This window comes from Pseudoalteromonas sp. NCCP-2140, assembly GCF_023708065.1.
Classification (GTDB): Bacteria; Pseudomonadota; Gammaproteobacteria; order Enterobacterales; family Alteromonadaceae; genus Pseudoalteromonas.
This window is the reverse complement of record NZ_BRCZ01000011.1, coordinates 1-115,343: the sequence shown is the minus strand read 5'-3', so window position 1 is coordinate 115,343 and position 115,343 is coordinate 1. Positions and strand designations below refer to the sequence as shown.

Here is a 115,343-nt window from a genome sequence, read left to right as displayed (position 1 = left end):
ACCGAGTTAAAAGTGAAGCACAATGATGAGCTACAAGACTTTGATGTACGTTCGCATCACTACCTCACCGTGTTATTAGCACGCTATAAACTAGCAGACATTAAAAATCACTTTGCACCGGAAGTGCAGGGTTGGGTACAGGTAAAGAAGCTAGCTCGTGATTTAGGGATTAATGAATGCCATGTCAATATTCAAATTCACCGTGCCCGTAAACAATTTATTGAGTCATTTAATTTTATGTCTGCTGATACACTCATTGAACGTAAGCGAGGAAAGGTTCGCTTTGGTGGTGAGCACTATGTGATTTACAAAGGGCAAGCGTGTGAATCAACTGAATAGCCTGAAAATTGGCTGCTAAATCCACGCCTGCCTATTTAGATTTTATGACACAAAAATCAGCAGTACTTACTCAGACTAGAAACAGCTGACACCAAGCTCTATTTAAAGCACCAAATTAGCAACCCTTAGGATACTTTACTAAGTATTACTTAATCTCAACACGTTGAGAGCGCATAACGACTTCGTCATTTAATTCAATACCGATACCTGGCTCTTCTGATACTTGGAAGAAACCATTTTTAGGTTGTGGATCTTGAATACACAATTCACGGTTCCATTTCTTAATAGCATAGGTGTGATGTTCGTGAATTAAGAAGTTAGGAATTGCGGTCTCTAAGTGTAACGAAGCTGCAGTTGCTACTGGGCCGCCACACACGTGAGCTTGAATACGCACATCAAAGACATCAGCATAATCACACACTTTTTTAGTTTCAGTGAAACCACCACACAGGCCTAAGTCTGGCTGTAATACATCAATACTTTGATCTTCTAAGTAAGGACGCACACCCCAGCGGTTATACAAACGTTCACCACCTGCAATTGGCACCGCTACTTTGTCAGCAACTTTTGCGTGCAATGAATGATTTAAGTAATTCACAGGCTCTTCGTAATACATACAATCGAATTCTTCAGCAATTTCACCAATTTGAATTGCTGATGTTGCGCCTGGTAAACTGTGGCACTCAAAAATAATGTCAACTTCGTCACCGACTGCTTCACGAATAGCCTGCATACGCGCACGATATAATTTCATTTCTGCACGAGAAATAATATTAGTGCGGTCATAATAAGTATTGCCGTTTTTATCGTACTGGATTGGGTCAACTTTTACCGCATCATACCCTTCAGCCATCGCCTTAAGCGCTGCTTCTGCGTATTCTTCTGGGTGAACAAGCGCTTTAAATTCGCTGTCCCAGTCAAACTGTAATTGTGATGCATAAGTACGCAGCTTGTCGTTAACTTTACCACCTAATAGCTGGTAAACAGGCAAGCCTAATGCTTTACCTTTAATATCCCAAAGTGCAGTATCAATGGCGCTCATTGCTGCATACACAACAGGGCCGCCACCTAAACCCCAAAAGCTTTCGCGTAGCATTCGTGACCACAGTTTTTCTGTTTGAAATGGGTCATGACCAATTAAAAAGGCATCAGCCATTTCTTTGATCATTGCCGCAGCTGCGCTATGACCTAAATCATAAGCCAGACCCGCTTCACCCACACCGCTAATACCTTCATCGGTGTGAATACGCACAAAAACAGGTGTCCAAGCAGGTCTGTCTGGACAATGAATATCGAACACTTCGACGCGATTAACTTTCATGGTTACTCCTTACTGAGCAAAACTAGGATCAAGACGATAAGCTTTACGCAACATGGCTGGCCAAGCTAACTGGCCACCGGTGCTGCCGCTATGCACGACATTCGCTTGATTATAAATATTATCGATAATAGGTTGTGGTACTGGAATTGCCGTTTGACCACTGGCTTGAATAGCCAATTGAATTTCACAGGCACGCTGCAAATCATAAAATCTCATAAAGGCATCTCCCACTGTTGGGCCAACAGTTAAGCCACCGTGGTTAACCAATAGCATGTGATTAGTAGTGCCTAAATCATCTTGCAAGCGCTTTTTCTCATCACTGTTTACCGCTAACCCTTCGTAGCCATGATAAGACAATGATGGCAATGAGAACATTGAGTATTGGCTAAGTGGTAACAGGCCTTTTTCTTGCGTTGCAACGGCGATGGTTTCTTTTGTGTGTAAATGAATAACACAGTGAGCGTCATCACGAACTTCATGAATAGCACTGTGAATAGTGAAACCAGCTGGATTAATTTTAAATGGCGTGTCATCAAGAATATTGCCAGCTAAATCCACCTTCACAAGGTTAGATGCCGTCACTTCATCAAAACTAAGACCAAATGCATTAACTAAATAGTGATCTGTGCCCGGTAAACGTGCCGATAGGTGGGTATAAATTAAATCCCCCCATCGAAAGTGCTCCACCAAACGGTAACATGCAGCTAAATCAACACGAAGCTGCCATTCTTGTTCAGATACTTTATTTTTTAAATCGAGTTTTGGTAAGTCAAACATGGGAAACCTTGTAAATGTGACACAGCACAAATAGATGTATAGAAGTCTAAATTACTATTAATAGATGATCAATAGGTGATACAAAAAGGCCACATCAATTGATGTGGCCTTTTCACGCTAAAATGGTGTTTATTTTACTTGTGATAAGTAATCAGCAATTGCAGCCATTTCTTCTTCAGATACGTTTGCAACCATTGCTTTCATCGCAGCAGCCATACCGTTGCTACGCGCACCTGACTTAATGTCTTTCATTTGTGCTAGTAAGTACTCTTTATTTTGACCATTTAATTTAGGGTACTGAGCCATGATAGGCGCTTTACCTTCTGCACCGTGACAAGTTTGGCAAAGCTTAGCTGTGTATAGTGTTGCACCATCCGCAGCCATAGTGTTGAAAGATAGGCTTGCAGCCATTGCAATGCTAGCCCCACATAAAATTTTCGTGATCTTGCTCATTTGTATCTTCTCTTTTTTGACGGGTTATTAAACATTTTCTTTAGTGTAGACCATGATTTAACAATATTGCACCCGAAAATTGTAACGGCAATAGAAACAGTCACTACCAAATTAAATCATCAGGTACTTCAAAATCAGCATACGGATCATCTTCATCCTTTTGCTTATCTTCAGGCTCAACATGGAACACTATGTAATCTTCGCTGACTTCAGCGACTTTTCGTGCTGGTTCGTCTTCCAGTACAAAAAATTGGCCTTCTAAAACACAAATTGCTAAACGGCCACCAGCTAGGGCCTTTTGTGTTTTTTCGTTTACTTCGAGTTCCTTCACTTTATTTTGATAAGTGAAGTTAAATGTACGATCACCACGGATCTCATCTTGGTTGTGATGCTCTAAAATCTGTTTAACGCGCGCTACTTGCTCACGTTGCTTTTGCTCTTCTAAACGCGCTTTATTAAGCTCATCGGCTTTTTTCTGCTGCTCAAGCTTAGTTTGTTCAATATGTTTTTGCAGATCGCTAGGATTACTCGTGGCGCCTTTCTTTTTCTTCTTTTGCTGTTTGCGCTTTTCTGTTTTGGCTACTTTAGCTTTATGTGCCGTAGTAAGACCAGCTTTAAGTAATTGATCTTGTAATGAACCCATGACGAAATTCCAATTTATTAATGCGTATTAGGGTTATTTTAATCAGCTCTGCCAACAAATAACAGTACTGAGCCCACTTGATTCACAGCAATCGAGTATATTGGTGTGAGATTAACACGCGATGAAATCATGACATATTGATTTAACGCAAGATTTATCATTTTAGTCGCCTTTGAACTTGTAAAAAAACCTGTACCCGATAAGCTAGGGCTTTTCCTCTTGGGAGCTAAAAATGCAGCTGCGACATTTGTTACTTTGCTCTGTGTTTATTTTCTTTGTTTTATACGCCCCACAACCCTTACTTGGATTATTTGCTAGTCATTTTTCTGTGTCACCTGCTACTGCTGGTAGCTTAATGACCGCTACTATGTTGCCACTAGCAATTGCTCCTTTAGTGTATGGCTTGTTTTTAGCTAAGCGAAGCCCACTAACAATTCTAAAGATTGCTATGCTTGTGTTAGCAATCAGCTGTATCGCTTTTACTTTAGCACCAAGCTTTGAGTTGCTATTACTGGTTCGTTTTATACAAGGGATCACCCTACCCGCAGCGCTCACCGCTATGACCAGTTATATTGGTGTGACTTTTCAGGCTGACCAATTGCAACGTAATATGACGCTTTACATTGGCAGTACCATTGTTGGTGGCTACTTCGGACGTATGCTCGCTGCTTTGTTTACTGACTTTTTAAGCTGGCAAAGTTTTTATTATGTGATTGCGCTTGGCTTAGTACTGTTTGCACTCGCCATTCCTAAATCAAACAAAGGCGCGAGTATTCATGCTGCAAAGTCGCCGCTATTGTATCTAAAGCAATTAAAAGATCCGCTGGTATTAAAGCTCTACGGAGCGGTGTTTTGTATGTTCTTTTGTTTTGCGGCACTGTTAAATTATTTACCTTTCATTCTGCAAGACAGTTTTGCTATCACTAACACCCGAGACATCGGACTGGTTTACAGCGGTTATTTGCTTGGTGCACTAGCTTCTATAGCCACACCTTGGCTGTTACGAAAGTCATCAACACCTTGGCGTTTACTAACCTGGGTTTTTGTATTCTATAGCCTGACGATGGTGCTATTGATGAGCCAACAGTTATTACTTTTTGTTATTGCTTTTACTGGCTTTTGCGGTGCAATGTTTGTTATCCACTCAAGTGCCGCTCCACTGGTAAATAAAATCAGCAGCGCACCTGCAAGTGTCACCAATGGCGGTTATGTATCGTTTTATTATAGCGGTGGCGCATTAGGTTCATTATTGCCAGGGCTGGTATATCAGCAACACGGCCAAGTTGCCTTTATGACCGTGCTACTTTTAGTCTGCTTAGTAGGTTTAAGCTTAGTTTATTTGGCAGGTAGAAATACGATACGCGGTTGATGCCCGGTACTTTCAAAAAACAGCTCTAAGTCGCCTTTTTTCATCAGCCAAGTGGCGGTATTTTCAAAAGGGTGACAATGAAAAAGCTCGTTAAACCAAATTTCTTGGTCTAGCCAAAGAGTGACATTATTTTGCTTATCGTTTAACAGTGCCAACATAGAAACACAGCCCGGTGGCACTTTAAGATAACGCGCTAATCGCTCATCGGATGCAAACCCTAAACGCGATAACCCCTGCTGCTGAGCAATGGCTTTTAAGTCGAGCTGCTTATCGTGAGCGGTGATCACTAAAAAGTGGCGCTTACCTTCGTTATCTCGTAAAAACAGGTTTTTTAAACGTGTGCCCGGTCTATCGAGCATAAACTTATCGGCATCTAAGCTGCCGTGTAATGGTGGATGCTCAATCACATCATAATTAATATCTAATTGAGCTAGCGTAGCAGCTAACTTGCTTTTATCTGCATACATTTACAAACAACGTCCTCGTAATTGCACACTTAAATCACGCCATAATACTTCGTCAATAACGTGTTTATCGTCGCAGTATTGTCGTTCTTTAAGCTCTTCATTTAATAATTCAACCGCTTGGTCTTCGAGCATAAGTTTTAAGTTGCTCGACTCTTCAAATACTTCTTGCTCGGCAAAATCTTTAAACTGCCTGCGTGTCATTGGCTTATCAAGATTAATCGGGCGTCTGCCCTGTGCTTTAACTGACACCACATAGGCAAAGATTTTATTGCCTTGCTCATCATTTTTTTCGTAAAACTGCTTATTATTGATTTCAAAAGGAGGCGCTTCTTCTTGGCTTGCGCAACCGGCAAGTAAAACAACCAAAAGCCATGCTATTTTTTTCATTATTGGATAAGCCTTGAACAGTGAATGCGCTTTAGTCTACCAAAAATAAAACAACAGAGTAAAAAATCGAACATTTTAAAAAAAATACTTGACCACAAATGCAAAAATATTTAAAGTTCACCCCGCTTGAGACGCAAGACTTAAGCATCCTGTATTTAGGAATGTGGGGCTATAGCTCAGCTGGGAGAGCGCCTGCCTTGCACGCAGGAGGTCAGCAGTTCGATCCTGCTTAGCTCCACCACCTTCCTACCTCTCTTTAGGCAATCTGCCAAATACTAAATAAAAACCAATACAATCTAAATTAAAGCGACTTTATTAGTCTTTCTGCCGTCTTCGTTTTATTTTAAACACAAAAAAACCGAGCAAAGCCCGGCTTTTTAAGCAATTACTTTTTAGTGATTATTCACGAATTTGGCCTTCGCCATTCACTAGGTATTTTTCAGTTGTAAGTGACTCTAGACCCATAGGACCATAAGCATGTAGCTTAGTTGTCGCAATACCAATCTCAGCACCTAAACCTAACTGTGAGCCATCAGAAAAACGCGATGACGCATTGACCATCACCACTGATGCATCCACGCTGCGTTGGAATAACTGCGCTGCAGCTTGGTCTTTAGTACAAATCACTTCTGTGTGGTTTGAACCAAACTTAGCAATATGATCAATGGCACCAGCAAAGTCAGGTACAACTTTAATTGCGATTTCTAAATCTAAATATTCTTCACCAAACTCGTCGTCAGCAAGTACTGTTGCATTATCAAAGTACTCAGCAGCTTTCGCATCTGCATTTACTTTTACGCCTTCTTGACGAAGAACAACTGCACACAGATTTAAAAACTCATCAGCAATATCTTGGTGAACCACTAAGCCTTCTAGCGCATTACACACACCAGTTCGCTGAGTTTTACCATTTAATAGTAAATTGATTGCAACGTTTAAATCAGCGTCTTTATCAACATAAAGGTGGCATACACCTTTAAAGTGCTGAATCACTGGAATAGTGCTGTTTTCTGTTACAAAATTAATTAAACCTTCACCACCACGCGGAATGATTAAATCAATTGTTTCACGCTGTTGCATCAGCTCCATGAGTAGACCACGGTCTGGATCTGGGATCACTGAAATCAACGCAGCAGGTAAACCATGCTTTTCAAGTACTTTATGCATTACACTTGCGATTGCTTGCGAGCTACGTAGTGCTTCTTTACCACCACGTAAAATAACACCATTACCCGATTTAAAGCATAACGCACCGGCATCAGCCGTCACATTTGGACGTGCTTCATAAATCATACATACAACACCCAATGGTACGCGCATCTTGCTGATCTTAATACCATTTGGACGCTCTGAAATTTCACGTAATTGACCTACAGGATCATCAAGGCTAACAATTACTTCGATACCTTCGGCCATTGCTTCAATACGCTCATCGTTAAGCGTTAAACGGTCAATCATCGATGCAGCAAGGTTGTTATCACGTGCTGCCGCTAAATCGCTTTCGTTCTCTTTGATGATAAAGGCTTTGCTTTCGCGTAGCGCCTCTGCCATCTCAGTTAACACTTGATTCTTAGTAGCAGTATCAAGTAAAGCTAACTGGGTTGCAGCTTTTGCAGCTTGACTCGAAATATCCGTAATTAAACTCATGACTTCTCCAATAATGCGATATCTTTCTCTGAAACAACTGGGCCGATTGAATCTTGCATTTTTTCGCTAAATTCACTTTGCTCGTTGTCAGCAATAAAATTCAATAAACAGCTACTGTAGTTCGCTGTTGCTTTTGCTAGACGCGTACCATCATCACTACGAACTAATATGGTATCGCCTACGCCAAATTCTCCATGTACTGCAACGATTTCATCGCTACGAATACAACCGTCTTCATCTGTTAATGATTCATCGAATGAACCTTCCACGACAACCTCACCTTGCTCATTAGCGGTGTGAGTCATCCAATGCACTGCTTCTTGCATTGGTTTTTCGTATGGTGTGAAGATAGTACCTGGGTTGTCACCCGCAAGCAGTCGGTTAAATGTCTCTTCTTTAAAACCATTTAAAATAAAGGTTGTAATACCATGTGAAGTGGCTTTTTCAGCCGCTTCGATTTTCGTTTTCATACCACCTGTACCAACGGCACTGGTTGCACAACCGGCCATGGCGTAAATTGATTCATCGATGCTGTCAATTTCAGGTAATAACACTGCATCTTCATGCAAATTCGGGTTTTTGTCATAAAGACCATCAACATCCGAAAAAATCATCAATGCATCTGCGTCCGCCGCTGCGGCTACCATTGCCGACAAGTTATCATTGTCGCCAACTTTTAAATCGTCGGTAGTTACCGTGTCATTCTCATTAATGATAGGTAATACACCATGCTCAAGTAAGGTGAAAACGGTTTCACGGATACTTGTGTAACGCTCACGGTCACGTAAGTCACCATGAGTTAATAAAATCTGTGCTGATGGGAAATCAAAGAAGCGATCCCACATCGCCATCATTTCTGTCTGACCGGCAGCAGCCATTGCTTTTTTCATCGTCACTGAACGTTTTTCTTGTTCAGGGAATAAATGAGAACCAGCAGCTACCGAACCCGATGATACTAAAATAACTTCGATACCTTGCGCTCGACAGCGAACGATGAACTGTGCAATGGTCAGTAAATAACGAGAGCGACACCCGTCTTGTTCGGGTGCGATTAATGCGCTACCTACTTTTAGTACTATACGTCGCCAATTTAACTTTTGCATAACTGTTCAACTTTCCATTTTACTATCTGTTCAGTGCCAATTTGCCACTGATTAAAAGACTCGCGCTTAGCTTTACTAAACGCACTGACTATTATCACTTTGCCAAACCACTTATCTATGCACACGACTACGCCACGCAAGTACTGCGATTAGATATAGCACAACTTTTATTCAGTCAGTAGACCAAACGGTTATAAACCATAAGTTGATAAAAAAAGATAAGTGTTGTTTATGTATCGCTGTAAAAAGCTGTGTGCGGCTTTTATTAATAACAACATACATAGAGCCTATACAATCTGGTACACCAACAGATAGGGTGTAGATTGTATGACCGAGATTTAGCTGCCACGATGGGAGCTAAACATTGACCAGATAATGAACTTATATTCTATTCAACACGTAATAAATATGCACTGAACAACTTAGAGCTCATTTCTATTTAATTAGAAAACAAAGTGTATAAAACACTAATAATGTCGCAAACAAGTATCTTTTCAGAAAGCTAAGCTATAAAGAGTGTCTCTAAAGCTAATAACTATTTAGATATCAAATTGTTTGAACACGAACTATAATACGGGAAATCAGGGGCAAAGATCAAGTGCAAAAAGTAGTCATAACTTTTATACTTACCATAAACATAGAAAATATACATTTATTAACAGTATCTTAGGCGCGCAATTTTATTGTGTAATAATTTTTAATGAGCCTAGCAGGGTTTAAATTCATAAACACACCCAAAAAGTATTAATAACGACTAAAATCGTATTTGAAGCAACGAGTTTGCTTGTATCCATGACGGTGAGTAGGCTTTAATAGGCAAGCGTTATTTTAATAATGTCAGCAACTAATGACGCGATTATCTAAGGCGTTGGCATTTTAAATTGTAGTAACTAAAGGATAATTCATTCTATGTCAGCAATTTTTATAGCAGGGATCGCCTTGTGCTCAGTATTAGCACAATGGGTAGCTTGGGCGTTTCGTGTACCGGCTATTTTATTTTTACTACTAACAGGTTTAATTCTCGGGCCTTTTAGTGGCGTACTAGAACCAGATGCATTGTTGGGAGATTTATTATTCCCAGTGGTTTCTTTAAGTGTGGCAGTGATTTTATTCGAAGGTTCACTCACTCTGCACTTTCGAGAACTTAAAGGGATTGGCAAGGTAGTTCGTAACCTTTGTTCAATCGGAATGATCACAACATGTTTGGTGATAAGTTTAAGTGCCTATTGGATTCTAGAACTTAATTGGCGTGTAGCCGCTGTACTTGGTGCGGTACTTGTTGTAACAGGCCCTACGGTTATTGCACCGTTATTAAACTCTATGAGACCAAACCAAGACATAGACCGCATTTTACGCTGGGAAGGCATAGTAATAGACCCTATTGGTGCCTTATTTGCTGTATTGGTTTTTGAAGCTGTCATGCTGGTAGGCCAAGGCGAGGTACTAAGTCATACCATTATCGCGTTATTTAAAACTCTCGGTGTAGGTTTAACCATTGGTGTGGTTGCAGGCTGGCTTACAACGCTGCTTATTCGTAGAGAGTGGCTGCCGTTTGAGTTACACAAGTTTGGTATTCTTGCCTTAGTACTCATCAGTTTTACGGTTTCAAACCACCTAAGCCATGAATCTGGCCTACTCGCCGTTACCGTGTTTGGTATTTGGCTTGCCAACCAAGACGAACTTGAAATTGACTCTGTACTTGAGTTTAAAGAAGACCTTTCGATGATCTTGATTTCATCGTTATTCATCTTACTTGCAGCCCGCCTACAGCTATCAGATTTAATGATGTTACATAGCGATGTGTTTATTTTCTTAGCCATCGTGCTTTTTGTGGCTCGCCCAGCGTGTATTGCAATATCGACTTTTAAAACCGACTTACCTATCAAGTCTCGTTTAGTGCTGGCTTGGATTGCTCCGCGAGGTATTGTTGCAGCTGCGGTAGGCTCTGTATTCGCGTTAAGTATGGTGGAAGCTGGCATTGCCGATGCTGAAAAAATGGTACCACTCATATTCACGGTGATCATTGTCACTGTAGTACTACAAAGCTTAACGGCAACACCATTGGCAAAGCTGTTAAAAGTGCGCCAACCTGCACCAAATACAATTTTGATTATTGGTGCCAACCATGTAGCAAGAGCCATCGCACGCGGTTTAAAAGATCAAAACATTCCCGTGCACTTGTCTGATCCTGCATGGGAGAACTGCAAAATGGCACGCATGGATGGCTTACCTTGTTACTATGGTAATCCGCAGTCAGAGCATGCTGAGCGTTATTTACCGTTAACGACGATTCGTAGCGTACTCGCGCTTTCGCCTAACCGTCACCACAACGCATTAGGCGTGCAGTATTTCTCGCATTTACTTGACGAAAAAGATGTATTTTCACTGCGTTCTTCAACCAACCACGCTAAAGCAAATAAAGACAGTGCGACCTTCTTATCGCGACAAATTCTGTTTGGCGACAATGGCGCTTATGCGCGCTTAAGTAGCTTAATTGCCAAAGGCGGCAAAGTCAGTGCAACACGTATTTCAGAAGAGTTTAGTTGGGAGCAATACAAAGACGTTAATAGCGAAGCTATCCCGCTGTTTATTTTAAATGGTGAGAAAAGTGATGATGACGATTCACCTATTAAAATTCGCCCGTTCACTACAAATATGGAAAAAACACCGCAAGTAGGTGAACGTATTGTGGCACTACAGCCACCTAAATTATCGGTACTAAAAGACCCGAACAACGGCAAACCAAAAGAAACTAAAGAAGAGAAATAAAAAAAGGCCAGCATTAGCTGGCCTTTTTATTTGCATGTATTTTTATTTGCCTACATAGGTAAACGGGCGCGTGCAACGACGCTGTCTGGCATTTTTTCGGCAAGCTTAGCGAGTAAATTTTCGACTTTCTTGTGAGTTGCTTTATCGGCAACCATTGAGTGGAATAACCAACGGTAGGCATCTTCATAATCGCGCGGGCTGCCATAACCTTGATTAAATAGGTTAACCAGTCGCATTTGTGCCTTTAAGTTGCCTTGGGCTGATGCTTCTCGTAAATAGGTTACCGCCATCGCTTTATCTTGCTGCACTAACTGGCCTACATCGTAGTAGCGACCAAGTTGCTCTAATGCCGCGCCTAGCCCTTGTTGAGCAGCCTGACGCATGTAATAAACCCCTAACTCTACATTGCGGTCTACACACACTGCATAAGCTAGCATATCGCCATACAGGAACTGATATGATGGTAGTGCCATTTTATTGGCTCGTGCCTCGATATCTTGCACTAACTGGCAATCATCTGCCTTTACACGTGCTAGGTGTGCATTTTTATTGATCAAGCCAATTAACTCGCTCTCTGTGTACAGAGGCACAGCTGTTATAGGCTCTTCAGCCATGCTTAGGCTTGAGAAGAGTAATGTTAAAGGCAATAAAACACGCATCAAAATCACTTAAATAAAGTCAGTCTTAGCAAATAATATACAATTATCATTCCAGAGTGAATTTTGGGCACAAAAAAAGCTGCCGAGGCAGCTTTTTCAGTCACTATGACGATTATGCAAACGGGCTGCGTAATACCATAGTTTCTACACGATCTGGGCCAGTAGAGATGATATCAACTGGAACACCAGTGATTTCTTCAATACGTTTGATGTAATCAAGTGCCGCTTGCGGTAATTGATCAACTGACGTAGCACCTACTGTGTTTTCTGACCAGCCTGGCATCTCTTCGTATACTGGTGTTACTTTCTCGTAACCTTCAGCTGCTAATGGTGTAACGTTCGTTACTGTGCCATCTTCTAACTGGTAACCAGTACAGATTTTTAATGTTTCTAAACCATCTAAAACGTCTAGTTTAGTTAAACAGAAACCTGAGATGCTGTTGATTTGCACTGCGCGGCGCATTGCCACTGCATCTAACCAACCTGTACGGCGTAAACGACCTGTCGTTGCACCGAACTCATGACCTTTGTCACCTAAGTGCTTACCAACTGGATCTTGCTTATCAAGACCGTCGTAAAGCTCTGTAGGGAATGGACCAGAACCTACACGTGTAGTGTAAGCTTTAATAATACCTAGCACGTAATCAAGGTGTAATGGACCAAAACCAGCACCTGTTGCTACACCACCAGCTGTTGTGTTTGATGATGTTACGTACGGGTAAGTACCGTGGTCGATATCAAGTAATGTACCTTGCGCACCTTCAAATAAGATGTTGTCGCCCGCTAAACGCGTTTGATCAAGAAGCTCTGTAACATCAACAACCATTGCTTTTAAGATATCTGCGATAGCCATTGCATCGTCAAATGTCTTTTGGAAGTCAACTGGTTCAGCTTTGTAGTAATGCTCTAATGTGAAGTTATGGTATTCCAATACTTCTTTAAGCTTGCTAGCAAACTGTTCAGGGTTGAATAAGTCACCTACACGTAAACCACGACGTGCTACTTTATCTTCATAAGCTGGACCGATACCACGACCTGTAGTACCAATTGGCTTATCGCCACGTGCTTTTTCACGGGCTAAATCTAATGCAATGTGGAAAGGTAAAATTAATGGACATGCTTCGCTGATTAATAAGCGCTCACGTACTGGTACGCCACGCTCTTCTAGCATGCCGATTTCTTTCATTAATGCTTCTGGTGATAAAACAACACCGTTACCGATCACACACTTAACATTGTCACGTAATACACCCGATGGAATAAGGTGTAAAACCGTCTTTTCACCGTTGATTACCAGAGTATGGCCTGCGTTATGACCACCTTGATAACGAACTACTAAAGATGCTTTGTCTGTAAGGAGGTCAACTACCTTACCCTTACCTTCGTCACCCCATTGGGTGCCTAGTACAACAACGTTTTTACCCATTGCAAATTCACTTAGAAAAAATTAGGACGAGATTTTATCAGAAAACGAGGTGAAAGATCACCCCGTTTAGCTTATTTTTTCTGCGCCTGAATTTTTATCATCTTAATTACTTAAACAACTACATGCAGAACAGGGGTTTATAAAATAGTTAAGGATAAAAATTAATCACGTGCAGAAACAAAAAAAGCCCTACAAACTGCAGGGCTTTTTATCACACAAATATTAATTACTGTGCTTTTGTACCTTTCATATAATTAAAGAAGTCGCTATCAGGTGAAATCACCATCACGTCTTGCTTATTTTTAAAGGTATTTTTGTACGCTTCTAGGCTGCGCATAAAACCAAAGAATTCTGCATCTTTGTTATAAGCGTTAGCATAGATAGCTGCGGCATCGGCATCACCTTGACCACGAACAGTACGCGCATTACGCTCAGCGTCTGCAAGCATTACTGTTACACGACGGTCGACTTCTGCACGAATTGTTTCAGCTTTCTCTTGACCTTCAGAACGGTGCTCTTTTGCAACCGCAGTACGCTCAGCACGCATACGTTGGAAGATTGAACTACTCACTTCTTGTGGTAAGTTAATTTGCTTAACGCGTACATCAAGTACTTCAATACCTAGCTCTTGTGCACTTTCAGACGCTTGAACTAATGCTTCTTCCATCAGCTCACTACGCTCACCAGAAACGATCTCTCTGATAGTACGAGAACCGAAATTAGTACGCAGACCGTTGTTCACCTTTTGCTTAAGTAGTGTTTCAGCGTATTGCTTATCACCACGGGCACGCAGGTAGAATGCACTAAAGTCATTAATGCGCCACTTAACGTAAGAATCAACGATTAAGTCTTTTTTCTCACTTGTTACGAAACGGTCAGGTGCACCATCTAGCGTTTGAATACGTGCATCTAAACGACGTACTTGGCTAAAGAAAGGCACTTTTAGGTGTAAACCAGGGCCGTACACTACCGCTTTATCATCACTGTCTTTTTCAACTTTGCTGAATAACAGTACAATTGCTTTCTCGCCTTCTTGCACAACAAAAATTGAAGAGAAAGACAGCACAATAGCAATGGCAAGTATTACTAAACTAAAATTTTTCATCTTGCTTATCTCCCCTCATTAAAACGGTCAGTTGCGAAACGGTCATTGCTTGAATTTACCGTGCTGTTACGCGACGTGTTTATTTTATTGCGAAGGTCTTTGATATCACTCGAGCTTGGTAATGCAACACGTGTTGCTGTACCTTGCTTTTCCATGATTTTATCAAGCGGTAAATACATCATGTTATTACCACCTTCAACATCAACTAACACTTTAGAGCTGTTACCTAGCACTTCTTCCATCGCATCGATGTAAAGACGTTTACGAGTTACCTCTTTAGCAGCTTGGTACTCAGGTAATAGCTTTTCAAAACGCGCTACCTCACCTTGTGCTTCTAATGTAATACGTTCACGGTACGCTTCTGCTTCTTGCGTCATACGAGTAACTTGACCACGGGCACGAGGTTCAATTTCACGAGCATAGGCTTCTGCTTCACGGATGAAACGCTCTTCATCTTCTTGTGCAGCAATAGCGTCATCAAACGCGTCTTTTACTTCACCCGGCGGACGTGAATCTTTAAAGTTCACATCACTTACAATAATACCTAGATTGTATGGCTCGATGATTTTGTTAAGCTCATCCCACGTTTGTTGACGCACTAACTCACGACCTGTTGTTAGTACTTGGTCCATTTTTACGTGGCCAATTACATAACGTAATGCACTATCAAGTGCTTGTTGTAAGCTGTGGTCAGCATCAGTAACGCTGAACTTGTAAAGATGTGGGTCGATAACACGGTACTGTACTTCAAACTCTACATTTACCACGTTTTCGTCTTCGGTAAGCATAAAACCTTTAGCAGATAACGAGCGTACCGCTTCGATATCAACAGGGATCACGCGTTCAATGAAGGTCATTTTCCAACGTAAGCCAGGTTCTGCAATGCGATCGTATTGCCCAAATTGTAAAACAATACCGCGCTCAGCTTCTTTTACCGTGTAAATACCACTTAATGCCCATACAATGATGGCAATAATAAGGATGAAAGAAATGCCTGCGCCACCAAGTCCACCGCCGTTTTTACCTGGCTTATTACCACCAAATAAACCGCCAAACTTGTTGCCGAACTTACGCATTACCTCGTCTAAATCAGGTGGGCCTTGATCTTTTCCGCCTTTATTATTCCACGGATCTTTATCATTGCCATTATTACCCGGTTCATTCCAGGCCATAGCTATACTCCATTGTTATCTAAATGAATTAGGTTAAATCTATCAAATCTACAGCATTTCTCATACTAAAAAAGACAAATGCTGGTGATTTTTAATCAGTCACTACGAAAGAGTCTAGGTCTTGTCCCATCTCTTTTTTCAAGCGATTCCATTCTGCCATTGGCAAGCGTACCGATAATAACCAGTTTCCTTGCTCATCAAAACACTCTTGATGAACTGCATTTAAGTTGAATAATGCTGCGCGAATACGACCATGTTGTGGTGGTAATTTTAGCTCATCAGCAAACATCTTTTTGGCAAGTAACTCATTAATTGCCTCACTCAGCAGTTCACAACCAACGCCAGTGCGCGCCGACAACCAGACTCGTACTGGTTGACCTTCGTCATTTCTATCTATACGTGGCGCAACGTCATCTAGCGCATCAATTTTGTTATAAACCAATAATTGCGGCACTTCATCTGCTTCTATTTCTTTTAAAACAGACTGTACTTGCTCAATATTTTCTTTTCGACGAGGGTCTGCCACATCGATAACATGTAGCTGTAAATCAGCTTCACGGGTTTCTGTTAAGGTTGCTTTAAATGCTGCAACAAGGTCGTGTGGTAAGTGACGAATAAAGCCTACCGTATCAGCTAAAATAATTGGACCTATATCGCCGATATCCAACTTACGTAAGGTTGGATCTAGGGTTGCAAACAGCTGGTCAGCAGCATACACATCTGAGTCTGTAATACGGTTAAATAACGTTGATTTACCCGCATTGGTGTAACCTACCAGTGACACAGTTGGAATTTCATTGCGCGTACGCGCACGTCGTCCCTGCTCACGTTGAACAGCAACTTTATCTAAACGGGCACGAATGTTTTTAATTCTTGCACGCAGTAATCGTCTATCGGTTTCGAGCTGGGTCTCACCCGGACCACGTAAACCTATCCCGCCTTTTTGTCTTTCAAGGTGGGTCCAACCACGGATCAAGCGAGTAGAAATGTGGCGTAACTGAGCTAACTCAACCTGAAGTTTACCTTCGTGAGTACGCGCTCGCTGCGCAAAAATATCTAAGATCAAACTCGTACGATCAAGAACGCGGCACTGGCAAACGCTTTCTAAATTGCGTTCCTGTGACGGGCTAAGTTGATGGTTGAAAATGATGACATCTGCATTGTGGATTTTGACAGTTTCAGCGATTTCTTCTGCTTTTCCGGTCCCGACGAAAAGTTTCGGATGTGGTGCTTGACGACTGCCTTGCACAATCGCCAAACTACTAACACCAGCAGAAGATACCAACAACTCTAATTCGTGAAGATCTTCGCGATCCCCCTCTTTAGGTAAGTCGATATGAACTAAAACTGCCTGTTCGCCGGCTTCATAACGGTCAAACAAGCATTACGCTCCTAAGTTTAAAAATTTCCAGATTCTTGCTCTTCTGAATCATCACTTCCTTGAACGCCTTGGAAGTTAACAGAACGCGCTGGAACAACAGTTGAAATAGCGTGTTTATACACCATTTGATTTACGGTGTTTTCAAGTAAAATAACAAATTGGTCAAATGACTGGATTTTACCCTGCAATTTAATGCCATTAACCAAAAAGATTGATACTGGAATGCGCTCACGACGTAACGCATTTAAAAATGGGTCTTGTAACGACTGGCCTTTTGCCATGTTATTTTCCTTCGTTCTAGGTGTTATTATAATTAAGTAGCTGAACTAATTTAACAAAGCTAAAAAACTTCCAGCTACTACTAGCTTAGCGAACTTACTACACGTTGCAAGTTTTCTTCATCACCCGTGGTCAACCAAGTTACTTCAGGCCAACCTCTTAACCAAGTGAGTTGTCGCTTGGCTAACTGCCGTGTGGCTGCAATACCACGAAAGACCATTTCATCATAGTCAATTTCGCCAGCAATGTAATCCCACATTTGTCTATAACCCACACAACGAATCGAAGGCAGGTCTGGGTGTAAATCCTTACGTTTATATAGGGATGAAACTTCATTTTCAAACCCCTGGTCGAGCATTATTTTAAACCTTTTCTCAATTCGCTGATGTAATTCACTGCGATCATCAGGTGCAATGGCAAATTGATGGAAAGTATAAGGAAGCTCAGGCTGCTTTTGTTTTTGCAGCTCAGTCATTGTTTTACCTGTAATACGATACACTTCTAATGCACGATTAATTCTTTGCGAATCATTTTCGCTCATTTTGTTCGCTGCATCAGGATCGATTTTCACAAGCTCTTTATGCAAATGTGGCCAGCCAAACTGCTTTGCTTCCTTTTCAAGTTCAGCACGTACTTCAGGTGATGCCTCTGGTAGCGGTGATAAGCCATCAATAAGTGACTTAAAATACATCATTGTACCGCCAACCAATACAGGTACTTTACCTTGCTGATGAAATAGATCAATCTTTTCAATTGCATCACGGCGAAAATCTGCCACTGAATAACTATCTGCTGGGTCGATAATATCGATCAAGTGATGCGGCGCACGAGCAAGCTCTTCGGCATTTGGCTTTGCGGTGCCGATGTCCATATCTTTATAGACTAATGCTGAATCAACACTGATTATTTCTGTGTTTAAATGCTCACACAGCGAAATTGCTAAATCTGTTTTCCCTGCAGCGGTTGGTCCCATTAAAAAAATGACGGGTAAGTTATTCAAGCCTAAATACCTTGCTTAGTTTAAAAACTGAGATAGTTCTATTTTAACTGCTTTTTGACGTAAACGTTGCATAGTTTGTGGATTATTTTCTAACCGAGCCACTTGCTCCAAAAAGGCTTGGCTTGCGTAATAGCGTGCTGGGATTTGCTGAGCTAACCAAGCTAACCATTCATCGAGTGAACTTGGTGAGGCTTTACAGCCTGCAATAAGTCGCTCAATAGCATCACTTACATCAAGTAAATAGACACAAGGCGGAAGCTTTTTCACCATCACAAACTGTTTTTCAATGACTAAATCAAAACCAAGTAAGGTAAACCACGACTGCTGAGCATTTAACGCGCTAATATCATCAGCACTTGCATTTACTCGCACAGGTAACAACAAGGCTTTGCCATCAAGGCTACCTGCTTGCTCTACGTGCGCTTGCCAGTCGAGTGCTAATGCATGCTTAAAGTGCGCAGCAAAGAGTTGGTTGTCTTCACTAAATACGCACTCGCCTTCTCGTACATGAATAAGCTTGGCAAGCTTTGCTTGCTCTACAACCGGTGCTGTAACACTTGGTTCTGGGCGTACTTGGTCAAAATGCGCAGCATGTTGCTCGCTGATCCCTTGATAAAATGCATTGACATCTTGGTGCGATGTTTTACTGCGACCTTGGCTGTCACTACTAAAACCACCGCTAGAGCGCCCTGCTCCTGTTGCCCCAGAATAACTCGCTGAACGTGTCGGCTGTAATTCAGATTTAGGGTAATCATACTGCTCTGTTGGCGCTGATTGAGTAAAACTTGGCTGTGTGCTGCTTGAGTGCGTCTCATCAAACGGAGCATGCTGAAAAGCAGTGTCATTATGCTCTGTAAAACCAGCTTCGTGCTGAAGCGGCACCACCACTTGTTTTATTGCCTGCAGGATAAAGTCATGCACTAAACGGCCTTGATGAAAACGCACTTCATGTTTTGCTGGGTGCACGTTTACATCGACCTGACGTGGGTCAATATCAATATAAATGACAAAACCGGGTAGCTCTTCTGAGCCTGCGACTTCTTCAAAGGCTTGGCGGATTGCATGCAAAATGAGTTTATCGCGCATCATGCGATTATTCACATAGGTATATTGCGTGCTATTCGTTGAGCCCACGGGTAATACCCAACCGCGCAGCATCAAACCAGCTTCACCTGATTGAATATGCAGCCCCTGCTCACTAAATGCTTTGCCAGCAACTTGAGCAACACGCGCTATTGCTTGCTCAGGGTTTGGTTTAGCACGGTATTGACGGACAACTTTGCCGTTATGAGTCAGGGTAATAGAAACATCAAAACGACTCAGCGCAATACGCTTAATAAGCTCATCAATATGTGAAAACTCGGTTTTCTCGGTGCGAAGAAATTTACGTCGCGCAGGGGTATTAAAAAATAAGTCTTTCACCTCAATGGTGGTGCCATCAGGGTGTGCGGTTGGCTTAATCTGCACCGCCATATCACGACCTTCAGCAAACGCTTGCCATGCAGCCTCTTGCTGCTTTGGCTTTGAGCTTAAGGTTAAGCGAGAAACAGAACTAATTGATGCTAACGCTTCACCACGAAAGCCAAGTGAACAGATGTTCTCTAGGTCATCGAGTGACTTAAGCTTACTCGTGGCATGGCGCGACAAGGCTAATGTTAGCTCATCTTTATTAATGCCAGAGCCATTATCGCGAATGCGAATAAGCTTATGACCGCCACGCTCAATATCTATTTGAATGCGCGTTGCGCCAGCATCTAAACTGTTTTCTACCAGCTCTTTAACAACGGATGCTGGGCGTTCAACCACTTCACCCGCAGCAATTTGGTTAGCCAATCGCGCGGGTAGTATTTCTATACTCATAGTGTTCCTAACACGAAAATTGACTAGCTTTGAGGAATATCAAGCTCTTGACCAATAAATAAGGTATTTGATTTTAAGTTGTTGGCCGTTTTTAGCTTACTCACAGAGGTGTTATATCTGCTTGCTAAAATACTTAACGACTCACCAGGGCGAACTTTGTGTTTAGTCGGAAACTGCGACTTTAACTTAGCGAAAAGCGAGTCATCTGGCGGGTTTTGCATATAGTAATTTTTAATCGAGGTGAAAATTGCTTTAGCTAAGCGCTCCTGATGCTGCGCCGTTTTTAGCATTCGCTCTTCGCGTGGATTCGAGATAAACCCTGTTTCAACCAAAATAGAGGGAATATCAGGTGACTTTAATACTGCAAGGCTCGCCGCTTGTGGGCGTTTCTTATGCATTTTAGCCACTTTTCGTAATTCGCTAACCACTTCTTCTGCGACACTAAAGCCTGTTTTCATCGAGTGATCCATCGACATATCTAGCAGTGCTTGCGCTAAATATTTTTCGCTTGCGGTATCTTTTAATACCCCAGCTGCACCACCTAAAAGCTCCGAGTGTTTTTCTTTATCCTCAATCCATTTACCGATTTCTGAATTAGCACGGCGTAGTGATAGCACCCACACAGAAGCACCGTTTGGTTGTGGACTAGTAAAGGCATCCGCATGAATCGACACAAAGAAGTCAGCTTTTTTCTTACGGGCAATGCTAGTACGAGTGTTTAGATTTACAAAGTAGTCACTACGGCGCACCATCCGCGAAATCATGCCTTTTTCAGCATCTATCATTCGCTCTAAGCGCTTCGCTATTTGTAGCGTAATGTCTTTTTCATAAGTGCCCGATGGACCAATTGAACCAGGGTCTTCACCACCATGACCTGCGTCTATGGCAATAACTATATCGCGCTCTTGATGAAGCTCACGTTTTTTCACACTGGTATTGGTCGAAGCAACAGGCTCTGCCTTCGGTGTTTTATCAACAAGGTCAACCACTAAACGATGCTTGTATGGGTCGGTAGGTAGTAAAGCAAACACAACGGGTTTACTAGCACGGGCTAGCTCAAAAACAAAGCGCACACTTTTGCTATCTTTAGGTTTCGAGTAACGTAGTTTAGAAACAATCTGATGCTTTTTAGGAATAGCAGGCAAGCTATCTAGTTTGTCGGTATTTTTTAAATCAATGACTAAACGAGCTGGATTTTTCAGCATGAAATAGCTGAAATCAGGTTTATCGTTTAAATCAAAGACCACACGAGTGCTGTCAGGTGAAGGCCACACACGTACGCTATTAATAGTATTTTGTGCAAGCGCAATTTGGCTCACAACCAATAACATCAAAGTAGTTAATAGTTTAAACGTACAACGACCCATTTTTACTAATACACCTTTATTTTTATATGTTTATTCTTGCGCGCTCTTAAGTTGCTGAACAATTGCCTGACCACGTTCGGTTAAGCTGTTAATTGCAATGGCACGCGCCTCGCCTTCATAGCGCAGGGTGATATCAAGATCCGGTGTTGGAATAAATTCGCCGCCTTTTTCAGGCCATTCCACAACACAAATAGCCTGTGGTGAAAAATAGTCACGAATTCCCATATATTCAAGTTCTTCAGGGTCACCTAAGCGATATAAATCAAAGTGATAGACATCAGCTTTAGCTAATTGGTAAGGCTCAACCAGTGTATAAGTCGGACTCTTAACCTTACCTTGATGACCGAAACCTTGCACGATACCACGGGTTAATGTCGTTTTACCGGCACCTAAATCACCATGTAAATAGATGACTGCCCCTTGCTCCATCAAGGTTGCAAGTTGCTTACCCATATTAACCGTTGCTGCTTCATCAGCGAGTGGAAAACCAACACTGTCGGTCATTATTACCTCATGAAAAACTAAAAACACATTACTTTGTTAATCATACCAGAATAATTTTGTAAGGCGAGAGCCGCTCTTATGCCTAGTTTGACAAAAAAAAGCCGGCAAAGTTGCCGGCTTTTTAGCTTAAACAGAATTTTGTTTACAGACCTAGTTTCTTCTCAAGGTAGTGGATGTTTGTACCACCGTTTTGGAAGTTTTCATCTGCCAAGATTTTCTTGTGCAGTGGTGTGTTGGTCTTGATGCCATCGATCACTAATTCGTTTAACGCATTGCGTGAACGAGCAATAGCTACATCACGGTTTTCACCGTAACAGATCAACTTACCAATCATTGAATCGTAATGAGGTGGTACTGTGTAATCTGCGTAGATGTGGCTGTCCCAACGAATACCTAAACCGCCAGCAGGGTGGAATCGCGTGATTTTACCTGGTGATGGAATAAAGGTGTCTGGGTCTTCCGCATTAATACGACACTCAATTGCATGACCACGAATAACCACATCTTCTTGTGTGAATGATAATGGTTGACCCGCTGCAATTTTTAGCTGCTCTTTGATTAAGTCAACGCCAGTGACCATTTCTGTTACTGGGTGCTCAACCTGAATACGGGTATTCATTTCGATGAAATAGAACTCGCCGTTTTCGTATAAGAATTCGAACGTACCTGCACCGCGATAACCGATTTCGATACATGCACGAGTACAACGGTCACCAATGAACTTACGCATTTCAGCTGTGATACCTGGCGCTGGCGCTTCTTCAACAACTTTTTGGTGACGACGTTGCATTGAACAATCACGCTCACCTAAGTGAACTGCATTGCCTTGACCGTCTGCAAGTACTTGAACTTCGATGTGACGTGGGTTTTCAAGGAATTTTTCCATGTAAACCATACCATTACCGAAGAACTGCTTTGCTTCTTGCTGAGTAAGAGCGATTGAATCAATCAGTTCTTTTTCGCTGCGAACAACACGCATACCACGACCACCGCCACCGCCTGCTGCTTTAATGATTACAGGGTAACCAATACGCTTAGCGATTTGAATGTTGCGCTCGCTGTCTGCCGTTAATGGGCCATCAGAACCTGGTACACAAGGTACACCGGCTTTACGCATCGCTTCGATTGCAGAAACTTTGTCACCCATTAAACGAATTGTGTCGCCTTTAGGACCGATAAATACAAAGCCGCTTTGCTCAACTTGATCAGCAAAGTCTGCATTTTCAGAAAGGAAACCATAACCTGGGTGGATAGCAACTGCGTCTGTTACTTCTGCCGCTGCAATAATGCGCGGAATATCTAAGTAACTTTCAGTGGCTGCTGGTTTACCAATACAAATTGTTTCGTCTGCCAGTAACACGTGCTTAAGATCACGGTCTGCCGTTGAATGCACAGCAACAGTTTTGATCCCAAGCTCTTTGCAGGCGCGCAGTACGCGAAGTGCAATTTCACCTCGGTTTGCAATGACTACTTTATCTAACATAGAGTTGGCCTTTTGTTGCGCTATTATTCAATGATGAATAAAGGTTGATCGAATTCTACTGGCTCGCCATTTTCAACTAAGATAGCTTTTACTGTGCCTGCTTTATCAGATTCGATTTGGTTCATCATCTTCATTGCTTCAACGATACATAACGTATCGCCAACATTTACTTTAGAACCTACTTCTACGTATGGTGCTGCTTCTGGAGAAGCCGCTGAGTAGAATGAGCCAACCATAGGAGATTTAACTTGATGGCCAGTCGGTGCAGCTGGAGCAGCCGCTTCTGCTGCTGGAGCCTCTGCTACTGGAGCTGGTGCCGCTGCTGGCGCAGGTGCTGCAAACTGTTGTGGTGCATACTGCATTGCAGGTGCTGCAGACATATTGTTACGATTGATGCGTACTGACTCTTCACCTTCAGTGATTTCTAATTCAGCAATACCAGATTCTTCTACTAATTCGATAAGTTTTTTGATCTTGCGAATATCCATTGAACGACCCGCCTGTTAGTTATTTAAAAATTAATGTGTGTTTTGCAACCGGCTAACAGCAGCTTCAAGTGCCACCTTATAACCCATTGCTCCTAATCCAATAATGACGCCTTGTGCCACATCCGAAAAATACGAATGATGACGGAATGCTTCTCGAGCATGCACATTAGTTAAATGCACCTCGTAAAAGGGAATGTTTACACTAAGTAATGCATCCCGTAAGGCTACGCTTGTATGCGTAAATGCAGCAGGGTTGATAATAATTGCATCAACCGTTTGCCATGCATCGTGAATGCGTTCTATTAATGCAGCTTCACTGTTACTTTGGAAATGCGTTAAATCAACATTGAGACTGGCAGCAACCTGACTAAGTTCAGCTATAATCTCATCAAGAGATTGAGTACCGTACTTTTCTGGTTCACGCTTGCCAAGCATGTTTAAATTTGGCCCATTTAGAACTAAAAGTTTGAATTTTGCAGCCATAATACGCGATATATCCTATAAGTAAGCAGTTTAACAATATTCATCATAAACCCACGCTTAACCTAAGCGTGCTGATGTAAAATAGCAACTATTTCTCACGTTAACCACCTATTATAGATATTTCGACGTAAATAGCAGCAAAATACTGGTCTAATCACTCCCTATTCGTGGCAAAGTCAAGCATAGCAAGGCACACAACAGGGTCATTCTAAGCGTTTTCCTGCTGATTAATTGAACTTCAATCAGTGAATTTGCTATTTTTCACTTAAAATAAGTATTTTTTATGATGCTGATACAAAAACGCCACTCAGATGAGTGGCGTTTTGCTATTTTCTTGCACGTTTGCGTTTATTTAGCGCTATTTCGAACTTTTGCTAAATGTTCTGCAAAGTCTTTGGCATTTAAAAAGCCTGTTACACGTTGCTCTAAAAGCTCATTACCTTGGCTATCAAAGAACAAAATGCTCGGTAAACCAAATACCGTGTATTCTTCCATTAGCTCTATGGTTTTTGCATCGCTTTGTGTTAAATCGATTTGAATTAATTCAAAGTGAGCAAATTGCTCTTGCACTTTAGCGTCAGGAAACGTGTAGTGCTCAAACTCTTTACACGCAACGCACCAGTCGGCATATAAGTCGACCATTACTAAGCGCCCTTCGCTACTTGCCTGTGCAATTTCTTCTTTTAATTCACTTAGATTAGCAACTTGTCTAAAACCATGTGTTTTTACAGCAGCTTCAGTAACCACCACTTTACTAGGCCAAAAATAATTTTTCGTTAAACTCGCCCCAGTCACAACCAATAAGGTTGCTGCAAACCACAATGCTGTTTTTAGCTTGCCTTGTGATTGACCACTTTGCCAATGATGTAAATAAAGCGCTGTAGCAAGTGCTAATAAACCCGCCATTAACCAAATGATTTCAATATCAACAATACGCTCAAGCAGAATAAGTGGTACAACTAGCATGATGAAACCAAATAGGGTTTTCACTTGCTCCATCCAACCACCGGCTTTTGGTAGTAATTTACCGCCAGAAGTCCCCAGTAATAATAACGGTAAGCCCATGCCTAAACTGAGCACATAAAGTGTTAAACCACCGACGAGATAGTCACCACTTTGCGCTACATAGAGTAAAGCAGCAGATAATGGCGCTGTTGTACACGGTGAAGCAATCAAACCAGACAGTACACCCATCATAAATACGCCAACATAATTGCCGCCTTTTTGCTGGTTACTAACCTGAGTAAGTTTATTCATCATACCGCTAGGTAATTTGATTTCGTACCAGCCAAACATCGACATTGCCAGCAATACAAATAAGATACTAAAGCTAATTAGTACAGTAGGATGCTGTAAATACCCTTGTACTTGCCCACCTAATGATGCAACCACTAAACCCAGTGCTGCGTAAGTAACGGCCATACCTTGTACATATACAAATGACAGCGAGAACGCTTTTTTAGTCGATAAATTCTGCTGACCCGCTATAAGGCTCGACAAAATCGGAAACATTGGGAATACGCATGGCGTAAAGGCAAGACCAACACCAACTAAAAAGAAGATTACTAGGTTAGTTAGTAAACCTTGCGATGCCAGCTTATCGGTATATGACTGCTCACCAGCTGGTTTTGAAACTTCTTGAGAAGGGGCTGATGACGCTTCATTAGTATCGGCTGCTTGTGTTAATGCAGCCAATGCATTCCCCGCATCTGCAGCCTGTGATACTTGCTCACCTGCAATCACAGATAAAGGAATGGTTCTAACTTCTGGCGGATAACATAACCCCGCCTCGGCACAGCCTTGAAAACGCACTTTAACAACCGCACCTTCTGTGACGTTACTAAGCTTAGAAACCACACTTAACGAATCAAAGAATACCTCGGTCTTACCAAAAAATTCATCCTCAATAATCACGCCCTTGCCAAGATCAGGAATTTCAATATCTGCGCCTTTGGCAATAATTTCGACTTTCTTTTTATAAAGGTAATAATCAGGCGCAATATCCCAGCCAATAAATAAGGTTTTGCCTTGCTGGTCAAAATCGAAAACAAAAGCCTGATCAACTGGGAGAAATGTTTGCTCCGCAGGTTGTAGTAGATTTCCAAGTAAATTGTTATTACTTGCGCTTGCTGGCATTAGCAACAATGCACAAAGTAATAAAAGGAACGATCGCATTAATTAAGTACCTCATCCATCCAATTAAAATAGGCTAAATTGCCTGTAGCCACATCAACGACCTGAATTTCAGGCACCTCATAACTATGCAATTTCTTGATAGTTTGGATCACCTCATTCATTTTTTCTGACTTAGTTTTGATCAGTAACTTACTCTCAATAGCTTGAGTCACCTCGCCTTCCCACATGTAAATAGATTCAATAGTAGGCAAAATGTTCACACAAGCAGCTAGCTTTTCTTTAACTAGATGTTGTGCCAACTGACGGGCTTCAGCCTCATTTGCACAAGTAGTAAAAATAAGTCGAAAATGCGTAGTCATAAGGAACCTTTATTTGATTACATGAGTCGCACCATAGTAGCCGATAGTAACTATAATGTGTAGCGAGCAAGGTGATCCTAGGTTCCGTCTTGAAAAATGACCTGTTCACCCCAATTTATATTTCACTGACTCGAAAGAGAATGACATTTTTTAGAGAGCGTTATGTTTAGATTTTTGTTTTTGTTATTTATTTTAGTGCCGATTGTGGAGATCGCGTTACTCATCCAAGTGAGTGAAGTGATCGGCGGCTTTGCCACCATAGCGCTTGTAATTGTGACCGCGATTGTCGGTGCGAAATTAGTGAAGCAGCAAGGTATGGGCGCGATTCAAAACGTGCAATTACAAATGGCACAAGGGCAAATGCCTGCAAAAGAATTATTTACTGGATTATGTGTCATTATCGCCGGTGTTTTATTAATGACACCAGGCATTATGACTGACTTTTTTGGCTTTTTACTACTCACGCCAGCAATCCGCAACAAACTGGCTGCAGGCCTAGCTAGTCAGGCAACTGTGCGCATGAGTTCGCAGGCAAATCAAGGCTCTGCACACTTCCAATACCATAGTAAAACAACCACTCATGAAGAGCCAAACCATCAACCGACAACTATCGATGGTGAATTTGAGCGAAAAGATTAAAATTTTTTAATTTTTGTACTTGGATTTTTTTAAGCCACCCCCATTAATGAATGCAATGAAACGCAACGGGTGGCTTAGCACTCCCCTGCAATAACACAAGATTTTTTCTGTACTGTTCAGAAACTGTTAGGAGAACTAAATAAATGAACATTCGTCCTTTACATGATCGCGTCATCGTTAAGCGTCTAGAAGAAGAAACTAAGTCTGCTGGCGGTATTGTATTAACTGGCTCTGCAGCTGAAAAATCAACTCGCGGAGAAGTTATCGCTGTTGGTAATGGCCGTGTTTTAGACAACGGTGAAGTAAGAGCATTAGAAGTTAAAGCCGGTGACACTGTGCTGTTCGGCTCTTATGTTGAAAAAGCTGAAAAGATCGAAGGTCAAGAGTACCTGATCATGCGTGAAGATAACATTCTAGGCATTGTAGGTTAATCCTACTTTTCGTTTAGCAACCCGTTTACAGAATTTAAGAGGAATTTAATCATGGCAGCAAAAGAAGTACTTTTTGCAGGTGACGCACGTGGCAAAATGCTAACTGGCGTAAACATTTTAGCAAACGCAGTAAAAGTAACTTTAGGTCCTAAAGGCCGTAACGTTGTATTAGACAAATCATTCGGCGCTCCAGTGATCACTAAAGATGGTGTATCTGTAGCAAAAGAAATCGAGCTTGAAGACAAGTTCGAAAACATGGGCGCACAAATGGTTAAAGAAGTAGCGTCTAAAGCGAATGACGCTGCAGGTGACGGTACAACAACTGCAACAGTATTAGCGCAAGCTATCGTAAACGAAGGCTTAAAAGCAGTTGCAGCGGGTATGAACCCAATGGACCTTAAGCGCGGTATCGACAAAGCAGTTACTGCGGCAGTTGAAGAGCTTAAAGCACTTTCTGTTCCATGTGCAGACACTAAAGCAATTGCACAAGTAGGTACTATTTCTGCTAACTCTGATAAAGAAATCGGTGACATCATTGCAGAAGCAATGGAAAAAGTAGGCCGTGATTCAGGCGTTATCACTGTTGAAGAAGGTCAGTCGTTAGAAAACGAACTAGACGTAGTTGAAGGTATGCAGTTTGACCGTGGTTACCTTTCTCCATACTTCATCAACAACGCTGAAAAAGGCGCTGTAGAGCTAGACAACCCATTCATTCTACTTGTAGATAAAAAAGTATCTAACATCCGTGAGCTACTACCTACATTAGAAGCTGTTGCTAAAGCTAGCAAGCCACTACTTATCATTGCTGAAGACCTTGAAGGTGAAGCGCTTGCAACACTTGTTGTAAACAACATGCGCGGTATCGTTAAAGTATCTGCGGTTAAAGCTCCTGGTTTTGGCGACCGTCGTAAAGCAATGCTACAAGACATCGCAGTGTTAACAGGTGGTACTGTTATTTCTGAAGAAATCGGTTTAGAGCTAGAGAAAGCGACAATCGAAGACCTAGGTACAGCGAAGCGCGTTGTGATCACTAAAGATGATACAACAATCATCGACGGTGCAGGCGAAGAAGACGGCATCAATGGTCGTGTTGCACAAATCAAAGCACAAATCGAAGAAGCGACGTCTGACTACGATAAAGAGAAACTACAAGAGCGTATGGCTAAACTAGCTGGCGGTGTTGCAGTAATCAAAGTTGGCGCAGCAACTGAAATCGAAATGAAAGAGAAAAAAGACCGCGTTGAAGATGCACTACACGCAACTCGCGCAGCGGTTGAAGAAGGTGTTGTACCAGGTGGCGGTGTTGCACTAGTTCGCGTAGCAAGCAAACTTGTTGAACTTGCTGGCGACAACGAAGACCAAAGCCACGGTATTAAAGTTGCACTACGTGCGATGGAAGCACCACTTCGTCAAATCGTAACTAACGCAGGTGACGAAGCATCTGTTGTTGTTAACTCAGTAAAAGGCGGTGAAGGTAACTACGGTTACAACGCAGCATCAGGCGAGTACAACGACATGATCGAAATGGGTATCTTAGACCCAACTAAAGTAACGCGTTCTGCACTACAGTACGCAGCTTCAATCGCGGGTCTTATGATCACAACTGAAGCAATGGTTGCTGAAATCCCGAAAGATGAGCCAGCTGCTCCAGATATGGGCGGCATGGGCGGCATGGGTGGTATGGGCGGCATGATGTAGTGCGACGAGAGTCGCGTAGGTCGCTAGCCTAGCAGGACTATCTGTCAGTGAGTACTTATGTACTCACTTCCACCACCTGTAAAATTAGTAATCGACTCCGGCAATTGGGGGTTTTAGCTGATTGCCGGAATATCACTCCCTTGAGTTGATATGTCGTTGCAATTGCTAAGGCAATTGGAAAAGAGCGAGGCCATCGGTCATCGCACCCAAAAAGTATATTTAATGTTGAGGAAGCGGAAACTAACCCTTCCGTAGTGAGAGCCTAGCTCATCACAAAGGCACTAATAAATAGTGCTCCAATTATACATTTTGTATCACTTCCTTCTGAATACAGGCGAAAGCCTTTGACTATTCAAACTTGTCCAAGACCTACGGAGTCTACGACCTACGGGCGTAAGCTGTTGTAGCTATTGTCTCAGCCAATTATAAATATATTGGTTAGCGAGACCTGTTATACGACTAATAGTAGCCTAGGGATAGTGCGATGCTGGTAACGGCATGGTGCGAAGCTTCCTGACAATGTACCTCTGAGAAATCAGTGTCTCTGTTCGTGAGAACAAGCATAGTTAACCAACAATGGGTCAACTGAGGGCTAGGCTGGGTAATATGGTTAACGTAAGTGAACTGTTGATAAATACCGTCAACCGCATAGAGCGAAATATTGTTGATACGCTCTAACCAAAAGGTATGTAGTCGGTTAATCCTTTTACATCTGGGATTACGTCGTCATTCGACTACCGGTAGATAGACAGAACCTAAGTTACTCGTGTAGCTACAACGGAACTCGGTAAGCCCAATTATTTGCCTACATTACTGAAAATTTGTAATGCAGGCAGGTTTCTCGCAAGAGCAACTGTTGAATAAGTGGGTATAGGATGTCTGACCAAGCGAACGCCGAAACTGTAATGGTTCGGATAGGAGTTCAAACTTTGCTCCACCCCGAAAGGGTGCAAAATTCAGACTGGTCTTTAATCGTGTGAAGGCATGTAAAGCCATCAAAACAACCCAATGGGGATTAGCGATCCCATTGGGCATTGCTTTTCTTTATTGCGGTTTAGGAGAAAAGCAAGATGAGTACGGAATGTATGTTCCATGTACCTGCATTCTCCCACCATGCGAACAATTGGCATACCATTGATTGGTATACGACCGAACGTAAGGTGAGAGAGCTACAAGTACGGATCGCGAAAGCGACTAAGCAACGACAGTGGCGCAAAGTGAAAGCTCTGCAACGCATGTTGGTGCGCTCGTTCTCAGCTAAGGCATTGGCTGTAAAACGAGTAACTGAAAATCGAGGCAAACGGACTGCTGGTGTCGATGGGGAGTTATGGAGTACACCTGAAAGTAAATGGCTAGCGCTATTTCGATTAACGCGCAAGGGCTATAAGCCCAAACCGTTGAGGCGGGTTTATATTCCAAAAGCGAACGGCAAGCGTCGACCGCTTGGGATACCGACCATGCTCGACAGAGCCATGCAGGCATTATACCTGCTGGCGCTAGAGCCTGTGTCGGAAACAACCGCCGATAGAAATAGCTATGGCTTTCGCCCTATGCGCTCAACGGCTGATGCGATTGAGCAATGCTTTGTGAATCTCAGTCGCAAGCATTCTGCCAAATGGGTATTAGAGGGCGATATTAAAGGGTGTTTCGATAACATTAGTCATGACTGGTTGCTTGCCAATGTACCATTGGATAATCGAGTACTCAGGAAATGGCTAAAAGCGGGGTTTATGGAATCCGGTAAATTAAATCCGACAGAAGCGGGTAGACCGCAAGGAGGGATTATCTCTCCAGTATTGGCTAATCTTGCGCTTGATGGCTTGGAGGCGGTACTTGAATCTCACTTTGGGAAGAAAAATACCAAAGCTAGCTACAAGACAAAGGTCAATTACGTGCGATACGCTGACGATTTCATCATTACAGGGGTCTCGAAAGAGCTTTTAGAAGATGAAGTAAAACCCCTTGTAACAGCCTTTATGGCCGAGCGAGGGTTACAGCTGTCGCCGGAAAAAACGGTGATAACCCATATTGACGAAGGGTTTGACTTTTTGGGTCAAAATTTACGTAAGTACAAAGGTAAGCTTTTAATTAAGCCAAGCCGGAAGAGTCTGCGTAATTTGCTTCATAAAGTAAAAAGCATAGTAACGGGTAACAAGACAGTGACTGCAAGCAACTTGATAATACAGCTAAACCCTATTCTTAGGGGGTGGGCTAATTATCATAGGCACGTGGTAGCAAAAGAAACCTTTAACTATGTGGATTATCGGGTTTGGAAAATGTTATGGCAATGGTGTCGAAGACGCCATGCCAACAGACGCAAGCGCTGGATTAAGTCTAAGTACTTTAAATCTGTGGGCAAACGCAACTGGACATTCTCCGGTACTACAATCGACGGTTTTGATAAGCGATTGTTATACACAAATGACACCGTGATAAAGCGACACACTAAAATAAAGGCTGAAGCCAACCCTTATGATTTAGCATTTGAGGAATACTTCGAGCTGCGCTTAGAGCGAGCTTGGCGTGAATCAATGCAAGGTCAAAGAAAAGTGCTGATGCTTTGGCTCAGACAGCAGCAATGCTGCGCCATGTGCCGTCATAAAATAACCAAAGAAACAGGATGGAATATCCATCACATTGTGGAAAGGGTTAAAGGCGGCTCGGATGAGTTAAGTAATTTAGTGTTGTTGCACCCTAATTGTCATAGGCAAGTACATATTTTACACAGTTGACATAGGATCAAAATGGTTATAACCTTATTCCATAACGTTATATAAATCGGGTTATCTATAACAGATAAGCAGTCCCTATACTTTTCCTATTCACGGAGTAATTTATGCTACCAGAAAATTACATTGAGGTTTTAAATAGACTTAAGTCAAAGGGTCCGATAGTCGAACAAATTTCGTCTGAGAGCCTAGAGTTCGATTTCGATATTCTAAGAGATCTAGATAAAAGAGGGTACATTCAGGGGACGTATACACCTTCAAGTACTTGTAACTTTTATACTAATATTTCGATTACAGAATATGGACACGCGAAGTTGGCAGAGTTAGAGAGAACTTCACAACCAAGCGAAGAGCTCGCTACTTGGACGATTGATAGGAGGCTAGTTGTATTTGGTCTACTTATTAGTCTCTTAGGTTTATCTATGAAATTTTTCAGTGGTTAATCGCTGGTCTGTACTCAGGTACTGATTTATAAAGGCTTGAGCCGTATGCGGGGAAACTCGCACGTACGGTTCTTAGGGGGCGGTGGTGCAGTAATGCACCGCTGCTACCCGACATCATCCCCCCGGTAAAAATCTTTATTTAAAGATATTACCCGAAGGTACCTCCCCTTCAAAAGAAAGCCCCTATTAACACATGTTTTTAGGGGCTTTTTTACGATTATAGAAACTTAGTCTGATTTATAAATCATTTGATAAGAGCTATTCTAAGCTACTTACTTTTTTGATTTACTTGCTTAGGTTTACCTTTATCTGATTTAGCAGCTTCACTGACAATCGCGTCTTTTTGCTCTTCGGTAATTAAAGCTTGATCTAAAAGCTGTTCAGCCGCTTTTGCAACACAACTGACGTATTTACCATGGTTAGCAAACTCTGACGATTCACCACATTGTGCAGCCATATGTTGTTCAACTGAACACCCTTCATAGGTTACCGCCTCAAGAGCAGGAGTGTCTGGGCAGTAATCAAAATCATTATTTACTCCATCGCCGTCAACATCGGCATCACATTCATCACCTTGACCATCCTGATCAAAGTCTAGCTGATCAGGGTTTGCAACTTCAGGGCAATTATCGACAGCATCAGGTATACCGTCTTGATCCATATCTTCATCAACGATACCTATCGGGTCACTGATAGTTGAAGCAAGGCAATAATCATCACATGAATAAGTTAATGATGCCGGCATATCATCCCATACAGCCAAAACAGTGCCGTACGTTGCATCATTTGTGTAAATTAACCAAGTTAACCCTCCCCAAGGAACATCATATAATGCACTACCATCATTAATGATTGTATAACTGGTTGGTCTTGGACGAATATCAAATGCCCCTATGCCTGAGCCATAGTTGAACATTTGCATCGCAAATTTTCCATCTTCAGTACGAAAACCATCATCATACATTTGCTGCGTAGTGTAAGTTCCAAACGTTCCACCAGATACAACTTGCTCTGAGGATATTGAGATTGTCGAACCGTTAATACTGCCATTTGTGGGTTGTAAGTGAATAGTTCCAGTCATAGCTGTCACATCTGCAAATGCCACTGCAGACACAAAACATGAGGCCACTCCTGAAATAAGTAAGTGCTTATTCATATTTATATCCTTAAATTTGGTAGGGTTGGAATGTGCATTCCAAACATCACCCAGAAGTTTAGTGAAGCAGTATGAGGCAATTTTATAAGGTGTATAAAACATTCCCGAGACATGGCGAAACGAGCTTTTCTGAAACTGCGGCTTAATATTTGTAGATAATCCCGAAAAAGTCAATTTACAACCAATAATAATTTACAAAAAATTTACTGGTGTTACCGCGAAGATTTAAATTTAAAACCAAAAAACAGGAGAGAAATAAAAGCAATTAAAATCAACACTTTAATAATCGACAGGATTCGATAAGTAAGAATTTAAGATAGCATGCGAGTCCAAGTTACTTTACCTAGATTATTTGTACCATTTAACAGAACAATAAACTAATAGCTAAGTTCACAAGTGCCCCCAACATCCAAGACTCTAGGCTCTATTCAATTATGCTTAGGTTGGAAAGTATTACAATTTATAAGATGGTTCTTAAAGTCTTATCGCTTAAAACTTACAGCTTAAAGCTAAAGCTGCCATTAACCAACTCCCTCACTATCACAAACAAGTCACTCGGTAACATGCCTCTTTCGCCTTCACGCTCTGCGGCAATATCACCGGCTTTTGCATGTAAGGTTACACCTAAACACGCTGCTTGCTGAGGAGTAAGCCCCTGTGCGATCAATGCCGCTATGATACCTGTTAATACATCGCCACTGCCGCCAACCGCAAGTGCAGGGTTACCGTCGGTACACACCCATGTTTGGTTATTATCAGCAATTAAACTGCCAGCGCCTTTGAGTACACAAGTAGTGGTATAGCTACGTGCGAGCTGCTTTACGGCATGAAAGCGATTTTCTTCAATATCGCTAGCGCGACAATTAAGTAACCTTGCAGCCTCACCGGGGTGCGGTGTTATAACCGTATTGGCTAATGGGAATGACGAAGCATGCTGAGCCATTAAATTAAGTGCATCTGCATCAATAACCAATGGCTTGTTATTAGTAAAGCAATACTGCATTACTGCTTCAAAGGTTGTTTCCGACCAAGTGTCTTGACCAAGTCCAGGGCCAATAGCAACACAGGTTGCCCACTCTAGGGCGCTAATCAGGTTTGTATCTGTCACCATTAGTTCTGGCCGGCCAATACTCACTGGTAGAATAGAGCTACTATGGGTATACACTTTAACCATACCCGCACCGGTGCGAAGCGCTGCCTCTGCAGTTAAACGAATAGCGCCTGCAGTGCCGGCATTACCACCAACACACAGCAATTTACCATGGCTGGTTTTATGGCTGTTGTTATCGCGCTCAGGAAGCCTAGCTTGGTTCAGATAATTGATAAGCTCAGCCGTGGGTGATGTCTGTTTTAAAAAGGCATCTTCAATACCTAAATCATTAAACTCTAATGTCCCTGCATGCGCTCTACCTTGCCCTGTCATTAAACCTTGTTTAATCCCCACAAAAGTCACAGTAAGCGCGGCTTTTATTGCGACTCCTTGTACGACACCTGTGTCTGCATGAATGCCTGAAGGTAGATCAATAGCAACTATCGGCACTTGGCTCTCGTTAGCTGCTTTAATCAAGGTTGAAAAAGGCTCGCGTACCTTGCTTTGAATTCCCGTGCCAAGCAGACCATCAATAATGATATCTGCTTGCTCAATAGCACTGGCATCAGCGGTTATTGCTCCTCCATCGTCGAGCCAAGCTTGCTGAGCACTGAGCGCATCGCCTTTGAGCGGTTTATCAGATATTGCTGCAATAACCGTAACCTGTTTGCCCGCTTGTTTAGCTAAGCGAGCAACAACATAACCATCGCCGGCATTGTTACCAACGCCCGCTAACACTACGAATGTACTTGCCTTAGGAAAATAGCTGATAGCTTGCTGATAAGTCGCCAGCCCTGCTCGCTCCATAAGCTCATACAAGGTTACGCCAGAGCGCTTAGCTGCGGATCCTTCATGGTCACGAACTTGCTCTGCTAAAAATACTGACTGCGAGAGAACAACTGACATATCTATCCTTAAATTGGCCTTTTAATCAGCATATAAGTACAGATGAGTGCAGTCAATGAGGCATAAAAAACGGCGCGTAACTTACATTACGCGCCGTCTCTTTAAAGCTATAGTGACTTACTCAGTGTCTGGTAAGTTGCGACCGTAGAAGATTTCTTGCATCTCGCGAGTCAGCTTAGAGTAGATAACTTCTTCTTCTTCTTCCGAAAGATCTGCTGTAGAAACACCGAATAGGTAAGTATTCAAGTCAGTTTCTTTTAACATCATCTTAGTGTGGAATAAGTTCTCTTGATACACGTTCACGTCCATCATTTGGTACGCTTCTTTGGTATCTTCAGTCATGTAGTTCTGAATTGAGTTAATTGCATGATCGATATAGTGTTTAACACCATCTACGTCACGAGTAAAACCACGTACGCGGTAGTCAATTGTTACAACATCAGACTCAAGACTGTGAATTAAGAAGTTTAACGCTTTTAATGGCGAAATAATGCCACACGTTGATACTTCGATATCAGCACGGAACGTACAAATACCATCATCAGGGTGTGCTTCTGGGTATGTGTGAACACAGATGTGGCTCTTGTCTAAGTGCGCTACCACTGTTTCAGGAAGAGGACCCGGCGCTTCATCAACGTCATACGTTGTTTGTTGCTCAATTGGCTCTTCAGAGATCAAGATTGTCACACTGGCGCCTTGCGGATCATAATCTTGGCGAGAAACATTTAGAATGTTTGCGCCAATAATATCCACAACTTCACCTAAAATATCGGTAAGGCGATCAGCACTGTACTGTTCGTCGATATATTCAATATATTCTTTACGCTGTTGTTCCGTCTTTGCGTAACAAATATCGTAAATACTAAAACTTAAGCTCTTAGTTAAGTTATTAAAGCCATGAAGCTTAATTTTATCGAAGGGTTTATTCATGCTAAACCAACCTTAAAACGAGTGAAACCTGCACCAGCAGAAATAAAAGTTCGCGGATTTTATACGAATTTCCTGCTCGGAAAAAGCGTTATTTTACCTGTTCTTGCACAACTTCATGACTATGCGTAATTTCTACTGTCTTATCAAGCATTAAGGCTACAGAACAATACTTTTCAGCAGATAATTGTACCGCTCTTGCAAGGTGCTTTTCAGAGACATTATCACCGGTAACCACAAAGTGTAGATTAATCTTGGTAAACACGCGAGGTGCTGACTCAGCACGCTCTGCAGATAGCTTAACTTGCACATCAGAAAATGACTGTTTTGCTTTTTTTAAAATACTAACAACATCAACAGATGAACAACAACCCGCTGACATTAAAACCATTTCCATTGGGCTTGGCGCAGCGCTATCGCTACCTGCATCAAAAACTACATTGTGACCTGAATTTGAAAGGCCAATAAACGTATCGCCTTCTACCCATTTTACATTCGCTTGCATGTGCTTTATCTCTTAAAGTTATTTTGCTTGATTGTAAGCAAGTCACACACAGATGCAAGGGATAAGAGGTGAGCTTTAAAGGAAAGCGAGTTGCTAACTTTGAGCTGCTCGCTTAAAGACTAGAAATTGTGTTGTGCTTTATAAGTTAGGCACTTTCGACAACAGCACTATCGAATAAGTTTTTTACTAATCCAGCAAACTCATCAATAAACGCGTGTTGTTCAACGGTTACTGTGTGATTTGTAACGCTGCTCAGCACTTCTTGTAAGTCATATACGATACCGTCGACTTCGCGAACAATTTGGCTGCGTTGTTCTGTATTAAGCTCTGTGTGTTGCTCGCAAAGTAACATGACATTTTCTGCTATCACGTCTTCAATCAGCTCTAACACTGTTGGAGCTCCTGGTTTAATTTGACCCGGCTTCTCAAAAAGCGCTAAATTTTGAGTGAGATACATGACAAGATCATCGTACCCTTGCCTATCTAAAACCATACGACTGCACACCTAATAAAAAACTATCTCTTTAGATTTAAGCAGAAAGCGCTTTTAATTGCTACCTTTGCCAAGCATCTCATACAAAAAAAGCAGCCGAAGCTGCTTTTTATAATGATTTACGATTATTAATCGATTTTTAAGCCTGGGCTTAATGTCGCTGGCATTGCTACTTTTTCAAGCTCTACCGAAGCGACAGGGTATGCACAATAGTCAGCAGCATAATATGCGCTTGCTCTGTGGTTACCTGATGCACCAATACCACCAAATGGTGCTGCACTTGATGCACCTGTGATAGGACGGTTCCAGTTTACGATACCTGCGCGAATACGACGAAGGAAATGGTCGTAATCTGCTGCGCTGTCGCTTAATAAACCAGCTGATAAACCAAAGCTTGTGTCATTCGCTTTATCAATAGCGGCATCAAAATCAGTGAAGCGGAATACTTTAAGCAGTGGTCCAAAGTGCTCTTCGTCTGGGAAGTTAGCTACATTTGTACACTCTAAAATACCCGGTGTCACAAAACCGGTATTTTCTTTGTGCGTTAGCTCAACTAACACTTCAGCGCCAAGCTCAACAAGTTGCTGTTGTGCTGTGACCATACCAGCTGCTGCAGCAGCAGAAATCATTGACCCGATGAAAGGTTGCTCTTCTGCGTCGTAGTCACCGACTTTAATAGCTTTAGTTGCTTTAATAAGACCAGCTAAGATAGCATCACCTTGCTCGCCCGCAGGTAAGAATAACTTACGCGCACACGTACAACGTTGACCTGTAGAGATAAACGCTGATTGAATAATATCGTGGATAGCCGCTTTAGTGTCAGCAACATCAGTAACGATAAGCGGGTTATTACCACCCATTTCTAAAGCTAAGATTTTACCCGGTTGACCAGCAAACTGTTCATGTAAAATATGACCAGTGCGCGAAGAGCCAGTAAAGAATAAACCGTCGATCCCTTTATGAGATGCAAGCGCTTTACCCGTTTCTACTTCACCTTGCACAAGGTTGATTACACCTGCAGGGAGACCCGCCTTTTGCCATAACTTTAACGTTAACTCAGCAACTGCTGGCGTTAGCTCAGAAGGTTTAAATACCACGGTATTGCCTGCTAATAGTGCAGGTACAATGTGACCATTTGGTAAGTGACCAGGGAAGTTATAAGGGCCAAACACAGCTACAACACCATGAGGCTTGTGGCGGATCATCGCGCGACCTTGTGGCATTGGGTTTTCAACATCGCCTGTACGCTCTAAAAATGCTTTTTCAGAGATAGCAATTTTACCCACCATCGCACCTGCTTCAGTGCGTGTTTCCCAAAGTGGTTTACCTGTTTCTTGTGCGATAGCAATCGCTAATTCTTCGCTGTGCTCTTTCAGTGTTTCTGCGAATGTTTTTACAATCGCTAAACGCTCTGCAAATGTTTTATCAGCCCAGCTGTAAAACGCTTCACGTGCAGCAGCGACTGCGCCGTCTACTTGTTCGGCTGTAGCAGTGTTTGCTTGCCAAATTACATCGTTATTTGCTGGGTTTACAGATTGAAAAGTATGACCAAGGCCTGCTTGCCATTGACCATTAATAAATTGCGCTGCATGAGTCATTAATATGTCTCCTGAATTCTATAGTTCTGCAAGTGATACTGAATCACCCGCTTCTAAGTGAAGTGCTTTTGCTAATTCACTTGAGATTGTGATGCTATCGGCATCACATGATAGGCTAACTTGAGTCACGGTTGCTCTAAAATCAGCAATTTTATCATTTGCTAACAATACCGTGGTGTCGCCTTGGCTTTCACCAATTTCAACTTTAACTGTGTGGGCATTTCTGACTGTAGCAATGTTATCTACTTTTGCTTCAACAGTTGGGCCTGCATCAAAAATGTCTACATAACCATTAAAGGTGAAACCTTCGCTCTTTAATAGTTCAATCGCAGGGCGTGTGTTGTCATGTACTTGACCAATCACAGCTTGTGCATCTTTGCTCAGTAAGTTGACGTAAATTGGGTATTTAGGCATTAACTCAGCAATAAATACTTTCTGACCAATACCCGTTAAGTAATCTGCCGTTGGAAAGTCCATTGAGAAAAAGTGCTCTTCTAGCCATTGCCAGAATGGGCTTTCGCCGCTTTCGTCTGACACACCTCGCATTTCAGCAATTACGGTGTCAGCAAAACGCTCTCTATGTTGATTAATAAACATAAAACGCGCTTTTGAAAGCAATTTACCGTTATTGTTTTTACGGTAGCCATCTTTTAAGAATAATGTACATAGCTCAGTTGCACCGGTGTAATCATTACACAGGGTTAAAATATCAACGGCTTTATACACGTCTAGCGTACGAGAAGAATGAATTACTTTGCTTAAATGATAATGATAAAAAGCATCATCTAAACCAACAGCGGCTTCAATACCCGAAGTCCCTACAACTTCACCCGTTTCGCTATCTTCAAGAACAAACAAGTAACCTTCATCACCTGGCTGCTGTGCTGCTTTTGCAAATGAGCTGACAGAATGATCAATTTTCTTTTGTAATAACTCTTCATTATTAGGCAAAGACGTAAAGCCATGGCCTGACTCAACAGCAATCTTTACTAACGCTTGGTAATCGCTTTGCTGGATTGGGCGAAGGATCATCATAAGTCCGCTTGCTCCCTTATAAATAACGGTAAATTAAGAAATGTGGGCAAGCTTAACTTGCCCTGAAATGACAGTTTCGTTTAGCCGTTAACGACTTTTGCAACTGCTTTTTCGAAACGAGCCATACCTTCGCGGATATCAGCTTCTGGAATTACAAGTGACGGAGTGAAACGAACAACATCAGCGCCAGCAACTAAAGACATAACGCCTTCTGCAGTACCAGCCACTAAAAACTCTTTTGCACGACCTTTGAATTGCTCTGTTACTACAGCACCAATTAATAGACCTTCGCCACGGATTTCAGTGAATACATTGTACTTTTCGTTAATCGCAGTTAGTAACTCGCGGAATAACGCTGACTTTTCTTTAACGCCGTTAAGTACATCAGGAGTATTTACTGTGTCGAATGCTGCTTCTGCTACTGCACACGCAAGTGGGTTACCACCGTAAGTAGAACCATGAGTACCTACTTTTAAGTGCTTAGCAATATCAGTTGTGGTGATCATCGCACCGATAGGGAAACCACCACCTAACGCTTTTGCAGTCGTTAAGATATCAGGAGTTACATTTAAACCTTGATAAGCATAAAGCTCACCCGTACGACCAACACCTGTTTGTACTTCATCAAAGATAAGTAGTGCATTGTGCTTTGTACATAACTCACGAACACCTTCAACAAACTCAGCAGTTGGCGAAATGATACCGCCTTCACCTTGTAGAGGCTCCATCATTACTGCACAAGTGCTGTCTGAGATAAGCGCTTCAAATGCTGCTAAATCGTTGTAGTCACAGTGAACGATATCACCAGGTTTTGGACCAAAACCATCAGAGTATGCAGCTTGACCGCCTACTGTTACTGTGAAGAAGGTACGGCCGTGGAAACCTTTGTTGAATGAGATAATTTGTGACTTTTGCTCACCAAAGTTATCAAGTGCAAAACGGCGTGCAAGTTTAAGTGCCGCTTCGTTAGCTTCTGCACCAGAGTTAGCAAAATATACTTTTTCAGCGAACGTTGCGTCAGTTAGCTTTTTAGCTAAGCGAAGCGCTGGCTCATTAGTCATTACATTTGATAAGTGCCAAATTTTTTCGCCTTGCTCTTTTAATGCACTTACAAGAGCTGGGTGACAATGGCCAAGACAGTTAACAGCAATACCACCAGCAAAATCGATAAATTCGCGACCTTCTTGGTCCCATACGCGAGAGCCTTCGCCTCGAACTGGAATAACACTTGATGGTGCATAGTTAGGAACCATTACTTGATCAAATAATTCGCGATTGACTGTCATTTTATATCCTCATAATTGTAAGCACACTCAGAGTAAGGTGGCGCTCTAAAGCTAAACTAAGCCATTTTACTTAGCCGATTGAGCTTAGCGCAAAATCACCAAAATTACTCTTTGGTTCAATTTTCATTCATCCATTATTCCAGAAAATTTTCGTCCTGTCTCTTAGAAAACTTTCATGTAGCCCTTGAAAATAAAGGGCTTGAGATATTTTTTCATGGATAGTGAATAACTATTTGAAGGCTATTTTTTGCTCTAAATACTATAAAAAGGCGTACGGCTAGTGAGCCAAGCAGAGGCTAAAGAGAAAAAATTTGTCACTGCGGATTGATAAACAATGAATGAATAGTCGCAAAAAAATTAACAATTTTTTTAATTAATTTGAATATGAAAGCGATCAAAATTGCATTTTGCTAGCTGATCAAGCTCTTCTTTAGTGAAATCGAAGTGTGCAAACCAACGTTCGGTTTCGTCATTTTCGACTAGTTGATGCTCATTTAAACTTAAATACTGAGCGTAACAACGTGCTTTTAAAATCACCTTGGTAAGCGGCAAATACTCATCGTTTTTAGCTAAAGGTGTAGTTAACTGCTGCATTACCGCATTAAATGGCAAATACCTAAAAGCCATTTTCTCAATTACGGTGGCTGTTACCTTCATCGACTGCTTATTTAGCAAGGTGCTTAAAAATAAAGGATCCGGTTTTAGCTCTAATAAAGCTGTGTGTAGATCTTTCTTTTGTTCATCACGGGCTTTCGTTACTTGGCGCTGCCAAACTAACTCGAAAATACGAAGGTATATACGTACTAGCGCTATCTTACCCACGTCGAGTAGCATACCTAAAGTAAACGCATGCACCTCATTTACACCATTTAATTTAGCAAGTTCTTGAGCAGCAATGGCACACGCCATTGAGTTATCACGAAGTCGGCGCTTTAGTAGTGGAAATGGCTCTGTACTGTGTGGCATCCAATGGCGTACCGCAAAGGTTGGCACGACAAACTTTAAGTTATCTAAACCAATGTAGCGAAGCGCTAACAGAGGGTTATCGACTTGAACTGAAGTGTGTTTATTACGTTGTTTTCGATAGAAAGGTAAATTCACAAACGCAACGAGCTCACGACCTAACCAACTCAAATCTTTAACTAACGGCTCTAGTCGACCTACTGAGGCCGAACGCACAGCTAAAATATCTAAAATAGCAGGTACGCTATCTTGAATCCCTATAGTTTCATGAATTACTGAATCAATGTCTTCAAGCTGCTTATGCATGGCAGCCTCAATCACTTGGTGTAATTGCTTGCTCGCCTGTGCACGGTATTTATGGTGAGCTGTACTGCTCTTTTGACGTTTTTTCTCGGCAGCAACTTCTACTTCTAATAGAGTTCGCTGTTCCATTGATTCGCCATAATCAATTTCGAGGGTGTGAATATAGCCAATTTGACGCTGTGCAAAACTGTGACCAAGCAAAAGATCGTGCGCGCGCTCATTAAGCACCATCGCAGTCCTTTGTTGTCGGTTTTCTTCGGTCATTTGCACAGGCGTATTGTCGGTCATATTTGTTAATTCACTAGCCTAAGGTTAGAAGCGAGTTAAAAAGTTAGCAAGTAATTCAAGCCCTTGTTGGGTCAAAATTGCTTCGGGGTGAAATTGCACTCCTTCAAGTGCTAAATCATTATGCATGATCCCCATAATTTCATCAAAATCAGAATTTTGTTCTGTCCATGCGGTAATAGTGAAGTCACTAGGCAGGCTTTGTTTATCCACCACTAAAGAATGGTACCGGCATACCGTCAGTGGATTTGCCAAACCATTAAACACACCTTGATTGCTATGCTTAACTAACGAGGTTTTACCATGCATCACTTGCTTTGCACGAATAACATCAGCACCTAGAGCCTGAGCAATAGTTTGATGACCTAAGCAAATACCAAGAATTGGCAACTGGCCTTTTAGTTGTTCAACCACTTGCAAAGAAATACCCGCTTCGTTTGGTGAACATGGCCCAGGTGAAAGTACAATGTGCTCTGGATTAAGCTGTTTAATCTCAGCAATGCTGATCTCATCGTTTCGTTTAACTAATACATCTTGGTCTAAGCGCTGAAAATATTGCACTAGGTTGTATGTAAACGAATCATAATTGTCGATCATTAACAGCATTGCGTGTAACCCAAAATTACTCAGTCAAAATAATGAAGGCACATTTTACCCCAAGCATTCATAAATGTCGGCAAAAAATGAGGTATTACTCAGCGATTAAATGCGCTGTAAGGTCAGCCCTTTCTTGCTCATTAAGTTTTTGCGAACATTTATTTGCAAAGTCATAACGTACTAGTACGGTTTTACCAACGGCACAGCAGTTATCTTGCTGCCAAGCCTCTTGGCGCAGTACAAATGAACTAGAGCCGATGTGCTCAACACTGGTTTTCACTGTGACATCGTGACCATAAAACAACTCACCCACAAAGCTTACTTCAACCTTAGCAATGATCAGTTTCCACTCATAAGGGTTTAAATCGGGCGTAAAAAACCTGAAAATAGGCGCTCGGGCGGCTTCAAACCATACAGGGAGTACGGTATTGTTGATGTGCCCTAGCACATCTGTTTCGCTAAAGCGTGGTGTGATAGTTTCAGTAAACATAGTAACCCTATAAAAAATATAAACTAAAGGTAGCTCATGACGGACTTTATTCGCGTATACGAAAACGCCCTCAGCAAAGAATTTTGCGACAACTTTATCACGGTATTTGAACAAAGCCCGCATTTAAAACAAGGCATTACCTCAGGCGGAGTAGATTTAGCGAAAAAAGACAGCCGCGATTTATACCTTAATAACCACCCCGAATACGCTGAGCAACTAAAGCATATTCAACAAACGACTGCTGGTTACGTATTCAAATACCTTGAAGAGCATATTTTTATGATGATTGGTGCCTTTGGTTTAAAGGTTTACCATCCGCAAACGGGCAAACCTGTTGACTTAACACAGGATAACTTTGAAGAAGTCGGCAAACCACAATTGCCATTACTCGTGCAGCAAATTTTCCGCATGGGTCCAATTCAAGCACAGAAATACGATATCAATAAAGGTGGTTACCCTTATTGGCATAGCGAGGTATATCCGCAAGCAGGCCACAACGAGGCACTACACCGCGTGCTGTTATTTATGTTCTATTTAAATGATGTAGAAGAAGGTGGTGAAACAGAGTTTTACTATCAACAACGAAAAATATCGCCTATACAGGGTTCTATGGTCGTAGCACCGGGCTATTTTACCCACACGCACCGTGGTAATAAGCCAATTTCAAATGATAAGTATATTTTAACCTCGTGGGTTTTATTCAACCGTGCGGAACAAATTTATGGCCAACCAAGCACCTAATATGCTTGAGGGCATTACATTCAAACATAAGAAAAATATTAAATTAGGCAGCTCTTTTTAATTAAATTTAAGGTTTGGTTAATTTGATTCTTTAAATAAGAGCCGTCTGCAACCTTTTCATATACCTCACTGACTCTTAACAAAACAAAATTTCCATGCATTTCTGCTACGGAAAAACCATAAATAATAATTGAATTGTTTGAATCTACCATAAAAATCATTTCGTGATGCAAAAGAGAAGGCTTTTTTAGAAACTTTACTTTTTCAATTTCAAAAGAAGAAAGTAAGGCATTTGCATACCTAGAAAGCAGTTCAGCAAAGGCTGAATGCTTTTCCTTTGGTAAATTAGCCGCGATTTCATTTTCTGAAGGAATAAGAAGCGTAATCGTATAATTCTTTGAGAAGTCTGAAGAAGAAAACTCATGAATTGTACCACCAAGCCAAGCTGAAGGAGGGGCTTTTTGGACCCCTTTATTAACTAAACAATTCTCATTTACTTCAATTAATAATCCTTGGTCACCAAAAGATTTGTTTGAGAACGAAAAGCTCAATAATAAAGTTAATAGACCAATACTATTACTTATTTTTTTCTGCTTTTTTACAAAGTAACTTTTTAAGCTTTTCAATTTTCAAATCTAAATAGAAACAATGGACAAAATAAATACTCAATACAATAAAAAATGCATACATTTTCGTTGAATTATCGAGTCGCTCCCAACTTGTATAAGCACTATACGCAACGAAAAACATTGCTAAAATTGCAAAAATACGATTGAGCATTAATGAAACTCAGAGCCTTGGTTAATAGATGTTCTATTAGCCATTTCATTTTCACCCTTTTGTAACTCTTTATTATTAAAGTGTACAGTTGCCCAAATAACTAAAGTAGTCCAACCTTTTTTCCCTAAACGCTTTTGATTAAGCACAGATTTAGCTAAATCCTTAGCTCCTAATGCTGATACTGAGTAACCTAACATATTAGCTATTTGGTCAAATTTTTTATGAAATGCAATATCATTTTTAAGTTCGTCATTCGTGAGAGACCAAATATGCCATTGAGGATTAATTAGAGTATCCACAGCCTTTTGAGCCAAGCGTTCTGACAAAATAGGATTGCCTGTCGATCTAATAATCTTCATTGCAGTTAACCTATCTAGTCGGTCTAAATGTCTATATAAAATGGTCGCACACATAGCCTCTACAGCTTGACTTTGGGAATTTTTAGATAAGTGGAGAGGAATATCAAGAATACGAGAAAGGATTACAATTTTCTCATTCTCATTTTTAGGTAGTTTATAAAGTTGATTAACCGAGTCTAAATTAGCCATCACTATTCCTTGTGAAAAGTCCTTTTATAGGAACGTTAGCTAAACGATTTATATATGTCAATACTGTTTTCATCAAGACGAATACTGCTGCCCCTTTCAAACAACCCTAACTCGAATAAGAATTAAACCATTATGTAAAACAAAAGAATTAACTCAGAATATGCAATGAAAAATAAGTATTTTGCTTTATACTTACTTTTAAAAAGGCAAATAGATTTGCGCGCTGAGGCCACCTTCGGGGCGATTAAGTAGTTGTACTCGGCCGCCGTGCATATCGACAATACGTTTTATTATCGCAAGCCCTAAGCCACTGCCTTCGCTACCGCGAGCAGCATCACCTTGTTTAAACGGTTCAAATACAGTTTCAAGTTCGCTTTCAGGGATCCCCGGGCCATGATCGTTAACCACGACCATGGCAAACTTTTTATTACTGCTCACGCGGGTTTCAACCTCTATATCACCATCTGAATAGCGAATTGCGTTTTCAATCATATTAGTAACAACACGCTTTATTGCTACCATACTCACTGGCACTTCGCTTAAGCTCGGATTCTCTTTAAAGGTAATAGTGCGGTGATGTTTTTGTTCAGCTTCGACAACTTCAGAAACAATCGCGTTTAAGTCTTCTAGCTCAAGTTCTTCACGTTTGTGGTGGCGTAAATATTCAATGAATTGGTCGATAATGGCATTCATGTCTTCAATATCATGAATGATCCCTTCACGCAGGTAATCTTCATCGTCCGACATCATTTCGGTAGCAAGGCGAATACGTGTAAGCGGCGTGCGCAAGTCATGAGAAACACCAGCCATTAATAACCGACGGTCATTCTCAAGGGCAGCAATACCACGCGACATTTGGTTAAACGCTCGGGTTACTTCAATAACTTCAGTAGAGCCTTGCTCTTCTAGCTTAGTTGAAAAGTCACCCACCCCTACTTTCACAGCGGCTTGTTGCAGTGCCTTTAAAGGCCTATTTAGATGACGGGCAAATAACCACCCACCGAGTACGCTTAAAAAGCCAATACTCGATAAATAAAAAGTTAAAAACTTTAAGTTGTTTTCTTGCAGGCCGGTGAGCGGCACGCGCACCCAATAACCCGGTGCTTGCGGTGCTTCAACCCAATAAACAAGTGGATCAGTTTGGCTAATACGTACTCGAGCAGAGCCATTGAGCTCTTTCGACATACTGCGCGAAAGCATAGAGTACTCACGAGTTTCAGCCAACCCTTCACTCATCGCTTGGCGCTGGGTCATCACTTCGATGCCGGTGATCTCAAAAAACTTATCTGAGGCTTCTTTGCTTACCTCAACCCCTTCTTCCCATTCGATAAACACGGTTTTCACCTGTTTCGAAAGGATCAGGTTTACTTGTTCTATAGTTGGTTTAACAACATAAAAACTAACCGTGATATAAGAGACAATTTGATTGATTAACAGCAGGGCTGCAACCAAAAATACCGTTTGTCCAAACGCACTACGTGGAAACATGCCCATTACTGTTATTTTTCACCGTCTGGCACAAATACGTAGCCTAAGCCCCATACTGTTTGGATATAACGAGGATTAGCAGCATCCACTTCAATCATACGGCGTAAGCGTGAAACCTGAACATCGATACTGCGCTCAAGCGCACTGTAATCTCGGCCACGCGCTAAGTTCATCAGTTTATCGCGACTAAGCGGTTCACGTGGATGAGTCACTAACGCTTTTAATACCGCAAACTCACCACTGGTTAACGACATTGTTTTATCACCATGGCTCATTTCACGGGTCGCAAGGTTTAGTGTGAAGTCACCAAAACTAATTTCGTTTTCTTCGGCAGCAGGCGCACCTGGCACTTCTTTAGCACGACGACGTAAAATTGCTTTAATACGCGCTAACAGTTCACGTGGGTTGAATGGTTTAGGAATATAATCATCAGCACCAAGCTCTAAACCGATTATACGGTCAACTTCATCGCCTTTGGCTGTAAGCATTACAATTGGAATGTCATTTTCTTTTTGACGTAAACGACGGCAAATTGATAACCCATCTTCACCTGGCAACATTAAATCTAATACTATCAAATGGAAGTTTTCACGCTCTAATAAGCGATCCATCTGCTCTGAATTTGCTGCTGAGCGAACAATAAAGCCTTGTTCTACAAGGTAACGCTCTAGCAAGCTACGTAAGCGCATATCGTCATCAACAACCAATACTTTTGTCGTTTCGTGTCCCATAACTTTCATTCTTTTTGTAATATGTTACTTATTAATATAAATGAAAAAGTTAAGAATAAAAAACGAATTACGCGCTTAGATTGTTACTGAACATTTCAAAATCCCACTCGACAAAGGGTATACTTTGCGGCTGGTTTTCTTTTTAGGCTGAATAAAATGGCAAAGACAAATTTAATAACCCGAGAAGGGTATCAGCAATTACAACAAGAACATGATTACTTATGGCATGAAAAGCGCCCTGAAATTACCAAAATTGTTACTTGGGCAGCAAGCTTAGGCGACCGTTCTGAAAACGCCGATTATCAATTTAATAAGCGTGTTTTACGACAGATAGATCGCCGTGTACGCTATCTTCGTAAACGCATGCCAGATCTTAAAATTGTTGACTACAACCCACAGCAAGCGGGTAAAGTGTTTTTTGGTGCTTGGGTCGAAATTGAGAATGAACAAGGCGATACAAAGCGCTTTCGTATTGTCGGCCCCGACGAAATTTACGAGCGCAAAGATTACATTTCGATTGATGCACCTATGGCTAGAGCGCTACTTGGCAAACAGGTAGATGATGATTTTTCGGTGAACACGCCTGAAGGCGCAAAAGAATGGTATATCAATGAGATAACTTATCCGGACGCGAAATAACTTTTGCCAGAAAATTCAGAAAGCGTTAATTAGTGATTGTTTAGTCTAAAAATGTGATCTATAACTAAAGGTACTCAAGATAAATCATTACTTGAGTTTTAGAAGGTAGTAAGTATGTCAAACGCAATACAACGCATAATGAGTAATGCCATTGTATTCGCACTATTAATTAGTGTGAGTTTGATATCTTACGCCAGTGATATAGAAAGCCATTCAGACAGTGTTACGCCAACCGCTCACTTTATTGCGTGTGATAGTGCAGACCCTGCCAACTTAGATACCGACCTCGATAAACATACACCTGCGTTCGTTGCTAATGTAGCCCAACCACTGCCAGATGCACGTGTGGTTTCGTATGTTCACCCTTGTAATAAGGTGTCTATTTATAGCGCGCACCAGCGAGGGCCACCAGCTTTTTAATTAACTCAAATTTTCTATTTCAGTTTAATTAAAATGTATGGTGACCAAAATGAATAATTTCAAAGAATTACGTCTTCAAGATATCTCTAATGGCGCATTATCTAATGCAGTCAATGAAGTTGAGCCAACACTAGATCTCACTTCTTCAGCTTTAAAAGTACTTAATAGCTTTACTAAAAAAGACCCTTTACGTGCACATTACGGCACCACTATTGTTGATGCTTTAAAGCAAACAAATAGCTGTTGCTCAGATTTTATTTTAGTGGTTGATAGCGAAGATAAACTACTCGGCATCACTTCTAGTGCTGATCTGCAAAGCTCAAAAATTATGATCCTTGCACAGCGCTTGAACTTACACCGTGACGAAATTACTTTACACGATGTAATGACGCCACTTAGCAGCTTAGCTGGTGTGAGCCTGCAAAGCATCAGCTACGCAAGTATTGGCGATGCACTGCAAACCATGGAACACCAAGGTATGATGTTCTTATTAGTAACCAGTGCTAAACAAGAAATATGTGGTTTGATTTCAGCTCGAGAGATCGCTAAAAAATTACATATCCCTGTTAATATCAACCCAATTGCTAATGGCTTTAGCGAAGTATTACAGCAGGTTGATCACCCGCACTAAGCGTTAAAATCTGCGTTGTGTAAGACTATTTTTGCAGGCCTTAAAAGCAGTGCTTTTAAGGCCTTCTTATTGTGATATTATTCAGGCAATTAATCTTCAGTTTTACTGATTTTCTATTTTTAAAAAGGTTTATGCATGAGCAATATCTCTGCACGCTTAGCAACAGAGCTAAGTGCCCAGCAACCACAGGTTGTTGCTGCAATCAAATTACTTGATGAAGGTGCCACAGTTCCTTTTATCGCCCGTTATCGTAAAGAAGTAACTGGTGGCTTAGATGACACGCAACTACGTTTACTTGAACAGCGCTTATCGTATTTACGTGAATTAGAAGAACGCCGTAGCTTTATCCTTAATACTATTGAAGAGCAAGGCAAGCTAACAGCCGAACTAAGTGCTGATATTAATAACGCTGACAGTAAAACTGAGCTTGAAGATTTATATCTGCCTTTCAAACCTAAACGTCGTACAAAAGGGCAAATTGCCATTGAAGCGGGTATTGAGCCGCTTGCCGATGCGCTATTTAACAACCCAAGTCTCGACCCTGAACAACAAGCAAGTGACTACATTAATGCTGATGCAGGCTTTGCAGATAATAAAGCGGTGTTAGATGGCGCTAAATTTATCTTAATGGAACGCTTTGCTGAAGACGCCAAACTGCTAGCTAAATTCCGTAGCCATATCGCACAACATGGTCAAATTGAAAGTACTGTAATCGCTGGTCAAGAAAATGAAGGCGTAAAGTACCGCGACTACTTTGAGCATCAAGAACCGCTTAAAAAAGTACCATCACACCGTGCACTTGCTATGCTGCGTGCTCGTAATGAAGGCGTATTACAACTTAGTATCAACCCTGAGCCAAGCGCAGAAAACCCGGCGCAAGTGTGTGCACAAATGATTGCCGATCATTATCGCTTAGATGTTAGCAATTCTGCTGCAAGCGCTTGGTTAATGGGTGTAGTGCAATGGGCATGGAAAATTAAGTTAAGCCTTCACCTTGAGAATGAATTTTTAGGTGCAATGCGCGAAAAAGCAGAAACCGGCGCAATTGACGTTTTTGCTAAGAACTTAAAAGATTTATTAATGGCCGCTCCTGCAGGTCCACGCACCACGTTAGGTCTGGATCCTGGTTTACGTACTGGTTGTAAAATTGCTGTTGTAGATAGCACAGGCAAGCTGTTAACAACACAAACGATTTTCCCGCACGCACCACAGAACCACTGGGATAAATCGCTTCGTACTCTTGAGCAATTATGCCGCCAACATAAAGTTGAGCTAATCGCTATTGGTAATGGCACAGCTTCACGTGAATCTGACAAATTAGTAGCTGAACTGATTAAAGCCAACACTGAGCTTAAACTTAATAAAGTGATGGTTAGTGAAGCAGGCGCTTCTGTTTATTCGGCATCTGAGTTTGCCGCTAATGAATTCCCTAACCTTGATGTTTCACTACGTGGTGCTGTGTCTATTGCACGCCGCTTACAAGATCCACTTGCTGAGCTGGTAAAAATTGAGCCTAAATCAATCGGTGTAGGTCAGTATCAGCACGATGTATCGCAAAGCCAACTAGGTCAAACACTAACATCTGTGGTTGAAGACTGTGTAAACTCAGTGGGTGTAGACTTAAATATGGCGTCGGTGCCACTACTTACTCGCGTATCTGGCTTAAACAAAACGTTAGCACAAAACATTGTTAGCTACCGTGATGCGAATGGCTCATTTAGCAAACGCTCTGAACTTAAAAAAGTTGAACGTTTAGGGCCTAAAGCCTTTGAACAAGCTGCCGGTTTCTTACGTATCAGCACAGGCTCAGATCCTCTTGATAACTCGTCAGTTCACCCTGAAGCATACCCGGTTGTTAAGCGTATTTGCGAGAAGAACAGCTTAGATGTAAACAGCCTAATTGGTAACTCTGACATCCTAAATAAGCTCGTTGCAAACGACTACATAGACGAAAAATTTGGCTTACCAACGGTTACCGACATTATCAAAGAACTTGATAAACCGGGTCGTGACCCGCGTCCTGAGTTTAAAACAGCTGAATTTAAAGCCGGTGTTGAAACTATTAACGACCTAAAACCAGGTATGATTTTAGAAGGTGTAGTGTCTAACGTTGCTAACTTTGGTGCCTTCGTTGATGTGGGCGTACACCAAGATGGTTTAGTGCATATTTCTGCGATTACTAACAAGTTTATCTCTGATCCACGTGAAGTGGTTAAAGCTGGCGATATTGTAAAAGTAAAAGTAGTTGAAGTAGATGCTGCTCGTAAACGTATTAGCTTTACCATGCGTTTAGACGATGATGTTGATACCAGCAATAAAGCCGCACCAGCTAGCAAACCTAAGCCTGCTGCGAAAGCGAAAAGTGCACCTAAGCAAAAACGCGAATTTGGCAATGTTGCCATGGGTAATGCCTTTGCAGATGCATTTGCCAATGCAAAAGTGAAAAAATAATAGGCTGTTGGCATAAGTCGAAAAAAACCGCGTAAGTGTAAACTTACGCGGTTTTTTATTTGTATAGCAACTTAATCAGTCTCGTTGCTATGAAAGGCTCAATAAACTGAGCCTTTATCGCTATTACTTACGACGACGAAGTGCAAGTAATGGCAGTAGTAACACAATGAAGTGACCTAATGAGCCGCTTGAAGAACTCTTAGTTTCCGCTTCAGTTTCTGGTGTTACTTGTGAAGCGAATTCACAGCTACCATCATCTTCATTCGCAGTCGCATCATAGTTAGTTGCAGCAGCATCAGTACAACCAAGCTCTACACCATCAGACTCAACCATAAGCAAGAATTCTTTGCTTACTTTGTCTGCTGGGTTAGCTTTGTCTTGCACTGTGACTGTTACCATTGTTTCACCATGGAAATGTGCATCAGGGATTAAGTTAAACGACATTCCGTCAACTTCAGCCGTAACATTCTCACCGGTTACCACTAATTCATTTGGCGACTGGTCTGCATCAACAACCATCACGTCAACACCATCGATACGGCCATTTTCTGCTACCGTCATATCAGCGATGTCGCTCATTTTCAGGTTGCTTTGTACGCCGATTGAGTGCATTAACATACCACCTTCTTGGCTACCTAGTTGGTAATCAAGGGTGATATCTTGCACTGAACCTTTCGCATCAGGCATAACCGTAGCAGTAAAGTTAAACTCAACTTCACTTTGCTCTGGGCCAACATAATCAAAACAGATTACTAAGTCATCTTGTAAGATTTTGCCAAGGTCGTCATAACCAACCACATTGCTTAATGCACCGTCTTTAAAGCCGGCAGTTGTAGAGTAAACACTATCACCACCTTCAATAAAGATAGTCCCTTCATCAACACCTGCGCCTAGGTTATCGTAAGCAAAAATAGCTTCGAACATACCTTCATGGTCATCGATACCACTACGTAAAATCACTTCATAGTCGAACGTGTCACCGGTATTTTTATCAGTCACATTATCGAATTCCATAAATACGAGATCACCTAAGTCAGGACGCTCTTCTTTATACTGAGAAGCAATCGTTAGACCTGTTGGATCCGTTGGATGGCGAAGGTTTTCAATTTCAAACGAGCCACGCCAGAATGGTGCAAGCGCTTCAACTAAGAAACCAGGACCGCGGTGTGCACTCATCATCCACCAAATAGGTGTGAACTGCATTGCACCTGTTGGGTGTAAACGTACTTCGTTATTATTTACTTGGTTGTAAATTTCAAACTTCGCACCTTCTTTATAGAATAACCAATCAATTGGCACATCAAAGTACACATTTGAGCCACCCTCATACCAAGCAGCTTCAGGTTGAATGCGGAAATCACCCCATAAATCGATATATCCCCCTGTCGAGAATTCATCAATCATTGGCGTTTTACACATCTCATTAGTGATGTTGTTAGTTACCACATAATCACGTTGTACGTTACGCGTTGCGTCTTGTGTACCTTGAATAGTTAACGTGTTGCCTTCTACAACTAATGAAGCTTCAACTTCTTCATTGTTTGAAGTTAGCGTTTCAGGCCAAACTTGCATGCCATCAGGAATCGTCAATGACAATGAATAGTCACGCGCTTTAGATTCATAGTTAGCTTTAAGTTTTACATTAACGTTAACTAAGTCCATAGCACGAGCAGTGTCTTGATCAACATTTAAGGTAAGTGCTTCTGCATCACGCTTTAAATTAACCGATGTAAAACCAAGAGTGCCTTCAGCTCCATCAGCATTACCTAATGCAAAGCCGCCATAATAAACATCATTCGGTTGCGCATCTGGTAAATCCCAATTTACAGCAATTTCATAGTTACCATTGCCGCTGTGCTGCTGTGGCGCTGATACACTGAATTCACCGGTATTTTGCTCTTTAACAATGGCGTAATGCGTCACTGTTTGGTAACCAACATCACGAGCACCCGCAAGCGCTGCGGTCGCAAACCAGTATTTACCAGGCTTGGGATCGATAATATTACAATAGTTATCTTCAACACTACTTGAAGAATAACAAATCATTTCTTCATTAAGCGCTTTGATCAGTGCAGTAGAATCTTCCGCAATCTCTTCATCAGACACCATGAATGAGCCACTTTCATTAGCATCATAACCCACTATTAAGTGTGCTTTTTTCATTTGCCAGCGAGGCTCAGCAAGATCTTCTAAATCTGTAGTTTGCTCGGTAGATGCAACTTTAACCATTAAGCGTTTTGTACCTTCTGGTACTTCAAATGCCTGGATATCCCATGCTTTTTCTACGCGATCTTTTGTCACATAAGGTGCAACACCTAAGATATTTGCGGTAATCTCCGTTGGTTTTACTAGACCATAATAAGTCGGCGTAAATTCACTGTAGCTATCGGTATTAACAACGATTGATTCTGATGCACTTGCACGTGCCATATCGATATCAACCATGGTTGGTAGCTCATCAATGACGTTTTTCGCAACTAATGTGAAATGAGCATCAGGCGAGTCGCCATCAGTGTTCTTGAATAACACTTTACCGTTGAACCAAGCATCTTTATTTAAGATATTGTCCCAAGGCGCACCTTCTTCAACAGGATCAAGCTTAGACTCGATGATATTCGGCAACTTCATAGTAACCATCACATCTTGTGTTTCACCTGCTTGAAGTGTGAAATTACTTGGTGTTACGCTAACTTCTACACCAAAGCTTTCTTCTTCACCTTCAACAGCCCAACCATAAGCTGTTGCATCCCAAGTACCATCTTTTGTTGCCTTAACTGTACGCATCCACGTGCATTCAAGTTCGCAGTCTTGGTTAACTAACGAAGGTAGGTTAAGCCACTCTACTAAACCACCATTGCGCGGGTTCGCATCATGATAGTTTTCAATAGTCTCATCCATGATAAGACCCGCATTGGCAGCTTGTGCTACGTCAATCGCACCGCCACCAGCCATGAAGTTGTAGTATGGGTCAATTAAAGTAACGCCATTAGAAATGCGCACTTTGTTCGCCGTCATCATTAGTGCTGATTGAATTTCTGCTGGCGTCCAATCTGGGTGCATTTGCATAAGTAGCGTCATTGCACCAGTAACATGCGGCGTAGCCATTGAAGTACCACTCATGAAAGTCCAATCAGATGCACGAGGGTTAGCTGTAAATGGTTGGTCATCAGCATTCGCTGCGTAAATATCCACACCTGGTGCCGTCACATCTGGAACAAGGTTATTGATGTAATAACTTGGCCCCATTGAGCTAAAGATCGCAAGTTCATTACCTGCTTCTTCATCAAATGAATAGTTATTTTCTGGCTCGCCAATTGTCGCAATAGCAGCGCCATCTGGGTTAGCATTAACCCAATTACGAATTGTATAGCGTGCATTTGCTGGTAAGTGAATACCTGGGATAACATAGTTATCAGCAACAATGTTTTCTGTCGAGCTAATGTTTTGCAAAATGAAGCCACCTGCTCCACCAGCTGCCACGTTCTTAGCTTTATCTACACGCGCGATGTCACCACGTAAACACACTACAATTTGGTCAGATGTAAACGTGCCTGCTGGGAAAGGAGCATTACAACTTGCAGCATCGTAATCATCATTTTCGTTCGGGTCGTCGTACTTTTCGGCAAGTACAACTTCACCTGTGATACCGCCAGAGAAACCCTTACCTGAATACTCACCAGCATAAGGCGTGCGCGTGCCTTGGAAGTTATTGATGGTTTTAGCACCTAGGTCCATTACACGATCATGGGTTGATGCACCTACTGTGGTTACCCAAGGCGAAGTATGATCCGCAGACATATAATATGGGCCTGAGTTACCCGCAGCTGCTGCTACTGAAATACCTGCTTCACGCGCACTTAAGAAAGCCATTTCCATTGGGTCTTCCCACGGGAAGCTTTCACCACCACCAATTGAGAAGTTGATTGCATCTACACCATCTTCAATTGCATCTTCAAATGCAGATAAAATTGCTGACTCAGGACAGCCTGAGTATAGATCCCCCGAGTTTCCTGCATAACACACTTGGTACGAAATAATGTGTGCACGAGGTGCCACACCACTGGTACTTTCAAAGGTAAATGGTAAGTTTTCACCATCACTTACTTTCTCACCTGTTGCAGCTTGAAGCGGTGTGTTTTCGATGTAATTACCCGCCGTAGTGCTTGCTGTGTGAGAACCGTGACCATTGTAGTCTTCACCATTTTCAGGGCGGCGATCAGCACGTGCAAATTGATAATCAGCATTCATTGCAGTGATTTCTGGGTATGAGCGAACACCAATTAGCTTATCATTACATAGCTCAGGTTCTTCCTCACAGTCGCCTACAAAGTTACCTGCACCTAGTGGATTTTTCTCACTGTATTGTTCGTCGCTAGCAAATGCTGGATGGTCTGTATTGATACCTGTATCAATAATACCTACAACCATACCTTCACCTTTAACACCTACCGATGAAGCCGGTGTTGCACCCTGCCATAATTGATCAGCACCAATAAACTCAGGACCACGGTCTGTGCGTAATTCAAAAATACGGTTAGGAGTAATACGCTTTACGCCTGATTGTGTCGCAAGTAGCTCTGCATCAGCTTGTGTCATTTCGACCACTACCGCGTTATTTGCAAGGGTAAATTGCTTTTTAATCGCAATATTGGCACCTATTGCACGCGCCTTACTTAATACTGCTGTTTGACGTTGCTTTAAAAAACCTTGATACGCGCGCACACTTTGCGACGCTGTATCAATACGCTCTTTAACCATTAAAGAGCGAGATTCAGTAATAGCTGTAGCGCTGAAACCTTGAATTTCACCTTGATAACTTGCCACTGGCTCATCATGCATTTGCACAATGTAAGTTTGAATGCCTGTCACCCCATCTTGAGGTTGAAAAACATGTTCCGGCTGCTGACTTTGATAGTGCTGGTTTAAGCGTTGAGCACTCCCTTTGAGCAAGCTTGGATGATCTTCGATTTGTTTTTCTTGTTGATAATTCGCGATATCTTCAGCTGTAAATGTTGGCTGATAAAAGCCTTTATCTGACACTTTGTTAAAGCCAGGCTCTGCCGCAGCATAGCCTGTAGCGCCGACATACAAGGCTGTAAGTACGGCGACTGAACTTTTCTTCAAGTGTGCGATTTTCTTATTGCGAGGTTGCATATGATTCCCACTGATTTAATTCTAAACAGCTCATAAATTGCTTGAGCTGACACACTAAATTATTTAGCAGGCAAACATATACAGAGGGGGGGTTACATGGTCAAACCGACCTGTACACACTTGAGACACAAAATCAACATTAAATAAACACCAGAGCGGTAAAAACAAACGCATTGCAGGATATTTATACAAAATGTAGCGTTTTGTACAAAAATACGATTACAGAAACAAAATGAGGAGTGAAAACAGCTAGGGAAAGGTATCCCTAGCTGCTAAAAAGTTAGAAGTTATAACGAACCGAAAGTGCAAGATCTGAGTAATCATTTGCATCACGATAGCTTGCGCTTATCAGCCAAGCTGGTGTAAAGGCATAGTTTGCCCCCACATGAAATACAGCATTATTTTCGCTCTCTTCGTCATGCAAACGCTCGTAGCCAACGCCAGCGTTGATCTCAAATGAATCAGTTAATAGATGTCTGATTTGCGCGTTAGCAGACAAAATATCTGCGGTTTCTGAATTTGAGTGGTTCTCTGAAAAGCTATTAAAAACTTGATCTTGGTATGATACGACTTCTTTAAAGTCAAAATCTGATTCTATTTTTAACTGGCCAATCTTTGCAGAAAAATCAACTTTAGTGCGATCTGATAGCGAATAAATATAGCCTAAACCAATTTCGTAACGGGTCATATCGATATCATAGTCGTAAGAATAAGATACGAGTGTGTCACCTAAATAATTATTATTGCTATCGTAAACACCCGAACCACTGAAATTAGAACGTGATGTTAAATCGTCATTTAAAATTGAATAGTTGCCTGAAACATACCAGTTCTCAGCAAACTGCTTACTGAAATTAAAGCCAAAGCCTTTCAGAGATAACTCGTCGATCTCATCAATTTCTGTCTTTTTATATCCAGCTTCAACATAGTCATAGCTTAATGGTGAAGTGTTTTCTGCCATTACAGCTGTAGAAGCAAGTGACAAAGTGCAAGCAAGAAGAGTGAATTTCATTTGTTAAATCATCCTAATTATAAATCGGGCACAATCTACCAAAGCGAAAGAGGACCCGCAACAGAAACAACATTAATTTTAATAGGCTAAATGTAAGAAACTGTTATAAAAATTCGATTGAACACTTAATTAATTGAGCTATTTTTAGGCAATAAAACCGTCGCTAACGACAGGTTTAATCCATCAAAAAGATTAATTAGTAATGTGCAATAATAGAAGCTTAAATAAAAGCAGAGAACTGGTTTTGGTTCGTGGGCGAGGTAGCCGCTTGATAAAAATTAGCAATACGTGCGGCACGCTCGTCTACTTCAACATCACGCTTTGCTGTTTTGGTTTCGCTGGTTTGAGTAGCACTATCTTCGGCATACTCACTGTTTATTTTGAAGGTCGATTTGCCTGAGTCAGCATCGTCATCAACTGATTGACTGGCAAGCTCAGCTTGCGCTGCCATAAGCTTTTGTGTGGCATCGGCAGCAATTGAGCGATCAGCACTTGAAGGCTCTTGAGGTGCAAGCGCAGCTGCACGCACCGTCTGCATTTTTTCAATTGTAGCTTTTGGGTCACCTTTAATTTCAGCAACATCAATTTGCACCTCGCCGCCCACGGCATAGTTTGTACCATCTGGGCCGCGTTGATACTCATAGCTTGGTGAGCCAGCATACTGCCCTCCTACCGCTGCATGCGCTTGTTCATGAATACGCACTTCGGTATCGCGGGCTTTTAGCTCTTTAATTTGCTCAGTGTCTTGTTGCTCTTGCTCTGCAACCTTTTGCTCTTTTTGCTGCTCTTGTTTAGCTTCTTGCTGTTCTTGCTCTGATTGTTCAGGCTCGCCTTGTTCGCTACCTTGTTGGCGCTCTTCAATCACTTTGTCTTCAGCTAGACGACCTTTAGCATCATACGTACCAGCTTCAGAACCTGGCTGCTTGGTTTTGTCGCCATCATTCAAGGTTTTATTTTCTGCGTTACTCGGCTTGGTAGCAGCAGGAGGTGGGATCACTTCACGTAACTGATTATCACGGCGAGCACTTTCGGTGTGCACATTCGCTGTGTTGATATTAATCGAAGGAAACGGAGTGACGATATTCATAAGTACTAAACTTTAATATCTATTAATGTACCCAGCACTTCATCAGCAGTCTGAATCGTGTTGATATTAGCTTTTGCATTAAACTCTTCAACTTTTAAATTAACAAGCGACTCATCGATTGGGGCAGGTTGTGAAACTGGCGGAGTTACAGCTTCATTTGGAGTTGCCGCTTGTAATTGGCGTTGTTGAGCTAATTGGGCATCATCTTGCTGATCAATTGAGGCACGGCTAATCTCAGCGCTCGCCTTTTCGATACCTTGGCTTGCGCGGTTATAACCTTCTACCGCATTATTAAAAACAGAACTGATTGGCATAACACCCTCCAACAGTGAGATCTACCCGATAAGTATCGCTCATAAAACGAGCAAAATAAAGCTAAATCCCGCTATTTTTCTGGCCTCTCAGCGAGTTTTGCTTAACACATTGATTTCAGTGCTGATATAAATGCCGCTTTATGTGAAATAAAAGGCGCGTGTGAGGCCTTATCTAAAACTTCATATTCAAACTGAGGTTGTAAGGCATGCATTTTTTCAATCGCGCGATAAGGTACTAATGAATCTAAGCGACCGAAAATACCACGCACAGGTACGCTAAGGTTAGCGAATAGCTCACGTAAATCATCCTGCTGTAAAATGTCTAAGCCCACACTTAAAGCTTGCTCTTGAGGCGCTGGGTATTGGTTTAAAAGTGCTTTAAGTTGCTTAATGTCATCTCGCGCTGATTCACTGCCCATCGCTTGTATCGCCAAAAACCGTTCTATTGTTTTTTCTCTATGCCTAACCAGCTGATCTTTAAATGCATTTAATACGTCAGGTTTAATACCCGGCCATTCGTCGGTTTGCGCAAAAAAGGGGGTTGAGGCAACCAATACAACCTTTGCGACTTTGTCAGGCCAATGTGCTGCAATATACAAGGCAAAAAGCCCGCCCAACGACCAGCCAACAAGAATAGACTTTTCATTTAGCTGTGTACTTAGTTGCTCAGCTGCAGCGTGCAAAGTGTAAGGTGTGGGAATAGACTGTGCGTTACCAAAGCCAGGTAAATCGAGACAACGGACTTCACCATCATGAAAAAACTCAAGCTCAGGTTTGATCACTTGCCAAACCCCTTGGTTCATTCCCCAGCCATGTAATAGCACCATCTCATTTTGCATATTTTGTATTTCCCAACCACACTTAGCGCTCATAATAGCGTTTAAAGGAATGAATGCAATGTCTCACTTACCTCACACCTTAAAACTAGGGCTAGACGCACTATTCCCCAACTTTTGCATTAGCTGCCAGAGTCACATACAGGCTGATCAAGCTTTGTGTCAGTATTGTTTAGATGACCTCAATTTATTTGACCTTACACACCATCCAAACCTGTTACATCGACCTGATATCTGTGATGCATTTCCTGATAGTAATTTTGATCATCTAATTGCCTGTGCTTGGTATCAAGCGCCTTTTAAACTTTGGCTCAAGCAGTTGAAATTTAATGACCAGCAGTATTTTTGTGTGGCGCTACAACAAGTAATACAGAGGCAGCTGCAATTAGCTCATCAAGTTAATTCAAGTTGGCCCGATCTTTTTATTGTGCTACCACTACATAATCAACGCTTTTTAGCGCGCGGCTTTAATCAGGTAAGCCAAACTTGGCTGCCTGTTTTGAAAAACCAGCAATGTACTGTTAGCTCAGCTCTTTACAAGCAAAAAGCAACCAAAGCGCAATCACAGTTAAGTAAAGCGAAGAGAGTTAAAAATCTACAAAATGCCTTTGTTTGTCAGCAAGATTTAACAGGAAAAACCGTGGCGATTATTGATGATGTGATGACCTCTGGCGCAACCATAAATGCTGCGACAGAAGCCATAAAACATGCAGGGGCAAAGCAAGTATGGGCTATGCTCACTTGCCTAACGGGGTTAGGCAACCCGCATTATGATTAATTGTGATTACTTATCACCTGAAGCATGAAAGGCATTACCAAAAAATAAGGCATTGCTTAGTAATCGGCTCGTACCGTACCAGTAACCACGGAACACAGGGTTATCTGTCATACCTATTACACTGCCTTTGCCATATGAATGCGCAATTAGGCCAGCAGCACCCGCTACTTGCTCTACGTTTACGTCATCAGTAAAGCCAGCTAAAAGCGGCTTATCTGTGTAAGTAAGCACATTAACAAAAGGTGAGTCTGATTTCTCAAGTAGCCAAGTGCTATTCTTAAATACAGGTAATGTATTACGGTTCAGCGAATACGTAAGTGGATGAGATAAATCTACAGAGGTATTAAAAATTGCACCGGCAATACGCTGACGACCAGCTAAGTCATCTTTATCAGCATAAGTAAGCCCTGTTGTATCAAAGGCACTGGCTACATCGCGACGAGATAAGTAGTTTGCTTTTAGTAGTTGCTGATCAGCTAAGAACTTCGCCCCCCCTTTGTGACCCCAAATAACACCGCCTTTACGAACCCACGATTTAATAGCCACTTTAGTCGCATCATCAAGACGATTGAAATTTCCGTGCGCTAAAATAATATGGCTGTAGTTTTCAAGGTCGATGTTACCTAAGCGCTCCATTTCGATAATGCTTGGCGCGGTGCCTACAAAACGATCTAAGTAATACCACACTTCACCAAGCTCATACTGGCTAGTTCCTTGACCACCCACGAGTAATACTTTAGGCGCTTTCACAACCGCCATTGCACGAGAACCTAAATCAGCACCTTTAACCGTTAAGCCCGAACTAATTGGCGTAATTTCAATGCCAAACTCATTCTGTGCTTGGTTTAAATAACTAACCCAGTTGCTATCAGTTTGCAGACCAGCAGGAACAAGAATACTACCTGGTTCAAACGCTATTTCACCTGATGGCGTTTTTGCTGTTAGTGGGCTTAATGCCACGCGTGCTTTCACACCTTGTTCAAGCAAGCTATTAAGCATTTTTGGCGCTAGGTAATCATCCCATTTAAATGCATAGGCATAGCTTTGCGGTAATGCTGCAAAGCTTGACTTAACACTTTGCTGCCAAGGCATTTTTACCACATTTAAGCCCCAGTTGCTGCTTACCTTTGCAAATTCTAAATTAAAGGCATGAGCAAGTGTCCAGCCAGATACATCATAAAACGTATTATCAACAAAACGCTGTTGCTCACTGAAAATCGCTTTAATTAAACGAAATTGTGGCTGTGCTAATGGCACATAATAGCTCTGCTCAGAAAAGCTTTGCCCGTTTACTTTTAACGGCTCTTCTAACATGTACGCATTGATTTGGTGTTGTCTCAATAAATCAAGGAAGTATTGCATGCGGCTTTGATCAGCGCCGCCTTTAACTACATACCCTTTAAAATCTTCATCACCAGCAAGATCAACTGCTTTGTTATAAAATTTTGCTTGATAATCAAGTAAGTCTGTACGGTTATCAATCGCCGCTTGGAACGTCGATAAGCTTGTTAATAACTGATTTTTAATCGTAAACGGGAAGCTTAACGGGCCGTTAATAGTTTCTTGTAAGTGACCACGCGAGCTCGCTTGTTCAAATAAGATGCCTACACCGCCATTGACGTCTGGGTAAGTTGAGCCTTTACCATAGTAAAAGTCATCAAAGCTTTCTTCTGTGAAGTAAAGTGCATTGTGCTCATCAAGTGTTTTTGCATGATAGTTTGCAATTGCTTTAGTCAGCGTGACATTTTCTTCAGGCGTAATTGGGTGCTTACGAGTTGGGATCCCTGGTTGGAAAAAGTAAGTGCTGTTTGGGCCCATCTCATGAAAGTCAGTTAGGATATTCGGTTTCCATTGGTGAAACTGTGCAATACGTGCACGTGATTCAGGGTGCTGTAGTAATAGCCAGTCACGGTTTAAATCAAACAAGTAATGGTTAGTACGGCTACTTGGCCAACTTTCGATATGCTCGCGAGTTTGTGGATCTGATGATAACTTCATGCCACGGTTGCTGTTTGCCCAATTTGCAAAACGCGCTAAGCCGTCAGGGTTTAATGATGGGTCGAGTAAAATAACCGTGTTGTTAAGTAAGGCATCGATTTCTGGCCCCTGTGCAGCTGCAAGGTAATAAGCAACGAGAAGCGATGCGTTGCTGCCTGATGATTCATTACCGTGAACACTGTAACCCATCCATACAACCGCAGGCTGTTTACTTGAGTCACTCGCTTCACCATTTAGGCGAGCCAAATGCGCCTTGCGGATTTGCTCAACTTGGCCAAGTTTGTCGGACGCTGTAACCGTTAGCATCACCAGTGGACGCTGCTCATGAGTGCGACCGATTACTTTAAAATTCATTCGGTCACTTTTTTCAGCAAGAATTTGCATATATTGCACAAGTTGATCGTGACGTACATGCCACTCACCCACTTCGTAACCTAACACCTGTTCAGGGGTCGGAATACTTGGGTCAAATTTCACATCTTGTTCAAAGTAATAAGAAAGAGGTTTTGCTAATGCGCTAACGCTCACTAGCATGGTTAATATTGTTATTATTAAACGCATAGATAGCACCCGTAATTATTTGATGTTTTAACGCTACCATTCGATAAAATAGATGCAACTTTTTACGCTCAACACTGGCGACAACACGATGAGCGGAGTATGATACACAGTATCCGAGTAATTTAGTCAAGTATAGTCCGTTTTATGATCTCTATTTCTGAATCTGCACAATCTCATTTTGCTAAACTTTTAGCAGACCAAGCTGAACAAACAAACATTCGTGTGTTTGTAGTAAACCCAGGTACTTCGCAGGCTGAGTGTGGTGTTTCTTACTGCCCAGAAGACGCCGTTGAAGCGACTGATATTCGTCTACCATTCAATGGTTTTGATGCCGTTGTTGATGCAGAAAGCGCCCCTTTCTTAGAAGAAGCTGAAATCGATTTTGTAACTGACAAAATGGGTACTCAGTTAACGCTTAAAGCACCAAATGCGAAAGCACGTAAACTTAGCGATGATGCATCACTACAAGAGCGTGTTCAACACATGCTTGAAACCGAAGTTAATCCTCAGCTCGCTAACCACGGCGGTCAAGTAAGCCTAGTAGAAATTACTGCTGACGGTATCGCGGTACTGCAATTTGGCGGTGGCTGTAACGGTTGTTCAATGATTGACGTCACACTTAAAGAAGGCATCGAGAAAGAAATGATCGCCAAGTTTGACGAAATCAACGGTGTAAGAGACATTACTGATCACCAATCTGGTGAACACTCTTACTACTAACCGGTATCTAAAGCATGCTTAAAAAATGGGTATTTCGCTTAGGCAGCGATCCCAAGTTAAGCTTAAAACGCTTTCTTCGCGGCCTAGCACTGTTTGTGCTAGCCGTGATTTTTATTGCCATAGGTTACTATGGACCCGCACTATTTCAATTAATTGGCCTAGTCATACTAGCTGTGGCTTTATTCTTTGCTGGTTGGGGCTACTTAGGTATTTTTGCCAACCGTTTTGCACAAGTTTTAGAGCGCTCATCCCCAAAAGATCACGACCCCGATCTTTGGAAATAAATCTTCAGCGATAATTTACTCTAATAATTGCTGGTTGTTGACAATTTTACGGTAGCGAAACCACAGCGTTAATCCGCGTATCAGCATAAAGCTGGTCATCGCAAACCATAAACCATGATTTTGCCAGCTACTCACTACCCAAAACAGTCCAAAAAAGCCCACTAGAGCACTAAATAGCATAGTATTACGCATGTCTTTAGCACGGGTTAAACCGACAAATACGCCATCAAATAAAAAGCAGCCCATCGCCGCAATAGGCAATATAATCACCCAAGGAAGATAAACCGTTGCAAGGCTGATAACTTCGGGCACATCGGTGAGTAAGCGAATAATTGCCTCACCAAATAATAAAAATATAAGGCTATAAAACAACGCAAATAACCCGCCCCAAAACAAGCTCAAATTAACCCATAACTTAATCTGCTTAGCGCTGTGCTCACCTTTCGCTTTACCGACCTTTGCCTCACTTGCATAAGCAATACCATCAAGCGCAAAGCTCACCAACATTAAAAAGTTTAGCAATACGGCATTAGCCGCTAAGGTTGTTTCGCCGATCCGTGCGCCATAAAAAGTCATAAAGCTAAAACATAGCTGGAGTGCTAGTGAACGAATAAAAATATCGCGATTCAAGCTCACTAAATCAAGTAACTTAGCAACACTTAACCAGGCTTTCACAGCAAGGTTAACACCTTGTTTTTTAGCTAGTTGTGCAACTAACATAAGTGCAAAAGCTAGGGCGATATAATCAGCGATTAAAGACGCCCACGCAGCTCCAGCCACACCCCAATCAAGAAACACCACAAAATAAATATCAAGCACAATATTGGTTATATTGGTGATAAGTAATAAATAAAACGGCCCTCGACCATAATGAACACCTAGCATCCAACCAAGTAAAACCAAGTTACACAAAGCAGCGGGTGCACTAAAAATACGAATCGAAAAATAGCTATTTGCTTGTTCTAAAACAGCTTCATTCGCATTTGATAAATATGCCATTAAGGATTGAATAGGTATACTCAGCGCTATTAATAACAGCGCTACCGCTGTTGCTAGTAACAAGCTGCGCTTTAATAGCTCAGCAAGTAAGGTGTGATCGCTTTTACCATAGGCCTGGGCAACTAATCCTGTGGTGCTCATGCGCAAAAAGCCTGCTAGCCAAAATAATAACGAGATAACTGCTGAACCGAGCGCTATACCAGCTAAATAGTGAGCGCTTCCTAAGTGGCCGATTACAGCAGTATCAACTAAACCTAACATTGGCACGGTAATATTTGATAAAATCATCGGACCGGCTAATAACAGTAAACTTTTATGGTGTGCCTTATGACGTTTAAGAAAATGTTTCATTTAGTATTTGCAGTCCTGTTAGGTTTATCTTTGCGTGCCCATGGCGCAGTCATTCTACAGTATCACCACGTCAGTGAAAGCCTTCCTGCGGTAACCAGTGTCAGCAGCGAAACATTCACTGAACACATGCAATATTTAAAAGATAATAACTTCAACGTTATTCCACTAGATGAACTCATTACCTCGTTACAAGCAGGCCAACCGCTAACAGATAAAACCGTCGCAATAACCTTCGATGATGGCTACAAAAATAACTATGAAGAAGCTGCGCCCATCTTAGAAAAATTTGACTATCCGTACACTATTTTCGTAAATCCCGAACTAATTGATGAAGGCAAAAGCTATGTAATGACGTGGCAGCAGTTAAAGGAGCTATCGAAAAAAGGCGCCTTAATTAGCAACCACACACAAGTTCATAATTACATACACCGCAAACAACCAGGCGAGACTGAAGAAGTATGGCTTGCACGTACTAAAGAAGACATTTTATCTGCCCAGCAGCGCATTAAAGAAGAAATTGGCCATGATTACAAATACCTTGCTTACCCTTATGGCGAGTTTAATAATTCACTGCAACAACTAGTAAAATCGCTAGGATTTGTTGGTATAGGTCAGCATTCAGGGGCTGTAGGTATCCATTCTGACTTTACCCGGTTACCACGTTTTCCGGCATCGGGCTTTTATTCAAAGCTTGATACGCTTGCCACTAAACTAGACTCTCAAGCATTCACTATCAAACAGCTCACCTATTCAGATAGCGTGACAGACGAAAACCCGCCAAGTTTAAGCATTCAATTTGATATGCAGGACTTTCATAAAAGCCAGTTTGCTTGTTATGTATCAGGTATTGGTCAAGCTGATTTAACCTGGCTTAGTAAAGATACGGTGAAGATCACATCACCTGAAAAGCTGAAAAAGGGCCGCTCTCGCTTTAACTGCACAGCCCCTTCTATCGCGAAGAAAGGCAGCTATTATTGGTTCTCTCAACCTTGGGTTATTGTACCTTAACGGCCTGTTTTAGCATTTGCGCTGTGATTTTATCTAGGCGAACCACTTCATTAGCCGCATTAAGCTCTACAGCGGCTTTTGGCATGCCCCATACCACAGACGATAATTCATCTTGCGCTATGGTGTAGGCTCCTGCTTGATTTAATGCTAATAAGCCTTGCGCGCCATCACTGCCCATACCGGTCAATAACGCCGCTACTGTCGCTTTAGGGCAAGCAACAACGAGGGAGTTAAATAGCACATCTACTGCTGGGCGATGGCGATTAACCAGCTCACTCGAATCAAGCTGACAAAACAGGCCTCCGGCTTTTTTCACCACACTCAAATGCTGATCGCCCGGTGCAATATACGCCCAGCCAGGTTGTAATTTATCGCCATGTTCAGCTTCTTTAACGTTTATTTTGCACGTTCTATCCATGCGCATCGCAAACGAAGTACTAAAGACCGGCGGAATATGCTGAGTAATCACAATCGGTGGGCAATTTTCTGGCATGCGCACGAGTACTTCTTTAATTGCCTCGGTGCCACCCGTTGAAGCCCCAATGGCTAGTACGCTATTGGCCTTAAATTGCAATGTAGCTAAAGCGCTGTCGTCTTCAACTTTTAATTCTTTAAAGGCGCGTATTCTGGCACCTGCGGCAGTGCGAACTTTTTGATGTAATAAATGGGCATAACGCTGCAGGTTTTCTGTAACATTGATGGTTGGCTTAGCAATAAAATCAACAGCACCAATTTCAAGAGCTTCCAATGTGATAGGAGAGCCTTTTTGAGTTAATGTTGAAATCATTACCACTGGCATAGGACGAAGGCGCATCAAGTTTTTCAAAAAACTTAACCCATCCATTTTCGGCATTTCGATATCTAATGTTAAGACATCGGGATTAAGGCGCTTAATTAAATCTCGGGCTTGATAAGGGTCTTCTGCCGCACCAACGACTTGAATGTCTTGCGCTTGCTCGAGAACTTCCTTGAGTAAACCACGGATCAGAGCAGAATCATCAACTATGAGTACTTTGATCATATGCTCTCCTAAAATAATTCAATATCCGTTTCTGCATCTTGCTGCTCAATATCGTGTAAGTATTTAATTTCACGTTTTTCGAGTTTATCAGAGTGCAATTCACGCATTTTTTTGACCTGAGCCTTGCCTGTTTGCGGATCAAACATCACCTTACGTGGCCAAGGTCCGCCAACATCATGGGATACTAAATCCAAACCCTCTTCAAGTACATAGGCATTTGCAAAACGAATGTTGCCAACACCAATATCTGTCATTGAACGGATTATTTTCCCGCCGCCAAACAGCTTTACTTTGAGGTTGCGTCTAGAAGCACCATTTTTTAGGATTTCATTGATCAAGTATTCCATTGCCCAGTTGCCATAACGACAGTTAAGGCTGTGTGCGTTACTCGGATCAACGCCTTTTTCTGCTGGCAGCATAAAGTGATTCATCCCACCAATGCCTAATCCTTCATCGTAAATACACGCAGCAATACACGAACCTAACACAGTTGTGATCAATTCATCAGACTTAGACACATAAAATTCGCCTGGTAATACTTTAGCAACCACTTTATGGCGCTTGCCATCCCAAAACCGTTTAACGTGCTCAAAACCAGACAATACAGGTTTAAAATGACTACTCATAGACCACCTTTTTGATAGATAGTTTGGCCTAAATTCTTAAACTCTTTGTGGTCCTTACCCAGTGTTTCGGAATGCCCCAAGAATAAATGACCTGAATCGGTCAACAAATCGTAATAACGTTTAAATAGAGTATCTTTCGTCGGCTTATCGAAGTAGATAACTACATTGCGACAAAAAATAACATCAAACGGCCCTTTCATAGGCCAGCTCTGTAATAAGTTTAGACGTTTAAAGAAAATATTCTTTTGTAGTTCGGGTTTTACTTTATATAACTGACCGTCATGGCTTTTTAGAAACCAGCGCTTAAGTTGGCTTTTGTCTAAACCATTCACATTCGCAGCGGTATAGGTGCCAGCCTGTGCTTTAGCGAGCACATTTGAATCTAAGTCAGTAGCTAGGATTTTCACATCCCAGTCAGATGGGAATAAACCGCTTAAGGTCATAGCAATGGTATAAGGCTCTTCGCCGGTCGAGCAACCAGCAGACCACACCCTTACACGCTTTTGTTTAGCATTACTAATCAACAGTTTGGGGACTATGGTATTTTTTAGATAACTAAAGTGATGTGGCTCACGAAAGAAAGAAGTCAGATTAGTGGTTATGGCATTAATAAATTCACTAAACTCTTGTTCTTTATTCTCTTCAAGAAAGTCTAAATATTCTTTAAAGTTCTTAAGCTTATGTTGGCGAATACGTCTTGCTAAGCGCGAGTAAACCATCTCGCGCTTATGCTCAGCTAAAACAATGCCGCAAGCATCGTACACTTGTGACGAAATAGCTTTAAAGTCACTATCCGTTAGTAAAAACTCTTTCATGTGCTTGACCCTGCAGCTGTAACATTAGATGCAATTAACTAGTTAGAATTTAATTGGGAAGAGTTTTAAAACTCTTCCCACTCATCACTAGGGTCAACAAAGTTATTGCCTTTTGGTGCCGAACGTACTGGTGAGCTTGGCTGTTTAGCTGCAGGCGCTGAACTTGCACGGCTTGTAATATCCATCTCGTTATTTGATAACGAGAAGAAGTTTAACAAGCGGCGCATATCATTCGCTTGCTCAGCCATTGATTCGCCTGCAGCAGAGGCTTCTTCAACCAAAGCAGCATTTTGCTGAGTCATTTCATCCATTTGGGCAATGGCTTTATTAACTTGTTCAATACCAGAGCTTTGCTCTTCAGAAGCTTGAGCAATATCAGAAATCATTGCTGTAACTCTTTGCACCGCCGTAACAATTTCTTGTAATGTTGAACCCGATTCATTAACCAGTAATGTACCATCCTCAACTTTTCCAACACTGTCTCGGATCAATTCTTTGATTTCTTTTGCTGCAGCTGCTGAACGTTGTGCTAAATTACGAACCTCACCTGCAACAACTGCGAAACCACGACCTTGCTCACCTGCTCGGGCAGCTTCGACAGCGGCATTCAGCGCAAGTAGATTTGTTTGGAAGGCAATTTCATCAATAACACTGATGATGTCTGCAATCTTCTTACTTGATTCATTAATTGCTGACATACTGGTTACAGCGCGATTTACAACTTCGCCACCTTTTTGCGCTTTAGTACGTGTTTCTTCAGCAAGTTCATTCACTTCTTTTGCATTATCAGCATTTTGGCGAACCGTACTGGTCATCTCTTCCATGCTTGATGCAGTTTCTTCAAGTGATGAAGCCTGCTCTTCAGTACGTTGACTTAAATCAGCATTACCTTGCGAGATTTCTTCTGCACCACTAGCAACCAGCGTTGCTGAGGTATTAATGCGATTAATCACTTCAGTAAGCTTATCAGCCGTGGCATTTGCATCACGTTTTAACTTATCGAATGAACCTTGATAGTCTTGCTCAATACGTTTTGATAAGTCACCGTTCGCCATAGCATCAAGCATATTGCCTGTATCTTTTACTGCATCATCAACAATGCTGACAAGGCTATTTAAGCCCTGTGCCAGGCGTAAGAAGAAACCTTGTTTACCCGCTTCTTCTACACGGGCTTCTAAGTCACCACTCCCCGCAGCAGCAACCAGACCCGCAATTTCTTTTTCAATCGCCACTTCAGCAGTTCTGTCTTCCCACTCAACAACCGTACCAATACGTTCGTTTTCTGGGGTGAAAATAGGGTTTGCAACCAAGCCAAAAGTACGACCGCCAACTTGAATTTCCGTGCTGTAAGTATCACTTAACTTAGCCAGCATGTTGCGCTGATGTGCTGGATTTTTATGGAACACATCGATATTTTGACCCACTAGATTATTACTATTGAAGTTAGGTAAGTCTTTACGTAAATCACTTTCAGCAATTTTCATCATACTCAGAACAGCGTCGTTCATATAAATAATGTTGTTGCTAGAGTCAGCAATCATGGTGTTAGTTGCCACACGGTCTAACGCGCGTCGAACACGAAGATTCTCTTCAGCTTCACGTTTTTCAGCATCCGCTTTATTTACGCTATCAGTAATATCCTGCCACTCAACAATAGTACCTAAACGCTTACCCGAAGCGCTCACCCAAGGAGTCGCAATCAAGCTAAAAATAAGCCCCGCCAAACGCAATGTAGTTTTGTATGGTTCAGATAAGGTTTTTAGCAGCTCACGTTGGTGTGACGGTTGTTTATGAAAATCATCAACACACGTACCCACTAAATTCGCCACAGAGAAGCTAGGTAGCACTGTTTGTAACGTTGATTCGCGAGCTTGCAGCATTTGCTTTACTTGCTCATTAACGAAAATAATTTTTAAATCATTATCGGCAATCATCACATTTGCTTGGCAAACACGCAGCGCATTTGATAAATCGGCATCACGTTTTGACTGACGTTCAAGTTCTTTTTGCGGTGTAATGTCAGTCGCAAATTTGATAACTTTAGTGACATTACCATTACTATCAATAATTGGGTTATAGGTACCTTGGATCCAAACTTGTTTGCCATTTTTACCGACACGCTTAAATTCATCAACAAAGAACTCACCGCTGCGTAACCGCTGCCAAAACTGTTGGTACTCTGGGCTTTGCGACTCTTGTTCAGCAACAAACATAGAGTGGTGTTGCCCTTGGATCTCTTCGAGTCGGTAACCCATGGTGTTTAAGAAATTAGCATTGGCAGTTATAATCTGCCCCGACGGTTGAAACTCAATCATCGCTTGCGACTTTTTAAGCGCCGCAATAACTAAATCATTTTCCGACTCAACATTTTTAGGACTGCTAAACCATCCCATACCCTTCACCTTCTTGTTAATCTACCCAGTTAAATGTCCATTGTTTTTTGTAGGTCAAGTAATGCGACCATTTTCTCACCCACATTGACTAAACCCGCAACAAATTGCGCGTTATCTGAGTCAGACAAATGTGGCACTGCCTTCGCTTCATGCTCAGCAATGCTATAGACATCCGAGACGGCATCAACGGCGATGCCCATAATTTTACATGTATTTTCAAGCTGTACTTTTAGAACAATTACAACGGTTAACGGCCCGTATTCGATGGCTGAAATACCAAAACGAAGCCTTAAATCAATAATCGGCACTATGGTGCCACGCAGATTGATAACCCCTTTGACGAAATCCGGTGAATTGGGGATCACCGTAATTTCTTCCCAACTGCGAATTTCTTGCACCGTTAAAATATCAACACCATACTCTTCTTCAGCCATGAAGAAGGTTAAAAACTGTTTTACATCTTGATCTTGTTCAAGGTTTAGTTTGTTATGCAGGTCGTCGTGCTGTGCAATCATGACGCCTCCAAATTCGCTTTTGATTCAATAATCAATTCTTGGCTCCCAGGCTTTCTAAGCCCAGATAATTTAATCAAACCACTAATATCAACAATCAAAGAAACACGACCATCACCCAAAATTGTCGCCCCTGAGACACCATCAACTTTTTGATAATTGGCTTCTAAGCTTTTGATTACCACTTGCTGTTGCGACAATAAGTCATCAACCAATAAACCTACTTTTTGGTTGTCACTCTCAACGACAACCAACAAGGTTTTATCAAGCGTTTCAATCGCCCCTTGGTGATTGAAAATGTTGTAAAGCCTTAAGATTGGAATATATTCATCACGTAAGCGCAGCACATCTAAGTCTTTGCCTACCCGACTCACTTTACTAATATCGATTTGCAATGACTCAATAATCGAAATCAGCGGGATAATATAAGTATGTTCAGCAATTCGGACTAACTGCCCATCTAAGATAGCCAATGTTAGCGGTAAGCGAATTGTAAATGTCGACCCCACGCCTGGTGCAGAAGCCACTTCAACAGAGCCGCTAAGTGCTTCGATATTGCGCCTTACTACATCCATACCGACGCCACGACCTGATAAGTCGCTGACTTGATCGGCTGTAGAAAACCCTGGTAAGAAAATAAGCTCATTGATTTCGTTATCAGACAACTCATCGGTTTCTGAAATTAGGCCGTTTTTAATCGCCTTTTCACGAATTTTAGTGGTGTTCAGGCCCTGACCATCGTCCATAATTTCGATAACGATATTGCCACCTTGATGAAACGCATTGAGCGTTACTGTGCCTACAGGGTTTTTGCCTGCAGCGACACGTTTATCAACGGTTTCTAAGCCATGATCTAAGGAGTTTCTCACTAGATGCACCATGGGGTCAGAAAGCTTCTCCATTACAGTTTTATCTAGTTCGGTTTGTTCACCCAGTAATTTAAGCTCGACTTGTTTATCAAGCTTTTGAGAGATATCGCGCACTAAGCGAGGAAAGCGACTAAACACAAAGCTGATAGGCAACATGCGAATACGCATGACATTTTCTTGTAAGTCACGGGTATTATGTGCCAGTTGTGCTAAGCCCTCTTGTAATGAGGCTATAGTTGTTTCTGTGATTTCTTGCTCACCCAATTGGCTTAACATCGCTTGGGTAATTACTAATTCACCCACCATATTGATCAGTGAATCGACTTTATCGATACCAACCCTGATTGAGGTTGATTCTGCATTGGCTGTGGTTGCTTTAACTGGCGCTGGCTTTTTCGTATCAGTGATTGGTTTAACTGCTGCTGGTTCAGCCTCTTGCGCTGGCGCAGCCTCTTCAGCAACAGTTTCAACAGCGGCAACCTCTTCATCACCAAACAAACCACCACATAGCGTAATGGTGATATCAGCATCATCTTCAACCCACTCGAAAATTTCTTCGATGCAGCTTTGCTCTTTGTCTGTGGTTAAGAAAAAGCGCCACGACAAAAAACAATCTTCAGGGGCAAGGTTAGTAATATCGGGGACATCATCTTGAAAGGCTTGTGTTTCAAGTTCTCCTAATTCCGCTAATTCACTGATCATGTACAGTGGTTCATTACCGGTTTTAAATAAATGATGGTGTGGTTTGAAATCGATTTGATAGGTGTTAAAGCTGCTTTCGCTAACAGCTTCTTGCGTTGGCTCTGGTGCTTTACTTGCAGCACGCATACCAAGAATTTCTTCAAATTTAATACGCAATTCATCAGCTTCAGTTAAGTCTGGCTGCTGCTCAGCTTGTAAAGTTCTGAGTAAAGCCCGTAAACAGTCAACTGATTTTAAAAGTAAATTTACATGCTCAGCAGTAAGATCTCGTGAACCTTCACGAATTTGATCTAACAGGGTTTCGAGAACATGAGTAAAGTCTGCAACAGCACTAAAACCAAAGGTACCGCTGCCTCCTTTTATTGAATGCGCAGCGCGAAAAATTGTATTTATGGTCTCTAAGTCTTCTTCGCCAGGCACTAAGTTTAATAACTCAGCCTCCATAGCGTCGAGTCCTTCGAAGCTTTCTTCGAAGAATACTTCAAAAAATTGGCTTAGATCTATACTCATGCCCCGCTCCTATTATTAGCGAATCACTTTTTTCAATACCGCTAACAATTGCTCAGGATTAAATGGCTTAACAATCCAACCAGTTGCACCAGCAGCTTTACCTTCAGACTTTTTATCAAGGCCCGACTCTGTGGTCAGCATCAGTAAAGGCGTGAACTTATAGTTAGGTAAGCTACGTAACTCACGAATAAGGGTAATACCATCCATTACCGGCATATTCACATCAGAAATAACAGCATCAAAGCCTTGTTGTTTTGCGATATTTAAAGCTTCGCTGCCGTCTTTCGCTTCTGTCACATCAAAGCCAGCTTTTTTAAGCGTAAAACCAACCATTTGGCGCATAGATGCAGAATCGTCTACTGCTAAAATTCTTTTCATAAAAACCTCTTAATTGGCATTCTCAAGCACAAGATAATGGCTTAAGCCCAAACTATTAATTGCCTGTTGCAACGGCTTGCTCTCGCCAACCCAAATAATTTTGTGTTGCACCGAAAGCAAATGCTTCTGTAATGCACATAAAAGCTGAATTGATGCTGTGTCAGCACGGGTCACTTCACTGATATCCAAACAGATATCATCATTTGCTGACAGCTCTTGGAGCAAATCTTGATGGAGTGTTTCGACCTGACTAATAGCTAATTCTGTAGGGAGCTTTAACATTACTTACACTTTCCCTGCTTTAAACAATTCATAACAAAAGCTTAGACTGACTAAATAAAAATGCCATAATTTGAATCAAAAAATAGTAAAATTTTTTAGTAGCTTAGACATTTATGTCAAAAAAGGAAGCTTTTCTTTTGCTGAAAATGACTCCCTTAACCAAGAAAATTTACTTTGCGTAATAATCTGCTATTTTTTTGAACTCTTCAGTCAAAGTTGTGGCGTTAATTAATGGCACACTGCCTTGTTTAAATTCAGGCTTAAAAATCGCACGTACCGAGCCATCGCCATCAACCATCACTACCGACGCGCTATGATCAACGGCATACTCTTGCTCATCACTATCGTTAATTGCGTAAATTAAGCCAAGCTCTCTAACAAATGGAAAAAGCTGTTTGTGTGGGCCTGATACTGCAAGAAAATCAGGATTAAAGTAATCAATGTAGGCTTTGCGTTTTTCGGTTGTATCACGCTTTGGATCTACGGCAACAAACCATACCTGCACTTTGTAATCTTGGCTTAACTGCTTTTGTACTGCCGTTAGTTTCGCCAATGTCATTGGACATATATCAGGGCAACTGGTGTAGCCTAAAAAGACCAAATTCCAGTGCCCCATAAACTGACTGTTATCAGCGGGCGCACCATGTTGATCGGTTAATAAAAACGGACTAATCGGCTTTGCCTGCTCATAAACCAGTGCTTCGACTTCAGGAGCTGTGTTGTCTTTACCACAACCAGTTACAAACAATACCGCACTGAAACATAAAAAAGCGACGATTCGCGTCATAAAACTAACCATTTATCAATGAATAAGGCGATAAAGAGTAGCATTAAATGCACGATTGAAAAACGAAATAAGTCCATTGCTGTATTATCTTTTGGGGCAATTTTTAGTTTTAACGCTTTATAAATGAATATCGCGTTTAAAACGCTTGCACCTAATAAGTAAATTAGCCCTGACATGCCAATTAAATAAGGCAGCACACATACCAAAGCAAGCAAAATGCTGTAGCCAACAACGCAAGTTTTACAAAATTCGATACCGTGAGTAACAGGCAACATAGGAATTTTTGCCCGCTCGTAATCACTTTTACGTGCAATCGCCAAGGCCCAAAAATGCGGGGGAGTCCAAGTAAATATAATCATCACTAACAGCCAAGGAGCCGCGGCCATATGGCCTGTTTCAGATACCCACCCTAGCAACGGCGGCATAGCGCCTGCCAAACCACCAATAACAATATTTTGCGGTGTGGCACGCTTTAAAAATGAGGTGTAAATAAAGGCATAGCCGACAAGCGCAAACAAAGTAAGAATGGCGGTGAGCGTATTCGCCCATACCATAAGCATAACAAAACCTAGTATTCCTATAGTTGCAGCAAAGCTCAAAGCATGTTGTTTACTGAGCCGACCTTTTGCCACAGGACGATGACGTGTACGTGCCATTTTGCTGTCGATTTCACTATCAACAACATGATTGATCACGGCAGCAGCAGCCGACAGCAAGCCAATACCTAGCAAACTTGCAAGCTGCACAAATATCCCTCGCCCAACATCGGGAGCCAATGCCAAACCAACCCAAGCAGTTAGTACAAGCATGGCAACTACTTTAAATTTACTGATAGCTAAGTAATCTTTAAGTAACTCTGAGCTTTGAATAAATAATGATTTTTCTGAGCTTAGTAATAATGCCATCACAGCCTCCTAGGTTCTTATTTTTAAGTGGAAGCATAGTCTTACCATGCTAAGCAGTAACAATGCGGCCATTAGGTTGTGCGCAAGCGCTACACTTAATGGGAAGTGCCAGTGCACAACAGCTAGGCCTAAACAGATTTGGCACAACAAAGCGATTAATACAGTGACTGTGCAGTGCTTAATTTTTCGAGAGTAACAGCGTGAATATATGCGCCACATGATCAGCGCTAACACCACACAAGTAACCAGCGCCCAAATACGGTGTAGCAGATGAATAGACATACGCGCCTGCTGCGATAAAACGCCATATTCATAGGTGCTGTGCTCAAGCGGTAGCTGAAACACACTCTTCAAAGAAAACGGTTGTCCGTAGCTACACAGCGGTAAGCCATTACAATGCGGAGCGGCGTAATTTGCTGCAAGCCAGCCACCCAACGCAATTTGCAGTATTAGTACCACCAAGCCCACCAGCGCTAACTGATAATATGGCTTTGCGCCGCTATCACTGCTAGCAACAGGGTCAGTCTTTAAACGTAGATACAATAAAAACAGCAACGACAAGATACTAAAACCGCCGAGCAAATGCCCCATAACAACCAAAGGCTGTAGGTTCATAGTGACAGTCCACATGCCCAATACGGCTTGGAATACCACCAATAATAATAGTGCTAATGGCAGTTTAACCGGCGTATTTGGATATTGGCGTTTTAACCAGGCAAAAACAAACAAGGCTAAAATAAGTAAACCAAGGGCACCGGCAAAATAGCGATGGATCATTTCTTTCCATGCTTTCGCTGCTTCAAACATCATATCAGGGTAGTTTTGTTCAACATGTAACAGAGCAGTTTCATGTTTTGGCACAGTTAAAAATCCATAGCAACCAGGCCAGTCAGGGCAACCAAGCCCAGCATCACTCAGCCGTGTATAGGCACCAAGCCCAACAACTAAGATAGAGAAGAAAACCGTAATTAAGACTAAATATTTATAATTTTTATACATCTTTATCCCCTTAATGAGGTTTAACTTGAACGCGCATAGTTAAGTAGTTTCTTTAAGTCTTTAAGTAAGCCTTTTTGAATCAGTCTGTTTTGTTCTGGCTCAGCCGTGTAGGGGTAATGCAAAACCACTAAGCCCATGTGATCAACCAAGTATAAGTCTCCCGCTTTGAGCGCAGGACTTACTGCTAATTGACGCCAATTGGCCGATACCTGCTGTTGATTTGTCAGTACCGCCACATCCACTTTTTGCTGATTTTTACCTAAAGCGACATATAGGTTATCTAGACTGGCTAATTGGTTTGCACAAACTTCACTGCACTCTTTTGGATAATTAAGCGCAATTGTCCATTGTTTAGGATCGCCTTGTTGCCAATCAGCTAATTTAACTTCTTCGCTTAAAAGCTCACCATGATTACTCGAACCACTCGGTAACCACTCAAGCTTTAATGCTGCATAAGCAAGTACCAGCGGCACAAAACAGCATAAAACGAATAAACTAAGCGGGTTTATTTTCATAACCTCTCCTTCTCATCGCTAAATAAGCAATAACTACACACGCTAAGCCGATTAATAACCACTGCACGGCATAGGCGTAATGTTTATCTGGCCCCATCACGACACTCTGGTAATGCGGGGTTGCAATACCATCTGCTTCATTGCGATAACCGATAAAGTCTTGTAAGGGCTTTGCTAATTGAGCACTAAAAATTGCTAAATCGATGCCTTGAATACGCTTAGGCCAGCCTTGCTCTGCACCAATCTCATCGGCAAGTGTGAAGCCTTGTAAGTTGCCTTGTTTCAATTGCACAGTAGCCGTAAAGCTTGTTGATTCTGGCCACACAACGGTTGGCAACTGGCTGCGGTTTGTTGGAGCTTTTAGCCAACCAAAGTTAACGATTAAAGGCACGCTTTCACCTGCAATTGTCATCGCTACGAGTAAGTCATAACCCACTTGCCCCTGATAAATTTGATTATCAAGCAGCCAGTACTGTTGTTTATTTACCTCGCCAGAGACCTTGACTTGCAAGCCCGTTTTATTCAGCTCTCTAGGTAAATTTTGCAGCTCTTGCCAGCTCAAAACTCCTTGCTCTTTCGAAATGGCTAACTGGCTTAGTTGCTGCTGTTTTTGCTCGGCTCGCTGGTATTGCCAAACGCTTAGTCGTAAACAAATAAGCACTGCAAGTATCACAACGCAAATTGCGATAATTGAGCTAAGCTTTTGTTTACGCCATAAAATTAACTGCATTTGGAATACCTAATATGATTAAAATCATTATTGTTTTGTTATTACTTTATATTCTGTTCAACCTATTTAGAGCGCTGTTTGTGATGATGTCAGCAAAAGAGCACTCGAAACCCATGTCGCATTACTTAGGTCGTCGAGTACTGTTTTCAGGTATTGTGCTGGTGCTCATCATTGCCGCAATGAATTGGGCTTTATTCACACCAACCCGTCGCCGCTTCACAAAGCTACAGCACGTACACAAACACAAATAAACACAACCACACCACATCAACAAAGTGCCAATACCAAGCAGCCGCTTGAAAGGCAAAATGCTTTTCACTCGTGAAGTGGCCTTTAAAGATTCTGAGCAGCACCACAAATAAAATAATGGTGCCTAGTGTCACGTGCATACCGTGAAATCCAGTTAACAAGAAAAAGGTATTCCCATAAACGCCCGCATCTAAGGTCAAACCTAAATCTTGGTAAGCATGCATATACTCGTAAACTTGTAAGCCAAGGAAAATCACACCTAACAGCACGGTTAAAGATAAAAATACCTTTAGGGCGCCGCGCTTATTGTTTTCTATCGCAACATGAGCAAAGTGAATTGTGACCGATGAGGTAAGCAGAATAAGCGTGTTGATCAGAGGTAGACCTTGCCAGCCCATAGCCTGTGTGGTCTCGCCCGCTGGCGTAGTTAATAGCGGCCATACGGCTTCAAAGGTTGGCCAGAGCACTTCGTTGGTCATGGCATTATTACCAGCACCACCAAGCCAAGGCACCGAAATCATACGTGCGTAAAAAAGAGCGCCAAAAAACGCCATAAAGAACATAACCTCAGAGAATATGAACCAGCTCATACCTTGTCTGAAGGAGCGGTCCATTTGTGCTGAGTAAAGCCCTTTATGAGACTCTTCAATAACGTTTCTAAACCAGCTAAAAACCATATAAATTAATATGGCAATGCCTAGATACAAGACATACTGGCCACTACTGCCCTCTCCACTTACTTGCATCACAGTTAAACCAGCACCAACAGCAATTAAAAACATCGCGATGGCACCAACTATTGGCCAAGGACTCTCGGCTGGAACATAGTATTTTTCATAATTTTGATTCATTTTGTTTGCTCCCAATTAGCAATTAGCTTGGCGGCTTTTAATCGTTTTTAGCCACAACATGCCCGCTAATATCAAACACGGTATACGACAACGTCAGTTCCTCAACATCGTCGGGTAACTCAGTATCAACATAAAACAACAAGGTAAATTCCATTTCTTCACCGGCTTTCATTGGCTGCTGATCAAAGCAAAAACAGGCTATTTTGTGTAAGTACTTTGCCGCTTTTCCCGGTGATACTGATGGAATTGCTTGCATGACTTTGTCTTCATTACTGGTGTTCTTTGCTGAGAATTTAACTTCACGCATGGCACCAGGTTGTACCGCTACGCTGTATTGCTCAGACTGCACCTTAAATGGCGCGCCGCTTTGGGCGTGAGTGGTAAAGCTGACATCAACTTGGCGCTGTGTATTTATTGATTCACTCGCGCTCGCTTTTTCTAATGATGGCTTACCATTCAACCCTGTAACGTCGCAAAACACGTCGTAAAGCGGCACCATTGCAAAAGCAAATGCGAACATGAGCAAGCATGTAATCAGCAGTTTTTTTAGCAAAGGTGCATGGTTCATTACTTAATCTCCGGCGGTGTTTCAAAGGTGTGATAAGGCGCTGGAGAATCGACTTCCCACTCTAAACCTTCAGCTCCATCCCATACTTTGGCAGGTGCCTTTTCGCCACCTCGAGCGCATTTAAATACCACCAATACAAACAACAGTTGCGATAAGCCAAATGCAAAACCACCAATACTGATAATGGCGTTAAAGTCAGCGAATTGCAGAGCATAGTCAGGAATACGACGCGGCATACCAGCAAGGCCAACAAAGTGCATAGGGAAGAACAACACGTTGACACTGATTAGCGATAACCAAAAATGCCATTTCGCCAGCGTTTCGTTGTACATGTTGCCAGTCCATTTCGGTAGCCAATAATAGGCTCCCGCCATAATTGAGAACACAGCCCCCGTCACAAGCACATAATGGAAGTGAGCCACCACAAAATAGGTATCGTGATACTGAAAATCTGCTGGTGTAATCGCAAGCATCAAGCCAGAGAAACCACCTAAGGTGAATAACACTATAAAGGCGATGGCAAACATCATCGGAATTTCGAAGCTAATCGAACCTCGCCACATGGTGGCCACCCAGTTAAACACTTTAACGCCCGTTGGTACCGAGATAAGCATGGTGGCGTACATGAAAAACAACTCGCCTGCCACAGGCATCCCTGTGGTAAACATATGATGTGCCCAAACGATAAAACTTAGCAGCGCAATCGATGAAGTTGCATACACCATAGACGCATAGCCAAATAGCTTTTTGCGCGAGAAGGTCGGTACGATAGTCGATATAATGCCAAAGGCCGGCAAAATCATGATGTACACTTCGGGGTGACCGAAGAACCAGAAAATATGCTGGAACATCACAGGGTCGCCCCCTCCCGCTGCATCGAAAAAGCTGGTTGCAAAGTATTTATCGGTCAACACCATAGTGACCGCCCCTGCTAGAACAGGCATAACAGCAATTAACAAAAATGCAGTGATTAACCATGTCCATACAAATAGCGGCAGCTTCATCCACGTCATACCTGGCGCTCTTAGGTTGACGATAGTCACGATAACGTTAATCGCCCCCATAATTGAGCTGATACCCATGATATGTACGGCAAACACAAAAAGTGCAGTGTTATCGTTGCTGTAAGTTGTTGATAGTGGTGCGTAGAAAGTCCAACCAAACGCAGGACCACCACCAGGCATAAGTAACGAAGCCAATAGAATTAAAAATGCGAACGGCAATATCCAAAAGCTCCAGTTATTCATACGTGGTAAGGCCATATCAGGTGCGCCTATCATCATAGGTACCATCCAGTTTGCAAGCCCAGTAAATGCGGGCATAACGGCACCAAACACCATGATCAAACCATGTACGGTAGTCATTTGGTTAAAAAAGTGCGGATCAACTAACTGTAATCCAGGCTGAAACAGTTCAGCGCGGATCACCATTGCCATCGCTCCACCAATTAAAAACATGGTGAGTGAAAAAATCAGGTATAAACTACCAATGTCTTTATGATTGGTGGTGTAAAGCCAACGCTTAAAACCTTTAGCTGGATGATGATGGTCGTGATGCGCATGCCCTGTTGCTTGCTCGTTAATAACATTACTCATTAGTTCGCCTCCGCTGCTGCATCAATCGCGGCTTGAATTTGACTCGGTTGGATAACATCGCCGGTATCATTACCCCACGCGTTTCGCTTATAAGTAATAACCGCAGCAAGTTGCTTAATTGAAAGCTGTTTATCAAACGCTTGCATTGCTGTGCCAGGCTTACCGTGTAACACGATATCTATGTGATCTTTTACATCACCTAATACAATCGGGCTGCCTTTAAGTGCTGGAAAAACGCCTGGTAAGCCCATACCGGTAGGTTGGTGACATGCAGCACAGTTTGCCATATACACTTGCTCACCTAAGACCATAAGCTCTTCTTTCGGTAATGTTTGATCAAGCAAAGCAGCATCTGCTGCAGCCGCATTGGCTTTTTCTTGCTTGGCATCTGCAAGCCAATTAGCAAATTCATCTTCAGGTAAGGCTTTCACCACAACAGGCATAAAGCCATGATCTTTACCGCATAACTCAGCACATTGACCACGGTATACTCCTGGCTCGTTAATACGTGTCCACGCTTCATTGATAAACCCAGGATTTGCATCCTTTTTAACCGCAAAATCAGGCACCCACCATGAATGAATTACATCGTCTGAGGTCATTAAAAAGCGAACTTTTTTATTGATAGGAAGTACTAGCGGTTTATCTACTTCAAGCAAATAATGCTCAGTTTTCTCTGCTTGGTTGTCTATTTGATCTTTAGGAGTAGATAGAATCGAGTAATAAGCAATGTCTTCACCCATGTACTCGTAATGCCACTTCCATTGTGAGCCAGTCACTTTAATGGTGATATCGGCTTTAGAGGCATCTTCCATGGCAATTAAGGTTTTTGTGGCAGGCACAGCCATGGCGATTAAGATGACAAATGGAATGGCAGTCCAAAGTATTTCAACTTTTGTACTTTCATGAAATTGGGCAGGCTTGGCCCCTTTGGATTTACGGTGGTGTATTAAAGCCCAAAACATCACCGCAAATACGATGATGCCGATTACACAGCAGATAATAAATATCGTCATGTGTAACTCATAAACATTATTACTTATATCGGTCACCCCTTTACGCATATTGTATTGGCTATTTGCCAATGCAAGCTCAGGAAGTGCAAACAATATAAGCCACAAGGCGTAACGCAGTTTACCCATGTGACGGCTCCTTTAGATGCTATTGCAAGACGCAAAGCGAAAAGGCGATACAACAAGGTGCCCATTCGTTTTTCTTATTGTTCAGAGCGACTACGTATCATTTTGACCCACTTATGATACCGACCCCATGACTAACACCTCGCACATTTTTGTGTCTTTTTATTAATTAGGTGTTAATACAGTGTATTAACCAATTAGTTAAAAAATAACCAATAAGCAAGTTTTAATGATAATAAATGTTTATTTTGGTGCATAAATAACAACTATAATCAGCGCGTTATTTAATGTTTAGGAGTAAGAACGAAATATAAAAAGAGAGGAAAACTGCGCCATATAAGGCTTTAAATGAAGAGTAAGGATTCACAAATCCTAATTAAGTAGTAAAATTTCAGCGGCGCACCAAATTGAGTCAATTTAATGCACCAAATTGGGAGCGTTTACATCCAGTCAGCGTTACGAATAACACCTACCGCTAACCCCTCGATGTTGAACGACTCATGCTCAAGGTCAACCTCAATAGGCGAAAACTCTTCGTTCTCAGCGTGTAAAAGTACTTTGCGACCCGCCTTTTCTAGACGCTTAACTGTTACATCTTCATCGACTCGAGCTACAACTACTTGCCCGTTTTCAGCAACTTGTGTTCTGTGTACTGCAAGCAAATCGCCATCCATAATACCAATGTCTTTCATACTCATACCATTTACACGCAGTAAGAAATCGGCAGCAGGTTTAAATAATGAAGGATCAACTTGGCAGTGACTTTCAACATGCTCTTGCGCCAAAATAGGTTCACCAGCTGCAACACGGCCAATTAAAGGTAAGCCTAGTTGCTCTGGCTCATCTTCTTCAATTAACTGAATACCGCGACTCGCCCCAGGCTTCATTTTGATCATGCCTTTTTTTGCCAGTGCTTTTAGGTGTTCTTCAGCAGCGTTGGCACTTTTAAAACCCAATGTTTGAGCTATTTCAGCACGCGTAGGTGGCATGCCTGTATCTTTAATAAAGACTTTAATTAGTTCTAAAATTTGCGATTGGCGTTTAGTTAATGGGCGCATACAACTGGTTTTCCATACAGTACATTTAACTGTGAGTATATACAGTTATTTGAAAATCGCAAATTTAAATTAACCCCATCATATTGCTACAAAACTAACATTGAACCACACCGAAAGATGCCATAAGGTATTATCTTTAATTAGCAGGCTAAGGAAACACAATGAGTATTTGGCACCAACCAATCACGTTAGAGCTTTGCAAAGAGCTAGAACAAGGGATTACCGGTCAAGGCACTTTAATGAAAACTATGGGCATTGAGGTAACTGAAATTGGCGATGATTATTTAATGGCAACCATGCCTGCTATTCCTGAGCATCATAACCCTATGGGCATGGTCCATGGCGGAGCAAACGTTGTATTAGCAGAGACAGTGGCAAGCTATGCAGCCAATTTCGTGGTTGATTTCAAAAAGTTTTATGCTGTTGGCCAAGAAATTAATGCCAACCACATGAAAGCGTCACGCAAAGGAACGTTAACAGCAACTGCGAGACCGCTGCATTTAGGTAAGCGAACTTCTGTTTGGGATATTAAAATTACCAATGCCGCAGGAGAGCTTTGCTGCGTATCAAGAATGACCGCAGCTGTTGTAGAGCGATAAATTCTGGCTATTTTTCGACAGGATAAATAGTAATTTCAATCCCTGCGCCAATTGCAGAGATACGTAACAAGGTATCGGCATGCAGGGGTTGGTTAAAGCATTTAGGCGAATTACCTGATTCAAAGCCTATATCAAATGTACGCTTTGAGCACGATAACCACTGTTTTAATGCATTGCGCGAGCAAGACTCAATAAGCTCGCAAAGCTGGTTAATGGCTTTATCTGGAGAGCTGATATCTGCGGTTGCTTCAATACGTGCTAGTTGGCGGTATTCATCTTGGTCATAATGTAAAACCATGGCGTTTTTCTTCAAATCAGCAACAAGCGCACTAATATCGTGCTTTGACTCAAGCTCCAGATCTACATTTAAAAATTGAATTTCCGACATACTCTCGTTTTTACCCTCTATTTATATCGACTGAAACTTTAACTCAGTTTTGTATATATACCAAATCTAGAATACAGTTAATGCGACATTATGCCGCATTGGCAATCTAGCTAAACAACCTAAAATAGCGCCCACATAACAATAATAACGGGGTAATAATGAATAAACGCCTGTTTAAGTATGCTCGTAAAGGGCATAAATGGCTTGGCTACTTACTTGCTTTGCAGATCTTTTTTTGGCTCTTAGGTGGGCTGGTAATGAGCTCATTACCACTTGAAAAAGTGCATGGTAAGCATCTGGCTAATCGCAGTTTAAGTAGCCCATTTTTATTGTCGGACTACCCTGCTTCAATTGATAAAATAACAGCGCAATTCGAGCAAATCGAGGGTATTAAATATAGCCATTTTTTAAATACCCCGATTATAGAAGTTACATCCTCTAGCGGTACGTTTACTTTTGATAGCAGAACAGGTGCTAAAATGCCTGCACCGAGTAAAGCGCAAATCATTGAAAATGCGCAAGCTCACCTGCTTATTGACGCAAAAATAACGCAAGCGCAGTTATTAACAAAAGGACCTAGAGAAGTCGGTCACAAAGCCAATGTTTGGCAAGTTAGCTTCGATGATTGGTTAACAACAACCTTATATTTAGATAGCCAAACCGGTAAAGTTATAACTGTGCGCAGCACCCTGTGGCGCATTTTCGACTTTTTCTGGATGCTACACATTATGGATTATGATGAGCGTGAGAACTTTAACAATCCACTACTCATCAGCTTCTCAGCCACCAGCGTACTATTTTGTATTACGGGAGTTCTCTTGTTACTACAAAACGTTCGAATTAAACGTAAAAAGCCAACTACACGTGTTGGTCAATCAAAATAGGATTGCCATCTGGGTCGGTGATAATAAAACTCGCGTCACCGGCCTTTTGTATTTCTAATCCTTGTTGCTGAAATTGTGCAGCTAATTGCTCAAAGGTTGCAAATTCATCCAAAGCTTCAGCATTTTGATCCCACCCAGGATTAAAGGTCAGCATGGTTTTATCAAACATACCTTGAAACAAACCAATCAAATGTTCACCGTTTTTCATAATTAGCCAATACTGTTCTATCTCCCCAGCAAACTCTTTGAAACCTAGCTTTTCATAAAACTGCTTTGAAGCACGAATATCTTTTACATTTAGACTTACAGAAAAAGCACCTAATAACATGGTTGTAATTCCTTTAATAAAAACGGCCTAACAACTATAGCTGAGTTGAAAAACTTTTCCTTTTTAGAATAGTAGCTCTAAAATGGCGGCTCCTGTTGTTCACTGATGTGATGGATATGCGTTTATTTTTATACTTAGCCCTTTGTTTTATTTTCACTTTTCCTATATCTGCTAAAGAATTTTCGAGCTTTTACAGTGCCAAAAAGCATTTAATTAAGAATCTACCAAACAACACTAAAAGCTTATATTGTGGCTGCGACATAAAGCGCCAAGGTAAAAAACTTGTGCCAGACCCTGATGCGTGTGGTTATATTCCTAGAAACTCTGTCACCCGCTCAGGAAAAGAGAATGCTCGCGCAAAAAGAATAGAGTGGGAGCACATTGTGCCTGCCTGGGAGTTTGGCCATCAATTACAATGCTGGCAGGATGGCGGTCGCAAAAACTGTAAAAAGGTCAGTGAAAAGTTTCGTCAAATGGAAGCCGACATTAATAACCTTGCACCAGCTATAGGCGAGATCAATGCTGACCGTTCAAACTTTCGCTACGGCATGGTGTCAACATCAAGTGCAAGTTACGGAGCATGCCCTGTAAAAATCGACTTTAAACAACGCGTATTTGAGCCGCCCATTTATGCAAGAAAGCAAATAGCCGATACCTATTTTTATATGCAAAAAACCTATGGTTTAAAAATATCTGATAAACAACGCAAGCTGTTTGAGTCATGGCAAAAGCTTGAAATAGCTGAAATTAGCAATCGTAAGTCTTTATAACTAGCAGCACATTCGTTTACATTTCAGACGCTATAATTTATTGCTTTCATTGCAGGTAATTGCTAGTTTTTAGTCAATTACTATCGCAAAGGAAGCACTCATGTTTAGCAATAATAAACTTGCCTTAGCCATTTTTTTAGCGGCCTCAGGCGCGTCTCTATCTGGCTGCGGCGGTGGCTCGTCGAGCAATACCGATACAACTTACCCGCCAACAACTTCAGAACCCACCTGGACGGCTGGTGTTTTTGAGCCATCGAGCGAATTTAAAGATCAATGCGCTGTACCACGTACTGGCAATGATCCATATAACAATAATCAACCTTACCCAGATACAGCAGGGTCTGAATTTACTGAAAAAATGTGGCTACGTTCATGGAGTGACGAAACCTACCTTTGGTACGATGAAATTGAAGACAACAACCCTGATAACTTCAGCTCTGTCGCCGCTTATTTTGATCAGTTAAAGACCTTCGAAACAACTGATTCTGGTGCCTCTAAAGACAACTTTCATTTTAGCAGACCCACTGAAGAATATTATCAAGAGGCTCAATCTGGGGTCGTTTCTGGCTATGGAATTAATTGGGCATTTATTAGTAATGTTCCACCACGAGAGTTGCGTGTTGCCTATTTAGAGGATGACTCACCGGCTGCAAATGCAGGATTACAACGTGGTGATACTATTTTAATGGTCGACGACGTCAGCATTGACACTAATACTCAAGAAGGCGTAGATATTTTAAATGAAGCGCTATTTGGGCCGACGGCTGGCGACTCTCACAACTTTGTTGTACGCAGTAATGATGGCACCGAAAAGTCGTTTACTTTAGTTGCAGGAAATATTACCCAAACACCCGTGCAGAATGTTGATACCCTAACAACTGGCAACGGTACAAAAGTGGGGTATATGCAATTTAATAGCTTTATCAGTATCGCTCAGCCTGAGCTGATAAGCGTGGTGAACAAGTTCAAAGCCGATAATATTGATGAATTGGTTATCGACTTTAGATATAACGGTGGTGGCTTATTAGCGCTTTCATCGCAACTTGCCTATATGGTTGCAGGCCCAGCTAATACGAGTGACTATTTTTACTATCAAGTCATTGAAAATGACAAACAGCCCGAGAGTGATCCATACCCATTCTTTGATTTTGAAATCGATTATTCTACCTTCAGATCAACGGGCAATACTTTACCCGACCTAAACCTCTCAAAAGTGTATGTGTTAAGTACAGATAACACCTGCTCCGCTTCAGAGGCGTTCATTAATGGTTTAAAAGGTATTGATGCTGAGGTGATCCTAATTGGTGGCACTACCTGCGGCAAACCTTATGGGTTTACCCCAACGCATAACTGTGCGACCACTTACTATACAATTCAATTTTCGGGCGCAAATGACAAAGGTTTTGGTGAATACTCAGACGGTTTAAAGCCAACTCCCTCACCTCAGTTTGATGCAGATGTAAGAGGATGTGAAGTTGCAGATGACTTTGACAATAAACTAGGTGATAGCCAGGAAAACTTATTAGCAACCGCGCTTTATCACATTGATAATAATACTTGCCCAATTGTAGTTGAGTCATCAAGCGCTAAGCAATCTAGCTCTACCTTACAAGCAACTCAAAAGGCTGGGCTACCACTTAAGATTAAGCAACCGCTTTACAAAGACAACATGGATTTAACCCGTCCGCTACCAGCTAAGGAGGGTGATAATGAATAAAGCACTGTTATTAACCTGCACCTTACTAGCAAGCATAGCAGGCTGTAAAAGTACTCAAGCGGAGCAACCGCAAGATGCTACGCTTGTTCGGGTAAACCCGGGAGTGATTACTGATATACAGCAGGCTATTCAGTCTGCTAAGGGCGGTGCACTGGTCACCTTAGCCGATGATGTGTTTACTAAAAGCGCAGAGTTACTGATTGACCACGGCACCAACAAAGGGCCTGATGGCCTGCCAATTATGGGTGCCCATTCAATTCCTTCTGAGAGGTTTGTGTTGCAAAAAGCAGGTGAGCAATGCCTGCTTTACTACCCCAAAAAAGAACTCCGTATTCCACTTCCCAATGTAGAGTGCGAAGTTAACTAACAAAAGGCGCAGCTTAGGCTGCGCCTTTTACATCATAGGCTTTGGTGAGGGCCAAACACCTCATAATGAATGCGTTCACTTGCAACCCCAATACTTAGCAGCTGCTCTTTTATCATTGCCATAAATGCGATTGGGCCACACAGGTAAAAGTCACCTTTGCTTATTGGTAAGCTTTCAGCGATGTGGTTTACATCCATTAAGCCCGCAAAATCGCCCCCCTTGCCATCTTTAAACCAGGTAACACAATGTAATGAAGCGTGCACTTGCTGTTGCTTAAATAAGTACTCTTTAAAGGCAAACTGCGTCTCACTGTCGCAAGCATGCAGGTAATGAATTGGCTGATTAGGTTGATTACTTAATATTGTTTCGAGCATCGCCATCATCGGGGTTTGACCAACTCCCGCTGAAATCAATACAACAGGCGAGTCAATTTCGCGAAGCACAAAGTCGCCTGCGGGTGGGTAAATTTCTAACTCATCCCCCTCAGTTAAGCTATGTAGGTAGTTAGATACTAAGCCTTCTTTTTTCACGCTAATTCGGTAATTACGACCATTACTTTGCTGCGATAAAGAGTATTGCCTCACTTGCGTTAAATCACTGTTTGCAGGCGTTACTTTAATCCCTAAATATTGGCCCGGTAAATACGCCACAACAGGCTTTGTATCGGCAGGCGTTAAGGTGAAACTACAAATTTGCGATGACTCCATACGTTTTTCTGTAATAGTGAAAGTACGAGTACCAAACCAACCTCCCGGTGCCTTTTTGGTTTTTTGATATAGCGACATCTCCTCGTTGATACATACATCCGCTAATAATGAATAGGCTTCACGCCATGCATACTCAACCTCAGGGGTAAATTGTTCTGGCAATAACTCTTTTAAAGTCGCAATCAAATGTCCACCAACAATAGGATAATGCTCTGGCAAAATATGGTAACTGGTGTGTTTATGATTAATGCGCGCAAGCGCACCTTTTAACACTGCCAAGTTATCAATATTTGCCGCGTAGGCAGCTAAGGCATTAAACAGCGCAAATTGCTGAGAGCCCGATTGCTGATGTGTCATATTAAAAATATTTTTAAGCTCAGGGTTGTAGCTAAACATACGATCATAAAAATACTCAGTCACTTGAGGGCCTGCTTGTGCAAGCAACGGCAAAGTACTTTTAACAATCTGGATCGTTTTTTCAGATAACATAGTTTTTCCTATTGGAGAGATTAACCGCGGCGACCATCAACACGACGATTCACTAAGATGGGCGCACAATGAAATAAAAATAAGCTAAAGCCAGCAACCCACAGCAACGCACTTAACTGCCATGCAAGGTGATGACCTAAATAAACGGGAAGTAACGAACGTACAATGGCAGCTATCACAATGAGTACAAATGCCAAACTAATGTACGCAGGGGCTTGTAATACGCGCCCAGTGTGACCATGAGAGACACGTACCATCATGGCGATGATCATCACACCTATGGTGCCAACAGTGATCAGATGAAGCGCATCTTTGAATAAGATAATAGGGCTGAAATAGCTCAGCGCGACGAGTATTAAACCAACCGATAAAGCCCAATAAGCCACATGTAATGACCATAGCAAAGGCACTTTTAGAATGCCTTTATGCCACCACAAAACACACCGGGCTGAATGTAAACAAGCAAGCCAAGCAAAAACCCAACCGGTGCTCATTGCGCTAAAAAATAGCTGACTCATAAAAAACCACGCAATGGCGAAAAATGAGCTAAATACGACTAATTTATCGAGCTTGGGGGTTCTAACTTGTTCACTTAGGTTAAGGCCGCGCGCGGTAAAAAATGGCACAACTCGCCCAGCCACAACACCAACTAGCAGTGTCATGATAAGTACAGCGGTATCAACAACCCCCAGTGCCAGCGACATTTTATTAAGTACAACTAAGCTCAAAAAAATCACATTGAGCGCACAGAGCAAAGATGCGATGACAACAAATAAGTAGTTATGGCTGCTTTTTGCCTGTATCAGCATGTCAGCTAGAATAATAATTCCAGCTAGCCACCAAACGAGTTGTAGCGCACTAACAATATAAAGGTTTAGCTGCTCGAACCCTGCAATCTCAATAAAAAAACTAAGCCTTGCAGCAAGCCAAATCATGCTAAGCAAACAAAGCTTAATACCACTTACACTTGCCACACCTGTCCATGTTTGTGCGGCGGTTAGCAAAAAGCCCATGGCAACCACACCTGCAAAGCCAAACAGCATTTCGTGAGCATGCCAAAGCGTTGCGGGCATTGTTAGGTGCCACTGTGCATAGCCCGCCAAGATTAAAAACCAGTAACTCATAGCAAATACAGCTAAGGCACCTGCCGCCAAGAAAAAAGGTCGAAATGCTAATGCCCATAACGGCCACTGGCTGAGTTGATAAAATTTGATCTTAGTTGGCATAGGTTCAGTTAAATTAATGACTTTCATTCGTGCTCTCAGCGTTTAATTTCCCCAGCTATTGCACAGTTCAAGCCAAAAATAAAAACCATTAAATATCAATACATTAAATTTGGACACTTGATAAAAAAGTCAAAATGACACACCATTAAAAACATCAATAAAACACATTCAGGTCAAATTGACATGATGCTCAAAAAATCCCTTCTTGATGTTGCACTTGCACTTACCAAAGCAAGCAGTGTTGATCATAATTTCAGTTTTCTGTTGAGTTGCATTAATAATTGGCTTGAATGTGATGCAGTTGCCTTATTATTGAAACAAGGCGATGTGTTAAAGCCCGTAGCCCTTCATGGGTTGTCGGACGATACGTTAGGAAGACGCTTTAAAATAGCAGAGCATCCGCGCTTATTTGAAATATGCCGTGGCAGTGAACCGCTAAAATTTGCCAAAGATTGTGGCCTACCCGACCCCTACGATGGTTTATTACAAAGCCAGCATGGAGACTTTCCTGTTCATGCCTGCATGGGCGTGCCGCTGCTGAGCAGCAAAGATAACAACGAACTATTGGGTGTTTTGACCTTTGATAGTTTAGATGAACATGCCTTTGACGCTTTAGCAATGAACGAGCTCAATCAACTAAAACTGCTAGCTGCAGGCTATGTTGAGCATGCCTTAACCTTGCAGCATTTTAGGCAACATGCACAGCACAGCCATCAAGTTGCGCAGCAGCTTAATCTTGAAGCGCTAACACGAGAAGGTGTCGAAATTATTGGTAATAGCCAAGCAATGCAGACCCTTAAAAATGATATCCAGCTCGTAGCTGCCTCAGAATTTAGTGTATTAATACAAGGTGATACAGGCGTCGGTAAAGAACTCGTTGCGCGCAATATCCATTTAAACTCAAAACGCCGTGACATGCCGTTGATCCACTTAAACTGCGCATCGTTACCAGAGAACTTAGCCGAAAGTGAATTTTTTGGTCACAGTAAAGGCGCATTTACTGGCGCACATACTGCGCGTCAGGGTAAGTTTCAACTCGCCGATGGCGGCACACTATTTTTAGATGAAATCGGCGAACTTGCGCTTGCCATGCAAAGTAAGTTATTGCGCGTTTTACAAAGTGGTGAAGTACAAACGGTGGGGGAAGATCAAAGCCGTTATGTTGATGTCAGAGTGATTGCAGCAACCAACCGCGATTTAAAACAAGAAGTCGCAGCGGGGTGCTTTCGTGCAGACCTTTATCACCGATTAAGCGTTTACCCATTGTATGTTGCACCACTAAAAGAGCGCGATAACGATGTTATTTTATTGGCAGGCTTTTTTATTGAGCAAACATCTAAAAAATTGGCAATTAAGCAACTTAAGCTTAGTAGTGATACACAGTTACTACTGCGTCAATATGATTGGCCAGGCAATGTGAGAGAGCTTGAACATGTGATCAGCCGCGCAGCACTCAAAGCCAAGCAGCAGCAATGGCAACAAAGCATTGTCACAATCGAACCTGAGCATTGTGATATTGCTAAAACGGCCGTTGCTGCACCAAGCCCTGTTGCAGTTAACGAACAAAAAGCCAGTCGCTTATCGCTGAAAGAGGCAACCGACGCTTTTAGTTATCAATTGATTATGCAACAACTTGAACTACACAACCTAAACTGGGCAGCCACAGCACGCAGCTTAAGTGTTGATAGAGCCAACCTTGTGCGCCTAGCCAAACGGCTAGGCATTAGCGTTAAAAAGTCTGTTTAAGCTTTTAAATCTTTAAAATAGGCTTTTAAAAGCTGACTAAATGCTTGGACTTTGGCTGTGCGATGCACCAAGTGATGCGTTACCAGCCAAAGATCCGTTGGCCAGTTTAGCTCTTTAGGAAGCACTGGCAGCAGATCAGGGTATTGGCTTGCCACTTCATGCTGTAAACCACCAATTCCTAAGCCTCTCACAATCGCCCTTGTAGCTTCTGATGTTTCAGACACCCGTAACTTAATTTGCGAAGGTTCAATATGTTGATCAACCCATGCAAAATAAGGCACTTTACCGTTATACCCAGCCACCCCAGAAACAAAACTATGCTGTTGCAACTGCTCAATATTCTTTGGCATACCATACTTTTCAATATAACTTTTAGAGGCATAAAACCCTGACGAAAGTTCAGCTAAATGCTGGGCAATATAGTCGCCTTCATCAGGCCGAGGACCCGCTCGCACAGCAATGTGCGCCTGACCGTGATCAAGGCGTAAACGGTTTTGATCAAGAATAACTTCGAGTTGCACTTGCGGGTGCAGACTTTGAAACTGCTCACAGACATCACTAAGCACATCAATAAAACCACTAACCGTAGTTAATAATAAACTGCCTCGCAGTTGGCTATCAGCGGCAATAATATCGTTGTGAAGTTTTTCAAGTTCAGCGTTAATCGATTTTGCAGTCGCAAACAACTTAGCGCCTATTTCTGTCACAGTATAGCCACGGGCATGGCGGTGGAATAACCGCGCATCAAGGTTATCTTCTAAATTATTGATTCTTCTAAGCACTGTGCTGTGGTGAACACCTAACGATTCAGCAGCAGCGGTTAACGTGCCGAGTCTTGCCACCTCATATGCGACTTTTACATCTTGCCAATCATCAAATTGAATCGCCATAACGGCTCCTTGTGTGCATATACGCACATAAGTTTTGCGTTTATTTGGCTTTTCTGCAAGCTGTTTTTTGCTACAGTGAGTATATCAACAGTGAACAGAACAACAGTGAAGCTTAAAAAAGGAAGCCATCATGACAGCACCAAAAATTATTGCCCTAGCAGGCAGCCTACGTAAAGACAGCTTTAATCAAAAACTGATTAATGAAGCTGCACGCTTCGCCCTCGAAAGTGGTGCTGAAGTAGAAGTGATTAAATTAAGTGATTTAGACTTACCTTTATTTGATGAAGATATTGAAGCGCAAGGTACACCTGCTGGCGCACAATTATTAAAAGATAAGCTTCGCGCTGCTGATGGCATTTTATTAGCAAGCCCAGAATATAATGGCTCAATTACAGCGCCACTTAAAAATGCAATCGATTGGGCTTCTCGTACAGAGCAAGGCGCAGTACCTGCATTTCGTAATAAAGTGACTGCACTTTATGCATCTTCACCGGGTGGTTTAGGTGGCTTACGTGGTTTAAATCACGTGCGTGATATTTTATCGGGTATTGGTAGTTTAGTACTTGCAGATCAACTTGCAGTACCTGCTATCCACACTAAATTAGATGAGCAAGGCCGCATCAGCGATGCTGATACAGCCGAGCAAGTTGCCAGCCTTGCCCAGCAACTTGTGAGCGTAGCGAGCAAATTAAATAAGTAATATAAGGGCGTGTTGACCTTTTATGATTAATTTTGCAGCAGTGTGTTTGGTATTTAGGCAAGGCAGAGCCTATGTAGTGTGGTTGTTCCACATAAATAGGCGATAACGCAGTATCAATGCCAAACACGCGCTGCCCTTCGGGTTCTTCCTAGGGACGATTAACTCTTTGTTGCTCGATTTTTACTTAGCCCACTAGGTTACAAATCTCGCGCCGCGATAAAATCGCCCCTAGAGTGAACAAATTTTAATCCACAAAGGTCAACACGCCCTAGCTTAGTTTTGTCGCTGCTAGCTTAGCAGCGATAAAGTCTTCATGAGTTACATAGAGCAAGCTTGCGACGCGGCGAATAACCATTTCTTCATGCTTATCTAAATTGCCATCTGCGTAGGCTAAACGCCACAACAGCTCGATGATTTCAATACGCTGCTCGGCACTGCACTGGGCATTAACTTGTTTTGAGAACTGAAAATAATCTATTGCATCATCTAAGCTTTGCGATGCACTTGCAACTAACTCTTGAACCTCTTCCTCGTTGAGCGAGAAATACTTCTTTAAGGTCTCATTCAGGGTCTGTTGCTCATCATCTTGTAACTCATTATCTGCACGCATAACCTCAATTAATAACGCAGCAACGGCGGTTTTTAGGTCATGCTCAGCAATGTTAGATTGGGTATCATTCAGCGCTGAAAACAGCTGTTTTATTTTATTGAGCATCACATTTTCCCTTTTTGGGTGTTAGACTACATGTAAGACGTAACGTTACCTTAGTTTGACTATGGATGCTAACTCAGGTTCAACATCACGATGAAACAAGGTATTAATCACATGGAGTTAAGTGTTTGTGAGTGAAGTGAGAAGTACACAAGCACTATTAATCAGCGCCGTTTTAATGTTAGCGGGGTGCAGTAATGCGCAGGCAGCAAAAGGCGAAACCGAAAAGCTCTATGACTTCGACGAAAAAGTCCACTACTACCAAACTAAATTGGCCGACGGCCGCTACCACCTCGAAATTCAGTCTGACGACTACAAGCACTTTCGCAATCAAAGCGTATTCTTACTGCGCCATGCAAGTCGCTTATGTAGAGACAAACCATTTATGCTAAGAGTGACTGATGGGGTGCAGGAGTATGAACGCTTTCCAACTAAACCACGCGCCTATCAGCCACCTTTAACGGTTGTTTTACAGTGTGAAGACGAAGCTAAATAGAACTAGTCTTCATATCCCCACGGCGCGCTTGGCGGAGTGATAGGGTTAGTTAAGTCAAAATCAACTCGAAATTCACGCCCTTCACGCACTAAGCGATACGTAAATTGCTTAGGGTAAATATACATTTGCCACGTGTTACCCATTGATTGGGGAATACCTTGGCTCACAAACAACTCTTTTGAGTACTGATCAGCCGGGAACGACTGCGCGTTAGCAAAACCCGCATCAAGAGTATGCCCACCATACATGGTTGATTTATCATCGCTGCCATCTTTATGACGATGGTCATGCTTTAAACTCAAACCACTGCCCGTTTTTGTGATGATCCAAGTACGAGATGCATCATCACCAACATGAAATGGCACTTGTAACTCACGCTCGTTACACCGACGTACATGCATTACTAACTTTTTGCCCGCAAATGAGCTCGGGCCAGCAGCGTTATCAACGCTCACTTTACCTTCGTAAGCTTTACCGCAATGGGCAGCAATATTATCAAAAAAGCCATCATGGCTTGGAATTGACACTAATGGTGCCGGTCGTGCAGCTGCTACTGATGATGCTGCCACGAGCATCGATGCTACTAAGTATTTCATGGTGTGTTCCCTAAATAAAATTTCTGTCTAGGCTAATGGTTTAAGGGCCATAAAGAAAACAATTACGATAAATAACAAAAAAACGCGGCCTTGGCCGCGTTTAGGTTCACATGGAAAAAACAGGTTATTGCCAAGGGCGTTCTGCTGCTAGTTGCTGCTCAAAGGCATCAATTTGGCTGTTAAGTGTTTCAGTCACACCGATAAAGTCTAAGCCGCTTAATAAACGCTCTTTAATGTCATGGCGAATATCAAAGTGAATAGTGTCAAACTTATCGCTACGAAGTTGTTGGTTTTCTAAATCAACTTCGATATGAATATCGTCATGCTGTTCACTCAGCACAAATAATTGCTCAAGCGTTTCTGCTGGTAATGCGATAGCAAGCATTTGGTTATTGCCGCAGTTATTAAAGAAAATATCGGCAAAGCTTTCCGCTAAGATCACTTCAAAACCATATTGCTTTAATGCCCATGGCGCGTGCTCACGCGATGAACCACAACCAAAGTTGTCGCGAGTTAAAAGAATTTGCGCACCTTGGTAACAAGGGCGATTCAAAATAAACTCAGGGTTTGGCTCACCGTTATCTAAATAACGCCAATCGTAAAAAAGCGCCGCATCAAAACCATCACGGCTGGTCGACGTTAAAAATTGCTTTGGAATAATTTGGTCAGTATCAACATTGTTTTTATCTAACGGGGCCATTAAGCCACTAAAAAATACACTCATTAGGCTTCTCCTCTGATATCAACAAAACGACCATGAATTGCCGCTGCTGCAGCCATGGCTGGGCTCACTAAGTGAGTGCGGCCACCGCGACCTTGGCGACCTTCAAAGTTACGATTAGAGGTCGACGCACAGCGTTTACCGGCTTCTAATCTATCGTCATTCATTGCTAAGCACATTGAACAACCTGGCTCACGCCATTCAAAGCCAGCTGCTTTGAAGATATCTGCAAGGCCTTCGTCTTCGGCTTGTTTTTTAACAAGGCCAGAACCAGGAACAATCAGCGCTTCAACACCCGCTGCAACTTGCTTACCTTCAACTATTTGTGCCGCAGCACGTAAATCTTCAATTCGGCTATTTGTACATGAGCCAATAAACACGGTATCAACAGTTGCTGAAGACAATTTATCACCGGCTTTTAAGCCCATATATTTTAGTGCGCTACGGATTGCATCTGCTTTGATTAGATCTGGTTCTTGCTCAGGATCAGGAATGAATTCATCTACGCCAATCACTTGCTCAGGGCTGGTACCCCACGTAATTTGCGGTTGAATATCAGCAGCCTCTAATTCAACAACATGATCAAACTCTGCGCCTTCATCAGTTTTTAATGTTTGCCAATAGGCAACGGCACTATCAAAGTCAGCACCTTGTGGTGCAAATGGGCGACCTTTTAAATAATCATAAGTTGTTTGATCTGGCGCGATTAAACCCGCTTTTGCGCCCATTTCAATACTCATATTACAAAGCGTCATACGCGCTTCCATAGACAGCGCTTCGATTCCTTCACCACAAAATTCAGCAACATAGCCAGTACCACCCGCAGTGCCTAATTTACCAATCACCGCCATGATTAAATCTTTTGCAGTAACAGTTGGGCGTAGGCGACCATTTATTTGAATTTTTAATGACTTGGCTTTTTTCTGCTGCAGTGTTTGAGTGGCTAGAACATGCTCAACTTCTGAAGTACCAATACCGTGCGCTAGTGCACCAAATGCACCATGGGTAGAGGTATGGCTGTCACCACACACTATGGTTGTGCCCGGTAAGGTAATGCCCTGCTCAGGCCCCATTACATGCACAATACCTTGATTAATCGAATTTAAATCATAAAGTTGAATACCAAACTCTTTACAGTTTGCATCCAGTGCCATTAATTGATTTTTTGACACTTCACTCGCAGCATCTAATGAACGGCTTTTTGTTGAAACGTTATGGTCCATGGTCGCAAAGGTTTTTTCTGGGCAACGTACTTTGCGGTTTTTCTCACGTAAACCAGCAAAGGCTTGCGGCGATGTAACTTCATGAACGAGATGACGGTCGATATAAAGTAAATCGGTTTGATCATTTATGCTGGCGACTACATGAGCTTGCCAAATTTTATCGTATAAGGTTTGGGCCACTTGCTATTCCCTCATTTTAGTTACGCTGAGTGACGAGCTCAGCGCAAACAATTTTTAATTAAATACGTGCCACAATTGCCGCAGCAACATCACTGGTGGTGTACCCTGCATTTGGGTAAATATCTGGCGTACCGACACCGGCCTCAACCGCTTCTGCTACCGCTTTTTCAATCGTGCGAGCCGCTTCATCTTGACCTAGTGAGTAGCGCAGCATAAGCGCAGCACTTAAAATTTGTGCGATAGGGTTTGCAACCCCTTTACCCGCGATATCAGGTGCTGAGCCACCAGCTGGCTCATACAAACCAAAGCCAGACTGATTTAAACTCGCTGATGGTAATAAGCCCATAGAGCCTGTGATCATCGCGCACTCATCAGACAAAATGTCGCCAAACAAGTTATCGCAAAGTAATACATCAAACTGACTTGGCTGTTTTACTAACTGCATTGCCGCGTTATCAACATAAATGTAGTCAAGGCTTACCTCTGGGTAGTCTTTGCTCACTTCAGAGACCACTTCACGCCAAAGTACGCTGGTCGCCAACACATTCGCTTTATCAACCGAGGTAACATGATTACTACGCAGCTTAGCGGCTTCAAATGCAAAGCGTGCGATGCGCTCAATTTCTTTACGTGAGTATGTTTGGGTATCGAAAGCAGCTTCTTGCTCCCCTTCGCCACTGCGGCCTTTTTCACCGAAATAAATACCACCGGTTAACTCGCGCACACATAAGATATCAAAGCCTTGTGCACTGATATCTGCACGCAGCGGTGATGCAGCACTTAGTGCTGGTAATAATTGTGCTGGGCGTAAATTACAGAACAAACCAAAATGCTTACGCAGTGGCAACAGTGAAGCTCGCTCGGGTTGCTCGTTCGGTGGTAAGTTTTCCCACTTAGGACCACCTACCGAGCCAAATAAAATCGCATCGGCATTTTCACAAGCACTAAGAGTGCTTTGCGGCAGTGCCTGACCAAACTCATCAATGGCAGCACCACCAATCGCGTGGTGATGACGAGTCAAAGTAAAACCAAACTTTTCGCTTACAGCATCCAAGACGGTTTCTGCTGCTGCCATAACTTCTGGACCAATCCCGTCGCCTGCTAATACTGCGATACTGTAATTCGATTGACTCATCCTGCTTTCCTCTGTTGTTTTAAATCAGACACTTTTTGTGCACGATAAATTAAGTTATAAACGCGGATCATGGCGCGTACCGACGCTTCAACCACATCCGCTGCAATGCCCGCGCCGTGATATGGGCGACCATCGTATTTAGCGATAATATTCACTTGTCCTAGCGAGCTGGCACCTTGGCCTGTTGCTTCTAGGTTATATTCAATCATCTCAACCGACATACCCGTTAAGCGCTCAATTGCTAAGAATGATGCTTCGACAGGGCCGTTACCTGTTGCTGCCTCTTGCTTAGACTCGCCATCAATTGTCATGCCGATTGTTGAGCTCGCCACTGATTGTGAGTTAGACGTCGAGTTAACAAATTCAAGCTGGTACTTTTCGTCTTTATCTTTGATTTGATTAAAGTAAATCATCGCTTCTAAGTCGTAGTCATACACAGTACCTTTTTGGTCTGCTAATGCTAAGAAGCTGCTGTATAAGCTATCCATATCGTAATCAGATTTTTGATAGCCTAACTCTTCTAAACGATGCTCAATAACATGACGACCTGAACGCGAAGTCATGTTTAATTGATTATTAGGTACACCGACACTTTCTGGCGACATAATTTCGTAAGTGTTTTGGGCTTTTAATACGCCGTCTTGGTGGATCCCTGAGCTGTGTGCAAAGGCGTTTTCACCAACAATTGCTTTGTTTGGTTGTACTGGCATATTACAAATCTTCGCGACTTGACGCGAAGCACGGTAAATTTCTTCACTACGAATATCGGTATGCACTTTTAAGTGGTCTTCACGCATCTTCATGATCATCGCCACTTCTTCAAGCGAACAGTTACCTGCGCGCTCACCAATACCATTAATCGTACATTCGATTTGGCGAGCACCGGCTTGTACCGCTGCGATTGAGTTAGCAACCGCTAAACCTAAATCATTATGGCAATGCACGCTTAAACGCGCCTTGTCGATATTTGGCACATTGTTCATTAAGTGATGGATCATCGCAGCATATTCGTCTGGCGTTACATAGCCTACGGTGTCAGGTAAGTTGATAGTTGATGCACCCGCATCAATAGCGCTTTCAACGATACGGCATAAATCCCAATGCGGTGTACGACCTGCATCTTCACACGAAAACTCAACGTCATCGGTGTAGTTACGCGCAAGTTTAATCGACTTAACAGCCATTGCCGTTGCATCGTCTAAGCTCATACGTAATTTGTGTTCAAGGTGTAATGGACTGGTTGCAATAAATGTATGAATACGGCCCTGCTCTGCCGGGCGAAGTGCTTCACCACATGCTTCAATATCTTTTGCAACAGCACGTGCTAAGCCACAAATAATCGGCCCTTTTACTTCAGTCGCAATGCGCTGTACAGAGCGAAAATCTGCCGGGCTAGATACCGGAAAACCCACTTCCATTACATCCACATTTAAGCGGCTAATGGTATGCGCAAGTTGAATTTTGTCGTCTTCGGTTAGGCTTGCTTTTAATGCTTGCTCACCATCACGTAACGTTGTGTCAAAAATCCAAACCTTATCTTTCATAAACTGTCCTCGTTCCCAATGACCCATTAGCGAGATAAAAAAAACCCCGCGGTTGCGGGGTTTTTTAATGTTCTACAAATGCAAATACACTAAGCCCCGCTCACTGATTTAAGCAGTAAGAGGTTTAGTTTTAATGTAATTGAATGTGTAATTTGCATCTTAATTTACTAAATGTGTGTTCAGTGGCTGTATTTTTAACATTCAAAAAACTTGCTTGCAAGCATAATTTTTCCACAAAAGCGATTTTTAAATCGCCTTAATAGAATTAAAAATCCACAAAAATGCATTTCTAAGGTTAATTAACCCTCACTGAGTGTATTGAACGTTTAAAGTTTCGGAAGGTAAAGCCTCTATTGCTTAGATTAACTTTTGCGATTGGTTACTATCACGCACGTATAAAGTGGCACCGCGAGCAATATAACGTAATTGCCAAATTAAACGTTCAACCAGCTCTTCGCGTTGTGTCCCTTCAATATCGAGGGCTTCGGCACCGGCATTAAATACTAAAGTCACCATGGCTTCGGCTTGAATGTATGCATGAGTTGGGTCGCATGGTGTTTCGCTTTCAAGGTAATGCGCAAGCTCTAAAATGAAATGTTTAATTTCACGAGCAACCGCGGCACGAAATGCTTTTGAAGTTCCTGAGCGCTCACGCAATAACAATCTAAATTGGTTGCTCGAGTTATCGATAAACTCCATAAAGGTAACGATTGATGTCGTGATCACACTTCCACCACTCTCAATACGGCGACGCGCTTGGCGCATAAGCTGGCGAAGTGTTAAACCAGCTTCATCAACCATGGTCAAACCGAGCTCATTCATGTCTTTAAAGTGGCGGTAAAAAGAGGTGGGGGCAATCCCTGCTTCACGGGCAACTTCACGCAAGCTTAAATTAGAAAAACTATGATCGGCACTCAATTGATTGAATGCAGCCTCGATTAGTGCTTGTCGTGTTTTTTGTTTCTGTTGCGCTCTAACACCCGACATGGAAACTCCCAGCGTGAACTTTTAATGATTTTTCGGTTAATGAGACAGTCTAATACTTGACGCGGAGAGAATGAAACACTATTTTAGCGTACAACTGTACGCCGAGATTTATTCAGATGAAAAAACCACCGATTATTTGGACCAATGTGCTATTTTTTAGCCTTACATTTTTGGCCTCGATCACCCTTGTTCCTTGGTATGGCTTTAGCTACGGATACACCAGTACACAGTGGATAGCCTTTGTTGGCTGTATGTTCTACGCCGGACTTTCTATTACTGCAGGTTATCACCGTTTATGGGCACACAAAGCCTATGATGTGCACCCTGTTATTGAAGTGATTTTTGCCTTAGGTGGTGCTTTTGCACTACAAAATAGTGCCTTGCACTGGAGTAGCGATCACCGTATTCACCATGGTCAAGTTGATGATCCAATCAAAGACCCTTACGCCGCTACTAATGGCTTTTGGTATAGCCACATAGGTTGGATGCTGCGCGATTATCAAGGCGAGCAATACGGTAACTACAGTAACTGCCGTGACTTACAAAAAAACAAAGTTGTTATGTGGCAACACCGTCACTATATGAAGTTAGTCGTCGCGACTAATTTTGGTATTCCTTTACTACTTGGTTTAATGCTTGGCGATGTATGGGGCATGTTATTACTGGTTGGTTTACTACGCTTAGTATTGAGCCAACATTTTACCTTTTTTATCAACTCGCTGGCGCATATCTGGGGTTCACGTCCATACACAGAAAAAAACACCGCCCGTGATAATGGCTTTTTAGCGCTATTCACCTACGGTGAAGGCTATCATAACTTCCACCATATTTTTGCTAGCGACTATCGCAATGGCATTAAGTGGTATCACTATGATCCAACTAAGTGGATGATCCGCTCTTTAGCGGCAATCGGTCTTGCTTCAAAATTAAAGCGCACACCGATTGAGCGAATCGAAAAAGCCAAAGCAGAAACCTTGATGAATAAGACTCAAGGTCGCCTTGCAAAATTGCCTTTAGCGCAAGATAAGCTTACATTATTACAATCTGAGTACGATTTACTGCTGAAAAAACTGCAACACTTCTGTGCCTTGCAAAAACGCGTGTTAGAAATCAAACGCAATAAAATGATGAAACAATGCGAAAAGTCAGCATTAATGACACAATATCACGAGCTTGAAGCCGCTTGGGAAAACCAAAAGCAGGCTTGGCTTGCACTAAATGCGAGGTTGTTAAAAGCCTCTTTTAGTTAACATAGGAGCGGCTGTGGCCAAACAACAAGTAAAGCAAAAAGATACTCCATCTTATCAATATGATGCGATCATCATAGGTACAGGTCCTGGCGGTGAAGGTACCGCCATGAACCTGTCTAAAAGTAACAAGAAAGTCGCTGTCATTGAGCGCCAAGAAGCGGTAGGTGGCGGTTGTGTGCACTGGGGTACTATCCCGTCAAAAGCATTACGTCATTCTGTAAGCCGTTATATTGAATATAAAGCAAATCCGCTTTTTAATATTAGTGAACGCCCTAACCGCTTAACTTTCCCAGATATTTTGCACCACGCAAGTAACGTCATTTCAAAGCAATCTAATTTACGCAGCAGCTTTTATGAGCGTAACCGCATTCATATGTATCAAGGTGATGCTGAGTTTATTGATAACCACACTATCAAAGTGACGCACCTAGACGGTTCGTTTGAAACTCTTACTGCACAAACAATCGTTATTGCTACTGGCTCGCGCCCTTACCGTCCACCGGGTGTAGACTTTAAACATCCACGTATTTACGACAGCGATACGATTTTAGGCCTTGAAGATGACCCTCATCGTGTGCTGATTTATGGTGCCGGTGTAATTGGTTGTGAGTATGCCTCTATTTTTAAAGGCTTAGGTGCCAAGGTTGACCTGGTAAATACCCGTGACCGCCTACTTGCTTTCATGGATGCGGAAATTTCAGATGCTCTAAGCTATCACTTCTGGAATAGCGGCATTGTTATTCGCCATAATGAAGAGTTTGATCGCGTAGAAACTCGCGATGATTGTGTGGTAATGCACTTAAAATCAGGTAAGCGCGTAAAAGCTGACTGTATTTTATTTGCCAATGGTCGTACTGGTAACACAGACACATTAAACCTTGAAGCTGTAGGCCTAAAAGCGGATGGTCGTGGCCAGCTTAGAGTGAATGAAACATACCAAACAGAAGTCGACAACATTTATGCTGTAGGTGATGTCATTGGTTACCCAAGCCTTGCAAGTGCGGCATTTGACCAAGGCCGTATTGCAGCCGATGCGATTGCAAGTGGTAACTGTGATGAGAAGCTGATCATTGATATCCCAGCAGGTATTTATACGATCCCTGAAATGAGCTCAGTGGGTAAAACAGAGCAAGAATTAACAGCAGCAAAAGTCCCTTACGAGGTAGGCCGTGCTCAATTTAAGCATTTAGCGCGAGCGCAAATTGCTGGCACCGAGGTGGGTAGCTTAAAGATTTTATTCCATGTTGATACCAAAGAAGTACTAGGTGTGCACTGCTTCGGTGAGCGTGCCTCTGAAATCGTTCACATCGGCCAAGCGATTATGGAGCAAAAGAACGGCGGCAATAACATTGATTACTTTGTAAATACCACGTTCAACTATCCGACCATGGCAGAAGCCTATCGCGTAGCTGCATTAAATGGTTTAAATCGTTTGTTTAAGTAACGAAGTGAATTATAACAAAAAGCCCGCTTAATGCGGGCTTTTTTATGACTAGCTTTTGCTTACTTGTGGTATTTACCACTGAATTCATGAACCGCGTTGATAAATACACCTGCATTTTCTGGGTCTACATCTGGTGTAATACCGTGACCAAGGTTGAATACATGGCCAGAGCCTGTACCAAAGTCTTCTAGGATAGTGGCAACTTCTTGGCGAATACGCTCAGGCGTGCCATGCAGCATTGCTGGGTCCATGTTACCTTGCAGCGCTACTTTATCGCCAACACGACGCTTTGCATCACCGATGTTAATAGTCCAGTCTAGACCTACTGCATCACAGCCTGTTGCTGCAATTGCTTCAATCCACTGACCACCATTTTTAGTAAATAACGTCACTGGTACTTTACGGCCATCATGTTCGCGAATTAAGCCATCAACAATCTTGTGCATGTATTGTAATGAAAACTCATTGTAGTCACGTGGGCTTAATACACCGCCCCATGAGTCAAATACCATTAACGATTGCGCGCCCGCTTTAACTTGCGCGTTTAAATAGTCGATTACTGAGTCAGCTAATTTATCAAGTAATAGGTGCAGTGTTTGTGGCTCTGCAAAGGCCATTTTCTTGATTTTACCGAATGTTTTGCTGCTACCACCTTCAACCATGTAAGTGGCAAGTGTCCAAGGTGAACCAGAGAAACCAATTAGCGGTACTTCACCTTTTAATTCGCGACGAATCGTACTTACCGCATTCATCACATAACCAAGCTCATCAGTTGGATCGATATTTGGGATTTTTTTAACATCTGCTAATGAAGAAATCGGACGTTCAAATTTTGGACCTTCACCTGTTTCAAAGTAAAGACCTAAGCCCATAGCATCAGGAATAGTTAAAATATCACTGAATAGAATTGCAGCATCAAGCGGATAACGACGTAATGGCTGTAACGTTACTTCACAAGCAAGTTCAGCGTTTTTACATAAACTCATAAAGTCGCCTGCTTGGGCACGTGTAGCACGGTATTCAGGTAAATAACGGCCAGCTTGGCGCATCATCCATACCGGTGTGACATCAACAGGTTGCTTTTGTAGTGCACGTAAATAACGATCGTTTTTTAATTCGCTCATGCGTATAGAATCCTAGAACTGAATGAAATTGAGCAGATTGTATCACCATATTGAGCGTCTCACTATGGATAGATAATCAAGGCTAGATATAGATCATGTTTTTTCAGCCTCCCTCAGCCTAATGTGCGTTTTTTGAGCGAAAACAAAATAAATTTAAAACTTTCTATTAATAAATTTGCAACATACAAAAAAGCTTGGTATAACTTACCCCGCGTTAACAAAAACAATAATAAAAATCTTATAACAATAAGAACAACAATCTTCCCATAATAATAAGAACGCTTGTTTTAACAAGTCTAAGAAAAAGAATTAAACCACCAATTTTGGTGGTTTTTTCTTTTCTAAATCAGCAAATTACAACTCATCCGCTTAGATAAAAATTGCAAAATTAATACTAGTAGTTTTGAATCAATTCCCATACACTGCAATGAGAGCAAAAAAAAGTCCACTCTAAAAACAAGGTCATTTTTTGGCCTATTCAATGCTGAAAAGTATGTCTTTAGAATGACTTTTACAATCTGTTGCAATTAGACACTAAGAATTTAGTTGATCTTTGTGTCATATTTCCTTTTTATATATACAAAGGAAAACCTACTCAGCGAGGAGATGAAATATGCTGACGCGTTTGGAAAAAGCTCAACAAAAATGGGGTGGTAGTCACTCTGTAATCGACAAATGGCTCACAGAACGTCAAGAGCTGCTTGTGTTGTTCTGCCGTATTGCAGGCTTTTCACCGTACGAAAAGAAAGATCACGCCCTTCCTGATCAGCTGCAAATTCAAAACTTTTGCCAAATTCTGATGGATTACCTTTCTGCTGGCCATTTCGAAATTTACGACGACATTGCCAAAGCGTGTGAAGAAAAAGGTCCTGAGAGCCAAAAGCTGGCGAATGCCTTATACCCTCGCATTTCTGAAACCACAGATGTAGCACTCGACTTTAACGACAAATACGCAGAAGTTGACAAAGATGACTTGCTTGATGAGTTTGATAAAGACCTATCAATCTTAGGCGAAGCACTTGAACTGCGCTTTGAGCTAGAAGATGAGTTAATCGACAACTTATATTCTAATCACACCAGCTAACAGCTTAGTTACACAGCAGAGAAACACTCTCTGCTGAAGTGTTTTTGCCTTGCCAAAAAGAATCATCTATTCCATTTCGTAACAAATATTTGAAATATTTTCTTCAATGCGATACTCATACTATAAAAACATGAGGCTCGCTATGAATAAACGGTCATTTTTAAAGTCACTTTCAATTCTTGCCGCTGGCGCAAGTCTGACATCAGCTCCTTTAATGGCGGCACAAAATGCTAGTACCCAAACATTAATTAAGCCAAAAGCTCTTCCTACAGGCGGCACAATTGGGATATGTAGCCCGTCAGCTGCCACTGCTGAGCAGGCTGATATTTTATTAGCACAAGGCGTTATAGAAGCACTGGGTTACAAGGCTAAGCTTGCACCAAACATTTTAGCAAGACGTGGGCATTTAGCTGGCACTGATGCAATGCGAGCCGGCGACTTAAATAGTTTATTCAGCGACAAAGAGGTTGATGCCATTTTGTGTTTACGTGGCGGTTCAGGCGCTGCCCGTATTTTACCTTTGCTCGACTACGCAATGATCCGTAACAACCCAAAACCTCTAATGGGCTATTCAGATATTACCGCTCTTCACAATGCATTACTGTCTCAAGCTGGGTTAATCAGCTTTCATGGCCCAAATGCATCGAGTGACTGGAACCCGTTTCATGTCGCGCAATTTAAGAACATGTTCGAAGCGCGTAAGTTGATGCATTTCCAAAACTTACCAAAAGCCGATGATGAGCTTGTTAACACTCAGTATCTGACCCAAACGATTACACCAGGTAAAGCCTCTGGACGATTAATCGGCGGTAACTTAACGGTACTGACAGCCCTCGCAGGCTCGAATTATTTACCTGACTTTGATGGCGCAATTTTATTTTTAGAAGATATCGACGAAGCGCCGTATCGAATTGACAGAATGATGAGCACACTAAAACTTATGGGCGCACTGGATAAGATTGCAGGCTTTGTATTTGGCGATTGTAATGACTGTAAGCCAGGCCGTGGTTATGGCTCTTTAACCCTTGATGATATTTTTGCAGATTATATAAAACCGTTGGGAATTCCTGCTTATCGTGGAGCTATGATTGGCCATATTAAGCGCCAATTTATTCTGCCTGTTGGTACTGTGGTTGAGCTTGATGCAGATAGTGGCACATTAAAAATGAAAGAAGCGGCATTTAGTTAATAAACTTCGCGCATAAAAAAAGGGCTTTCAGCCCTTTTTTATTGAGTTAAATATTACTCAGCTGGTACAGCTTTGTCATCGCTTTGGATTTCAAGTAATTCTACTTCAAAAACAAGCGTTGAGTTTGCTGGGATCTTACCAAGATCACGCTCACCGTATGCAAGTTCAGATGGAATAGTGAACTTGTACTTAGAGCCAACTGGCATTAATTGTAAACCTTCAGTCCAACCTGGGATCACACGGTTAAGTGGGAAAGTAGTTGGTTCGTTACGTGAGTAAGAGCTATCGAACTCAGTACCGTCTAATAAAGTGCCTTTGTAGTGTACTTTAACAACGTCAGTTGCTACTGGCTTTTCGCCTTCACCTTCAGTGATCACTTCGTACTGTAGGCCAGACTCAGTTACTGTAACGCCTTCTTTTTTCGCGTTTTCAGCTAGGTATTTTTCGCCTTCAGCTTTGCTCTTTTCAGATTCTACTTTCGCTTTTTCTTGTTGTTTAGTGCGAATGCTTTGATCAAGCGCCGTTAACACTTCACGAATTTTTTCGTCATCAAGTTTAGCGTTACCCGCTAGTGCGTCTTCAAAACCACGCTTAAGAAGTGCTTCGTCTAGTTCAACACCTAGCGCTTTTTTATCAGCAAGGTCTTGGTTTAAGAAGTTACCAACAGATGCACCAATACCGTATGCTTGTTGTTGAGCTTCAGTCTCTAGTTTAACTTCAGCTTGCTGTTCTTTTTTTGCTTCCTGATTACAAGCTGTAAGCGCTAAAACTGACGCTGCAATCAATGACAATTTAATCGTCTTTCTCATTTTATATCTCCGACACACTTTGCAGTTGTCAATTATTGTATTATTACTAGTTAAAGATTAACGACCTACATGGTAGGCTGCTTGTCTAATAACTAACGTCATGCTTATGCATGATCAGCGATTAGACTAACAACCTAGGCCTTCAACGAGACCTAGTCTAACCTCTCAATCACTAAGAGTTAAGGGGAAATACTCGTAATATGTCGATATTTCGTACTTTTTTGTATCTGCTCAGCCTTTGCTTAGTTGTAGCGTGCTCTGAGCAACATGAGCAATCAACTGCACGCTATGAGCATGCGGCTAAAGGTGCCTTCGCCAGTGCGCTGTCACACGATGGCAAATACAGCTTAATCTCATCAATACACCATGGGGTCGCACTGTGGGATAATCAACAACAGGTGCTAAAATACCAATGGTTTCAACAACAAAATCAAGATAGCTTGGTTCATACTGTTGCTATCTCTTACGACAATAGCCATGCAGTTACCGCTGAGAAGTCCACCTTTGCAGTGTGGGACATTGCCACGGGCAACAACACGGGTTATTACAAAATACACGCCTCAACAATTCGAGATATCGCGATAAGTAACCAAGGGCGCAGTGTGTTATATGGCCGCGCCGACGGTGTAGTCGTTTACCTCGACTTAGAGAGTGGCAGACGCATAGAGTTCCTTGGCCACCAAGAAAAAGTCAATGTTGTTGATCTATCACCTAACGGTCACTACGCCATTAGCGGCTCAAATGACTATGTTGCTTACTTTTGGGATACTCGCACAGGGCAAGTGATCCACCGCTTTAATCACCCAAGTCGCGTTACTCAAGTCGCCCTTGATCCACAAGGTCGTTACGCATTTACCGCAGACAGTATGAAGCAAGCAAATGTATGGCAACTGACTACAGGTGATCTTGTTAGCAAACTGGCGTATATTGCGCGTCAGAAAATTTTTACCGCCGTCCGTTTTAACGATGAAGGGACTTTAATTGCCACCGGTTCACCCAATCGATTGGTTGATTTATGGCAGCTAGAGTCAGGTAAAAAATTACAAACGTGGCAAGTGATTCCTCGTGAAGGAAGCCGCCCGAAATCAGCCGTGGTGTTAGATGTTGCGTTTACTGATAACAACCAAGCGTTATTAACCGAAAGCTCCAGCGGATTCGCTGAAAGTTTTAATCTAAGAGAATCAAATGAATACAATTGAAGATCGTCTAATGGAACTTGAAGCGAAAGTCGCTTTTCAAGATGAAACAATTGAAATATTAAACGATGAGCTTAAAGCGCACCAACAGCAGCTGGCTAAAATGAAACGCCAGACAGAGTTACTTGCAGAAAAGATCAAAGAAGCGCAGCAGCCATCTTTAATGTCACAAATGCAAGAGCCGCCACCGCCGCACTATTAATTAGGTAGTGATAGAGCCGGGAATTAATCGCCCGGCTTAAATACACCAATCACTTGCTCAAATTGGCGTGTTGAGGCTTGCACTGCCTGCTCTGGTTGCGTCATTTTGTGGCCACACTGTACGCACTCCACTTTTTCCACATCATGTTCTTTATAAAGCATCATGGTATCCATGGCCTTACACTCAGGGCATGATGCGCCAGCAATAAAGCGTTTCTTTTGTCTCATAGATGATCTCCCGTGGCATGTAGGCGGCTATTTTAGCCTAATAATTCTCTGTTTGATACGATTGCGAAGGCTAATGTGATCCGTGTTATGATAGCGACAATTAAATCAGTGCTGTGCAAGTAAACATTCATGATCCAAATTTCAGACATCGAACTTCTACGTGGTGGTAACGCCTTACTAAAAGGGGCCTCTGCAACCTTATTCCCAGAGCATAAAGTCGGCCTTGTTGGCGCTAATGGCTGTGGTAAATCAACGCTGTTCGCGCTATTAAAGTCTGAATTGCAACTCGATGCTGGTGAATGCCAAGCTCCTAAAGACTGGTCAATTGCTTCTGTGAAGCAAGAAACACCCGCGCTCGAAATCAGTGCCCTCGATTATGTATTACAAGGTCACCCTGAATATTACGCGCTAAGAATTGCGCTACGCGAAGCTGAGCAAAATAACGACGGCGATGCGCAGGCAAAAGCACATATTGGCCTAGAACATATTCAAGGCTATAGCATTGAGGCAAAAGCAGGTGAGCTATTACACGGCTTAGGTTTTAGTAATGAGCAAATAGACAACCCAGTAAGCGCCTTTTCTGGTGGCTGGCGTATGCGCTTAAACTTAGCACAAGCACTTATTCGTGATGCCGATTTATTACTGCTGGATGAGCCAACCAACCACTTAGATCTCGATGCGGTTTACTGGTTAGAGCGCTTTTTACGTGCCTACACAGGCACTCTAGTGCTTATTTCCCATGACCGAGAGTTCTTAGATGCCGTTGTAGACCAAATTTGGCACATAGACGCACAAAAAATAAATGTTTATAAAGGCAATTACTCGCAATTCGAACGCCAAAAAGCAGAGCGCTTATTACAACAACAAGCGATGTTCGAAAAGCAACAAGAGCAAATTGCTCATCTAGAAAAATTCATTACACGCTTCAAAGCAAAAGCTAGTAAGGCTAAGCAAGCACAAAGCCGCGTAAAAGCCTTAGAGCGTATGGAAAAGCTGGCCCCAGCCCATGTTGACTCACCCTTTGATTTTGAATTTGCCGAGCCTACAGCGCTGCCAAACCCGTTAATGACTCTCGACCAAGCCAAAGCAGGCTATGGTGACACCACCATTTTACACAGCATCAAGCTAAACCTTGTTCCGGGTAGCCGTATTGCACTGCTTGGACGAAATGGTGCGGGTAAATCAACACTGATTAAATTATTAGCTGGCGATTTACAACCTCAAGCAGGTGAAGTATTTCAGCATCAGGGCTTAAATATTGGTTACTTTGCGCAGCATCAACTTGAGTCACTCGATTTAAAAGCCAGTGCAGTGACCCATTTACAACGTTTAAATCCGCAAGCTCCAGAGCAATCACTGCGTGACTTTTTAGGTGGCTTTGCATTCTTTGGCGATAAAGCTCTTGAGCCAGTTGCGCCATTTTCTGGCGGTGAAAAAGCCCGTTTAGTGCTAGCTATGCTGGTGTACCAAAAGCCAAACCTATTGTTACTGGATGAGCCAACCAACCACCTCGATTTAGAAATGCGCCATGCTTTAGTTATGGCGCTGCAAGGCTTTGAAGGCGCTATGGTGACCGTATCGCACGACCGTCATATGCTTAAAAATACCGCTGATGAGTATTACCTCGTTGATAACGGCGAAGTAACACAATTTGGTTATGACCTTGATGCCTATTACCAATGGCTACTGAATGCCAATAAAGAAGCTGCTAAAAGCCCTGAAGACAATGCCCCTAAAGCCCATTCAAGCGTTAACCGCAAAGAGCAAAAGCGCTTAGAAGCTGAGTTCAGAAAGTCAGTGCAGCCGTTGAAAAAGCAAATCGAAAGGCTTGAAAAGCAACTTGATAAGTACTCTACAGAGCTTGGTGAAATCGAAAACGCACTTGCCGACAATGACTTATACAATGATGAAAATAAAGCCAAACTGACAGAGCTACTCGCTAAGCAAGCAAGCTTAACACCCAAGCTTAATGACGTTGAAGAAGAGCTGCTCATGGCACTTGAAGAGCTTGAAGAAAAAGAGCAGGCCTTTGCCGATGAAACCGCTTAACAGCGAACAGTTTTGGCAGTTTGCATGCAAGCTTTACAGCAAAGACGGCATGCAAACCAAGCTACTAGGCTATCAAGACCAGCTAGGCAAAAATGTTAACCTTTGCCTGCTGCTTTATTATCTTGATTCTTTAGAGCTGGCTGTAACACCCTTTCAACTGAGTGAGCTTGAGTCGTGCATTGCCGAATTTGACCAGCAAGCTTTACAGCCCCTAAGAGCCACACGCGCCTACCTGAAAACTATTCAAAACGAGATTTCAGACTACCCCACCATCCGCAAAGAGCTACTTAGCGCAGAACTAAAACTAGAAAAACAACAGCAACAATTACTGATAAACACAGCGAATACGATGGTATTCACTCAGTACACAAATGCTGAAAATATAAGGCTTTATGTCGGTACTGAGTTAGCGAGTTAGCGAGGGTAAAGATTCTAGGTTCTAGGTTCTAGGTTCTAGGTTCTAGGTTCTAGGTCAAGCATAACCTTGGGAGTGATTTATGATGGTTTGGGTTTACCAAAGAAAGGGTTTACATGGATTGCGTTGGGTTTCGCTTCGCAAACCAACCTACTCAAAGAATTAACAGAGTGAATGCTGAGTAAGACACTGCACTCAACAACTCTACCGCTCTGATCTGACTCCATAAAAGTAGACACCTTTTGGAGTCAGTAATCATGAAAGTAAAGTCACAGCGTAGATATTCCCTCGAATTTAAAATAAAAGTCGTTCAAGAGTCGTTAGACACCACAGATACAGTTAAGATGGTCGCGAATAAATACG

Annotated in this window: 111 protein-coding genes and 1 tRNA gene (1 of these 112 running past the window's edge); 34 read left to right on the top strand and 78 right to left on the bottom strand. The window is 42.2% G+C overall.

Annotated features, from left to right (window positions below; translation table 11 throughout):
• A protein-coding gene (locus NFU46_RS17585) for an FHA domain-containing protein (RefSeq protein WP_251603645.1) crosses the window boundary here: on the top strand, nt 1-339 show its final stretch. It extends 615 nt beyond the left edge of the window; only the last 339 of its 954 coding nucleotides appear in the window; its start codon lies beyond the left edge, outside the window; its stop codon occupies nt 337-339.
• Between the two features lie 145 nt (nt 340-484).
• Here NFU46_RS17585 and NFU46_RS17580 read toward each other — a convergent pair whose 3' ends face one another.
• The 4 genes from NFU46_RS17580 to NFU46_RS17565 all read right to left on the bottom strand — a co-directional run bounded on the left by NFU46_RS17580 (nt 485) and on the right by NFU46_RS17565 (nt 3,533).
• Nucleotides 485-1,660, bottom strand: a complete 1,176-nt coding sequence (locus NFU46_RS17580) for a mandelate racemase/muconate lactonizing enzyme family protein (RefSeq protein WP_251603643.1) — start codon at nt 1,658-1,660, stop codon at nt 485-487.
• A 9-nt stretch (nt 1,661-1,669) separates the two neighbouring features.
• Entirely contained in the window at nt 1,670-2,437 is a 768-nt protein-coding gene (locus NFU46_RS17575) for a class II aldolase/adducin family protein (protein ID WP_054552449.1), read from the bottom strand.
• A gap of 129 nt (nt 2,438-2,566) precedes the next feature.
• On the bottom strand, nt 2,567-2,890 hold the full coding sequence (locus tag NFU46_RS17570) for a c-type cytochrome (protein WP_251603641.1): 324 nt from the start codon (nt 2,888-2,890) through the stop codon (nt 2,567-2,569).
• A gap of 103 nt (nt 2,891-2,993) precedes the next feature.
• Complete coding sequence (locus tag NFU46_RS17565) at nt 2,994-3,533, bottom strand: DUF2058 domain-containing protein (RefSeq protein WP_063701878.1); 540 nt, start codon at nt 3,531-3,533, stop codon at nt 2,994-2,996.
• A 232-nt stretch (nt 3,534-3,765) separates the two neighbouring features.
• Between NFU46_RS17565 and NFU46_RS17560 the strand changes: the two genes are divergently transcribed.
• Entirely contained in the window at nt 3,766-4,902 is a 1,137-nt protein-coding gene (locus NFU46_RS17560; RefSeq protein ID WP_251603639.1) for an MFS transporter, read from the top strand.
• On the opposite strand, the gene NFU46_RS17555 is transcribed toward NFU46_RS17560, so the two are convergent.
• On the bottom strand, nt 4,869-5,369 hold the full coding sequence (locus NFU46_RS17555; RefSeq protein ID WP_062566636.1) for a prolyl-tRNA synthetase associated domain-containing protein: 501 nt from the start codon (nt 5,367-5,369) through the stop codon (nt 4,869-4,871). The genes NFU46_RS17560 and NFU46_RS17555 overlap by 34 nt on opposite strands.
• Nucleotides 5,370-5,756, bottom strand: coding sequence for a hypothetical protein (locus tag NFU46_RS17550; RefSeq protein ID WP_054552444.1), 387 nt, complete (start codon nt 5,754-5,756; stop codon nt 5,370-5,372).
• Between the two features lie 165 nt (nt 5,757-5,921).
• Here NFU46_RS17550 and NFU46_RS17545 point away from each other — a divergent pair.
• A tRNA-Ala gene (locus tag NFU46_RS17545) sits at nt 5,922-5,997 on the top strand.
• Between the two features lie 158 nt (nt 5,998-6,155).
• Here the strand turns inward: NFU46_RS17545 and NFU46_RS17540 are convergent.
• Nucleotides 6,156-7,403, bottom strand: coding sequence for a glutamate-5-semialdehyde dehydrogenase (locus tag NFU46_RS17540; RefSeq protein ID WP_062566637.1), 1,248 nt, complete (start codon nt 7,401-7,403; stop codon nt 6,156-6,158).
• Nucleotides 7,400-8,506, bottom strand: coding sequence for a glutamate 5-kinase (gene proB / locus NFU46_RS17535; RefSeq protein ID WP_175079156.1), 1,107 nt, complete (start codon nt 8,504-8,506; stop codon nt 7,400-7,402). Before proB ends, NFU46_RS17540 begins: the two co-directional genes overlap by 4 nt.
• 909 nt (nt 8,507-9,415) lie before the next feature.
• On the opposite strand from proB, the gene NFU46_RS17530 reads away from it, so the two are divergent.
• Nucleotides 9,416-11,275 carry a sodium:proton antiporter gene (locus NFU46_RS17530; protein ID WP_251603637.1) on the top strand — a complete coding sequence of 620 codons (1,860 nt, stop codon included), beginning with the start codon at nt 9,416-9,418 and terminating at the stop codon, nt 11,273-11,275.
• 50 nt (nt 11,276-11,325) lie between these two features.
• Here the strand turns inward: NFU46_RS17530 and NFU46_RS17525 are convergent, their stop codons facing one another.
• The 15 genes from NFU46_RS17525 to cutA all read right to left on the bottom strand — a co-directional run bounded on the left by NFU46_RS17525 (nt 11,326) and on the right by cutA (nt 26,977).
• A complete protein-coding gene (locus tag NFU46_RS17525) occupies nt 11,326-11,934 on the bottom strand; it encodes a tetratricopeptide repeat protein (RefSeq protein ID WP_054563494.1) in 609 nt (202 codons plus the stop codon).
• Nucleotides 11,935-12,046: 112 nt separating this feature from the next.
• Nucleotides 12,047-13,360 (bottom strand): adenylosuccinate synthase, encoded by a 1,314-nt coding sequence (locus tag NFU46_RS17520; protein WP_054552439.1) that lies wholly within the window; start codon nt 13,358-13,360, stop codon nt 12,047-12,049.
• A gap of 226 nt (nt 13,361-13,586) precedes the next feature.
• Nucleotides 13,587-14,465: a protease modulator HflC gene (gene hflC, locus NFU46_RS17515; protein WP_175083044.1), complete on the bottom strand. Its 879-nt coding sequence runs from the start codon at nt 14,463-14,465 to the stop codon at nt 13,587-13,589.
• A gap of 5 nt (nt 14,466-14,470) precedes the next feature.
• The gene (hflK, locus tag NFU46_RS17510) at nt 14,471-15,637 is read right to left on the bottom strand and encodes an FtsH protease activity modulator HflK (protein WP_054563492.1); all 1,167 of its coding nucleotides are present in this window, start codon (nt 15,635-15,637) and stop codon (nt 14,471-14,473) included.
• A gap of 91 nt (nt 15,638-15,728) precedes the next feature.
• Nucleotides 15,729-17,018 carry a ribosome rescue GTPase HflX gene (hflX, locus tag NFU46_RS17505; RefSeq protein WP_054563491.1) on the bottom strand — a complete coding sequence of 430 codons (1,290 nt, stop codon included), beginning with the start codon at nt 17,016-17,018 and terminating at the stop codon, nt 15,729-15,731.
• A 17-nt stretch (nt 17,019-17,035) separates the two neighbouring features.
• Nucleotides 17,036-17,299 carry an RNA chaperone Hfq gene (hfq, locus tag NFU46_RS17500; RefSeq protein WP_054552435.1) on the bottom strand — a complete coding sequence of 88 codons (264 nt, stop codon included), beginning with the start codon at nt 17,297-17,299 and terminating at the stop codon, nt 17,036-17,038.
• Nucleotides 17,300-17,379: 80 nt separating this feature from the next.
• The gene (gene miaA / locus NFU46_RS17495) at nt 17,380-18,297 is read right to left on the bottom strand and encodes a tRNA (adenosine(37)-N6)-dimethylallyltransferase MiaA (RefSeq protein ID WP_175079159.1); all 918 of its coding nucleotides are present in this window, start codon (nt 18,295-18,297) and stop codon (nt 17,380-17,382) included.
• A 15-nt stretch (nt 18,298-18,312) separates the two neighbouring features.
• On the bottom strand, nt 18,313-20,157 hold the full coding sequence (gene mutL, locus NFU46_RS17490; RefSeq protein ID WP_251603635.1) for a DNA mismatch repair endonuclease MutL: 1,845 nt from the start codon (nt 20,155-20,157) through the stop codon (nt 18,313-18,315).
• Nucleotides 20,158-20,180: 23 nt separating this feature from the next.
• Entirely contained in the window at nt 20,181-21,488 is a 1,308-nt protein-coding gene (locus NFU46_RS17485) for an N-acetylmuramoyl-L-alanine amidase (RefSeq protein WP_251603658.1), read from the bottom strand.
• A gap of 66 nt (nt 21,489-21,554) precedes the next feature.
• The gene (gene tsaE, locus NFU46_RS17480; RefSeq protein WP_055020890.1) at nt 21,555-22,028 is read right to left on the bottom strand and encodes a tRNA (adenosine(37)-N6)-threonylcarbamoyltransferase complex ATPase subunit type 1 TsaE; all 474 of its coding nucleotides are present in this window, start codon (nt 22,026-22,028) and stop codon (nt 21,555-21,557) included.
• 142 nt (nt 22,029-22,170) lie between these two features.
• Nucleotides 22,171-23,511: an acetyl-CoA carboxylase biotin carboxylase subunit gene (accC, locus tag NFU46_RS17475; protein ID WP_054552430.1), complete on the bottom strand. Its 1,341-nt coding sequence runs from the start codon at nt 23,509-23,511 to the stop codon at nt 22,171-22,173.
• Between the two features lie 23 nt (nt 23,512-23,534).
• Complete coding sequence (accB, locus tag NFU46_RS17470; protein ID WP_054552429.1) at nt 23,535-23,999, bottom strand: acetyl-CoA carboxylase biotin carboxyl carrier protein; 465 nt, start codon at nt 23,997-23,999, stop codon at nt 23,535-23,537.
• 30 nt (nt 24,000-24,029) lie between these two features.
• The gene (gene aroQ / locus NFU46_RS17465) at nt 24,030-24,482 is read right to left on the bottom strand and encodes a type II 3-dehydroquinate dehydratase (RefSeq protein WP_175078906.1); all 453 of its coding nucleotides are present in this window, start codon (nt 24,480-24,482) and stop codon (nt 24,030-24,032) included.
• A gap of 348 nt (nt 24,483-24,830) precedes the next feature.
• Nucleotides 24,831-26,657, bottom strand: a complete 1,827-nt coding sequence (locus NFU46_RS17460; protein ID WP_251603631.1) for a protein-disulfide reductase DsbD — start codon at nt 26,655-26,657, stop codon at nt 24,831-24,833.
• Nucleotides 26,657-26,977 carry a divalent-cation tolerance protein CutA gene (gene cutA / locus NFU46_RS17455; protein ID WP_054552426.1) on the bottom strand — a complete coding sequence of 107 codons (321 nt, stop codon included), beginning with the start codon at nt 26,975-26,977 and terminating at the stop codon, nt 26,657-26,659. Before cutA ends, NFU46_RS17460 begins: the two co-directional genes overlap by 1 nt.
• Before the next feature lie 162 nt (nt 26,978-27,139).
• Here cutA and NFU46_RS17450 point away from each other — a divergent pair, with 162 nt between their 5' ends.
• The 4 genes from NFU46_RS17450 (at nt 27,140) to ltrA (ending at nt 32,477) form a co-directional block, all read left to right on the top strand.
• Nucleotides 27,140-27,616: an FxsA family protein gene (locus NFU46_RS17450; protein ID WP_054552425.1), complete on the top strand. Its 477-nt coding sequence runs from the start codon at nt 27,140-27,142 to the stop codon at nt 27,614-27,616.
• A gap of 143 nt (nt 27,617-27,759) precedes the next feature.
• Entirely contained in the window at nt 27,760-28,047 is a 288-nt protein-coding gene (locus NFU46_RS17445; protein WP_036973362.1) for a co-chaperone GroES, read from the top strand.
• Between the two features lie 51 nt (nt 28,048-28,098).
• Nucleotides 28,099-29,745: a chaperonin GroEL gene (gene groL, locus NFU46_RS17440; RefSeq protein WP_054552424.1), complete on the top strand. Its 1,647-nt coding sequence runs from the start codon at nt 28,099-28,101 to the stop codon at nt 29,743-29,745.
• 1,070 nt (nt 29,746-30,815) lie between these two features.
• Nucleotides 30,816-32,477 carry a group II intron reverse transcriptase/maturase gene (gene ltrA / locus NFU46_RS17435; RefSeq protein ID WP_251603628.1) on the top strand — a complete coding sequence of 554 codons (1,662 nt, stop codon included), beginning with the start codon at nt 30,816-30,818 and terminating at the stop codon, nt 32,475-32,477.
• 708 nt (nt 32,478-33,185) lie between these two features.
• On the opposite strand, the gene NFU46_RS17430 is transcribed toward ltrA, so the two are convergent.
• The 11 genes from NFU46_RS17430 to NFU46_RS17380 form a co-directional block, all read right to left on the bottom strand.
• Nucleotides 33,186-34,073, bottom strand: coding sequence for a thrombospondin type 3 repeat-containing protein (locus tag NFU46_RS17430; protein WP_251603626.1), 888 nt, complete (start codon nt 34,071-34,073; stop codon nt 33,186-33,188).
• 496 nt (nt 34,074-34,569) lie between these two features.
• The gene (locus NFU46_RS17425; RefSeq protein ID WP_251603624.1) at nt 34,570-36,069 is read right to left on the bottom strand and encodes an NAD(P)H-hydrate dehydratase; all 1,500 of its coding nucleotides are present in this window, start codon (nt 36,067-36,069) and stop codon (nt 34,570-34,572) included.
• Between the two features lie 117 nt (nt 36,070-36,186).
• The gene (gene speD, locus NFU46_RS17420) at nt 36,187-36,999 is read right to left on the bottom strand and encodes an adenosylmethionine decarboxylase (RefSeq protein ID WP_054552422.1); all 813 of its coding nucleotides are present in this window, start codon (nt 36,997-36,999) and stop codon (nt 36,187-36,189) included.
• Between the two features lie 88 nt (nt 37,000-37,087).
• Complete coding sequence (locus tag NFU46_RS17415; protein ID WP_055020887.1) at nt 37,088-37,501, bottom strand: OsmC family protein; 414 nt, start codon at nt 37,499-37,501, stop codon at nt 37,088-37,090.
• 145 nt (nt 37,502-37,646) lie between these two features.
• Nucleotides 37,647-37,994, bottom strand: a complete 348-nt coding sequence (locus tag NFU46_RS17410; RefSeq protein ID WP_054563480.1) for a DUF3802 family protein — start codon at nt 37,992-37,994, stop codon at nt 37,647-37,649.
• 128 nt (nt 37,995-38,122) lie between these two features.
• A complete protein-coding gene (gene astD / locus NFU46_RS17405; RefSeq protein ID WP_175083053.1) occupies nt 38,123-39,592 on the bottom strand; it encodes a succinylglutamate-semialdehyde dehydrogenase in 1,470 nt (489 codons plus the stop codon).
• Between the two features lie 18 nt (nt 39,593-39,610).
• Complete coding sequence (gene astA / locus NFU46_RS17400) at nt 39,611-40,627, bottom strand: arginine N-succinyltransferase (RefSeq protein ID WP_055198948.1); 1,017 nt, start codon at nt 40,625-40,627, stop codon at nt 39,611-39,613.
• Nucleotides 40,628-40,707: 80 nt separating this feature from the next.
• On the bottom strand, nt 40,708-41,913 hold the full coding sequence (locus NFU46_RS17395; RefSeq protein ID WP_054563477.1) for an aspartate aminotransferase family protein: 1,206 nt from the start codon (nt 41,911-41,913) through the stop codon (nt 40,708-40,710).
• 369 nt (nt 41,914-42,282) lie between these two features.
• A complete protein-coding gene (locus tag NFU46_RS17390; RefSeq protein ID WP_058584015.1) occupies nt 42,283-43,443 on the bottom strand; it encodes an HDOD domain-containing protein in 1,161 nt (386 codons plus the stop codon).
• A 48-nt stretch (nt 43,444-43,491) separates the two neighbouring features.
• Nucleotides 43,492-44,070, bottom strand: a complete 579-nt coding sequence (locus NFU46_RS17385; protein ID WP_135923252.1) for an aminodeoxychorismate/anthranilate synthase component II — start codon at nt 44,068-44,070, stop codon at nt 43,492-43,494.
• An 85-nt stretch (nt 44,071-44,155) separates the two neighbouring features.
• Complete coding sequence (locus NFU46_RS17380) at nt 44,156-44,551, bottom strand: thioesterase family protein (RefSeq protein ID WP_054563476.1); 396 nt, start codon at nt 44,549-44,551, stop codon at nt 44,156-44,158.
• A 36-nt stretch (nt 44,552-44,587) separates the two neighbouring features.
• Between NFU46_RS17380 and NFU46_RS17375 the strand changes: the two genes are divergently transcribed.
• Complete coding sequence (locus tag NFU46_RS17375; RefSeq protein ID WP_251603622.1) at nt 44,588-45,292, top strand: 2OG-Fe(II) oxygenase; 705 nt, start codon at nt 44,588-44,590, stop codon at nt 45,290-45,292.
• Nucleotides 45,293-45,330: 38 nt separating this feature from the next.
• Here the strand turns inward: NFU46_RS17375 and NFU46_RS17370 are convergent, their stop codons facing one another.
• The 4 genes from NFU46_RS17370 to ompR all read right to left on the bottom strand — a co-directional run bounded on the left by NFU46_RS17370 (nt 45,331) and on the right by ompR (nt 48,839).
• Nucleotides 45,331-45,918, bottom strand: coding sequence for a hypothetical protein (locus NFU46_RS17370; RefSeq protein ID WP_251603620.1), 588 nt, complete (start codon nt 45,916-45,918; stop codon nt 45,331-45,333).
• Between the two features lie 153 nt (nt 45,919-46,071).
• Nucleotides 46,072-46,620 carry a hypothetical protein gene (locus tag NFU46_RS17365; RefSeq protein ID WP_251603619.1) on the bottom strand — a complete coding sequence of 183 codons (549 nt, stop codon included), beginning with the start codon at nt 46,618-46,620 and terminating at the stop codon, nt 46,072-46,074.
• Nucleotides 46,621-46,818: 198 nt separating this feature from the next.
• Nucleotides 46,819-48,114 carry a two-component system sensor histidine kinase EnvZ gene (envZ, locus tag NFU46_RS17360; RefSeq protein WP_054562852.1) on the bottom strand — a complete coding sequence of 432 codons (1,296 nt, stop codon included), beginning with the start codon at nt 48,112-48,114 and terminating at the stop codon, nt 46,819-46,821.
• 5 nt (nt 48,115-48,119) lie between these two features.
• Nucleotides 48,120-48,839, bottom strand: coding sequence for a two-component system response regulator OmpR (ompR, locus tag NFU46_RS17355; protein ID WP_054554428.1), 720 nt, complete (start codon nt 48,837-48,839; stop codon nt 48,120-48,122).
• A 156-nt stretch (nt 48,840-48,995) separates the two neighbouring features.
• On the opposite strand from ompR, the gene greB reads away from it, so the two are divergent.
• The 4 genes from greB (at nt 48,996) to NFU46_RS17335 (ending at nt 52,980) form a co-directional block, all read left to right on the top strand.
• Entirely contained in the window at nt 48,996-49,478 is a 483-nt protein-coding gene (gene greB / locus NFU46_RS17350) for a transcription elongation factor GreB (RefSeq protein ID WP_063528319.1), read from the top strand.
• A gap of 114 nt (nt 49,479-49,592) precedes the next feature.
• Nucleotides 49,593-49,898 (top strand): hypothetical protein, encoded by a 306-nt coding sequence (locus NFU46_RS17345; protein ID WP_251603617.1) that lies wholly within the window; start codon nt 49,593-49,595, stop codon nt 49,896-49,898.
• A 49-nt stretch (nt 49,899-49,947) separates the two neighbouring features.
• Complete coding sequence (locus tag NFU46_RS17340) at nt 49,948-50,529, top strand: CBS domain-containing protein (protein ID WP_058586152.1); 582 nt, start codon at nt 49,948-49,950, stop codon at nt 50,527-50,529.
• Between the two features lie 135 nt (nt 50,530-50,664).
• Entirely contained in the window at nt 50,665-52,980 is a 2,316-nt protein-coding gene (locus NFU46_RS17335; RefSeq protein WP_251603615.1) for a Tex family protein, read from the top strand.
• A 123-nt stretch (nt 52,981-53,103) separates the two neighbouring features.
• Here the strand turns inward: NFU46_RS17335 and NFU46_RS17330 are convergent, their stop codons facing one another.
• The 5 genes from NFU46_RS17330 to bioH all read right to left on the bottom strand — a co-directional run bounded on the left by NFU46_RS17330 (nt 53,104) and on the right by bioH (nt 61,386).
• Nucleotides 53,104-58,134, bottom strand: a complete 5,031-nt coding sequence (locus NFU46_RS17330; protein WP_251603612.1) for a S8 family serine peptidase — start codon at nt 58,132-58,134, stop codon at nt 53,104-53,106.
• 280 nt (nt 58,135-58,414) lie between these two features.
• Nucleotides 58,415-59,146 carry an outer membrane beta-barrel protein gene (locus NFU46_RS17325; RefSeq protein ID WP_251603609.1) on the bottom strand — a complete coding sequence of 244 codons (732 nt, stop codon included), beginning with the start codon at nt 59,144-59,146 and terminating at the stop codon, nt 58,415-58,417.
• 220 nt (nt 59,147-59,366) lie between these two features.
• The gene (locus NFU46_RS17320; protein ID WP_175083000.1) at nt 59,367-60,233 is read right to left on the bottom strand and encodes a putative metalloprotease CJM1_0395 family protein; all 867 of its coding nucleotides are present in this window, start codon (nt 60,231-60,233) and stop codon (nt 59,367-59,369) included.
• Between the two features lie 5 nt (nt 60,234-60,238).
• Nucleotides 60,239-60,547: a hypothetical protein gene (locus NFU46_RS17315; RefSeq protein WP_054554434.1), complete on the bottom strand. Its 309-nt coding sequence runs from the start codon at nt 60,545-60,547 to the stop codon at nt 60,239-60,241.
• Nucleotides 60,548-60,648: 101 nt separating this feature from the next.
• Nucleotides 60,649-61,386, bottom strand: a complete 738-nt coding sequence (bioH, locus tag NFU46_RS17310) for a pimeloyl-ACP methyl ester esterase BioH (protein ID WP_251603606.1) — start codon at nt 61,384-61,386, stop codon at nt 60,649-60,651.
• 58 nt (nt 61,387-61,444) lie between these two features.
• Between bioH and NFU46_RS17305 the strand changes: the two genes are divergently transcribed.
• Nucleotides 61,445-62,161 carry a ComF family protein gene (locus NFU46_RS17305; protein WP_251603603.1) on the top strand — a complete coding sequence of 239 codons (717 nt, stop codon included), beginning with the start codon at nt 61,445-61,447 and terminating at the stop codon, nt 62,159-62,161.
• A gap of 6 nt (nt 62,162-62,167) precedes the next feature.
• On the opposite strand, the gene NFU46_RS17300 is transcribed toward NFU46_RS17305, so the two are convergent.
• Complete coding sequence (locus tag NFU46_RS17300; RefSeq protein ID WP_251603598.1) at nt 62,168-64,720, bottom strand: M14 metallopeptidase family protein; 2,553 nt, start codon at nt 64,718-64,720, stop codon at nt 62,168-62,170.
• 144 nt (nt 64,721-64,864) lie between these two features.
• On the opposite strand from NFU46_RS17300, the gene nfuA reads away from it, so the two are divergent.
• Together nfuA and NFU46_RS17290 are read left to right on the top strand one after the other, a co-directional pair.
• Nucleotides 64,865-65,440 carry a Fe-S biogenesis protein NfuA gene (gene nfuA / locus NFU46_RS17295; protein WP_054554437.1) on the top strand — a complete coding sequence of 192 codons (576 nt, stop codon included), beginning with the start codon at nt 64,865-64,867 and terminating at the stop codon, nt 65,438-65,440.
• 14 nt (nt 65,441-65,454) lie between these two features.
• Nucleotides 65,455-65,724 carry a hypothetical protein gene (locus tag NFU46_RS17290; protein WP_251603595.1) on the top strand — a complete coding sequence of 90 codons (270 nt, stop codon included), beginning with the start codon at nt 65,455-65,457 and terminating at the stop codon, nt 65,722-65,724.
• 15 nt (nt 65,725-65,739) lie between these two features.
• Here NFU46_RS17290 and dinF read toward each other — a convergent pair whose 3' ends face one another.
• Nucleotides 65,740-67,074 (bottom strand): MATE family efflux transporter DinF, encoded by a 1,335-nt coding sequence (dinF, locus tag NFU46_RS17285; protein ID WP_285835550.1) that lies wholly within the window; start codon nt 67,072-67,074, stop codon nt 65,740-65,742.
• Between dinF and NFU46_RS17280 the strand changes: the two genes are divergently transcribed.
• Nucleotides 67,051-68,082 (top strand): polysaccharide deacetylase family protein, encoded by a 1,032-nt coding sequence (locus NFU46_RS17280; RefSeq protein ID WP_251603592.1) that lies wholly within the window; start codon nt 67,051-67,053, stop codon nt 68,080-68,082. The two genes, dinF and NFU46_RS17280, sit on opposite strands and share 24 nt — an antisense overlap.
• Here the strand turns inward: NFU46_RS17280 and NFU46_RS17275 are convergent.
• The 13 genes from NFU46_RS17275 to NFU46_RS17215 form a co-directional block, all read right to left on the bottom strand.
• Nucleotides 68,069-69,103 carry a chemotaxis response regulator protein-glutamate methylesterase gene (locus NFU46_RS17275; protein WP_251603589.1) on the bottom strand — a complete coding sequence of 345 codons (1,035 nt, stop codon included), beginning with the start codon at nt 69,101-69,103 and terminating at the stop codon, nt 68,069-68,071. The genes NFU46_RS17280 and NFU46_RS17275 overlap by 14 nt on opposite strands.
• 8 nt (nt 69,104-69,111) lie before the next feature.
• Nucleotides 69,112-69,729 (bottom strand): chemoreceptor glutamine deamidase CheD, encoded by a 618-nt coding sequence (gene cheD / locus NFU46_RS17270; protein WP_054562865.1) that lies wholly within the window; start codon nt 69,727-69,729, stop codon nt 69,112-69,114.
• The gene (locus NFU46_RS17265; protein ID WP_062564789.1) at nt 69,726-70,544 is read right to left on the bottom strand and encodes a protein-glutamate O-methyltransferase CheR; all 819 of its coding nucleotides are present in this window, start codon (nt 70,542-70,544) and stop codon (nt 69,726-69,728) included. The genes cheD and NFU46_RS17265 overlap by 4 nt, the downstream gene beginning before the upstream one ends.
• Nucleotides 70,545-70,609: 65 nt before the next feature.
• Entirely contained in the window at nt 70,610-72,937 is a 2,328-nt protein-coding gene (locus NFU46_RS17260; protein ID WP_251603586.1) for a methyl-accepting chemotaxis protein, read from the bottom strand.
• A 29-nt stretch (nt 72,938-72,966) separates the two neighbouring features.
• On the bottom strand, nt 72,967-73,452 hold the full coding sequence (locus NFU46_RS17255) for a chemotaxis protein CheW (RefSeq protein WP_054562868.1): 486 nt from the start codon (nt 73,450-73,452) through the stop codon (nt 72,967-72,969).
• Nucleotides 73,449-75,530 (bottom strand): chemotaxis protein CheA, encoded by a 2,082-nt coding sequence (locus NFU46_RS17250; RefSeq protein ID WP_251603583.1) that lies wholly within the window; start codon nt 75,528-75,530, stop codon nt 73,449-73,451. The genes NFU46_RS17255 and NFU46_RS17250 overlap by 4 nt, the downstream gene beginning before the upstream one ends.
• A gap of 15 nt (nt 75,531-75,545) precedes the next feature.
• Nucleotides 75,546-75,908, bottom strand: a complete 363-nt coding sequence (locus tag NFU46_RS17245; protein ID WP_054562870.1) for a response regulator — start codon at nt 75,906-75,908, stop codon at nt 75,546-75,548.
• A 9-nt stretch (nt 75,909-75,917) separates the two neighbouring features.
• Nucleotides 75,918-76,190, bottom strand: a complete 273-nt coding sequence (locus tag NFU46_RS17240) for an STAS domain-containing protein (protein ID WP_054562871.1) — start codon at nt 76,188-76,190, stop codon at nt 75,918-75,920.
• A 169-nt stretch (nt 76,191-76,359) separates the two neighbouring features.
• Nucleotides 76,360-76,977: an SCO family protein gene (locus tag NFU46_RS17235; protein ID WP_251603580.1), complete on the bottom strand. Its 618-nt coding sequence runs from the start codon at nt 76,975-76,977 to the stop codon at nt 76,360-76,362.
• Nucleotides 76,974-77,882: a heme o synthase gene (gene cyoE / locus NFU46_RS17230; protein WP_251603577.1), complete on the bottom strand. Its 909-nt coding sequence runs from the start codon at nt 77,880-77,882 to the stop codon at nt 76,974-76,976. The genes NFU46_RS17235 and cyoE overlap by 4 nt, the downstream gene beginning before the upstream one ends.
• 9 nt (nt 77,883-77,891) lie before the next feature.
• Entirely contained in the window at nt 77,892-78,881 is a 990-nt protein-coding gene (locus NFU46_RS17225; RefSeq protein ID WP_054562874.1) for a heme A synthase, read from the bottom strand.
• 20 nt (nt 78,882-78,901) lie between these two features.
• Nucleotides 78,902-79,396: a transmembrane cytochrome oxidase associated protein gene (locus NFU46_RS17220; protein WP_217875264.1), complete on the bottom strand. Its 495-nt coding sequence runs from the start codon at nt 79,394-79,396 to the stop codon at nt 78,902-78,904.
• On the bottom strand, nt 79,377-80,126 hold the full coding sequence (locus tag NFU46_RS17215) for an SURF1 family protein (protein WP_251603574.1): 750 nt from the start codon (nt 80,124-80,126) through the stop codon (nt 79,377-79,379). Before NFU46_RS17215 ends, NFU46_RS17220 begins: the two co-directional genes overlap by 20 nt.
• A gap of 14 nt (nt 80,127-80,140) precedes the next feature.
• Here NFU46_RS17215 and NFU46_RS17210 point away from each other — a divergent pair, with 14 nt between their 5' ends.
• Nucleotides 80,141-80,377, top strand: coding sequence for a DUF2909 domain-containing protein (locus tag NFU46_RS17210; protein ID WP_251603571.1), 237 nt, complete (start codon nt 80,141-80,143; stop codon nt 80,375-80,377).
• Here the strand turns inward: NFU46_RS17210 and NFU46_RS17205 are convergent.
• From NFU46_RS17205 to lexA, 5 genes are all read right to left on the bottom strand, one after another.
• On the bottom strand, nt 80,351-81,226 hold the full coding sequence (locus NFU46_RS17205; RefSeq protein ID WP_054562877.1) for a cytochrome c oxidase subunit 3: 876 nt from the start codon (nt 81,224-81,226) through the stop codon (nt 80,351-80,353). The genes NFU46_RS17210 and NFU46_RS17205 overlap by 27 nt on opposite strands.
• Before the next feature lie 37 nt (nt 81,227-81,263).
• The gene (locus NFU46_RS17200; protein ID WP_054554454.1) at nt 81,264-81,794 is read right to left on the bottom strand and encodes a cytochrome c oxidase assembly protein; all 531 of its coding nucleotides are present in this window, start codon (nt 81,792-81,794) and stop codon (nt 81,264-81,266) included.
• Nucleotides 81,794-83,389: a cytochrome c oxidase subunit I gene (ctaD, locus tag NFU46_RS17195; RefSeq protein ID WP_054554455.1), complete on the bottom strand. Its 1,596-nt coding sequence runs from the start codon at nt 83,387-83,389 to the stop codon at nt 81,794-81,796. Before ctaD ends, NFU46_RS17200 begins: the two co-directional genes overlap by 1 nt.
• Entirely contained in the window at nt 83,389-84,531 is a 1,143-nt protein-coding gene (gene coxB, locus NFU46_RS17190; RefSeq protein WP_251603568.1) for a cytochrome c oxidase subunit II, read from the bottom strand. The genes ctaD and coxB overlap by 1 nt, the downstream gene beginning before the upstream one ends.
• 437 nt (nt 84,532-84,968) lie before the next feature.
• Nucleotides 84,969-85,586: a transcriptional repressor LexA gene (gene lexA, locus NFU46_RS17185; RefSeq protein WP_054554457.1), complete on the bottom strand. Its 618-nt coding sequence runs from the start codon at nt 85,584-85,586 to the stop codon at nt 84,969-84,971.
• Nucleotides 85,587-85,747: 161 nt separating this feature from the next.
• On the opposite strand from lexA, the gene NFU46_RS17180 reads away from it, so the two are divergent.
• Nucleotides 85,748-86,185: a PaaI family thioesterase gene (locus tag NFU46_RS17180; protein ID WP_251603564.1), complete on the top strand. Its 438-nt coding sequence runs from the start codon at nt 85,748-85,750 to the stop codon at nt 86,183-86,185.
• Between the two features lie 7 nt (nt 86,186-86,192).
• On the opposite strand, the gene NFU46_RS17175 is transcribed toward NFU46_RS17180, so the two are convergent.
• Nucleotides 86,193-86,573 carry a hypothetical protein gene (locus NFU46_RS17175; RefSeq protein ID WP_054554459.1) on the bottom strand — a complete coding sequence of 127 codons (381 nt, stop codon included), beginning with the start codon at nt 86,571-86,573 and terminating at the stop codon, nt 86,193-86,195.
• A 158-nt stretch (nt 86,574-86,731) separates the two neighbouring features.
• On the opposite strand from NFU46_RS17175, the gene NFU46_RS17170 reads away from it, so the two are divergent.
• Nucleotides 86,732-87,457, top strand: coding sequence for a hypothetical protein (locus NFU46_RS17170; protein ID WP_251603561.1), 726 nt, complete (start codon nt 86,732-86,734; stop codon nt 87,455-87,457).
• Here the strand turns inward: NFU46_RS17170 and NFU46_RS17165 are convergent.
• Nucleotides 87,432-87,785 (bottom strand): VOC family protein, encoded by a 354-nt coding sequence (locus NFU46_RS17165; RefSeq protein ID WP_251603558.1) that lies wholly within the window; start codon nt 87,783-87,785, stop codon nt 87,432-87,434. The two genes, NFU46_RS17170 and NFU46_RS17165, sit on opposite strands and share 26 nt — an antisense overlap.
• Nucleotides 87,786-87,895: 110 nt before the next feature.
• Here NFU46_RS17165 and NFU46_RS17160 point away from each other — a divergent pair, with 110 nt between their 5' ends.
• From NFU46_RS17160 to NFU46_RS17150, 3 genes are all read left to right on the top strand, one after another.
• Complete coding sequence (locus NFU46_RS17160; RefSeq protein ID WP_251603652.1) at nt 87,896-88,555, top strand: endonuclease; 660 nt, start codon at nt 87,896-87,898, stop codon at nt 88,553-88,555.
• A 100-nt stretch (nt 88,556-88,655) separates the two neighbouring features.
• On the top strand, nt 88,656-90,272 hold the full coding sequence (locus NFU46_RS17155; protein WP_251603555.1) for a S41 family peptidase: 1,617 nt from the start codon (nt 88,656-88,658) through the stop codon (nt 90,270-90,272).
• Nucleotides 90,265-90,639 carry a hypothetical protein gene (locus tag NFU46_RS17150; RefSeq protein WP_251603552.1) on the top strand — a complete coding sequence of 125 codons (375 nt, stop codon included), beginning with the start codon at nt 90,265-90,267 and terminating at the stop codon, nt 90,637-90,639. Before NFU46_RS17155 ends, NFU46_RS17150 begins: the two co-directional genes overlap by 8 nt.
• A 32-nt stretch (nt 90,640-90,671) precedes the next feature.
• On the opposite strand, the gene hmpA is transcribed toward NFU46_RS17150, so the two are convergent.
• Both hmpA and NFU46_RS17140 read right to left on the bottom strand, forming a co-directional pair.
• A complete protein-coding gene (hmpA, locus tag NFU46_RS17145) occupies nt 90,672-91,835 on the bottom strand; it encodes an NO-inducible flavohemoprotein (RefSeq protein ID WP_251603548.1) in 1,164 nt (387 codons plus the stop codon).
• 20 nt (nt 91,836-91,855) lie between these two features.
• Nucleotides 91,856-93,088: an NnrS family protein gene (locus tag NFU46_RS17140; RefSeq protein ID WP_175079394.1), complete on the bottom strand. Its 1,233-nt coding sequence runs from the start codon at nt 93,086-93,088 to the stop codon at nt 91,856-91,858.
• Nucleotides 93,089-93,244: 156 nt separating this feature from the next.
• Between NFU46_RS17140 and norR the strand changes: the two genes are divergently transcribed.
• Nucleotides 93,245-94,807 carry a nitric oxide reductase transcriptional regulator NorR gene (norR, locus tag NFU46_RS17135; protein WP_251603545.1) on the top strand — a complete coding sequence of 521 codons (1,563 nt, stop codon included), beginning with the start codon at nt 93,245-93,247 and terminating at the stop codon, nt 94,805-94,807.
• Here the strand turns inward: norR and NFU46_RS17130 are convergent.
• Nucleotides 94,804-95,697, bottom strand: coding sequence for a LysR family transcriptional regulator (locus tag NFU46_RS17130; protein ID WP_054562888.1), 894 nt, complete (start codon nt 95,695-95,697; stop codon nt 94,804-94,806). The genes norR and NFU46_RS17130 overlap by 4 nt on opposite strands.
• 130 nt (nt 95,698-95,827) lie before the next feature.
• Here NFU46_RS17130 and NFU46_RS17125 point away from each other — a divergent pair, with 130 nt between their 5' ends.
• The gene (locus NFU46_RS17125) at nt 95,828-96,397 is read left to right on the top strand and encodes an NADPH-dependent FMN reductase (protein WP_054562889.1); all 570 of its coding nucleotides are present in this window, start codon (nt 95,828-95,830) and stop codon (nt 96,395-96,397) included.
• A 268-nt stretch (nt 96,398-96,665) separates the two neighbouring features.
• On the opposite strand, the gene NFU46_RS17120 is transcribed toward NFU46_RS17125, so the two are convergent.
• Nucleotides 96,666-97,112, bottom strand: a complete 447-nt coding sequence (locus tag NFU46_RS17120; RefSeq protein ID WP_055198598.1) for a TerB family tellurite resistance protein — start codon at nt 97,110-97,112, stop codon at nt 96,666-96,668.
• A 175-nt stretch (nt 97,113-97,287) separates the two neighbouring features.
• Between NFU46_RS17120 and NFU46_RS17115 the strand changes: the two genes are divergently transcribed.
• A complete protein-coding gene (locus NFU46_RS17115; protein ID WP_251603649.1) occupies nt 97,288-97,605 on the top strand; it encodes a hypothetical protein in 318 nt (105 codons plus the stop codon).
• Nucleotides 97,606-97,607: 2 nt separating this feature from the next.
• Here NFU46_RS17115 and NFU46_RS17110 read toward each other — a convergent pair whose 3' ends face one another.
• The 6 genes from NFU46_RS17110 to fabR form a co-directional block, all read right to left on the bottom strand.
• Complete coding sequence (locus NFU46_RS17110) at nt 97,608-98,201, bottom strand: hypothetical protein (RefSeq protein WP_251603542.1); 594 nt, start codon at nt 98,199-98,201, stop codon at nt 97,608-97,610.
• A gap of 124 nt (nt 98,202-98,325) precedes the next feature.
• On the bottom strand, nt 98,326-98,925 hold the full coding sequence (gene leuD, locus NFU46_RS17105; protein WP_054562894.1) for a 3-isopropylmalate dehydratase small subunit: 600 nt from the start codon (nt 98,923-98,925) through the stop codon (nt 98,326-98,328).
• Nucleotides 98,925-100,325, bottom strand: a complete 1,401-nt coding sequence (gene leuC, locus NFU46_RS17100) for a 3-isopropylmalate dehydratase large subunit (RefSeq protein ID WP_054554474.1) — start codon at nt 100,323-100,325, stop codon at nt 98,925-98,927. The genes leuD and leuC overlap by 1 nt, the downstream gene beginning before the upstream one ends.
• 58 nt (nt 100,326-100,383) lie before the next feature.
• Entirely contained in the window at nt 100,384-101,460 is a 1,077-nt protein-coding gene (gene leuB, locus NFU46_RS17095) for a 3-isopropylmalate dehydrogenase (protein WP_054554475.1), read from the bottom strand.
• Nucleotides 101,457-103,004: a 2-isopropylmalate synthase gene (gene leuA, locus NFU46_RS17090; RefSeq protein WP_063528590.1), complete on the bottom strand. Its 1,548-nt coding sequence runs from the start codon at nt 103,002-103,004 to the stop codon at nt 101,457-101,459. The genes leuB and leuA overlap by 4 nt, the downstream gene beginning before the upstream one ends.
• A 357-nt stretch (nt 103,005-103,361) precedes the next feature.
• Nucleotides 103,362-103,991 (bottom strand): HTH-type transcriptional repressor FabR, encoded by a 630-nt coding sequence (gene fabR / locus NFU46_RS17085; RefSeq protein ID WP_054562898.1) that lies wholly within the window; start codon nt 103,989-103,991, stop codon nt 103,362-103,364.
• A 116-nt stretch (nt 103,992-104,107) separates the two neighbouring features.
• On the opposite strand from fabR, the gene NFU46_RS17080 reads away from it, so the two are divergent.
• Nucleotides 104,108-105,241 (top strand): fatty acid desaturase, encoded by a 1,134-nt coding sequence (locus NFU46_RS17080; RefSeq protein ID WP_251603538.1) that lies wholly within the window; start codon nt 104,108-104,110, stop codon nt 105,239-105,241.
• Between the two features lie 13 nt (nt 105,242-105,254).
• Complete coding sequence (sthA, locus tag NFU46_RS17075; protein WP_175079399.1) at nt 105,255-106,685, top strand: Si-specific NAD(P)(+) transhydrogenase; 1,431 nt, start codon at nt 105,255-105,257, stop codon at nt 106,683-106,685.
• Between the two features lie 59 nt (nt 106,686-106,744).
• On the opposite strand, the gene hemE is transcribed toward sthA, so the two are convergent.
• Nucleotides 106,745-107,809 carry a uroporphyrinogen decarboxylase gene (hemE, locus tag NFU46_RS17070; RefSeq protein ID WP_054562901.1) on the bottom strand — a complete coding sequence of 355 codons (1,065 nt, stop codon included), beginning with the start codon at nt 107,807-107,809 and terminating at the stop codon, nt 106,745-106,747.
• 613 nt (nt 107,810-108,422) lie between these two features.
• On the opposite strand from hemE, the gene NFU46_RS17065 reads away from it, so the two are divergent.
• On the top strand, nt 108,423-108,893 hold the full coding sequence (locus tag NFU46_RS17065; protein ID WP_054562902.1) for an Rsd/AlgQ family anti-sigma factor: 471 nt from the start codon (nt 108,423-108,425) through the stop codon (nt 108,891-108,893).
• A gap of 142 nt (nt 108,894-109,035) precedes the next feature.
• Nucleotides 109,036-110,082 (top strand): LD-carboxypeptidase, encoded by a 1,047-nt coding sequence (locus NFU46_RS17060; RefSeq protein ID WP_251603535.1) that lies wholly within the window; start codon nt 109,036-109,038, stop codon nt 110,080-110,082.
• Between the two features lie 53 nt (nt 110,083-110,135).
• On the opposite strand, the gene fkpA is transcribed toward NFU46_RS17060, so the two are convergent.
• Nucleotides 110,136-110,891 carry an FKBP-type peptidyl-prolyl cis-trans isomerase gene (gene fkpA, locus NFU46_RS17055; protein WP_054562904.1) on the bottom strand — a complete coding sequence of 252 codons (756 nt, stop codon included), beginning with the start codon at nt 110,889-110,891 and terminating at the stop codon, nt 110,136-110,138.
• A 200-nt stretch (nt 110,892-111,091) separates the two neighbouring features.
• On the opposite strand from fkpA, the gene NFU46_RS17050 reads away from it, so the two are divergent.
• Both NFU46_RS17050 and NFU46_RS17045 read left to right on the top strand, forming a co-directional pair.
• Nucleotides 111,092-112,090 (top strand): WD40 repeat domain-containing protein, encoded by a 999-nt coding sequence (locus NFU46_RS17050; protein ID WP_063529198.1) that lies wholly within the window; start codon nt 111,092-111,094, stop codon nt 112,088-112,090.
• Nucleotides 112,077-112,289: a SlyX family protein gene (locus tag NFU46_RS17045; protein ID WP_054554490.1), complete on the top strand. Its 213-nt coding sequence runs from the start codon at nt 112,077-112,079 to the stop codon at nt 112,287-112,289. The genes NFU46_RS17050 and NFU46_RS17045 overlap by 14 nt, the downstream gene beginning before the upstream one ends.
• 23 nt (nt 112,290-112,312) lie before the next feature.
• Here NFU46_RS17045 and NFU46_RS17040 read toward each other — a convergent pair whose 3' ends face one another.
• Nucleotides 112,313-112,516, bottom strand: coding sequence for a YheV family putative zinc ribbon protein (locus tag NFU46_RS17040; protein ID WP_054562906.1), 204 nt, complete (start codon nt 112,514-112,516; stop codon nt 112,313-112,315).
• Between the two features lie 129 nt (nt 112,517-112,645).
• Between NFU46_RS17040 and NFU46_RS17035 the strand changes: the two genes are divergently transcribed.
• Nucleotides 112,646-114,565: an ATP-binding cassette domain-containing protein gene (locus NFU46_RS17035; RefSeq protein WP_251603532.1), complete on the top strand. Its 1,920-nt coding sequence runs from the start codon at nt 112,646-112,648 to the stop codon at nt 114,563-114,565.
• Complete coding sequence (locus NFU46_RS17030) at nt 114,552-114,983, top strand: TIGR02444 family protein (RefSeq protein ID WP_251603529.1); 432 nt, start codon at nt 114,552-114,554, stop codon at nt 114,981-114,983. Before NFU46_RS17035 ends, NFU46_RS17030 begins: the two co-directional genes overlap by 14 nt.
• Nucleotides 114,984-115,343: the final 360 nt, after the last annotated feature.

Bases quoted from the DNA above. Each gene is read 5' to 3' on its own strand.
- NFU46_RS17320 (WP_175083000.1), bottom strand. From the start codon at position 60,233: ATGAATATCGTCACTCCGTTTCCTTCGATTAATATCAACACAGCGAAT.
- NFU46_RS17260 (WP_251603586.1), bottom strand. From the start codon at position 72,937: ATGGGATGGTTTAGCAGTCCTAAAAATGTTGAGTCGGAAAATGATTTA.
- envZ (WP_054562852.1), bottom strand. From the start codon at position 48,114: ATGGGCATGTTTCCACGTAGTGCGTTTGGACAAACGGTATTTTTGGTT.
- NFU46_RS17030 (WP_251603529.1), top strand. From the start codon at position 114,552: ATGAAACCGCTTAACAGCGAACAGTTTTGGCAGTTTGCATGCAAGCTT.
- NFU46_RS17550 (WP_054552444.1), bottom strand. From the start codon at position 5,756: ATGAAAAAAATAGCATGGCTTTTGGTTGTTTTACTTGCCGGTTGCGCA.
- ctaD (WP_054554455.1), bottom strand. From the start codon at position 83,389: ATGAGTAATGTTATTAACGAGCAAGCAACAGGGCATGCGCATCACGAC.
- NFU46_RS17255 (WP_054562868.1), bottom strand. From the start codon at position 73,452: ATGATTGCACAGCACGACGACCTGCATAACAAACTAAACCTTGAACAA.
- NFU46_RS17280 (WP_251603592.1), top strand. From the start codon at position 67,051: ATGACGTTTAAGAAAATGTTTCATTTAGTATTTGCAGTCCTGTTAGGT.
- NFU46_RS17115 (WP_251603649.1), top strand. From the start codon at position 97,288: ATGTTAGCGGGGTGCAGTAATGCGCAGGCAGCAAAAGGCGAAACCGAA.
- cheD (WP_054562865.1), bottom strand. From the start codon at position 69,729: ATGAGTAGTCATTTTAAACCTGTATTGTCTGGTTTTGAGCACGTTAAA.
- NFU46_RS17555 (WP_062566636.1), bottom strand. From the start codon at position 5,369: ATGTATGCAGATAAAAGCAAGTTAGCTGCTACGCTAGCTCAATTAGAT.
- astA (WP_055198948.1), bottom strand. From the start codon at position 40,627: ATGATGATCCTTCGCCCAATCCAGCAAAGCGATTACCAAGCGTTAGTA.
- NFU46_RS17250 (WP_251603583.1), bottom strand. From the start codon at position 75,530: ATGAGTATAGATCTAAGCCAATTTTTTGAAGTATTCTTCGAAGAAAGC.
- leuD (WP_054562894.1), bottom strand. From the start codon at position 98,925: ATGAGTGTATTTTTTAGTGGCTTAATGGCCCCGTTAGATAAAAACAAT.
- NFU46_RS17120 (WP_055198598.1), bottom strand. From the start codon at position 97,112: ATGCTCAATAAAATAAAACAGCTGTTTTCAGCGCTGAATGATACCCAA.
- NFU46_RS17035 (WP_251603532.1), top strand. From the start codon at position 112,646: ATGATCCAAATTTCAGACATCGAACTTCTACGTGGTGGTAACGCCTTA.
- hmpA (WP_251603548.1), bottom strand. From the start codon at position 91,835: ATGTTATCTGAAAAAACGATCCAGATTGTTAAAAGTACTTTGCCGTTG.
- proB (WP_175079156.1), bottom strand. From the start codon at position 8,506: ATGCAAAAGTTAAATTGGCGACGTATAGTACTAAAAGTAGGTAGCGCA.
- NFU46_RS17375 (WP_251603622.1), top strand. From the start codon at position 44,588: ATGACGGACTTTATTCGCGTATACGAAAACGCCCTCAGCAAAGAATTT.
- NFU46_RS17080 (WP_251603538.1), top strand. From the start codon at position 104,108: ATGAAAAAACCACCGATTATTTGGACCAATGTGCTATTTTTTAGCCTT.
- leuB (WP_054554475.1), bottom strand. From the start codon at position 101,460: ATGAGTCAATCGAATTACAGTATCGCAGTATTAGCAGGCGACGGGATT.
- NFU46_RS17130 (WP_054562888.1), bottom strand. From the start codon at position 95,697: ATGGCGATTCAATTTGATGATTGGCAAGATGTAAAAGTCGCATATGAG.
- hemE (WP_054562901.1), bottom strand. From the start codon at position 107,809: ATGAGCGAATTAAAAAACGATCGTTATTTACGTGCACTACAAAAGCAA.
- ltrA (WP_251603628.1), top strand. From the start codon at position 30,816: ATGAGTACGGAATGTATGTTCCATGTACCTGCATTCTCCCACCATGCG.
- hflC (WP_175083044.1), bottom strand. From the start codon at position 14,465: ATGAAAAATTTTAGTTTAGTAATACTTGCCATTGCTATTGTGCTGTCT.
- astD (WP_175083053.1), bottom strand. From the start codon at position 39,592: ATGACTCATGCAGCGCAATTTATTAATGGTCAATGGCAAGCAGGCCTT.
- hflK (WP_054563492.1), bottom strand. From the start codon at position 15,637: ATGGCCTGGAATGAACCGGGTAATAATGGCAATGATAAAGATCCGTGG.
- NFU46_RS17575 (WP_054552449.1), bottom strand. From the start codon at position 2,437: ATGTTTGACTTACCAAAACTCGATTTAAAAAATAAAGTATCTGAACAA.
- NFU46_RS17395 (WP_054563477.1), bottom strand. From the start codon at position 41,913: ATGACAGTCAATCGCGAATTATTTGATCAAGTAATGGTTCCTAACTAT.
- NFU46_RS17330 (WP_251603612.1), bottom strand. From the start codon at position 58,134: ATGCAACCTCGCAATAAGAAAATCGCACACTTGAAGAAAAGTTCAGTC.
- NFU46_RS17040 (WP_054562906.1), bottom strand. From the start codon at position 112,516: ATGAGACAAAAGAAACGCTTTATTGCTGGCGCATCATGCCCTGAGTGT.
- NFU46_RS17565 (WP_063701878.1), bottom strand. From the start codon at position 3,533: ATGGGTTCATTACAAGATCAATTACTTAAAGCTGGTCTTACTACGGCA.
- NFU46_RS17160 (WP_251603652.1), top strand. From the start codon at position 87,896: ATGGATATGCGTTTATTTTTATACTTAGCCCTTTGTTTTATTTTCACT.
- hfq (WP_054552435.1), bottom strand. From the start codon at position 17,299: ATGGCAAAAGGCCAGTCGTTACAAGACCCATTTTTAAATGCGTTACGT.
- NFU46_RS17265 (WP_062564789.1), bottom strand. From the start codon at position 70,544: ATGAAAGAGTTTTTACTAACGGATAGTGACTTTAAAGCTATTTCGTCA.
- NFU46_RS17050 (WP_063529198.1), top strand. From the start codon at position 111,092: ATGTCGATATTTCGTACTTTTTTGTATCTGCTCAGCCTTTGCTTAGTT.
- NFU46_RS17385 (WP_135923252.1), bottom strand. From the start codon at position 44,070: ATGCTGTTAATGATCGACAATTATGATTCGTTTACATACAACCTAGTG.
- NFU46_RS17390 (WP_058584015.1), bottom strand. From the start codon at position 43,443: ATGACCGAAGAAAACCGACAACAAAGGACTGCGATGGTGCTTAATGAG.
- accB (WP_054552429.1), bottom strand. From the start codon at position 23,999: ATGGATATTCGCAAGATCAAAAAACTTATCGAATTAGTAGAAGAATCT.
- NFU46_RS17445 (WP_036973362.1), top strand. From the start codon at position 27,760: ATGAACATTCGTCCTTTACATGATCGCGTCATCGTTAAGCGTCTAGAA.
- NFU46_RS17300 (WP_251603598.1), bottom strand. From the start codon at position 64,720: ATGCGTTTAATAATAACAATATTAACCATGCTAGTGAGCGTTAGCGCA.
- NFU46_RS17225 (WP_054562874.1), bottom strand. From the start codon at position 78,881: ATGTATAAAAATTATAAATATTTAGTCTTAATTACGGTTTTCTTCTCT.
- coxB (WP_251603568.1), bottom strand. From the start codon at position 84,531: ATGGGTAAACTGCGTTACGCCTTGTGGCTTATATTGTTTGCACTTCCT.
- NFU46_RS17140 (WP_175079394.1), bottom strand. From the start codon at position 93,088: ATGAAAGTCATTAATTTAACTGAACCTATGCCAACTAAGATCAAATTT.
- ompR (WP_054554428.1), bottom strand. From the start codon at position 48,839: ATGGGACACGAAACGACAAAAGTATTGGTTGTTGATGACGATATGCGC.
- NFU46_RS17215 (WP_251603574.1), bottom strand. From the start codon at position 80,126: ATGCAGTTAATTTTATGGCGTAAACAAAAGCTTAGCTCAATTATCGCA.
- NFU46_RS17245 (WP_054562870.1), bottom strand. From the start codon at position 75,908: ATGAAAAGAATTTTAGCAGTAGACGATTCTGCATCTATGCGCCAAATG.
- NFU46_RS17155 (WP_251603555.1), top strand. From the start codon at position 88,656: ATGTTTAGCAATAATAAACTTGCCTTAGCCATTTTTTTAGCGGCCTCA.
- NFU46_RS17570 (WP_251603641.1), bottom strand. From the start codon at position 2,890: ATGAGCAAGATCACGAAAATTTTATGTGGGGCTAGCATTGCAATGGCT.
- groL (WP_054552424.1), top strand. From the start codon at position 28,099: ATGGCAGCAAAAGAAGTACTTTTTGCAGGTGACGCACGTGGCAAAATG.
- cutA (WP_054552426.1), bottom strand. From the start codon at position 26,977: ATGACTACGCATTTTCGACTTATTTTTACTACTTGTGCAAATGAGGCT.
- NFU46_RS17365 (WP_251603619.1), bottom strand. From the start codon at position 46,620: ATGGCTAATTTAGACTCGGTTAATCAACTTTATAAACTACCTAAAAAT.
- NFU46_RS17170 (WP_251603561.1), top strand. From the start codon at position 86,732: ATGAATAAACGCCTGTTTAAGTATGCTCGTAAAGGGCATAAATGGCTT.
- NFU46_RS17485 (WP_251603658.1), bottom strand. From the start codon at position 21,488: ATGTTATTGGTTGTGAGCCAAATTGCGCTTGCACAAAATACTATTAAT.
- NFU46_RS17220 (WP_217875264.1), bottom strand. From the start codon at position 79,396: ATGAAAATAAACCCGCTTAGTTTATTCGTTTTATGCTGTTTTGTGCCG.
- aroQ (WP_175078906.1), bottom strand. From the start codon at position 24,482: ATGGCTGCAAAATTCAAACTTTTAGTTCTAAATGGGCCAAATTTAAAC.
- NFU46_RS17430 (WP_251603626.1), bottom strand. From the start codon at position 34,073: ATGAATAAGCACTTACTTATTTCAGGAGTGGCCTCATGTTTTGTGTCT.
- bioH (WP_251603606.1), bottom strand. From the start codon at position 61,386: ATGCAAAATGAGATGGTGCTATTACATGGCTGGGGAATGAACCAAGGG.
- NFU46_RS17380 (WP_054563476.1), bottom strand. From the start codon at position 44,551: ATGTTTACTGAAACTATCACACCACGCTTTAGCGAAACAGATGTGCTA.
- NFU46_RS17110 (WP_251603542.1), bottom strand. From the start codon at position 98,201: ATGAAATACTTAGTAGCATCGATGCTCGTGGCAGCATCATCAGTAGCA.
- NFU46_RS17065 (WP_054562902.1), top strand. From the start codon at position 108,423: ATGCTGACGCGTTTGGAAAAAGCTCAACAAAAATGGGGTGGTAGTCAC.
- NFU46_RS17315 (WP_054554434.1), bottom strand. From the start codon at position 60,547: ATGCCAATCAGTTCTGTTTTTAATAATGCGGTAGAAGGTTATAACCGC.
- nfuA (WP_054554437.1), top strand. From the start codon at position 64,865: ATGATCTCTATTTCTGAATCTGCACAATCTCATTTTGCTAAACTTTTA.
- NFU46_RS17235 (WP_251603580.1), bottom strand. From the start codon at position 76,977: ATGACGCGAATCGTCGCTTTTTTATGTTTCAGTGCGGTATTGTTTGTA.
- fkpA (WP_054562904.1), bottom strand. From the start codon at position 110,891: ATGAGAAAGACGATTAAATTGTCATTGATTGCAGCGTCAGTTTTAGCG.
- NFU46_RS17290 (WP_251603595.1), top strand. From the start codon at position 65,455: ATGCTTAAAAAATGGGTATTTCGCTTAGGCAGCGATCCCAAGTTAAGC.
- NFU46_RS17150 (WP_251603552.1), top strand. From the start codon at position 90,265: ATGAATAAAGCACTGTTATTAACCTGCACCTTACTAGCAAGCATAGCA.
- NFU46_RS17525 (WP_054563494.1), bottom strand. From the start codon at position 11,934: ATGCGTGTTTTATTGCCTTTAACATTACTCTTCTCAAGCCTAAGCATG.
- mutL (WP_251603635.1), bottom strand. From the start codon at position 20,157: ATGAGTATAGAAATACTACCCGCGCGATTGGCTAACCAAATTGCTGCG.
- NFU46_RS17060 (WP_251603535.1), top strand. From the start codon at position 109,036: ATGAATAAACGGTCATTTTTAAAGTCACTTTCAATTCTTGCCGCTGGC.
- NFU46_RS17560 (WP_251603639.1), top strand. From the start codon at position 3,766: ATGCAGCTGCGACATTTGTTACTTTGCTCTGTGTTTATTTTCTTTGTT.
- NFU46_RS17175 (WP_054554459.1), bottom strand. From the start codon at position 86,573: ATGTCGGAAATTCAATTTTTAAATGTAGATCTGGAGCTTGAGTCAAAG.
- NFU46_RS17530 (WP_251603637.1), top strand. From the start codon at position 9,416: ATGTCAGCAATTTTTATAGCAGGGATCGCCTTGTGCTCAGTATTAGCA.
- NFU46_RS17540 (WP_062566637.1), bottom strand. From the start codon at position 7,403: ATGAGTTTAATTACGGATATTTCGAGTCAAGCTGCAAAAGCTGCAACC.
- NFU46_RS17520 (WP_054552439.1), bottom strand. From the start codon at position 13,360: ATGGGTAAAAACGTTGTTGTACTAGGCACCCAATGGGGTGACGAAGGT.
- greB (WP_063528319.1), top strand. From the start codon at position 48,996: ATGGCAAAGACAAATTTAATAACCCGAGAAGGGTATCAGCAATTACAA.
- dinF (WP_285835550.1), bottom strand. From the start codon at position 67,074: ATGAAACATTTTCTTAAACGTCATAAGGCACACCATAAAAGTTTACTG.
- NFU46_RS17305 (WP_251603603.1), top strand. From the start codon at position 61,445: ATGTCTCACTTACCTCACACCTTAAAACTAGGGCTAGACGCACTATTC.
- NFU46_RS17240 (WP_054562871.1), bottom strand. From the start codon at position 76,190: ATGTTAAAGCTCCCTACAGAATTAGCTATTAGTCAGGTCGAAACACTC.
- NFU46_RS17325 (WP_251603609.1), bottom strand. From the start codon at position 59,146: ATGAAATTCACTCTTCTTGCTTGCACTTTGTCACTTGCTTCTACAGCT.
- NFU46_RS17580 (WP_251603643.1), bottom strand. From the start codon at position 1,660: ATGAAAGTTAATCGCGTCGAAGTGTTCGATATTCATTGTCCAGACAGA.
- NFU46_RS17425 (WP_251603624.1), bottom strand. From the start codon at position 36,069: ATGTCAGTTGTTCTCTCGCAGTCAGTATTTTTAGCAGAGCAAGTTCGT.
- fabR (WP_054562898.1), bottom strand. From the start codon at position 103,991: ATGTCGGGTGTTAGAGCGCAACAGAAACAAAAAACACGACAAGCACTA.
- NFU46_RS17125 (WP_054562889.1), top strand. From the start codon at position 95,828: ATGACAGCACCAAAAATTATTGCCCTAGCAGGCAGCCTACGTAAAGAC.
- NFU46_RS17410 (WP_054563480.1), bottom strand. From the start codon at position 37,994: ATGGTTTTAGATAGGCAAGGGTACGATGATCTTGTCATGTATCTCACT.
- NFU46_RS17200 (WP_054554454.1), bottom strand. From the start codon at position 81,794: ATGAACCATGCACCTTTGCTAAAAAAACTGCTGATTACATGCTTGCTC.
- NFU46_RS17460 (WP_251603631.1), bottom strand. From the start codon at position 26,657: ATGCGATCGTTCCTTTTATTACTTTGTGCATTGTTGCTAATGCCAGCA.
- NFU46_RS17205 (WP_054562877.1), bottom strand. From the start codon at position 81,226: ATGAATCAAAATTATGAAAAATACTATGTTCCAGCCGAGAGTCCTTGG.
- NFU46_RS17335 (WP_251603615.1), top strand. From the start codon at position 50,665: ATGAGCAATATCTCTGCACGCTTAGCAACAGAGCTAAGTGCCCAGCAA.
- accC (WP_054552430.1), bottom strand. From the start codon at position 23,511: ATGTTAGATAAAGTAGTCATTGCAAACCGAGGTGAAATTGCACTTCGC.
- norR (WP_251603545.1), top strand. From the start codon at position 93,245: ATGATGCTCAAAAAATCCCTTCTTGATGTTGCACTTGCACTTACCAAA.
- NFU46_RS17450 (WP_054552425.1), top strand. From the start codon at position 27,140: ATGTTTAGATTTTTGTTTTTGTTATTTATTTTAGTGCCGATTGTGGAG.
- speD (WP_054552422.1), bottom strand. From the start codon at position 36,999: ATGAATAAACCCTTCGATAAAATTAAGCTTCATGGCTTTAATAACTTA.
- NFU46_RS17180 (WP_251603564.1), top strand. From the start codon at position 85,748: ATGAGTATTTGGCACCAACCAATCACGTTAGAGCTTTGCAAAGAGCTA.
- lexA (WP_054554457.1), bottom strand. From the start codon at position 85,586: ATGCGCCCATTAACTAAACGCCAATCGCAAATTTTAGAACTAATTAAA.
- NFU46_RS17415 (WP_055020887.1), bottom strand. From the start codon at position 37,501: ATGCAAGCGAATGTAAAATGGGTAGAAGGCGATACGTTTATTGGCCTT.
- tsaE (WP_055020890.1), bottom strand. From the start codon at position 22,028: ATGACCGACAGTGTTGGTTTTCCACTCGCTGATGAAGCAGCAACGGTT.
- NFU46_RS17045 (WP_054554490.1), top strand. From the start codon at position 112,077: ATGAATACAATTGAAGATCGTCTAATGGAACTTGAAGCGAAAGTCGCT.
- leuA (WP_063528590.1), bottom strand. From the start codon at position 103,004: ATGAAAGATAAGGTTTGGATTTTTGACACAACGTTACGTGATGGTGAG.
- NFU46_RS17340 (WP_058586152.1), top strand. From the start codon at position 49,948: ATGAATAATTTCAAAGAATTACGTCTTCAAGATATCTCTAATGGCGCA.
- cyoE (WP_251603577.1), bottom strand. From the start codon at position 77,882: ATGGCATTATTACTAAGCTCAGAAAAATCATTATTTATTCAAAGCTCA.
- NFU46_RS17210 (WP_251603571.1), top strand. From the start codon at position 80,141: ATGATTAAAATCATTATTGTTTTGTTATTACTTTATATTCTGTTCAAC.
- NFU46_RS17165 (WP_251603558.1), bottom strand. From the start codon at position 87,785: ATGTTATTAGGTGCTTTTTCTGTAAGTCTAAATGTAAAAGATATTCGT.
- NFU46_RS17275 (WP_251603589.1), bottom strand. From the start codon at position 69,103: ATGATCAAAGTACTCATAGTTGATGATTCTGCTCTGATCCGTGGTTTA.
- NFU46_RS17345 (WP_251603617.1), top strand. From the start codon at position 49,593: ATGTCAAACGCAATACAACGCATAATGAGTAATGCCATTGTATTCGCA.